This window comes from Halorussus ruber, from assembly GCF_004765785.1.
Classification (GTDB): Archaea; Halobacteriota; Halobacteria; order Halobacteriales; family Haladaptataceae; genus Halorussus; species Halorussus ruber.
In genome coordinates this window covers 1-111323 of record NZ_SBIT01000008.1, presented here as the reverse complement: position 1 = coordinate 111323, position 111323 = coordinate 1, and the positions used below count along the sequence as shown (strand labels likewise).

The window sequence follows — 111323 nt, the reverse complement described above, 5'->3', positions numbered from 1 at the left end:
CCGGGGCCGATTTCGAGGACGTGCGAGAGGTCGAAGTCGGCCTCCAGAGCGTACTCGGGCAGTCGGTCGAGGACGCGGTCGTCTACCAGAAAGTGCTGGTCGCGGTCGGGGTTACCCCGGACGCCCGCCCGCCTGAGCAGAGCGTCGGGGTTCCGCGGCGCGGCGTCGGATGAGTCGGTCATTGTCTCGGGGTAGCTACCGCAAGCGGGTAAAGCCACCGAGTCAGCTAGAAGTATCGAGGAATCGACTCCGGGCCGCATAGTCGCTGGTTAGCGGGCTACGCGGTCGGCGGGCCACACGGCCAGCGCGCGATTCTCGGCGGAAGTGGGAATCTCGAAAACCGGATGGAGAAATGAATGGGTGGTCTAAACAATCGTAATCAGCACTCTACCAATTATACTAGTTGCTCTCACCGCGACCCGACGCTCGCGGGCATCCACGCCCCGAGGAGACTCCCGACGCCGGTCGCCAGCGCGAACAGCCACACCGCCGTCAGCGCGAGCGAGGCCGCGACGACCGCCGACTGGACCCACAGCGGCGGCTCCGAAAAGAGCGCGTTCGTGACGACGACCGTCCCGCCGTAGACCAGCGCGAACGGCAGGGCGACGACCAGCCCGAACGGCGCGAGGAGCAGGTCGAGCCACGCCGGAATCGCCGTCACCAGCGTTGCGAGGAGGTACGTTGCGATGGCCGCGAGGAAGACCGCCAGCACCGCGAGCGTGCGGTCGGTCGGCCGGAGCGCGAGGCGAGCGGAGGAACTCGATTCGGCGAGTGCGCTGGCGTCGAACAGCGCCAGCGCGCCGCTGGCGACGAGGTAGGCCCCGGCGAGCGCGGCGAGGGCGTCGCCGAGATAGGTCGCGTCGAGGCACGGCCGACCCGCCGCGCACTCCATCGCGGCCGCCCGGTAGACGAAGTACAGCGCCGGGACCGCGACCACGAGCAGGGGCAAAACGAGACCTCTGCGCGGCCGGAGGGCGGCGGACCAGTTCATGACGAATCGTAGGACGGGAAGTGAAATAAAGGTGGATTCCGGTCAGTACTTGACGAGCTTCGTCGCGTAGCTGTCGTGGTCGAGCTGGTAGCCGTTGTCCATGTAGTAGTAATCGTCGTAGCCGTACCAGCCCGAGGCGTCGTCGAAGGTGTTCTCGATGGCCTGCTCGGCGTCCTCGAACGAGGTGGCCTCGTGGGGTGCCGAACTGTCGATGTGGGCCGACCCGGAGACGTAGCCCTCGAACTCCCACATCTTGAGGTGCTTGCGACCGAGGAAGCCGAAGGTCCCCGTCGCGGCGGACTTGTGCTGTTGCTCGAACTGGTTGGTCGCGCTGTTGTAGGCGTGGCGATTGTACTGGACCACGTAGTCGGTCCACCCGTCGTTCAGCAGGACGTTCGTAATCTCGCCGGTGGACTGCTCGGAGATGACGTTCATCGGGGCCGCGGTCTCGTACCCGCCGTCTACGGCCTCGTACTCCCAGATTCCGTAGGGGTGGTCCTCCTCGGCGGGGTCGAGGTACTCGGCGCTCAGGTCGCCGCCGGACTCGAAGTAGGCCTTCCACTCGTCTTCCTTCGCGTAGTAGGTGTCCCACTCGCGCTCGACTGTCCGGGTGTCCCGAAGCGGCAGGTCGTCCTCGCGGGGTGCAGGGCGCTCGACTGACTCGGTCTTGGTCAGAACCGGCGGGGAGATGCCGTAGCGCCGCCGGAGGTCGTCGCTGATCTTGCGCTTCGTGACGGTCACGCTGTCGGGCCGAATCTCGGTCTTGACGATTTCGCGCCCTCTCACGCGGAACTTCTCGGGAGCCGCGCCGGACCCGGAGTCGCCGGACTTCGAATCGCCGGACTCGGCCGCACCGCCGCGTGACAGCAGGGGGAGGCCGAGCGCACCGACGCCGAACGTACCGATACCTTTCAGGAACTGACGACGCCCGCCGCGAGCGCGGCGGTCGGGGGTTTCGTCTGTCATGGGTTCGATACGTTCGATTCATCGCCAGCAGATAAAATTTGTTATTAGTATTATGATGGAATATTTATTCGAGCTGAATCGAGCGCAGTCACGTCGGCGAAGCGCCGAAACGAGACAGCGTGCCCAAAAGTGCGCGAAAAACGGGACGAAACGCGGACGCTACTCGGCGAGGGTCGGCCGGACCTTCTCGACCGCGGCCTCGAAGTGCTTGTTCTGGATTTCTATCTCGTCGGCGTTCTGGTCGGCCTGCTCGACGCCCCACGCCTCGGCGGCCTCCCGAATCGCCCGCATCGAGGCGTCTCGGACCACGGCTTCGAGGTCCGCGCCGGTGTAGCCCTCCAACTCGGCGGCGAGTTCGTCCAAGTCCACGTCGTCGGCCAGCGGCCGGTCGTCGGCGTGGACCGAGAGGATGGCCCGGCGACCCTCCTCGTCGGGCGCGGGGACCTCGATGTGTTCTTCGAGTCGGCCGGGCCGCAGGAGGGCTTGGTCGAGCGCGTCCCGGCGGTTGGTCGCGGCCAGCACCACGAGGTTGGGGTTCTCGGCCAGTCCGTCCATCTCGGTCAGGAGCTGGGAGACCACGCGCTCGGAGACTTCAGCGCCGCCGCCCATGCCGCTTCCGCGCTCGCCAGCGATGGCGTCGATTTCGTCCAAAAAGATAATCGCTGGCGCGGCCTGTCGGGCGCGGTCGAAGATTTCCCGGACCGCCTTCTCGGACTCGCCGACGTAGCGGTCGAGCAGTTCCGGCCCGTCCACGTGGATGAAGTTCACGTCGCTCTGGCCCGCCAAGGCCCGCGCGAGGAGCGTCTTCCCTGTGCCGGGCGGCCCGTGGAGCAGGATGCCCGCGGGCGGGTCGGTGTTGGTCTGCTCGAAGAGGTTGCGGTACGCCAGCGGCCACTCGACGGCTTCGGTCAGCGTCTGCTTGGCCTCGTCCAGATTCCCCACGTCCTCGAAGGTCGTGTCCGGGGACTCGGCGACGAACTCGCGCATCGCCGAGGGGTCCACCGAAGCCATCGCGGTCTCGAAGTCCTCGCGGGTGACTTCGACTTCCATGAGTTCCTCCTCGTCGGCCCCGGCGTCTCGCGCGCGGCGGAGCGCGGCCATCGCGGACTCCGTCGAGAGCGCGTGGAGGTCAGCGCCGACGAAGCCGTGGGTCGTCGCCGCGAGTCGGTCGAGGTCCACGCTGTCGGCCAGCGGCATCCCGCGGGTGTGAACGTCCAGAATCTCGCGCCGCCCGGCCTCGCCGGGGACGCCGATTTCGATTTCGCGGTCGAATCGCCCGCCGCGCCGCAGGGCGGGGTCGATGGCGTCCACCCGGTTGGTCGCGCCGATGACGACGACTTCGCCGCGGGATTCCAGCCCGTCCATCAGCGAGAGGAGTTGCGCGACCACGCGGTTCTCCACGTCGGACTCCTCGTCTCGCTCGCCCGCGATGGCGTCGATTTCGTCGAAGAAGACGATCGTCGGGGCGTTCTCGCGGGCGTTCTCGAACACCTCGCGCAGACGCTCCTCGCTCTCGCCCTTGTATTTGCTCATGATTTCCGGCCCCGAGACCGTGATGAAGTGGGCGTCGACCTCGTTGGCGACCGCCTTGGCTATCATCGTCTTTCCCGTGCCGGGCGGGCCGTAGAGCAGGACGCCCTTCGGCGGGTCGATGCCGAGCCGCCGAAACAGCGCGGGGTTCGAGAGGGGTAACTCGACCATCTCGCGGACGCGCTCCAGTTCGTCTTCGAGGCCGCCGATGTCCTCGTAGGTCGCGCCGGTCGGCTTCGGCGGAGTTTCGCCGTCACCGTCGCCGCCCTCGCCGCGAGAGATGGGGATGGCGATGCCGCCGGAGTCGGACCCGGCCCCCGCTCCCGCGCTGGACCCCGACCCGCCGTCGAGCGCGACCCGAACGTCGGTGTCCTCGGTCACGCGGACCACGCCGTCGGGGTCGGTCGCCCCGACGTGGAAGGTGCCCGCGTCGCCCAGTCGCTCGATTCGGACGCGCTCGCCCTCCTTGACCGGGCGGTCCCGGAGCGTGCGCTTCAGGGCGGCTTCGAGGGTGTCGAGGTCGTCGGCGTCGAAGGTGGCCGTCGGCGCGAGCGTGACCTCCTCGGCGTCGGCGACCGAAATCTTGCGGACCGTCACGGTGTCGCCGATGCTGACCCCGGCGTTGGCCCGCGTCTCGCCGTCTACCTGCACCACGCCGGACTGTACGTCAGTTCCTGCGGGCCACACCTTGACCACGGTGTCGCGCTCGCCTTCGACGACCACGGTGTCACCGCTCAGGACGCCCAGCGCCGACCGAGCGGACTCGGGGACTCGGGCGATGCCCCGGCCCGCGTCGCGCTTCTCCGCGCCTTGGACGGTGAGTTCGACCGCGGCGGAACCCTTCGCGTTCATGTCAGTCTCTCGTTGCTCGTCCGTCTTGAGGATTCCCCCTTTGCGTTCTACAGAAACTGTCAGTGAAGTAGCTACGGCCTCGAAAGCTCTCGCGCGGTTCGCGGTCACGCGAACGAAGTGAGTGTGATCTCGGAAGACGCGGGTTGTCTTCCGGCGGTCGCTCACCGGGCTATTTCGGGCGCGCAGAACTGCGCGCCCGAAATAGAGCCGCGCTGAGACGACTAAACTGCACGCGAACCCCGCTCGCCCTTTCAGTCCACCGAGGTTGTGGTCTGTCCCGCCGAGCGAGACAGGCCGTTGTCACGCCTATCCGGAACTCCCTTCGCGGACTACTCCGATTGCTCGTCGCTCCACCGCCGGTCGGTCGAGTCCGCGTCTCGACCCTCTCGCCCGCCGTCCGGGCGTCCGTCGCTCTCGCGTTCGGCCTCGGTCGCGGCGGGACCGGTGACGGTGAGGCGCTCGTTCTGCTCGCGCTCGACGCCCTCCTCGCCGAGGGTCCACGCCGACCCCGAGTCGGTGTAGGTCTCGGCCCGGACCTTCTCCTCCAACAGGTTGACCGCGACGGCGTTCGCGCCCTCGGGGATGATGAGGTCTGCGTGCTTCTTCGTCGGCGCGACGAACTGCTCGTGCATCGGTTTGACCGTCGAGAGGTACTGGTCGATGACGCCCTCCAAGTCCCGGCCGCGGTCCACCACGTCGCGCTCGATGCGCCGGAGGATGCGCACGTCGGCGTCGGTCTCGACGTAGACCTGAATGTCGAGCATCTCGTTGACCTCCTCGTCGTAGAGCGCGAAGATACCCTCCAGCACGACCACGTCGGTCGGTTCGACCGTCCGGGTCTCGTCCTTGCGATTGTGTTCCGAGAAGTCGTACTGGGGCATCTCGATGGTCTGACCCGAGAGGAGAGCGTCCATGTGTTCCCGAAGGAGTTCCCACTCGAACGCCGAGGGGTGGTCGTAGTTGACCTCGGTGCGCTCCTCGAAATCGAGGTGGCTCAGGTCCTCGTAGTAGTTGTCCATCGGAATGCGCGTCACGGAGTCTTCGACCTCCTCGGTGATTTCGCGGGCGACCGTCGTCTTTCCGGCCCCGGTTCCCCCCGCGATACCGATGACGAACGACGGGATAGTCATTGATGGGGTGGAAGGTAGACTGTGGTTTGAATCTCTCGGAATCGGATTTCCGGTGACGGGGATAGAAAAGTTCAGAACGTGGTTGACCCTTCGCTCCTTTCTATTGCCTCATCGAGAGATTCGAATTCGTCTAGTTCTCCGATGTTTATTTGAATAGCACCCGCTTCTGGACCCGGAGGTAATTCCTGTTCACCTCCGTCAGTAGCGACTACGTTTTCGGTTTCACTTCTTCCAAAGGAGTCCGAGTTCTCATAGATGTGTTGTAAAAACCTGATTAGTTCAGCATTTTCGGTTACCTCTTCTCCGATCTTCCTTTTCAGGAACCGTTTGATTATACTCTTTGAAGAGTTGTATCCATTCATGGACTTGTGTTCAAGGTTCAAAGTAGGCTTCTTTGCCCCTGTGTTTATATCATCCACAAAATTTTCGGTTGAATAATAAAATGGCTTTAAGAAATTACTGGCGAAGCTATAATTAGTGAACATCCGGGTCTCTGAGTCTAACTGAAAAATCTCTCCCGTTCCCGGACTGGTGACCTTAAACTTGGGTAGTTCGTGGAGAATCATAAATTGGTTCATTTGAATTTTCCATTTCTTATTTTTGTTTTCACGAGCGTTTTTAGGAGTGAACTTTGACTGGGAAATCATCGCCCTCTTTTCAACTAAAGTATTATCTTCGTAGAAGTTGGCCATAAATAGAAGGTCGGCAAACTCCGCACGCGGGCTATCATTGATATACGGCCAACAAAAAGTAACTTCCGGTGTGCTATGCATCTTCTTTACTTTTGTACTAATCTCCTGAGAGCCATCGTGTTCTGAAATATTGTCAAAAGCGTCAATTGTGTCGCGGATGAATTGAACCTCACCATCATCAGTTGTATACTCGAAATTCGACTGCTCTTCTAAGGCTTCTTCAACTTGATCTACCAATTCATCGTTAATGTCCATGCTCGAATAAATAATCTGTCGAGATAATAAATGCTTCCTACCAACACATCATATTCAACAACAGATACACCAGTCGCTCTTCGAACGTAGTTCCACAGAAAAAGCGCGTTCACCCGCCTCGCGGCGGCTTGAAGACGCGTTTACAGTCGCGTAAGATTCGTCGCGCGCGGACCCTTGTCCGCCTGCTCGATCTCGAACTCTACCTCAGTTCCCTCTTCGAGGTCCGGGCCGCCGATGTCTTCCATGTGGAAGAACACGTCTTCGTCCGCGTCCTCAGTATCGATGAAACCGTAGCCGCCAGTGTCGTTGAAGAAGTCAACAGTTCCTTCTGCCATTGCAATTAGACGGATGCACGTTTCACGGATAAGTATTCCGATGTTCGTATAGAAAATATGGTCTTATTTGGACAAATATATTCAGAACTCCGGAGAATATCGGATGAGTGTGACCGTACAGTCAGTTCGTCTCCAAATCACGCCTGATTCCGCGGTTTCGTGGCAAGTTCTGTCCGTATCGGCAATTTGGGCGGGATACTAAGAGGAGGGATTTAGATCACGTCGTCTAAGATCGGACGAACTTTTCGGTGTATTAACCGTGAACGCTCAACAACATCCCGGTCTGTCGGAAGGTAGAATCTTACCCATCCATTGTTAGACACGGCTTTTGTATTTGTATCTTCATCTGATCCCTTGATGAACTTCACGTTCCCATGGTCAATGAAGCTCCCGACAAGATCAGATTCTCTTAGGTTTGTCTCAAAATCACCAGTATTGAAGGTAGTACTTTCTAACATTCGACCCGTTCGGAGAATTGAGCGAACAGGTTCTGTATATTCTTCAGGATCATCATCAGATTCTATCCCATTAACAACCACCTTGCTTACCTCATCCTTATCAAAGTAATAGTTTCGGAGTACAGAGTGAGGGATAGTTATATCGCTCTCTATTTCGGGGATTTCACCTAAGAGAAGTCTCAATGCATTCCCCGGTCCAACATTTTTAGCAGATTCGTAGATAAATCGCCCATCAGGAAGCAAAATAAAGTGCATTGTATCTCGACTCTGAACATGATGTTCTAAGTCGTTCCCGTCCTCATCTAATCTCGTATTTTTCTCTAGCGTCTCTATCACACAGTCGAAGTAAAAGAACTCCTGTGTATCATCATCTCCGTCCTCATAGTAAGGGTCTCTGAAGCCTTTACGGAGAGACTCTCCATCCCTTTCCTCTTGAATTGGAAAAGAAGAGTCTGCAATTTCATCGCGCTCGTCAAATTCTTGTAGAGAGGGTATCTCCTCCGGGTTTTTCACCACTCCAATTTTAAATCGTGTCATCAACAGCCAGTTGTCAAGGGAAGGCAATAAAGGTAAGTAGACCAGAGCGGAAGTAAAATCGCTTAGAGAAACCCTACCAATTATGGAAACACTACCAGAATTAGGATAGCTTATAAGCTAGCGCCACAAAACAACGGCCAACTGTGACGAACGCGCAGGTCACCCTGATTCAGATCGACAACTACGGACCGTGGACCGTGACGCCCGAACCCCGCCGGGAAGTGGACCTTCAGACCCTCCAGTCGAGGCTGTACGCCGACCTCTCGCAACTTATCGGCAACCGCGAGGGCTACGTCTTCTTCACGCGGTTCGACAACATGATTGCGGTCACGAACGGGATGGACGAGGCCGACCACGCCATGATACAGGAGTCGGTGAGCAACCGCTACCCCGTGACCGTCAGCTTCGGCGTCGGCGTGGACCCGAGTCCCGTCGAGGCGCTCTCGGCCGCGACCGACCACATCCAAGACGCCGGGAGCGCCCAAGAGGCCGACCGGACCGAAATCCTGCGGGGCACGACGCTCGACCCCGACGAGCGCACCGACGACGACGTGCAAATCGCGCACTTCGACGTGAACGACGCCACCGGGAAGTACACCGACCAGCTCAACGCCTTCGACTCGTTCATCCACATCGAGCAGGGCTACGCCGAACTGATGCGGTACTTCCGCCGCGCGCACGACGGCCTGTCCTTTTTCGTCGGAGGAGACAACGTCATCGCGGTCTGCCCCGACTTGGACGAGGAGGCGTATCAGGACGCCATCCGGCACGTGCAGGACACCGTCGAGGTCGAACTGAAGGTCGGCGTCGGACAGGCCGCGAACCCCCAGACCGCGGGAATGGCGGCCAAGCACGCCCTCGAAGAGTGCCGCGAGGACGGCGACCGCGTCGTCATCGACTAGCCGTCTGAGAATAATCTTCAGTCACTTTTAGAACTGTTTTCTATTTCCCTGAGATATAGATAAGTTTCTCAAACATCAGTTTTTGTTTCTTCAGATGGTCGTCGGGGCGCAGTTAGAACCGGACCGTGGTTTCGAGAGCCTCGCGCTTGGAACCGCAGAAGCAGATGGAACTGCGCTCGCCCTTCCAGTCCACTAAGGGGTGTTTGACCCGCCGAGCGAAGCAGAGGAAAGTCGATTCCTCGCCTCTCCCGAGAAGCGTAACATCCCAAAGGTTTAATGAAACGGAACTACGTTACATCTAGTATGGGAGAAGACACGGAAGCCCGCGAGCCTGACGAACAGGCGCACGACGACCAGTCCGAGGAGAGTCCGCCGACAGACGAGGAGCTACGGACCAGCGGTCACATCGAGCGCACAATCCTGCACCACATGGCGGGCGAGGGCGACCGCTACGCGCCGACGACCGTCAGCGGCGTCTTGGACGACATCGCGGCGGTCATCGAGCGCGGCGGCTACGCCAACGTCGGCCCGAAGGGTGCGGCCAGCGCGACGGTCCGGAAGTCCACGATTCGGCGGACGTTCACGCAACTCGACGAGAAGGGCCTCGTCCGGCGCGTCGAGGAGCTATCCGAGTCCCAGCTCGGCGAACCCCGATTCGCGCTCGGCGAGCGCGAGGCCGACGGCGACCCGGCGGGCCCGACGGCCTACGAGCGAGTCACCGACGATGCGCGAGTCACCGACTGGATTCTGACCGACGAGGGTCGCCGCGAGGTCGAGCGACTCGACGCCCGCTACGCCGAGGAGTTGGACGAACTCGCCGCCCGGTACGGTCGCAAGCGGGGCGAGACGACCGCCCGAGTCGATGGCTGACGACGCCGACGACTGCCGGTTTTTCTCACGCTAACGACAGTTCGGCGCGAGACCGCCGACGCTTCCCGCCAGAATCCAGTCAACTGTTAACGTATGCCCGTCACGGGCTTAAGCTTGCCGGGGATACTTTTTAGAGAACCTATGGCAATCTTTCGCACATGGAAGGCGAAGTGAGCGTTCGGGACGTGATGTCCCGAGAGTACGTCGGCGTTAGCGAATCTGATACGGTTCTCGGGGCGGTCAAACTCATGGACGAGGACGGCGTCGGGTGCGTCGTCGTCCTCCGGGGGAGCGAACCGGTCGGCATCATGACCGAGTCGGACGTCCTCTCGCTCCTCGCCGAGGAGCGCGACCCGGCCGAGACCGAGGTCTCGGCGGTGATGTCCGACCCCGTGGTCTCGGTGGACGCCGACCAGAAGCTCTCGGACGCCGCCGGAACCATGTCCCGCGAGGACATCCGGCGACTCCTCGTGACCAACGGCGACGAACTCGCGGGGGTCCTCTCGGAGCGCGACGTGATTTCGGCCTCGGCGTCGCTGTCGAGCGTCCCCTCGCTCGGGACTGAAGCGCCCGACGAGGTCGGCGGCGGCGGTATCGTCGCCGACGAGCGCATGGCGGGCGAACCCTCCTCGGGCGACCCCGGCGAGACCTTCGCGGACAACGGCGAGCAGTCCCAGTACTCCGACCGGAGCATCTGCGAGGCCTGCGGCACCCTGAGCCGCGAACTCGCTAACGTCAACGGACAACTCATCTGCGCCGACTGCCGAGAGGTGTAGCGCGAGGCCGACGAGAATCGGGCAGGAATTCCGACCGCCGAGACAGAGCGTCCGGCAGACCTGACGGCCGTTTGGCTGGTATCTTCTCGTTCTGAGGTACGAAAAAGCACAAGACACAAATAGGTCGGGCTTGCGAGATACGACATATGGTAGGTTGTGACAATCAGACATGCGAGGTGATAACTCGTGCCACCTAGCACCGGGCTGGCAAACGCCATCGTGACTGGCCTCGTCACGGGGAGCATCGTCGCGCTCGGCGCTATCGGGCTGGCGCTGGTGTACAACATCGCCGAAGTCCCGAACTTCGCCCACGGCGAACTCCTCATGCTCGGGGCGTACATGGCGCTGCTCGTCAACAAACCGGCGACCGTGCCGGTGTTCGAGTTGCTGACTCAGGCGCAGGCCGCCCGCGAACTCACGGCGGTCGGCTTCGCAGTCCTGTTCCTCCTCGCGGCCGGGTCGGCGCTCGCCGCGGTGTACTTACTCGGCGGAATGCCCGCCTTGAAGGGGTCGTGGTGGCCCGGCGACCCCAGTTCGGCGCTCGCGCTCGGGGTCCACCTCGCGGTGGCCGCGGTGCTGGGCGTCCTCGTGGTCGTCGGCTTCCCGTCGATTTGGACCGGACTGTTGCTCTCGGCGCTGATGCTGGCGTGGATTGCCCCCTTCCTCGAAAAGGTCATCTTCCAGAAGTTCCGCGCGAAGGACGCGTCGCTGGCGACGATGCTCATCGTCACGCTGGGCCTGTCGTTCGTCCTCCGGTTCGGGACCCAAGCGTTCTACGGCGGGCAGGTCCGGACCTACGTCGTCCCGCAGGTCGGCAGCGTCTTCGGCTACGACGTTGGCCTGTCGGCCGCGAAGTTCTTCGACCTCTACGTCACCGGAAGCGGCATCACGATGCACGTCATCGACACCGGGCCGAACCCCGACCAGGCGATGTTCACCGCGACGTACTCGTGGCTGGCGGCGCTCGCCCTGCTCGCGGCAACCGTCGGGGTCGCGTTCGCGGCCTACCGCTGGCGGAGCGGCGGCGCGGAAGGGTACGGCACCGGCCACACCGTCGGCCCGAAACTCACCGCGGCCCTCGCCGGAATCGTGACGTTCGTCGCGCTGCTGTTCGCGCTCTCGGGCGGCGGGACGGTGCCCGACTCGTCGGCGTTCTCGACTCGCATCCGCCTCTCGCTGATGCGGGCCTCGGTCGTCGTCATCGCGGTCGTGATGATGGGCCTGCTCCACTTCCTGCTTCAGGAGACCAAACTCGGGAAGGCGATGCGGGCCTCCAGCGACAACATCGACCTCGCCAAGATTACCGGCATCAACACCGACCGCGTGATGATGGCGACGTGGATTATCGCCGGGGCGTTCGCCGCTGTCGGCGGCGTGATGCTCGGCGTGCTGTTCGCGCAACTGACGGTCAACATGGGATTCTTCCTCCTGCTCCCGATGTTCGCCGGGGTCATCCTCGGCGGCCTCCAGTCGGTCTACGGCGCGATTCTCGGGAGCTACATCGTCGGCCTCTCGATGGACGTCGGCATCTACGCGATTCCGGACATCGGGTCGGTCTACCGCATTCCCATCGCGTTCGCCATCCTGTTCGTCGTGTTGCTAGTCAAGCCGGAGGGAATCACCGGAGGATAACACAATGGCACTATCATCAAGCCTCGTCTCGCTCGGCATCATCGTGGGTATCTACGCGATACTCGCGCTCGGACTGAACATCAAGTTCGGCTACACCGGCTTACTCGACATCGGGCACGTGGCGTTCTACCTGACGGGGGCGTACGTGACTGCGCTGCTGGTCCTTCCACCCGCCAGCGAGCAGGCGTTCACCACGTACATCCTCGGGTGGAACTGGCCGTGGCTCCCGGCCATCGCTGTCGGGACGCTGGTCGCCGGACTCCTCGGCATGCTGGTCGCGCTCCCGGCGATACGCCTCAGGGAGGACTACCTGGCAATCGCGGTCCTCGGGATTTCGGTCATCCTCAAGCGCATCGTCCAGTCGGAAGGCTGGCTGGCGAACGGCCCCGGGTCGCTCCGCGGGTTCAGCCAACCCTTCCGCGACTTCTTCCCGCTCCCCGGCGACACGGTCCAGACCGCCGCGCTGCTGGGATTCGTCGTCCTCGTCCTCTGGACGGTGGCGACCTACGTCCTCGCGCAGGTCGGGACCGAGCGCGGGTCGGAACTCGCGGCAGACGGCGGTGAGCGAACCGACGGTTCGGGAGCCTCAACGGAGCCTCGCTCCGACGGTGGCGTCACCCGCGACCGAACCATCTCGGGCACGCCCGGTATCGGCGGCTGGGTCGTCGACGCCCTGCTCGCGCTGACGACCCTCGGCGTCGGCTACGTCGCGGCCCGCCGGTCGCGGATGGAGACCGGCGAGACCGAACAGCGCGTCCTGCTGGGCGCTGGCGCGGTGTTCGGCCTCGCGGCCGGTGCTGTCGCGTGGCAGTCCTTCGAGTGGTGGTCGCCCTTCGGCGTGAGCCTCGACTGGCTGTTCGGCCTCGTCGTCTTCGCCGCGGTCACCGCGGGATTCTACGGCGCGAACCGACGCTACGCGCCGCTCGCCGGTGCGATTACGGCGACCGCCGCCTTCGGGGCCGCGCTGGTCATGGGCGACTCGCCGATGGTCGCGTTCGTCTTCCTGTCGGCGCTGTCGCTGTTCACGTGGGTGTTCGGCGCTGTCGCGGTCGCCCGCCGGTACAGCGACCTCTCGGGCCGGGACTTCGCCACCGCGCTCGGCCTCGCAGTCGTGTTCGTGGCGTGTTTCGCGCCGCTCATCGTCCTCGGCGGCGGGTCGGGCGACGTGATGAGCAGCGTCGGCCTGTTCGTGACGATGGGACTGCTCGTAGCCTTCCTCTACGGCGTCTACTACGTCGGGTCGAACTGGAGCCGGTTCGGCTCGGGCGTGGAGTTCGTCCGCATCGTCGGCGTCGGCGCGATTTGGCTGTTCGTCATCCGGTACTTCGTGATGGCGAACATCGTGCCCTTCCAGCGCAACGGCTTCGGCGCGGTCGTGGACAACACCATCCAGAACCTGCTGTGGCTGATGAAGTTCCAGGCCGGGACCGCGCTGTTCGACTACTCGCGGTTCCTGCTGGTGCTGACGCTGGCGTCGCTGGCGATGCTGTACTACCTCTCGGAGATTACGGTCGAATCGCCGTTCGGCCGGGTGCTGAAGGCCATCCGCGAGGACGAGGACGTGGCGACCTCGCTCGGCAAGAACACCTTCGCGTACAAGGTCCAGAGCATGATGCTCGGGTCGGCGCTTGCCGGATTCGCTGGCGGCCTGACCGCCATCTACTTCCAGAGCCTGGTCCACACGATGTTCGCGCCGCGAATCACGTTCATCGCCTTCCTCGCGCTCATCATCGGCGGAACCGCCAACAACAAGGGGATGATTCTGGGTTCGACCATCTACTGGTCCTTCCAGAAGGCGACCGCCGACATCAAGGCGTTCTTCCCGACCGCAGCCGGGAGTTCGATTTCGGCGCTCAGGTTGGCGTTCATCGGGGCGCTCCTCATCGTCATCCTCTACTACCGCCCCGAAGGGCTGTGGGGCGAGAAGCGAACCCTCGCGGAGGTGTCAGAGGAATGAGTGAAACAGTCGAAGCAGACGAACAGACGCACGGGACCGGCGAAGCCATCCTCGAAGTCGAGGGCCTGCGCAAGACCTTCGGCGGGATTACGGCTGTCGACGGCGCGACCTTCGAGGTCGAGGAGGGGACCGTCACGGGTCTCATCGGGCCGAACGGGGCCGGGAAGACCACGACGTTCAACCTCATCAGCGGGTTCTACGAGCCTGACGGCGGGGAGGTTCGCTATCGGAATCAGGACCTACAGGACATCATGCGCCCGAGCGACACCGAGCAGGGCATCTGGATGAGCGCGTCCGGGATGACCTTCGGCGGAATCGGTCTGGCGGCCGCGGCCTCAGCGGGGGTCTCGACGCTCGGCCTCGGCGGCGCGGCGCTGGTCGGGGCGGGCCTCGGCGCGGGCGTCTATCAGGCCGAGGAGAAGGTCAAAAACGACGTTCTGGAAGTCAGGAACAAGCGTCCCTTCCGCGTCTCGCAGGAGGGGTTGTCTCGGACTTTCCAGTTGACCCGCGAGTTGCAGGGACTGACCGTGCTGGAGAACCTGATGCTCGCGCCGCAGGACCAGCGCGGCGAGAGCCTGACGAACGCGTGGTTCCGCCGCGGCGCGGTCGAAGACGAGGAGAACGAGGTCCGCCAGCGCGCGGTCGAGATGCTGGAGTTCCTCGAACTCGACCACCTCACCAACGAGTACGCGGGCAACCTCTCTGGCGGCCAGCGGAAGTTGCTCGAACTGGGTCGCGTGCTGATGACCGACCCGGACCTCATCCTGCTGGACGAGCCGGTCGCCGGGGTCAACCCCGCGCTGACCGACAAGCTGCTCCAGCGCATCGAGAACCTGCGCGAGCAGGGCTACACGTTCTGCATCGTCGAACACGACATGGAGGTCATCATGAACCTCTCGGACACGATTATCGTCATGGACCAAGGCAAGAAGCTGATGCAAGGCACGCCCGAAGAGGTACAGAACGACCAGCGAGTTGTGGACGCCTACCTGGGGGGATAATTCGTGGCGCTACTCGAAGCCCGCGACGTCGTCTCGGGGTACGGCGACGCCCAAATCCTCCACGGCGTCTCGATGGACGTGAACGACGACGAAATCGTCTGCATCATCGGGCCCAACGGGGCCGGGAAATCGACGTTCATGAAGGCCGTCTTCGGCCTCATCGACTGCTGGGAGGGGACCGTCACCTTCGACGGCGGGGACATCACCGGCCTCCGGCCGGACGAAATCACCCGCGAGGGGATGTGCTACGTCCCGCAGGTGGACAACGTCTTCCCGAACCTGACGGTGCGCGAGAACCTGGAGATGGGCGCGTACATCCTCGACTCGATGCCCGAGGACGCCCTGCAGGAGGTGTTCGACCGCTTCCCGATTCTGGAGGAGCGCCAGAACCAGAAGGCCGGGACCATGTCCGGCGGGCAACAGCAGATGCTCGCCATGGGCAGGGGACTGATGGTCGACCCGGACCTGATGCTGGTGGACGAACCCAGCGCGGGCCTCGCGCCTGACCTCGTGGACGAGGTGTTCGAGAAAATCATCGAAATCAACGAGTCGGGCACGGCCATCCTGATGGTCGAGCAGAACGCCCGGAAGGCGCTGAAGAACTCCGACCGAGGCTACGTGCTGGAGATGGGCGAGAACCGCTTCGAGGACACGGGTGACGCCCTGCTCGACAACGAGGAGGTCACGGAACTCTACCTCGGCGGCGGTGGCGGCGACACCGGCGAGACGGGCGAGGCGGCGACGGACGACTAGAACGACTTTTCCCGCGTTTTTCTCGTTTTCACGCTCTGTCTCGAAGTAATCGGATTTCTGCTTCGGCGCGCGCTGGTGCGACCTCGTGTCGCACCATCGGCGTGCGAGGGACGAGGACCGTAAGGACGAGCGAAGCGAGGACCGAGGACCGCAGGAGGTTGGGAGGCGTGAGACCTGCGCTCGGTGGGACTGTCAACCGGCAGACGCCTGACCGAAAAACCGCCGGGTGGATGAAGGGGCCGCCCGGTCGCGGGCCGACAGGCTCGTGGTCGCCTCAGCGTGGCCCTATTTCGCGCCGGGCTGTGCGGAGAGGCGCGAAATATCCCGCTGAGCGACCGCCGGAGGACAAGCCGCATCCTCCGAGGTCACCCTCGCTCCGCCCGCGTGACCGCGACCGGGCGAGGGCTTCAACGGGACATCACTACGGGAGTCCTCCTGTTCGCACTCCCAGTTACGTCAAGACAAAGTCTGCTGTTCGTACTTCCAGTTACGTCAACCCAAAACGACAGAACAAGACTTCAGAAGACGACACTAGACACTACACCGAAAGAACAGCACTCCCCAAAACCCGCGCTACTGGATGTACGAGGGGTCCTCGTGGTCGCAGTTGGCCTCGTGTTGCTTGGCGTCCTCGGCGTCGTCGAACATCATCCCGCACCCCTCGCACTTGTACCACGTCATCTCGTCGCGCTCGGTTTTGACGACCATGTTCGTTGGTACACCAGACGAAAGTAAATCGTTTGCGCCGACAGAAATCGCATCTCGACGCCAGTCGTACCTCCTGCCCTCGCGCGTGGTTCTGCGCGCGAGGGTTTCGGAAGCCGTCCGAGAAAAATCCGCAGCGAGAACCGGCTCAGGCGCTCTTCTTCTCGGGGTTCTCGCCCTGCGGGTGGTAGTCCCAGAAGCCGCCCTTCCGCATTCCCGCGCCGACCGCCTTGTGGAAGTCCACGATGGTCTCGAACTCGTCGCCCTCGACGTACTCGAAGATGTCGCCGACGCTGACGACGCGCTGGTGGTTGATGCGAATCGGCTCGTCGGCGTGCTCCTCGACGAACTCCTGCTTCTTCAGCGGGAAGTCTTCCTCGTCGTCGAGTTTCTTGGCGAGAATCGCCATGCCGTACTTGCGTCCGCCTTCGCTCCCTTCTTCGCCGTCGGGGTCGTGCGGCCAGTCCATGTGTGGAGGGTTGTGTGGGTGGAGGAAAAGGATTTCTCTCTTGGTTTGTCTAAAGTTGAAAACGCTACCGCGAGATAACGGACAGACTACTTGGTTAGGCCCAATTAAATGTAGATACTCACAGGTACTTGTAAAGGACCAGCTATTAGACCAATGTGGGACCTATTTCTCTAGGTACTCCTCATTAGTGATATTCCCTCTAATTACGATTTTGTCATCCTCTCCGTCTTCGCCGTCGATTTTTTCCACGCTTGAGGATACAGACGAGGGATACTTTATGGTGATTTCCCGACCATTCCTTTGAACCGTGAGTTTAGTTTTCTTTGGTAAATCGTCTGCATCAATTTCCAACTGTTGCAATCGGCTATCTTCTTTAAACTTTTCAACTACCTCTTGTTGATCAATGTTTCCATCAGAGTTCTTTTCCAAAGCAGTTCCAATACTTTGAGGAGTGAGTTCTCCTCCAGTCTCCGCTTCAGAAATGATTTCGGTGAAGTCGCTCTGATCAAATTCTCTATCCACAGATTCCTTAACCAGACCTTCAGCCTTCGTAAGAGCAGTTCGTGCCTGCTCAAGACTAGACTGTTGTAGAGTTGAGCACTGAAGGAACTCTACGAAGTAGTCCGAGTCACTTGACTGGTAGATTTTGATATCACCCTCTTTCGAATGTGGCGGTATTTCTTCTCCGGGGTAGATAGCGGCCTTTTGAATTTGACTTGGGGAGGGATATGCCCTGTTCTGGGGAATAACATCCATCCCGTCTTCAGATTGGAACAAACGAACAGCATCTTCTGTATCTAGTTTCAGTAGGATGAGTGTCTCTAATGGCGCATTCGGGATGTTTCCCCCACTCAGGGTTGCTTGTGCTGCTAGAAGACTTCCCTCACTAGCACTCCCAGTTATTTTTCCGTTTAAGTCTTCTGCCCATCCTACAAGAGTAGTACGGAATTCTTCGTCATCAGTAGTATTACGTGCTTTTTCTAATTTGTTTTTGAATTCTGATTCCGACCCGTATGAACCATGAGTCACCTTTGTGATGTCCCCTTTCATCACAATGTCCTCAATATAATACCTGAAATGGTTAAGGACTTCTTCTGAATCTTCGATAGAGGTTTCTTCTTTTATTGTACCTGCTGTTTCACCACCGACTGGACCATACGCTAGCCGATGAACATCAATATCAACCGTTCTGGCTCGCTCAGAACTCATATATGAACCTAATAAATGCAATCTATTAATAATATCGATATTGAATAGAACCATTGCTAGTACTCTATTTTCTCGTTCAAACCGCTCATTTATGTAAGAATTCTCTACCACAAGTTCGCCGGAAAAGACGGTGAGAGGTCGCTGAAACGACCAAGCCCTCCGGGCACGACCGGGCGGCCCCTTTCGTCCACCCAAACCGCGGTTTGGGCAGTCAAGCGTCTGCTGGTGGTTGGTCAATTGAGCGCCTACTGATGGAAGTTCCACAGACTCTTCCCGACAGATGAATCACCGGAAAATCCTCGATAGAAAGCACCACCGAGCGAATCCCGGTGGATTGCTCAGTCGTCGGTGTCGGCGGTTTCGCGCTCCGCGCGACTCGCGCCGTCGCCCAGCAGGTCCTCGCGGTGTTCGTCCAGTAGCGGGGCGCGCTCGCCCGGTTCGGGCGGCGTCTCGCTGAGTTTGATGGGCGACCCGGCGATGGTGACCTCCTCGTCCGCGCCGGGTTGCTCGACGTCCACCAGCATGTCCCGAGCGTGGACGTGGGGGTCCTCGAACACGTCGCTCACGTCTTGGACCGGCGCGCAGGGCACCGAGCCTTCCAGCAGGTCGCAAATCTCCTCGGCGGCGTGTTCGGCGGTCCAGTCGCCGATTTCGTCGCGCAGGAGTTCCCGGTGGTCGAGTCGGTCGGCGGTCGCGGGGTACTCCGCGGCGAGGTCCGGCCGGTCCATCGCCTCGCAGAGGGCCTGCCAGTGGTTGTCGCCGAACGCGGCGATGACGACGTGCCCGTCGGCGGCCTCGAAGGCGTTGTAGGGGAACAGCGTCGGGTGGGAGTTGCCTCGCCGAGTCGGGACCTCGCCCGTGTAGGAGTGCTGGTAGACCGACCGCTCGGTCATCGAAATCATGGCGTCGTACATCGCGGTATCGACGTACTGGCCCTCGCCGGTCCGGTCGCGGTGGTGGAGCGCCGCCAGAATGCCCACCGCGTTCAGCGTCGCGGTGAAGAGGTCGCCGATGCCCGGCCCGACCTTGGTCGGCGGGCCGTCTTCTTGCCCGGTAATCTCCATCACGCCGCCGAGGGCCTGCGCGATGAGGTCGAAGGAGGGCTGGCCCTGTCGGTCGGTCTCGCCGGTGCGCGGGTCGCCGAAGCCCCGAATCGAGGCGTAGATTAACTCGGGGTTGCGCTCGCGGAGCGTCTCGTACTCCAGTCCGAACTTCTCCATCGTGCCCGCGCGGAAGTTCTCCACGACGACGTCGGCCTCCTCGACCAGTTCGAGGAAGTCCTCGCGGTCCGCCTCGCCGGTCAGGTCCATCTCCAGACTTCGTTTCCCCCGGTTGACGCTCTGGAAGTAGCCGCCGTAGGCTTCCTCCTCGACGCTGTCCCCGTCGCTCCCATCGCCAGCGTCGCTCTCGCTGCCACCGTCTTTCCCGTCACCTTCGCCGCCCGCGTCGCCGACGAACGGCGGATTGGGACGGATGAGGTCGCCGCCGGGGCGTTCGATTTTCACTACGTCGGCACCCAAATCCGAGAGGAGCATGGTGCAGTACGGTCCTGCGAGAACCTGCGTCAGGTCGAGAACGCGGACGTCGTCCAGCGCTTGCATCGTTACGCTCGTCGGCCACCCGGACCAAAAACCTTCGCAATAAATAATTACCTTTGTCAACAAGGGACACGTACACCCTCAAATGACCTTAAAGGGATTTAATCATGAACAATGATTATCTTTAAGTATTGTTCATGGAAGTATTGAGTGCGATGTCTGCTACAGTCATCCTCGGCGTTATCGGGTCCGACGCGCACGCCGTCGGCATCACGATACTCGAACAGGCGCTTTCGACCGCTGGCTTCGAGGTCGTCAATCTCGGCGTCCAGTCCAGCCAGCAGGAGTTCATCAGCGCGGCGCAAGCACACGAGGGTGACGCCGTACTCGTCTCCTCGCTGTACGGCCACGCAGAGCAGGACTGCCGGGGCTTCCACGAGGCCATCGAGGAGGCCGACATCGACCCAATCACCTACATCGGCGGCAACCTCGCGGTCGGTCAGGACGACTTCGAGGAGACCCGCGACTGCTTCCGCGAGATGGGCTTCGACCGCGTCTTCGACTCCGAGACGAAGCCGACGGAAGCTATCGCCGCCCTCAAGGCGGACATGAACATCGCCGAATCCGAAGCCGAACGAGCGAGGCTCACGACCTGAGGTAGCTGTTTTCCAGTATGTTACGCGATAGAAGACTATCCGGAGAGGACCTCTCACGCATCGACGAACGAATACGAAGCGACTGGTCGGTCGAGGACATCGACTTCGAGGAGGCCATCGCCTACCACGAGTCGCTTCCCGCGAGCAAGGAGTTCGCCAGCGTCCTCGAAGACGCCGACCGCCCGCTCCTCCAACCCCGCGCAGGCGTCCCTCGACTGGACGACCAAATCGCGCTCTTGGGCCACCTCGAAGACGCGGGCCGGGCCGACCTGCTCCCGACGACCATCGACTCGTACACCCGCGACAACGAGTACGAGAAGGCCCAGCAGGGCCTCGAAGAGGCACGCGAGAGCGGCGAAGACACCCTGAACGGCTTCCCCGCAGTCAACCACGGCGTCGAGGGATGCCGGGAACTCATCGAGGCGTTGGACACGCCCATCGAGGTGCGCCACGGCACGCCCGACGCCAGACTGCTGGCGGCGGTCACCTTCGCGGGCGGCTTCCAGAGCTTCGAGGGCGGCCCCGTCTCGTACAACATTCCCTACACGAAGGGCCACGACCTCGCGGAAACCATCGAACACTGGCAGTACGTGGACCGCCTCGCCGGGGCCTACACCGAGCGCGGCGTCACCATCAACCGCGAACCGTTCGGCCCCCTCACGGGGACGCTGGTCCCGCCCGCCATCGCCATCGCGGTCGGACTGGTCGAGGGGATGCTCGCCGCCACGCAGGGCGTCCGGAGTATCACGCTCGGCTACGGGCAGGTCGGCAACCTCGTGCAGGACATCGCGGCACTCCGCGCGCTCAAGTCGCTCGGCGAGGAGTACCTCCCGAACGAGGCCACCGTCACGACCGTCTTCCACGAGTGGATGGGCGGGTTCCCGCCGGACGAGGCCCGCGCCAACGGCGTCATCGCGCTCGGCGCAGCCACCGCGGCCATCGCGGAGCCGGACAAAGTCATCACGAAATCCCCGCAGGAGTTCGGCGGCGTCCCGACCAAGGAGGCCAACGCCGCGGGCCTGCGGACCACCAAGCAACTCATCGACATGATGCGCGAGCAGGATATCAACTTGGACGGCGTCGAACGCGAACGCGAGTTCATCGAGGAATCGACGCGCTCGCTGATGGACACTATCCTCCAACTCGGCGACGAGGACGTGGCCCGAGGCGTGGTCGAGGCCTTCGACACGGGGAAAATCGACGTGCCCTTCGCGCCGAGCGACAGCGCCGAGAGCGCGGTCCTCCCGGCCCGCGACGACGACGGGCGGGTCCGCATCCTCCAGTTCGGAAACCTCGCGCTCGACCCGGACCTCAAAGACGTTCACACCGACCGACTCGACAGGAGAGCGAGGGCGGAGAACCGCGACCGGTCCTTCCAGATGGTCGCCGACGACGTGGACGCCATCAGCGAGGGGCGACTCATCGGCCGACCGGGAGGTGAGGGCGCGTGACGACGATAAAGCGCGTCCGGGCGGTCCCCGGCGTCTCCGGGTTCTTCTTCGACGACCAGCGCGCCATCAAGCAGGGCGCGGAACACGACGGATTCGGCTACGAGGGCGACCCGGTAACGCCCGGTTTCGACCGCGTCCGGCAGGCGGGCGAGGCCATCAGCGTCCTGCTGGAACTCGAAGACGGCACGGTGGCGACCGGCGACTGCGCCGCGGTCCAGTACTCCGGCGCTGGCGGCCGGGACCCCCTCTTCCGGGCCGAGGAGTTCGTCCCGGTCGTGGAGGGCACCGTCGCCGACGAGTTGGAGGGGCGGTCCGCCGAGGAGTTCGGAGAGAACGCCGCGCTCGCCGAGGAAATCGAACCGGCGTCCGGCGGGAGACTCCACACCGCGGTCAGGTACGGGGTCTCGCAGGCGCTCCTCGACGCGGCGGCGACCGCCCGCCGGGAGACCAAGACCGAGGTCTTGGCCGACGCGCTCGGGACCGACCCGGCGGACGAACCGATTCCGGTGTTCGGCCAGTCGGGCGACGCCCGCCGGGAGAACGCCGAGAAGATGCTGCTGAAGCGCGTGCCCGTCCTGCCCCACGGCCTGTTCAACAGCGTCGAGAAGGTCGGCGAGGAGGGCGAGCGACTGGTCGAGTACCTCGACTGGCTCTCGGCGCGCGCAGACGACTTCGACTACTCGCCGCGGTTTCACGTGGACGTCTACGGCATCCTCGGCGAGGTCTTCGGCCCGCCCTACGACCGGGCGGAACTCGCCGACTACTTCGCCGACCTCCGGGCGGCCGCCGACCCCTACCCGCTTCAAGTCGAGGGGCCGATGGACGAGGGCGGTCGGGGCGACCAGATTCACGCTATGACCGAACTCCGCGACGGACTCGCGGATGCTGGCGTCGGCGTGGACATCGTGGCCGACGAGTGGTGCAACACGCTGGACGACGTTCGCGCCTTCACCGACGCCGGAGCGGCCGACGTGGTGCAGGTCAAGACGCCCGACCTCGGCGGCGTCCAGCGAAGCGGCGAGGCGGTCCGGTACTGCGAGGGCACCGACACTCGCGCCTATCTCGGCGGGACCTGCAACGAGACCGCCGAGTCGGCCCGGAACTGCGCCCACGTCGCGCTGGCGACCGACGCCGGACAGGTGCTGGCCAAGCCCGGCATGGGCTTCGACGAGGGGTACATGATAGTGACAAACGAGATGCGCCGGGCGCTCGCTCGTCGGGGGTCGTGGCCCCCGGCGTCGGTCGGCGAACCGGCGGACGAGGAGGCGATTGCAGATGACTGACTGGACAGATTCCGAGACGTTCTCGGCGGCGCTGGACCGGGCAGCAACCAAGGAGAAGGGCAACTGCTTCGAGGACTTCGCCGAGGGCGAGACCATCGAGCACTCGCCCGGACTCGAACTCTCCCGACACGGGTCGGAACTCTGGGCCGGGCAGACGCTCAACTACGACCCGGTCTACTGGCGGCCCTCGGTCGCCGAGGAGCGCGGGTTCGAGGCGGTCCCGGTCCATCCCGACTACCTGCTGGCCTGCGTGATGGGCGCGACCGTTGAGGACCTGAGCGAGAAGGGCGGCTACTTCCTCGGCCGCGACGGCCTGCGATACCATCGGGCAGGGGTCGAGCCGGGGACCGAACTCCGCGTGGAGTCGGTGGTCGAGAGCAAGGCCGAGTCGAGTTCCCGCCCGGCGTTCGGCATCGTGACGTGGGAGACCACGGGCTACGACGCCGAGACGGGCGAGCGACTCCTCTCGTACACCCGGACGAACATGATTCCGCGCCGGGAACCGCTCGCCACCGACGGGAAGGGCAAAACCGCCGAGAACGCGGACAAAACCGCCGAGGAGTCCGGCGAGTCGTCCGACGCCGCGGCGTCGGACGACGACCTCCCCGAGGAACTCCTCGCGCCGGAAGGAGGCTACTTCGAGGACTTCCGCGAGGCTCTCGACCGCGCCGAAGAGCGCGGCGGAGACGCCGCGGTGGCCTACCAACACGAGCGCGGCCGGACCATCGACGACACGATGGTCGCGCAACTGCCACTTGCGACGCTCAACACCGCGAAACAGCACCATAACGCCGACGCGATGGCCGACTCGCCCTCGGGCGAAATCGTTGCTTACGGCGACGTAACGCGCTCCATCGCGCTGGGTCACGCTCGTTCCGACGAGCGGACCGTCCGCGAGGTGTCCTGCGACGACGAGCGATTCCACGACTTCGTGACCGTCGGCGACACGATTTACGGCTTCACGCGGGTCGAGGAGGTCCGAGAGGAAGACCGCGACGACGCTGGCGAGGTCACCTTCGAACACGTGGCGTTCAACCAGCGCGACGAACCGGTCTACTCCGGCACCCGAACCGCACTCGTCCAGAAGCGCAACTGACCATCCGCAAGCGAAACTGAACAAGACATTCAGACTCACCCATGACGAACCCACGACTCTGCCGAACGTTCCAGACCGCGCCCGCTGGCGTCCCCCGCGACGACAGCGCGAAGTACCTCCGCTCGGGCCTCACGGCCGAGGGCTGGCAGGCACCCGACTGGCTGGTGCCGGACCTCGAAGACGGCACCGCGCCCGACCAGAAGGAGGAGGCCCTCCAGAACGTCCGAGACCTCCTGCCCGAATACGCGCCGGAGTTCGCGGGCGAAATCTGGCCGCGCGTCGAGTGGGCCTACGACGACGAGGCGACCCGCGAGCGTGGCCGCGACCAGATAGCGACCCTCGCCGAATCGGTCGGCGAGCATCTCGACGGCGTGGTCGTGCCGAAGGTCGGCCGCCGCGAGGACGTGGAGAACGCCGAGGCCGCGGTCGAGGCCGCCTGCCGCGAGGCGGGCCACGAAATCGAGCTGGCCGTCATCGTGGAGACCGCCCGCGCTCGCTCTGATTTGAAGGAAATCGCCCGCTTCGGCGGTGAGAGCCGACTCGCCGCGCTCGTGTTCGGCCCGGTGGACTACGCCGCCGAACTGGGCGCGCGCGACGTCGGCGGCAGTCCGAACTGGCCGGGCCTCTACGAGGCGATGTCGAACGAGGCCAGCGCGAACGGCCTGCTGTCCATCGGCGGTCCCTTCGACAAGCTGTTCAAGGAGCGCGCTGGCGTCACGTTCTACAACGGCGACGAGTACGCCGAGTACGCCGAGCGCGAGGCCCGCGTCGGCCTCGACGGCAGTTGGGCGCTCCACCCCAACCAGACCGAACAAGCCAACCGCATCCACCTGCCGAGCGAGGAGGAACTTCGGGAGGCCGTCCGGAAAATCGAGGCGTTCACCGAAGCCAAAGACGAGGGCACCGGCGCGGTGTCCATCGACGGCCAGATGGTGGACGAAGCGACGTTCAAGAACTTCGAGAACACGGTCGAGACGGTCCGGGCGGTCCACGACGCCCGCGAGACCCAGACCCGAGAGTTCTACGACGACGACCTGCTGGAGCGCGCGCTGGCGGCTGAATAGGGCGGGCGTAGGAATTGTAATTCTATCTTCTCGACAACCCTGCATTTGTTAAAGACATATTTTTATTTCTCTAGGAATTGTTTAGGTTGCTTTAGATAGAACCGTCCGGCGCGCGCTGGCGCGGCTTCATGCCGCGCCATCGTCGCGCGAGGTCTTCGGCTTCGCCGAAGGCTCGGAGGACGCGGTTTGTCCTCCGGTGGATGAGTAGCGCAGGCCGCAGGCCGAGCAACGCAGTCGGTTGGGGAGGGTGTGGCCCGCGGTTGCGGTGCTGTGCGGTAACTCCTCGGCTTCGGGAGTAGCTAGCTTCCTCTCGGCTTCGGGAGTAGCTAGCTTCCTCTCGGCTTCGGGAGTAGCTAGCTTCCTCTCGGCTTCGGGAGTAGCTAGCTTCCTCTCGGCTTTCGGGAAGTCGATAGCGCCGACAACACCACCCAAAACCATCGATTAACCCGAACAAACCACCGACTCACCGTTTCACGAGCGTCAGAATTACGGTGGGATTGGGATTTGAACCCAGAGCCAGACGGTCCGGGCGTGTGGCCCTCCGGGCCATTCCGGGCATGCGACTGGCAGGGGTTAAAATCCCAATCCGAACCCGCTTTCCTCCTCACGGGTTGCGAGTAGACAAGCTACTCGCAGGTTGTTCGTCGGAAAAGACGGTGGGATTGGGATTTGAACCCAAGAGGCTTGACGCCACCTGCTTTCAAGGCAGGCGCAATAGGCCGCTCTGCCATCCCACCGCGCACCCGACAGTACCGACTCCGGCGTCTAAGAACTGTCGGTCTACTCCCGAATTAGCTCCGGCCCCTCTACGCCCTCCTCGACGCGAAGGCCCCACTCGCGGAACAGCGTCGTGGTGTGTTCGGGGACGACGCGCCCGGCCTTGGCGCGGGCGTTGAGGACCGAGACCAGCGAACAGAGGTCCTCCTCGGTCTCGATGCAGGTCTTTGCGGGGAGGAACCCGACCTCGTGGCCCGCGTCGATGGCCCGGTCGGTCAGCGTCTCGATTGCGGGTGTGGTGTAGGCGTCCTCGAAGTCGATTGGCTCGGTGAACCCGGCGTAGTGGACCCGACCGCGCTCGCTCGGGCCGAGGACGACCTCCCTGCGCCGGAGTTTCATCGCGGCGCTGTCGATTTCTTGGCGGGTGAGGAGGGGCGCGGTGCCGGGCACCACCGCCACCGAGTTCACTTCCTCCTCGCCCAGCAGGTGCGAGACGGTGTTGCCCGCGCGGGCCGAGAACGTCGAGCCGACTTGCACCTCGAATCGGGCCTCGTCGGTCGAATCGAGCGCGTCGGCCGCCAACGCGCGGACCTCGGCCTCGGCGGACTGCTCGCCGACGAACTCCTCGGCGAGGAGGTCGTCCGGCCGATAGTTGACCAGCAGGTCACCGCCGCTCCGGTGGGCGGCGACGAGCGTGTCCTTGAGCGTCGCGGCGTAGAGGTCGGCCGCCTCCGATTCGGAGAGGGGCGACGATGCGACGAGTTCGGGAAACGCCAGCCCCGGCCGCGGCGGGTCGGCGAAGACCGCGATGTGTGTCATACCACCTCCTCGGCGGGCGCGAACCTTGAAGGTTTTAATCTAGCCTTCCGCGTGGTGGGTTCGAGTAAGCTATCAGAACTGACCCAGAGAATCCGAGGAATCACGGGAGAGTCGTAGTCTCGAAAGCCCTCGCGCGGTTCGCGGTCGCTCAGCGACATATCGGCGCGCGCAGAACTGCGCGCGCCGATAGCGGTCGGCTGAGACGACCACGGGCCTCCGGCCCGCGAACCCCGCTCGCCCTTTCAGTCCGCCAGGGTTGCTATCTGTCCCACCAAGCGACGCGGGTGGTTGGTCACACTTATCTGGGCACCTTCCCAATGCGCTGGCATGAACTGGTCGAAACCCCTCACCGCGCTGTCGGTCGCGCTCGTGGCGTTCGTCGCGGCCGGTGGCCTCGTCGGTCTCGTACAGGTCGCGCTCGGAAACGTCGCCGCGCTCGCGGTCGTCGGCCTGATGATTGTGGTCGTCCTCGCGCTGAGCAAGTCCGGAACCGGGCCGAATCGCTGGCTCTCGACGCCCTACTGGGGCTGAGCTTTCCGAGAAGAGTTAGCGACTCCGACCGGCCTCTTTTTCACCGACTCCGCCGCCCTTTCGTCTGCCGATAATCCCCGGCCATCAGCGACTGGAAGTGATCCACGAACGCCTCGCGGTCGGCCTCCGACTGCGCTTGGGGGTCGCGCATCGGCACGATTTCGAAGCCCCGACCCCGAATCGTCGTGGCGTGGTCCTCGCTCGCGTCGAACTCCTCGGCCGAGGCCGTGGTGTACTCGGTGGCGATTTCGGTCAGCGCGCGCTGGCCGACCGGCACCAGAATCTCGGGGTTTATCATCCGAATCTCGGCGTTCAGGTAGGGCTCGCAGGTCCGAATCTCCTCGTCGGTCGGCGGGCGCTCCGGGTCTCGACACCGGGTGAGATACGTCAGAAACGCGTTCTCCAACTCGGGGTCGTCGGCGCTCGGCAGGGAGTTGTTCAGGCCGAGATAGCCCAGAATATTCTGGAGGGCCTCCCCGCGTTCCCCGGTAAAGGGCACGCCCGTCCGGTCGGCCTCCTCGTCGGGCATCTCGCCGACGAAGAGGAAGTCCGCCCCCACGTCGCCGTACCCGTGGACGACCTGCTGGCGAGTCTCACAGAGTTCCGGGCAGTTCTCGCACTCGGCGTCCATCCCGAACGGGTTGGCGCGAGTCTGCTGGTTCGCGTCCATCGTCGGGACTGTGGGGTCCGCGAGGTAAAAACCGGTCGGAGCGACTCGCTCAGGCGTACTCTTCGCCCTCGATTTCCATCGCGTGTCGGAGATACGGTTCGGTTCGCCCGAAGTGATAGCCCGGCGAGACGGTCTCGGCGTCCCGGTCGTAGGAGATAAGCGCCAAATCGGCCAGTTTCGGCAGGTGGACGTTCAGCAGCGAGACGTACGCCTCCTCGCGGTCTGCCGAACTTCGGTCGGCGATGCCGTCGGCGAGCGCGTCCACCGAGAACGTTCCGCCCTCCAGCACCGCCCCGAGGACGTACCGGCGTCGGGCGTCGGCCAGCGCGTCGAAGCAGTCGCTGACCGAGGGTTCGGCGACGGCGTCGGCCGCGCTTCCGGTACACTCGACCACCGTGTCGAACAGCGAGGCGACTTCCCGGACGACCGCGGGATTGTGGTCCTCGGGCGTCAGACAGACGTAACCGACCGCGTCCCGGGCGTCGAGTTCCCGGACGAGTTCGCCGAGGAGGTCGGCGGTCTCCTCGGTACCGAGTTCGTCGAGGAGCGACGACACCGCGTCGAAGTAGACGACGGTCCGGCCCTCGGTGGGCCACGCGTCGAGATACCCGAGGACGGCGTCGCAGATGGCGTCGGTGTCGGTCGGGTCGGCGACGCCCTGCACGATGTCGTTGTGCGCCACGGGCGGCGCGGCCTGACCGGACCGACCGGGAGAATCGGACGACCCGGCGGAACCTGACCGACCGGCGGACTCGCCGGGGCCGGACGGACTGGCGGGACTCGACCCGCCCGCGGACCTGCCGGACCCCGACCGAGACGACGCGGCCGACCGCATTCGCTCGCCGACGCTAATCATGCCGATGTTCCGGGGGCGACGCCCGGTCTGACTCGTCCACGCTTCCAGAAAGCCCTCCGTGCCGTCGTCGGTGACCGCGAGCGCGTCGGTGGGTCGCTCGGGGGCGACCGCGTCGAACAGGAGGTCGAGCGTCGATACGTCCGTCGGTCGTCGGCGTAGGACGAGCGTGTGAGGGTCGCCGTCTACGCACGTTCGAATCAGTTTCGTGTTTTGCACACCACTCACCTCGTCAGTCTGTGTCGGAAACGGACTCGTCGACGATGCGAACCCGGCCGTCGCTTCGCACGAGGACTTCGAGGCCGCAGACGCGGAAGGTGGTCTGGGCTTTGCCCTCGCGGTCGGCGAACAGCGCGTTGAGCGCGTCCGGGTCGATTCTGTCGGCGAGCGGGATGACCGTGTTGGTCGGGTCCACGTCCGCGACCTCCGCAATCGCTCTGATGACGGTGTCGCTGACGGTTCCCGGCCCGTCGGGGTCGTACTTCGCTCGATAGACCCCCGGCCGGTCCGGCGACTCGGTTAGTCCGGACTCGTCGCCGGTGTCGTTTCCCATGTTAGTTTTAGACACGTTCTGACCCTGTGTATGGTTGCATACAATAGCGTAATAAAATTACCGGCAAAACGGCACAGTTCAGCCGCTCGCGGGAACTCCTCTTCCGGCGAGCGCGCGTCGAGGCCCGAAATCGTTCACGCGGTTTCGTAACCTCCCATTACACGAGTCTACAGAACTGAAAGCTCACAACGATTACCCCGATTTAATCCCCTCGCCGAGTACTCTCTGATGGGGGTTTCATGACAGAGAACACATCTCGTCGTCGCTTCCTGAAAGCGACGGCAGCGACCGGTGCATTGGCTGGATTGAACGCGACGGTCCTCGCTCAGGGCGGCTCGAACGAGGAGGTCATCGTCCTCGGCGGGAAGACGAGTGGCTGGCAGGGCTGGCGAGTCCCGGGCGCGGGGTCCGAGAACGTCCCGAAGAACCCGACGCTGAACCTGCAGACGGGGACGACCTACACCCTGATCTGGCAGAACGTTGACGGTCAGCCCCACAACTTCGCAATTCAGGACTCGCAGGGCAACAACCTGCAGGTCCTCGAACCGCTCTCGGTACCCGAGGACGTCTTCACGCAGGTCAACGAGACGGCCTCGAACGAGAGCGTCTCGCTCAACGTCTCCGACGGAAACGTGACCGGCGTCAGTGCCGGGAACGCGACCGGCGGCAACGTGACGGGCAACCAAACCGGCGGCCAGCAGTCGACCGAGTCGCTGGTCGACAAGACAGAAATCATCTCCGAGCAGGGCGCGGTGCAGGGCGCTCGGTTCACCGCGACTCAGGAGATGGCGACTTACATCTGTCTGGTCCACCCGAACACGATGGTCGGCGACGTGTCGACGCAGGGCGGCGGCGGAGGCGGTGGCAACAACAGTTCGATGTAACGTCTGGTCGTCGGGCCGACAGGGGCGGCCGGGCGACTGTTCGACCGCACTCCTTCTACTCGTTTCGCGGACTGCTCGGGTGGTAATCGGTATCGTACTCGCCCGGCCGGTCGTCCATCCGGTCGGGGTTGATGCGGCCACCCAGGAGCATGAAGTCGACCAGCGTCAGCGCAAGCATCGCCTCGACGACCGGGACGCCGCGGGGCGGAAGCACGGGGTCGTGGCGACCGATGACCTGTTCGTCCTTCTCCTCGCCGGTCTCCCAGTCCACCGTGGTCTGGGTCTTGGGAATCGAGGTCGGCGCGTGGAGCGTGACCTCGCCGTAGATGGGTTCGCCCGTGGTGATGCCGCCCTGTAGCCCGCCGTGGTCGTTCTCGGTCGGTACGGGGTCGCTCTCGTCGGGATTCTCGGGGTCTTCGAACTCCCATTCGTCGTTTCGCTCCATCCCGGTGTACTCGCGGGCCTCGCGGCCCAGACCGAACTCGAAGGCGGTCGAGGCGGGCACGCTCATCATGGCCTGTCCGAGTCGAGCCTCGACCGAGTCGAACCTGGGCGCGCCGAGGCCGCGGGGGACGCCCCGGGCCTCGAAGTAGATGGACCCGCCGATAGAGTCGCCCTCCTGCTGGTACTCGTCGATTCGCTCGCGCATCTCCTCGGCGGTCTCGGGGTGGGCGCACCGGACTTCGTTCTCCTCGCTGTGGTCGAGCATCTCCTCGAAGGAGACCTCGGGGGCCTCGATGTCGCCGATTTGGTTGACGTGAGCCTTGAGTTCGACGCCCTCCTGCGAGAGGATTTTCTTGGCGATGGCTCCGGCCGCGACCCAGTTGACCGTCTCGCGGGCCGACGACCGGCCGCCGCCGCCCCAGTTGCGCGTGCCGAACTTCGCCGAGTAGGTGAAGTCGCCGTGGGAGGGTCGGGGCGCGGTGATAAACGGCTCGTACTTCTCGGACTTGGCGTCCTTGTTGTCGATGACCATCCCGATTGGCGTTCCGGTGGTGTAGCCGTCCTGTAGCCCGGACTTAATCGAGACGTGGTCCGGTTCGCCCCGACTGGTGGTTATCATCGACTGGCCGGGCTTGCGCCGGTCGAGGTCTGCTTGCACGTCCTCCTCCGAGAGTTCGAGACCCGCCGGGCACCCCGAGACGGTGACCCCCATCGCCTCGCCGTGACTCTCGCCGAACGTGGTCACTTGAAAGAGGCGTCCGAAGCTGTTTCCGTTCATTGGGGGAACGTTGGTCGGGGCCGGTATTTATGGTTTGGAGTAGGTGCAAGTTGGTCCTGCAATGGTAGGGGAAGCGACCGTTGTCCGACTCGCCGTCGTCGCCGCCACGGTCCTCGGCCTCTGGCTCGGAGCGCGACTGTTGGTCGATTCCGCGGTCCGACTCGCCCGTCGCGCCGGTCTCTCGGAACTCGCCATCGGCCTCACCGTCGTCGCCATGGGGACCTCGACGCCGGAGCTCGTCGTGACGACCGACGCGGCGCTGGCCGGCGCGGGCGACATCGCGGTGGGGAACGTCGTCGGGTCGAACATCTACAACCTCGCGTTCATCCTCGGGGTCGTGTCCCTCCTCGAAGTCGTGCCGGTCGAGCGGTCGCTGGTCCACCGCGACGGCCTCGCGCTCGTCGCCTCGACGCTCGCCGGATTCGCCGCGATGGCAGACCTGACGGTCGGGCGCGGCGAGGGACTGCTGTTGGTCGGTTCGTTGGTCGCCTACATCGGCTACCTGCTCGCCGCCGAGTCTCGGCGCGGCGTCGAACCCGGCGAGGACAGTTCCCCGCCGGATTCGACGCCAGCATTCGATGTGGGACGGAACGCCTCTCCGGCCCGGAACGCTGCTCTCCTCGCGGCCGGTCTGGCAATCGTGCTGGTGAGCGGCCACTTCATGGTCGAGGCGGCGACCGCGCTGGCCCGCGGGGCGGGCGTCTCGGAGTGGGTCATCGGCGGGACGATAGTGGCGGCGGGCACCTCGACGCCGGAGTTCGCGGTCTCGCTGGTGGCGATTCGCCGCGGTCGCGTCGGCGTCTCGGTCGGCAACGTGGTCGGGAGCAACGTCTTCAACGTCCTCGGCATCCTCGGGTTGGGTGCCGCGGTCCGGCCGCTCGCGGTCTCCGGGGCGGCGCTGGAGAGCATGGCGTGGCTGACGGTCCTCGTCGTCGTGATGGTGGTCGCGCTCTGGTCGGGACGCAGACTCTCGCGCGCCGAGGGCGGCCTGTTCGCGCTCTCGGAGTTGGTCCGGTGGGCGCTGGGCCTCCTCGGAATCGTCGGATAGCGCTAACTCATTACCCAACTGTTATTTCGTCCGCGGACAGACGCCCCGAGTATGGTTCCCTCTCCGACAAGACGCCGCCTACTGGCCGCCTCGGGCGCAGTCGCCGGGGCGCTCGGGAGCAGTCGGCTTCTCACGTCTGCTCGCTCGACTGCCACCGGTCGTTCGTCGTCCTCCACTCGCTCGCCGCCCGCCACTCGCTCGTTCCTCTCAGATTCAGCCCCCGGCGGAGCGTGGCCGATGGCACAGCACGACCCCGCGGGCCGGAACCACGCGCCGTCTGCCACCCCGCCGAAAGACGGCGCGGCAGTCCGCTGGAAGCGCGAAATCGACATCGACCGCGGATTCGGCTACGCGCCGACTCCAATCGTGGCCGAGGGTCGGGTGTACGCCGCCGGGCGAGAACTGCTGGTCCTCGACGCCGAGACGGGCGCGGTCGAGTTCCGCGTCGCCCGTCGTTCTCGGACGCCCCCGGCGGTCGCCTCGGCCCGGGCCTACCGGTCGCCGACGCTCGCAGTCACCTCCTCGCGGGGCGTCACCGGTCTCCACGCCAACGGCGGCCTGAGGATTTTAGGGTCCCACCTCGGCGTGACGCGGTGGAAAGGCGGAGACAGCGACCGACAGACGGCTTTCTTCGGGGCGGAACCCCAGACCTCGCCGCCGGTCGTGGCGGGCGGGACGATTCTGGTCGCCGCGACGGACGAACTCCGCGCAATCGACGCGAGTAGCGGGAAAACTCGCTGGCGGAAAGACGTGGACACGCGCCGTCCGGCGGTCCACCGCGGGACGGTCTACGCCGCCGAGTACCCCGGCGGCGTTCGCGGCTACGACCTCGAAACCGGCGAGGACCGATTCGACGCCGAAGTCGATGTCGCCCCGCCGCTCTCGGTGACGGCCGGGCCGGACCAGTTGGTCGTCGCCACGGACGACGGTCTCGCGGGCCTGTCCTACGACGGCGAGACGCGCTGGGAGTTCGCACCCGAGGAGTTCTCGCGGGACTACGGCGCGGTCGCGCTGGCCGAGGGCGTCGCCTACGCCGGGTTCCGAGGAGAGGACGACAGCTATCTCGTCGCCGTGGACGCGGCCGACGGGAGCGAACGCTGGCGGAGCGAGACCGCGCCGGAGGAGACGCCCCAGTTCGCGCCGCCCTCGGTCGCCGACGGCGTGGTGTACGTCCCGACGGAGGACGGCGGGATGGCCGCCGTGGACGCCGGAGACGGCCACCTCCGGTGGCAGTTCGGTAAGGATGCAGACACCCACGGTCCGTGGTCCCCGGCCGCGCTGGTCGGCGAGACGCTGTACGCGATTGGCGACGGGCACGTCTACGCGCTGGAGGAGCCATGACCGAGGAGGACTCCTCGCTCTCGACGACCGGCCTCCTCGCCGACGCCCGCGACCGACTCGCGGCGAATCCGGCGGCGTCGGTGGCGCTCCTGCTTGCGGGCGCACTCGTCGCCGGGGCCGACTGGTATCTCCTTCGGAGTCCGGTTCCGACCGCCGGTTACGAGGGGATTCAGGACGGTCGGGTGACCGTCGCGTTCGAGTTCGTGGTGTCGGTCGTCTCGCGGGCGACGGTGCCGCCCTCGGCCCTGCTCCACCTCAAGTCGCGGTGGCTGGCGACCGCGGTCGGCCTCGAACTCGTCGCCTTCCTCGCCGTCGTCGCGGCGAGCGCGTTCGCCCTGAGTCGGTTGCTGGAGACGCGACTCACGCTCCCGGCGCTGGCGCGGTACGGCCTCGTCGCGGCGCTCCTCGGGGTCGGTGTCGGTCGGGTGGACTTCGAGGGCGGAGCCGTGCTTATCGGGATTCCGCTCATCGTGGCCTTCCTCGTCGTGACGGTCCGTCTGGTCCCCTTCCCCGGTCGCCTCGTCCTCGGCGAGTCGGTCGGGACCGCGCTCCGGCGGAGTTGGACCGAGACGCGGGGCCACGGCTGGTCGCTGTTCGGCGTCGTCCTCGTCGTCGGGCTGGCGAATCACCTGCTCGCGAGCGCGCCGCTGGCGGGACCGGTCGGGAGCGGGGCGATGGCCGCAGTCCACGCGGGCGTCGTCGCGGCGGTGATTCGGCGGACGGGCGGAGAAACGCAACTTTGAACCACTTTAAGCAACCAAAACTTATCTTTAATAAATAAATATAATTTTATCCCAGTCACTCGACCAGTTCGTCGGCTCGAATCGCCGCGAACGGCACCAGCATCTCCTCGGGGTGGAGACCGCCGTGCATCCCGACGTATCCCAGATTATCGGGTTCCTCGTCGCCCCACCAGACGCCGAGATTGCGGTGAGAGACCACCACGTCGCCGAGCCGCCGCCGGAAGGTCTCGGAGGGCCCCACGTCGCCGAATAGCTCGCGGTCGAAGATTTCGGCAGGCTCGAACACTCGGGAGTCCAAATCGGCGCGCAGGGCCTCGGCGACCTCCTCGACGCGGTCCGCCCGCAAGTGGAGGTGGACGTTGCGCGGACTCCCCGAGAACTTGACGGGCGTGCCGTCGGCGTGCTGGCGGAGCGCGGCCACCAACGCCTCGCGGCGGTCCAGATTCACGTTGCGCTCGGGGTCGGTGTTGACGTGCCCGTGGTCGGCGGTGACGACCACCAGCGTCTCCTCGGCGGTGTCGCCGTCGAGGCCCGCGAGCGCCGATTCGACCGCTGAGAGGACCTCGCCGACCGTCTCGCGGTAGTCCGCCGAGTCGGTGCCCGTCCGGTGGGCCTCGGCGTCCACGTGGGGCAGGTAGGCGAAGCAGTACGACGGCGCGTCGGCCGCCTCGACGGTTTCGGGGACAACCTCGGCGAACTCTTCCAGCGTCTCGTAGCCGTGGCGCCGTGCGCCCTCGTGGGTCGTCTCGTAGGGCACGACGTGATGAGCCGAGATGCCGTCCGCGGCCAACTCGGGGTAGAGCGACTCGGCGGCCGAAAGCTCCTCGCGCGAGATGGCCGGTCTCTCGCCGTCCTTGTTCAGGAACGGCAGGGCCTCGAACTCCTCGTCGGCGGTCGGTTCGTAGACGTTCCACCCGACGACGCCGTGTTCGGCCGGGAGCGACCCGGTGTGGAACGTCTCCATCGCCGCGGCGGTCTCGCTCGGATAGATGGACGTGAGGGGGGTGATTCGCGCCGCGGAACTCAGTCGGTCGAGGAGTCCGTGGTGGTCGCGCTCGCGCCGCCACTGCCGGAAGCCGAGGCCATCGACCAGCACGACGAGGACGTTCTCGACCTCGTCGTCCCCTACGTCGGCCAGCGCGTCCTCGGGCAAGGTGCGACCGGTGTCGGCACCGAGGAGGGACGCCACGGTGTGGGGCACGTTAGCGAAGCAGTAGCCCTCGTAGTCCGGAAAGAGGAGACCCTCCTCGCCGAACTCCCGCCGGAGGTCCTCGGCCACGTCGGTTCGGAGCATTTGGCGGGGGTTCGACTACTCGGGGAAAATAAGTGTCGATGGTGTGGGAGGGGGTGAAAAACAGTAAGCACAAAAAGAGCAGTCGGAAAGACTGCCGAGAATACTTGGAAGCAGGTTTATTGAAGCCCCCGCCCGGTCGCGGTCGCTGAGCAGGATATTCGGTGCGCTCTCAGCACCGCCCGCGCACCGAATAGTTGCCTGCTCAGGCGACTAAACTGAACGCCGGGAGACAAACCGCGTCTCCCGAGGTCACCCTCGCTTCGCTCGCGTGACCGCGACCGGGCGGCCCCTTCATCCCACCCACGGTGGACTGGTCGAATAAGCTCTTTCTCGGCGGTTGGTCAGTCGAGCGCATCCTCGACGGTTGGTCGGCCTGCTGTCCATCGCCCGGAAACCGCGTTTCCGGGCGATTCACGTCTCCGGGCAATTCTCGGTTGCGAGCGATTACCGATTCACGGTCGCGCCGAGTTCGTAGAGGACCTCGAAGAAGTCGGGGAAGGACACGTCCACGTGTTCTCCTCCCGAGATGGTCGTCGGGCCGTCGGCCGCCAGACCGGCGAGCGCGAGCGCCATCACGATGCGGTGGTCGCCCCGACCGTCCACGACGCCGCCGGTCAGGTCGCTCTCGTCGCCGTGAACGACGAGGACGTCCTCGCGCTCCTCGGTCTCCGCGCCGATTTTCTCCAACTCCTCGGCCATCGCGGTCACGCGGTCGGTCTCCTTGTACCGGACGTGTTCGCAGTTGACGATGCGAGTCTCGCCGTCAGCGACCGCGCCGAGCGCCGCGAGAGTCGGCAGGAGGTCCGGGGTGTCGCCCACGTCCACCTCGACGCCCGAGAGGTCGGACTGCTCGACCGTGAGGACGCCGTCGTCGCGGTTCCAGTCCACGTCGGCCCCCATCCGACCGAGGACGCCGACGATTTTCGAATCGCCCTGCGCGCTGGGGTAGGCCCCTCGGACCCGAACCTCCTCGCCCTCTCTCGCGGCGACTGCGCCCGCCCCGAGGAGGTACGAAATCGAGGAGAAGTCGCCCGGCACGTGGTACTCGCCGTCCTCGGGTTCGTAGAACTGGTCGCCCTCGACGCGGTAGGAATCTGCACGCTTCCCGGCCTCGACGCCGAACTCGTCCAGCAGTTCGATGGTGATGTCCACGTAGGGCGCGGACTTGAGTTCGGTTTCGAGTTCGATGTCGATGCCCTCGTCGGTGACGGCCCCGGCCATCAGCAGGGCCGAGACGAACTGCGAGGAGACGTCGCCGGGCATCGACACCTCGCCGCCGGAGATGGGGCCGCCCACGACGAGGGGTGCCTGCCCGTTCCGGCGGGTGCTTTCGGCCCGACCGCCTAGCTCCTCGATGGCGTCCAGAAGCGGGCCGTGAGGCCGCGAGCGCAGCGAGCTGTCGCCGGTCAGGACCGTCATCCCGTCGGCGAGCGCGGCGGCCGCAGTCACGAGTCGCATGGTCGTCCCGCTGTTCGCGCAGTCCAGCACGTCGCCGGGGACCTCGGGTTTGCCGTCGAACCCGTCTACTTCGAGGTGGTCCGATTTCCGTTCCACGTCCCCGCCGAAGGCGTCCACCGCCCGCATCGTCGCCTTCGTGTCGGCACTGACGAGCGGGTCGTAGACCAGCGCGCCGCCGGAGTACCCCGCGGCCAGAATCGCCCGGTGAGTGTAGCTTTTCGAGGAGGGCGCGCGGGCCGTCCCCGAGAGCGTCGATGGCTCGATTTCTACGTCCATGTCCGGCCCGACGACCCGAGGGCGTATCAGAATACCGGAGGGCGCAATTCGTCTCGCCTATCGAACGACCGTCACGGGGACCGTCGCGCGCCCGACGATTCCCTTGGCGGTGGAACCGACCAGCCCCTCGTACTCCTCGGAGAGGCCGCGGTGGCCGACGAAGATGGCGTCGAAATCGTTGTCGTCGGCGTACTCGGTCAGGACCTCGACCGGTTCGCCGTAGAGCATGCCGGTCTCGACCTCGACGCCGGTTTTCTCGCCGACTTCGAGCGCCTCGTCGAGGGCCTGCTGGGCGTCCTCCTCGGCGTCTTCGACGTCCTCGGCCACGAGTTCGTCGGCGGCCTCGGCGTAGCTCATCGGCGGGTCGTCTCCGCCGGTGAAGAACTGCTCGGGGACGACGACGCTGACCGCGACGATTTCCGCGCCGGTCGCGGCGGCCTGTTCGACCGCGTACCGGAGCGCCGCCATGCTGGACTCGGAGCCGTCGACCGCGACGAGGTATCTCATGCGGGATACTTCGACGCGCGCGGTGATTTGGATTGCGGCCGGGACGACCGGAAATCGGGACGAAAGAAACTCAGACCTCTCGCTCGCGCTCTGGTTCGCGGTCGGAGATTGCTTCGCTTCGCCCGGGCGACTCCATCGCGTCGGCGATGCGCTCAATTGCCCGGACGAACCGCGCCGCGAGGTGGAAGAACCGCCAGAGGAGGTAGAGTCCGAACAGCCAGACTACGAACGTCACGCCGAGGAGCGGCCGGGTTGCGACGACGATGCTGTACAGGACGACGACGAGCGCAATCGCTCCGAGCGCGATTTTGAGGTTGGGCGAGGGTTCGTATCCTCGCCGTGGCGGTTCGTCCGGGGACATGACACTCGCCACGAACGCCGAGGTGGAATACTTTTCGTCGTCCTGTCGGGAAACGTATTTACCGCGCCGCCGAGTCGCCCCGGACGTGCCACCGTCGAGACGCCGTCTGTCCCGGTCGAGACGCCGCCTCCTCCGGGCCGGAACGCTCGCGCTCGCCGGGTCGCTCGCGGGGTGCGTCTCCGGCGCGCTCGACGCCGAGGAGTCGGCCGACGAGACCGAGGACTCGACCACCGAAAGCGAGGCGACCCGCACCCCCGGGGAGGACTCCTCGGTTCCGGAAGGGTCGAAGAACAAGGCGTCCGCCGAGTTCCCCGAGGGGCCGAAATCCCGGCCCGAGCGCCCGGCGGACCTGACCGCCGAGAGCGTCCGCGAGTACGTCTGGGCCTTCGAGCGTCGGTGGGTGTACAACCTCCTCTACCGCGACGGTTCGACCGACGTGCATCGGGAGTGCGGCGTCGATTCGGTCGAAGCGTACGGCGAGGGCTTTCAGGTCGTGGTCTGGTGTTCGGCGTGGGCCAACTCCGGCGAAGGCGAGACGACCGTCCACGCCGACTACTTCACGCAGTACGCGACGTATTTCGTCGGCCCGGACTCGACGGTTCGACGGGACGGAGAATTGAAGACACGCCGATAGGAATTGTTTTTGTTTTCTAAAGCAATGTTTGGATTGCTTTCGCGGCGGATTCAGCGATTCTCCGGTCGGTCGTCGTCCACGCCGAGGAGCGCGAAGACGGCGACGAGAATCAGCGTCTCCTCGCGGAACGCGTCCACCACGGCCATGACGACCGCGACGAACAGCACGAGGAAAATCGCCCGCTGCCACCCCGGCCGGGACGCCGCGAAACCCATGCCGAGGTGTTGGACGGCTGATTTGATAAAGCTGGGTTCTGGGTCGGTACGGTCGTTACTGTGGTGGAGTCCGTAATTGGACTGTAAGAAACAGAGCTGTGATGTCGTCCGCTGAAGCCCCCGGTCGCTCGCGGTCGCTCTGCGGGATATTCGGACCGCTCCGCAACGCCCGGTCCGAATAGTGGCCCACAGAGACGACGAAACTGAACGCGAGCGACCGGCCCCTTCATCCCACCCTATTTGGTGTTCCATCGGGCGTTTGCCAGTGGTCTGTTCCACCGAGCGCACGCTGGCCGCAGACCCGGCGACGTTCAGCAGAGTGGGACCACCGACTGGTTTCTGCCGGTGGACAAACCGACCCCTTCGGCGGACTGAAAGGGCGAGCGGGGTTCGCGGTCACGCGAGCGGAGCGAGGGTGACCTCGGAAGACGCGGTTTGTCTTCCGGCGTTTACCGTGGTCGTCTCCGGCGACCCTATTCGCGGGCCGGGTTGTGCGGAGAGGCCCGCGAATATCCGGCGGAACGACCGCGAACCGCGCGAGGGCTTTCGAGGACACCGCGGCCCTATCGATTCCTGCGGTTCCGAGCGCAGGGGTAGTCAAAACTGCCGTTTCAGCTTTACCTCCATCTCCGAGGCGTTCCGGAACCCGTATCGTTTTCCGCCCTCGGTCGCTTTCGGCAGGTATGGACCCAGACCTATCCCCGCTCTCGGACGCGCTCGGTGACGCTGGCGTAGACGGCTACCTCCTCGACGCCGACTCCGGCGAGTCCGACCAGTTGTACCTCTCGGGCTTCGACGCGCCGGACGCCTTCGTCACGCTCTACACGCCCGACGGGACCTACCTGCTGGTCTCCGGGCTGGAGTACGGCCGGGCGGTCGAGGAGAGCCGCGCCGACGAGGTCGCTCGCCTCACCGACTACGGTTTCCACGAGAAGGTCGGCGAGTACGGTCGCGCCGAGGCCGAACACCGGGCCTGCGCCGAGTTCCTCGCGGACCGCGGCGTCGAGTCGGTCGCCGCGCCGGAGCGGTTCCCCCTCGGGACCGCCGACGACCTGCGCGAGCAGGGCGTCTCGGTCGAAGTCCTCCCCGACGACGTGGTGACCCGGATTCGCGCGACCAAGTCCGACGAGGAGGTCGAACACGTCCACGAGGCCCAGCGCGCCAACGAGGCCGCGATGGCCGCCGCCGAGGAGATGCTGGCCGAGGCCACCGTCGAGGACGGCCTGCTCTACCACGAGGAGGACGGCGAGCGCGAGGTCCTGACCAGCGAGCGCGTCAAGGAGGAGATAGAGGTCACGCTCCTGCGCCACGGGTGCGGACTCGACGAGACCATCGTCGCCTGCGGCGCGGACGCCGCCGGGCCGCACAACCGCGGGAGCGGCCCCCTCGAAGCCGGAGAGACCATCGTCATCGACATCTTCCCGCGGAACAAGTCCACCAAGTACCACGGTGACATGACCCGGACCTTCGTGAAGGGCGAACCCACCGAGGAGGTCCGAAAGCGGTACGACGACACCCACGAGGCCTTCGAGGCCGCCCTCGACGCGGTCGAACCCGGCGTCACGGGGCGCGAGGTCCACGACGCGGTCTGCGACGTTTACGAGGAGAAGGGCTACGACACCCTCCGGAACAACCCCGACGCCGAAACCGGCTTCATCCACAGCACGGGCCACGGTATCGGCCTCGACGTGCACGAACTCCCGCGAGTCAGCCCCGACGGCGGCGAACTGAAACCGGGCCACGTCATCACCATCGAGCCGGGCCTCTACGACCCCGAAGTCGGCGGCATCCGCATCGAGGACCTCGTGGTCGTGACCGAAGACGGCTACGAGAACCTGACCGATTATCCGATTCAGTTGCAGGTCGAGTAGGCCGAGCGTCGAACTCGGTCGGCGTTTCGACTCCGGTCTCGTTCTTTTGCATCGCACCCGCCACAACGGGGAAGTACGCGACTCTCGAACTCAGAAGCCATGCTTGGACGCGAGACCGAGAGAGCCGACCGAGAGGAGCGACAGCGGGACCAAACCGGGGCCGGGAGCAGTCTGCTACAGAAGGGGCTTCCCTTCGCGGTCGCCTTCGCGGCCGGGTTCATTTTCGGCAGGCGGCGCAGGGGCGAGCCGAGCGCCGAGGGCGAGGAGGGCCACCTGAGCGAGGCCGCCAGCGAGGTCCGCGAGAAAGCGACGCAGGCGGCCGAAGGGGCCACCGACCAGCCCGGTTCGATGGGAAGCGTCTCGGGCGAGGAGGCCCGAGAGGAGGCCCGAGAGGAGGACCGCGAGGGCGAAGCGAGCGAGAGCGAGGCGGGCGAGGAAGACGTGGAAGGCGCGCAACCCGCCGGAACCGAGGCCGCGGGAATCTCCGAGGAGGTCGCGGACCGCTCGCCGCCGACCGCCCACGGGATGCCGATGCTCGGTCTCGGCACCTACCAGATGGAAGAGTACGACGAGTGCGTCGAGGCGGTCCGGCAGGCCATCCAGATGGGTTACCGCCACATCGACACCGCCGAGGGCTACGACAACGAGACCGCGGTCGGCGACGCCGTCGTGGAGGCCGAAATCGGGCGCGAGGACCTCTTTCTGGCGACCAAGGTCAGCCCCGACAACCTCGATTACGACCACGTGCTGACCAGCGCCGAGGAGAGCCTCGAACGCCTCGGCGTCGATTCGGTGGACCTGCTGTACGTCCACTGGCCGATGGGCGAGTACGAACCCACCGACACGATGGAGGCCTTCGCGGAACTCCGCGACGAAGGTCTCATCGAGGAAATCGGCGTGAGCAACTTCACGGTCGAACTGCTGGAGGAGGCCATCGAGGCCTCCGAGGAACCCATCTTCGCTAATCAGGTCGAGATGCATCCCCTCCTCCCGCAGACCGAACTCCGGCAGTTCTGCGCGCAGGACGACGTGGACGTGGAGCTGGTGGCCTACTCCCCTATCGCTCGCGGCGACGTTTCGGACGTGGACGAACTGCAGGAGGTCGCCGACAAGCACGACGCGACGCCTCAGCAAATCAGCCTCGCGTGGCTCCGCGAGAAGGAGGTCACCGCCATCCCGAAGGCGACCAGCGAGGAGCATCTCCGCGAGAACTGGCTGAGCCTCGGCGTCGAGTTGGACGACGAGGACGTCGAGAAAATCGACTCCATCGAGGAGCGCGAGCGCATCGTGGACCCCGACGAGGCCCCGTGGAACCAGTAGCCCGCCCGAGACGTGCCCACTAAGGGCATATTAGGAACTTTATCATGAATGACCATTATCTTTAACTGCCGGAGTTCCTTCGGTCGAACCGTGATGGGTAGATGAGTGCGGACGCCGCCGACGCCGACGCCGACCGCCCCGAGTTCCCGCGACCGCCCCACGCCGTCACCGACGCCGAGGGGCGCACCCTCCAGTTCCGCTCGGCAGACGCCTCTCCAGACGACTCTCCGACCGACACGCGCGAGGCGCTGGCCGAGATGTACGACGATTTCGGCCCGGCGGACCGCGCACAGGGCATCCCGCCAGCGAGTCCCCGGCGGCGCGAGGAGTGGCTCGACAGGCTCTCGGAGGGCATCGAAGTCGTCGGGTGGCACGACGGACGGGCGGTCGCCCACGCCATTTTGCTCGACGGCGGGCCGGGCCACGAACTCGCGCTGTTCGTCCACCCGGACTACCGCCGGGCGGGCGTCGGGTCGGCCGTCATCCGGGCGCTCCTCGGGCAGGGCCGGTCGCTGGGCGTCGAGCGCGTCTGGCTCTCGGTCCAGCGGACGAACCGCCCGGCGGTCAAACTCTACCGCGGCGTCGGCTTCGAGTCCTGCGACTCGGGGAGCGCGGAGTTGGAGATGGCGCGCTCGCTGTAGAGCGGCGAGAGCTTGGTCGGGCAGTCCACCGGAATGCGAATTCTCGACAATCCACCGGAATGCGCTCGCTTGACAACCCACAATGGGTGGGATGAAGGGGCCGCCCGGTCGCGTTCACGTGGTCGTCTGGCCGGGCCACTATTCGCGGCGGGCTGTGCGGAGAGCCGCGAATATCCCGGCCAGCGACCGCGACCGGGCGGGGGCTTCAAGAAACGTTCACAGTTCCGTCTCTGGTAGTTCCTCGTCCTGCTCAAAGGTTCGTAGCGAACTCCTTTTGAAAGCCGACCGGCTATCTCCTCTCGATGAAGCTACTCGTCGTCGGCGCGGGCGAGATGGGTCGGTGGTTCGGCGAAGTCGTCGCGGCGCACGTCGAGGAGGCGGACGTGGCGTTCGCCGACACCGACCCCGAGACTGCCGAGGCGGCCGCCAGCGCGGTCGGCGGCCGGGCGGTCTCGCTCTCGACCGACGAGCGATTCGACGCGGTTTGCGTGGCGGTGCCGGTCTCGGCGGCGAAGTCGGCCATCGAGGCCCACGCACCGAAGGCCGAGGAGGCGCTGGTGGACGTGACCGGCCAGATGACCGGGCCGGTGGACGCGATGCGCTCCGCTGGCCCCGAGCGAGAACGCGTGAGCCTCCACCCCCTGTTCGCCTCGGCCAACGCGCCCGGCAACGTGGCGGTCGTGGCCGACCAGCGAGGACCGACGGTCGATTCGATGCTGAACGCGCTGGAGACGGCCGGGAACCTCCTCGTGGAGACGACGCCCGAGGAACACGACGAGGCGATGGAGACGGTGCAGGCCGGGACCCATGCCGCAGTACTCTCGTTCGCCCTCGCGGCCGAGGAGGTCCCCGAGGGGCTGACGACCCCGATTTTCGAGGAGCTGTCGGCGGTCGCCGAGCAGGTCACGGGCAACACGCCCGCCGTCTACGCCGAGATTCAGGAGACCTTCGGCGGGGCCGACAGGGTTGCCGAGGCCGCGAGGCGTCTGGCCGACGCCGACGAGTCCGAGTTTGCGGAACTGTACCGGGAAGCGAGCGAGAGCGCGATTGCAGAGCGAGAGACCGCCGAGACGGAAGCGAAACGAGAGACAGAAGACGGACAAAAGGACGACTCATGAACGACGAACTACGCCAGAAGGTCCGCGATAACGCCAAATACCTCCGGAACGTCCGGCCGATCGACGCCGACGAAATCGCCGAGTACGTAGAGAGCCAGCCCCATCCCGGCGTCGTCCGCCAGATTCTGCGCGAGGAGGCGGCCTCGCTCGGTCTCGTGGAGCGCGAGGACCGAACCTTCGCGCCGGTCGAGGAGGGGCCGATTACCCCGACTTTCCGGGGCGTCGAGGCCTTCCCGCCGGAGTACGGCCACCGACTCGAAGACCTGCTGGTGGGCAAGTTCGGGGTGGACTGGCAGGACGGCGAGTCGGGCGACGAGTTGCGCGCGGCGATTCGCAAGCTGAAGGAGGACTACTACTGGAACAACCCAGTCGAGTACGGCGAGACCGCCGCGCTCGGCTACGCCGTCTACCACCTGCCGGACAACTACGCGGTGGTCCAGTACGTCCTCGACGAACTCGGCGAGGAGGGCCTGCTTGACCGGGACCTCCGCGTCCTCGACGTGGGCGCTGGCGTCGGCGGTCCGGCGCTCGGGGTGGCGGACTACCTCCCCGAGGACGCGCTGGTGCGCTACGACGCGGTCGAACCGAGCGACCCAGCGGCCGAGGTCTTCGACCACATGCTCGAGGACGCGGGCCGGAACTTCCACGCCGAACGCCACCGCGAACTGGCCGAGGAGTTCGAGGTTCCGGAGGACAGAGAGTACGACTTGCTGTTGTTCGCCAACGTCCTCAACGAACTCGACGACCCCGAGGCGGTCGTCCGCCGGTATCTCGACGCGCTGGCCGAGGACGGGGCGCTCCTCGCCATCGAACCCGCCGACCGCGAGACGGCTATCGGTCTGCGGGAGGTCGAGCGCGCCATCGCCGACGAGGGCGACGAGGTTTCGGTCTTCTCGCCGACGCTTCGGCTCTGGCCCGGCGAGCGCCCGACCGACCGCGGGTGGTCCTTCGACGTGAAACCCGACTTGGAAGTTCCGGGCTTCCAGCGCAGGCTGGACGAGGGCGAGCGCGGGCCGGACGCCGGGAGCCGGGGCGGTGCCGGAGGCGCGAGCGACGCCGAGGACCACCCGGCCCCCGGAAGCGGCGAGTTTGTCAACGCGGACGTGCAGTTCGCCTACTCGATTCTGCGCCCCGACGGTCGGCGAAAGCTGGATTTCACCGCCGACGCCGACCGGGTCGCCAAGATGGCCGAGATGGACCGCCACGTCACCCAGCGCATCGACCTCGCGGCGGTCAAACTCAGCCACTCGCTGGCCGAGGGCGACGCCAACCCGCTGTTCAAGATCGGCGACGGGAGCGAGTCCGAGGACCACTTCGCGGTGCTGACCCGCGAGACCTCGCTGAACCGGGACCTGAAGCGGGCGGACTACGGCGACTTGCTCTCGTTCGAGGGCGTGCTGGCGCTGTGGAACGACGACGAGGAGGCGTATAATCTGGTTGTAGACGAGGAGACGATTGTTGATGCGGTCCCGGTATAGGATTTGTTTGTTTAATAATTGTTTTCATCCCCTATTAATACAATTATATTTATGTAAACTCTATTTCATTGGTTGCGGCAGGATTGATTATTTGCCCGTTTATTACGGTGTACGCTTTCAATAGTGAGTTTCGATGCGCGTGACGAATGTTTTTAACCTTTGGATTAGAATGAAAGTACAGCGTCTATGAGATGGACTCTCTGTGCTCTAATCGAAGAGAGGGTTGACTACTGATGTTTTGCTGGCGCGAGTCTCCTAACTATGGAGGCGCATGTGGGTTTGGTAGCCTGCGTGTTTCTCAGAAAGGTAAATGGAAGCCAACATCAATCCGGACCCCCTTGGTATGGGGGTTCTCGTCGGAGGAGAGTTGATAAGAACGGGTCTTCTGGGCGGCAACCCTTGGGTTGCCGCCGCAGGCGTGATAATCTGCGGGTCGAGCATGGTACTCGGCTTCGTAGTAGCGCACACCCGGTCGAAAGAAGCCGACCGCCCGAAGGACGTGAAAACGAAGTAAGGTAGGTCCGCACCGCTCTTTGAAGCGGTACAACTCCATAGATTCGTATATTTTTGACTGATGCTCTTTTTCGGCCGTTTAAGGTCCTATCTGATTTATAAGAATAAACCTACAATAGTAGTTATTGTGTGACAACAGAAAGGTTTGGAAGCCAACCGTCATTACGGCCGGTGGTAAAGCGGCCGCTCACTCGTCGGACAGCCGGTGGTAAAGCGGCTGTTATCGGGTGGTGACGGTTAGTTTTAAACCATTTTCAGGTTGTTGGATGCGTGGACAACGCGGATGGTGGTGAGGTGGTTGTCCATCTCTTGTTACCACCTTCTCCATCCTAAAGGTTACGATAGCCGGGGAATCGGCCGTTTTCAGCAAATAGTAGCCCTACAACCCCTATATTTTATACTAATTTTTATTTAATATATGTTATTTCTATTTCATAATTATGTTTTTGAAGTTGTCCCAGACCCCGGAGGGTGTTGCCGACTCGGACGGTTTTTAGCGGGCGAACCGCGAAGAGTCGGGCATGGCAACCTTTCGCTCGTTCGACGGACTCCGCGAGGACCTCGCGGAGGCCGACTTCGACCGTCCGCCCGCAATCGTCTGCAACGCCCACGTCACCGGTCTGAGCGTGGCGCGGGCGCTGAAAGCCCGCGACGTGCCCGTCATCGCGCTCGACCGCAACGAGAAGGGAGTCGCGCCCTACTCTGAGGCAATCGATTTCGCCGGGCGGGTCACCTACCCCCTCGACGACGAGGAGGGCTTCCGCGAGGACGTCGAGGCGCTCACGGCCGAGTTAGACCACGAGGCGGTCGCCTTCGGGTGCATGGACGAGTGGGTCCACGCCTTCTCGCGCACCGACCCCGAGGGCGTCGTCCTCCCGTTCGCCGACCGCGAAATCGTGGACCGGGTGCTGGACAAGGAATCGCTCTACGCCGTCGCCGAGGAGTTGGGCGTGCCCTACCCCGAGACCTACCGCATCGCCGAGACCGACCCCGAAGCGACCGGCGGCGAACCGGGTCCGGCCGGGCGCGACTCGGCCACCGGACGCGAGAGCGTCCCCGCCGCGGAGGCCGCCGAGCGCCTCGACTTCCCGCTGGTGGTCAAACCCGCCCTCAAGCGCAAGTTCTCGGAGGCGGTCGGCACCAACGTCATCGAAGTCGCAGACGAGGCCGAGTTCGAGGACGTGGTCGCCAACGCCGCCGCGGAGGGCATCCGCGTCATGGCCCAAGAGAAAGTCCCCGTCGAGCGCGGTGCGGACTGCTCGCTGGCCTCGTACGTCCCCGAGTCGGGCGACCCGGTCTCGTTCGTCGGGAACGCCCGCGTCCGGTACCCGCTGGGATACGGCACCTCCTGCGTGGTCCAGCGAGCGACCGGCGACGCCGCCCGCGAGGTCGAGGAGAACGCGCTCGCGGTCCTCGAAGAGACGGGCTACTACGGCATCAGCGAGGCCGAGTTCGTCTACGACTACGAGCGCGAGGAGTACGTCCTCCTCGACGTGAACACCCGGCCGTGGAAGTGGATTTCCCTGCCCGTGCAGGCCGGTGCGAACCTCCCGCTGGCGGCCTACAGCGATGCTGTCGGCGAGGCGTACGAGTCGGGAGGGCTTCGAGATGCCAAGTGGGTCTCCCTCGCGGACTACCTCAAACTGCTCTCCTCGGACGACACCTTCGCGGACGTGCTGGCCCGGAGCGACTGGCGGGCGCTCCTCTCGGGCGACTTCGAGGCCGGTGGCGACCTCACGACCGGGGTGTATCGGCCGAGCGACCCCGACCCGGCGTATCAGCTTCTCAGCACCGAGTTCGGGACCTCGGAGTACTACTGTAGCTGTTGAGGCGAGAGGCGTTTGTGGGCGTCAGAGTTCGACCCCACGTCTCGCCGGTATCCCCGTCTTTTCCCCCGCGAACGCCCACTGAAACGACGATGACCAGCGACTACATCCACCTCAACCTGTTCACAATGAACTCGGTCGAACACGTCACGACCGGCAACTGGCGGACGCCGGGCGACCAGTCCCACCGCTACACCGACGTGGAGTACTGGCTCGACGTGGCCCGGACCGCCGAGCGCGGGGGCTTCGACGCCGTGTTCTTCGCCGACGTGCGGGGCATCTACGACGTCTACGGCGGCGACAGCGAGACCGCGGTCGAGAAGGCAGTTCAGACGCCCGCCAACGACCCCCAAGCCCTCGTCCCGGCGATGGCCACCGTCACCGACCACCTCGGATTCGCAGTGACGCGCTCGACCACCTACGTCCACCCCTACCAGTTGGCCCGCGAACTCTCGACACTCGACCACCTGACCGACGGTCGAGTCGCGTTCAACATCGTGACCTCCTACCTCGAAAGCGCGGCCCGGAACCTCGGGTTGGACGAGCGGATGGACCGCCAGACCAGATACGACCGCGCCGACGAGTTCATGGCGGTCTGCCACCGCCTCTGGGAGGAGAGCTGGGACGAGGACGCGGTGGTCCGCGACAGGGAGGCGGGCGTCTACACCGACCCCGAGAGGGTCTCGGGCATCGACTTCGAGGGCGAGTACTTCTCGGTCCCCGACGCCCACAGTTGCGAACCCTCGCCCCAGCGCACGCCGGTCCTGTATCAGGCTGGCTCCTCGGACCGCGGGCGGGACTTCGCCGCGAACAACGCCGAGGCCGTCTTCGTGAGCCAACCGACCGAGGAGGGCGTGCGGAGCTATATTGGGGACCTTCGCTCGCGCGCGAAAGAACGAGGCCGAAATCCCGACGACCTCCGGTTTTTCCCCGGCATCGTGCCCATCGTGGGCGAAACCGAGGCCGTCGCGCTCGAAAAGTACGAGACCTACGCCGAGAACGTCGACTACGAGGCGACGCTGGCATTACTTGCCGGTTTCATCGACGTGGACTTCTCCGAACTGGACCCCGACCAGAGCGTCGAACACATCGAGACCGACGCGATTCAGGGCGCGGTCAACGCCTTCACGAAGAACGACCCCGAGCGCGACTGGACCGTGGGCGAGGTCGCGGAGTTCGCCGGTCTGGGGTCCACCTCGCCGGTCGTCGTCGGCGACCCCGAGCAGGTCGCCGACGAACTCCAGTACTGGTACGAGGACGTGGGCGTAGACGGGTTCAACCTCAAGGAGGTCGTCCGGCCGGGCACCCTCCGGGACTTCGTGGACATGGTGGTGCCGGAGTTGCGCGAGCGAGGACTCGTCCGCGAGGAGTACGAGGGCGACACCCTGCGCGAGAACCTGTTCGAGGAGGAGGGTCGGACGCGCTTGGCGGACGACCACCCGGCGTGGGACTGAGCGAAGTCGTCCGAATCGGGACTCGTTCGGTCCCCCGGTACAGCACAAGAATATGAAATACCAGAAATTTTAACTTGATTCCGTGTGCCGGACTTGTTAGCACATGGCTACCAAATCACGAGGCTTCGTCGGCGGCATGGCCAACCGGGCCAACCCCGCGTTCGCGGCGGGCGTCGTCGCGGTTCCACTGGTCGCGCTCGCCTACGCCGTCACGGCCGGGTCGCTCCGGCACCTGATGTACGTTCACGTTATGGCCGGAGTACTGTGGACCGGCATCGACCTGTTCATGGGACTGGTCCTGGGGCCGGTCGTCGGCGGCCTCGACGAGTCCGAGAAGGCGTCGGTGTTCCGGCGACTCACGCCCAAGACCACCTTCCTGATGCCCGCGCTGGCGACCGTCACCATCTTCGGCGGGATGACGCTGGCCCGGCGACTCGGCAAGTTCCCCCACGCCGACCCGTGGATTGCCCTGACGAGTACCGCGATTATCCTACCGGTCGTCGCGCTCGTCGCGTCCCAGTTCGGCGCGCTGACCGACCGCCGCGCGCTCGCCGCCCTCGGCGTCGCGGGCGTCGGCCACGCCGCGTGGTTGGCCCAGACCCTGCCGTCGTTCGCCATGACCGACCACGCGATTGCGGCCGCGCTCGGCATCGTCGTCCTGCTGTCGGTGCTGGGCTTCGGCGTCCTGCTGCCCGGCGAGATTCGGATGTACCTGGAGATGACCTCGGCGGACCCCGACGAGGAGCTACTCGGTGCCATCGGGATGCGAAACGCCAAGTTGGCGGGCGTGCAGGGTCTCCTCCAGTTGGCGATTATTTTCGTGATGGTCTACGTCCGGCTCTGAGAGCGCCGCCGGAGTCGGCCATCAGTAGCGGGGCGTACGCCACGAGACCGGCGACGGCCCCGGCGGCGTAGGTTCCTAAATACAGCAGGAGGTTGAATCGGACTCCGAACCCGCCGCCGCCGCCGTACCGGACCAGCGTGAGCGAGAACAGTCCGAGCGCGACCAGACCGACCGCCGCCCGGACGAGTCGCCCGCCGAGCGCGAACGGGAGGACGAGCGCGCCGACGAACGCGGCCAGGAACCACGGGTCGAGCAGGACGACCTCCCAGACCTGCGCGTCGAGCATACCCAGTTCCGGTCGCGCGGCAGACAGCGCCCGAACGCGGAGGACCACGGCGAGCAGGAGCCACGCCGCGACGACGCCGAGAGCCGTCCGAAGCGAGGTCACTCGCCGGTCCGCGACGGAATCTGCTAGCGTGAGGAGGCCGACGACGGCGAAGAGCAGACCCAGGGGGAACACCCCCGAGGCGTCGCCGCGGACCGTCAGGGCGATTCCGACGGCGGTGACGACGGCCCCGCCGATGCGTTGGCGTGTCATCTGAGTTGTGTGTCGGTGGACGCCGGACCGGTAAATGCTTTCTCGTCAAGGCGTGGGCGCAAGGTGTGACCGCGACCCACTCAGAGTGTGACGGCGAGGCACGTCGCCGAACCGAGAACTTTTGCCCGGTGGGCGCAACGTCCCGCACATGACCGCGACCCGCGAAATCGTCCTGACGAACGACGACGGGATAGACAGTCCCGGCATTCGCGCCCTCTACGACGCCCTCTCGGAGGTCGGCAACGTCACGACCGTCGCGCCCGCAAACGACCAGAGCGCGGTCGGGCGGGCGATGACCTACGAGTTCGCCGTCCACGAACACGAACTGGGCTACGCCGTCGAGGGGACGCCGACCGACTGCGTGGTGGCCGGACTCGCCGAACTCGGTCCGTACCCCGACATCGTGGTCTCGGGGTGCAACGAGGGCGCGAACATCGGCGCGCACATCCTCGGCCGCTCGGGGACCGTCAGCGCCGCCGTCGAGGCCGCCTTCTTCGGCGTGCCAGCCATCGCGGCCTCGCTCCACATCCCCCAGAGCGAGTGGCCGCGGGACACGACCGTCGAGGAGTACGACGAGGTCGCCGAGGCCGTCCGCTACCTCGTGGAACACGCCCCCGACGCGGGCGTCTTCGAGGAGGCCGAGTACCTGAACGTCAACGCGCCGCTCCCGAGTGAGAGCGCGGTCGAAGACCGCGAAGGCGGAGCGGCGGACGCCGCGGAGCGAGCGCCGATGGTCGTCACGCGCCCCTCGCACGTCTACGACATGGACGCCACCGAGGAGGACGGCCGGGTCACGCTCCACGACAACACGTGGGAGCAGATGGAGGGCGAGAACCTGCCCGACCCCGAGGGGACCGACCGCCGGGCGGTCTACGAGGGCAAAATCAGCGTCTCGCCGCTGACCGCACCCCACACGACCGAGCATCACGACGCGCTGGACGACCTCGCCGAGCGGTACTGAGCGAGCGCCGAGAAAGAAATAAAATCATTCCCTTTGGAAACGATTTTGTTTTCTTAGAAATTGTATAGTTATGTATGGCTTCGAGAACCACCGACCGTAGACCTGCGAAATCTCTGCGCGGCGACTGCCGACCGCGCGCTCGGTCGGGGCGCTTCCGACGGAATCGCCCCTGACTCCGGGAGGTCGCTCTACGAGTCCTCGGAGTCGGCTGCGGTCCTCGAACTCGATCTACGAGTCTTCGAACCCGCTGTCGAACCGCTCGCCGGTCTTGTCGAGGTCCTTCACGCCCGGACAGTCGTGTTTCTCGGGGAGTTGATGCGCGGAGCAGTACGTACCCTCGCAGTACGAACATCCCCTGTCACCGACGATTTTCTCACCGCATCGCTCGCAGGTGGTCATACGAAACCTACACAATCAGTAGTTAAATTTGTAGGGGCGCGAGTCGGCCCGCGACCGGGCGAATCCCGGTCCCCGTCGGCGATTCGGTATCCGCTGAAACGCTCAGAAACGGGTACCTAGGTGCTCGTAGGCAAGATTTATCTAACGGGATTGAGAATAGCATAGCATGGTCAAGAGTACAGTCCGATTTCCCGAACCCGTCGTCGAGGAAATCGAAGCACTCGTCGATGAGGGCGTCGTCGAGAGCAAGTCCGAGTTCCACCGCTTCTGCTCGGAGTACGTCCTCGCGCAACTGGATTCGGACTACGAACCCGAGACCCTCGACTTCGAGGCCCTCAAAGACGAACTCATCGCTCAGTCCTCCGGCCCCACGGACGCCGACAGCGTCTCCTTCCTCGAATCCGTCCTCGTCGTCCGGAAGTACGCCCTCCGGGGCAACATCCAAGACGCCGAGGACTTCATCGACCACCACTACGACCCCCACGAGCGCGACGCGGTGCTTCTGGAGGAGTTGCTGTCGTTCTACCACGAGTCGGCCCCCGACTCGGCCTCGACTCCTCGGCGGTCGGTGCAACCGGAGCGGCGGTAATCGGAGCCTACCGCTCTTTCAGGCTTCGCCTCAATCTTCTACATAGAGCGTAACACGGTTTTCTCGCGGCTTATGACTAACTCCGTTACCATTGCGAACTGGTACGTCGGACTCCCCGACGGAACACAATGGAACGACGCAAGTTCTTGCAATCAATCGGCGGTATCGGAGCGGCAACAGCAATCGGCGCCACGAGTCTCCTCGCCATGTCGGGCGGGGCCGCGGCCTCGCAGGTCTCGATTAGCGCGGGCAATCCGGGCACGGTGACCAACGACCGAGGAGACATCGCCCGAGTCACCACCGACCCCCAGTTCAGCGTGCGGTGGAAGAACCTCGACGACGCGGTGGCGAAGGTGTTCTACCTCGTCGAGGCCAGCGTCGGCGGGAGCGAATTTCTCCCGCTCTTCCGGGCGACGCCGTGGCTCCCCGGCTCGAACGCGACTAACGACAGCTACCTGAAGGCCGAGTCCGGAACGACCGGCGAGTACACGCTCAAGCACCCCCTCTCGAAGGTCCTCAATCAGGACCCCCGGTTCTGGGACGGGGACGGCCCGGACGAGTCAGCGAGTCCCCTCGTCGTCGCAGACGAGAACGGCGCGCCGGACTACTCGTCTGCGGACTGGTCGAGCTACGGCCCGGCGGACGAGACCACGTACATGAACGGCGTCTCGATGGGGTCGGCGTCGGCGGCCGAGGACTTCCTCGTCGGCGACGAAGGGTTCGTCCTCCAGAACAACTACCCGGACATCAACTCGGGATACTACGGCGCGGCCTCCGACACGACGCCGCTGGACAACGACGCGGACGGAACCGAGAGCGAGACCGAGGTCGTCCTCCGGTACACGTTCGAGCTTCAGCGGCCGAATCGCTCGTGGGCGGAGAGTCGGAGCGGTCTCGGTTCGAGCGCCACGAAGGAGGAACTCGCCGCGGAAATCGACGGCGTCGAACCGTCGGACATCGACGACGGGAACTCGGCCATCGTGATGAACGGCGAGGACGGGAACGCTAACTTCGCGGACCCGACCGGGATTCCCTACGCCAGTCTCCGAGCGAACGCGGACGGTCACGTCGGAGTCCTCTCGACCACGGCGACCTTCCGAGTCACCGCGAAGAACGAGGCGGCAGACAGCGGCGTCACCGGCCACTCGAACACGGGCGCACAGTAGCGCCTCGGCTCCCTCCTCGGCGAGGAGTCGTGGGTCGCCTACCGGGAGAGGGCGACGACGTGACAAAACCGAGGAATCTATTTGAAACACCGTTCTCCACACGACTATGCACCAGACGTTCATCGACCTCCTCGAGGGCAACGCCGACCACGCCGACGAGTTCCAGTCCCGATTCGACGACGTGCAGGACGGCCAGCAACCCGACGTCGTCACGGTCTGTTGCTCGGACTCGCGGGTGCTACAGGACGCCATGTGGGGCAACGAGACGACCGGCCACATCTTCACCTGCGGCAACATCGGCAATCGGGTCGTCCAGCGGACCGACTCCGGCGAAGCCGTCTCTGGCGACGTCCTCTACCCCATCGCACACACCGGCACCGACACCGCCGTCGTCGTGGGTCACACCGGCTGTGGGGCCGTCACGGCGACCTACGACGACTTGACAGACGGCCTCTCGGAACCCGCGGGCATCGAACACTGCATCGGCCTGCTGAAGCCCCGCCTCGAATCCGGCGTCGAGGCGCTCCCCGAGGGCGTGGACCGGACCGGGGCCATCAACCGACTGGTCGAGTACAACGTCGACCGGCAAGTCGAGTTCCTGCGCGAGAGCGACGACGTGCCGGAGGAGGTGACCGTCGTCGGCGTCGTCTACGACTTCCAAGACGTCTACTCCGAGCGCCGCGGCGAGGTGCAGGTCATCAACGTCGATGGCGAGACCGACGTAGAGAGCCTGCGCGAGGCCCATCCGGAAATCGAGGACCGAATCCGGCGGCTCTGGGAGTACTGAGGCGCGAATTCGAAAACAGAGTTTTCGGCGAAATCGCTCGCAACCGCGAGTGGCAACTATCTGTTCGGAGCGCGACGGCCGTCGAAACGCTAATATGAGTAGTTGTTCAATTACTCAAGCGTGGCTCAGGACACGACCAGACTCCGCCGCTTCATCGAGGACGAGACCGGCAGTTGCTGTGACGCCGAGGTGGAGGCCCGGCTCGACGCCCTCGTCTCGCTCGGAGAAGCGATTCCGGACGACTGCGAGAGCGACGTGACCGCCTTCAAGACGCTCGGAAACGAGACGCGCTACCGAATCGTTCGGTTGCTCGCCGCCGCGGAGGACGAACGCTGCGTCTGCGAGATTACGCCGCTGTTCGACGTGAGCGAGAGCGCCGTCAGCCACGCGCTCTCTGACCTCACCGACGCGGGACTCCTCGCCCGCCGAAAGGAGGGCACGTGGCGGTACTACCGGACGACCGAACTGGCCGACCAGTTAGTCGAAGCACTCGACGCGACACGAGGTGACAACGAATGAGCGAACGCGCAGACGACAGCGACGAACAGGGCGGTCTCGACGCCGAAAAACAGGGCGGTCTCGACGCCGCGGAACAGCGAAACGCGGTCCGCAACCGATACGCGGACATCGCCACAGGCCCCGACGAAGGAGGCTGTTGCTCCGGTAGTAGTAGCGGTTCCAGCACCAGCAGCAACTGCTGCGACGACGAGTCGGCGGCGACGGACTCCCAGAAACTCGGCTACGACGACGCCGAACTCGACTCGGTGGCGGACGGCGCGGACCTGGGCCTCGGGTGCGGCAATCCCAACGCCATCGCGTCGCTCGAATCCGGCGAGACGGTGCTGGACCTCGGGTCCGGCGCGGGGTTCGACTGCTTTCTCGCCGCACAGGAGGTCGGCGAGTCCGGGCGGGTAATCGGCGTCGACATGACGCCCGAGATGGTCGAGAAGGCCCGCGAGAACGTCGGGAAGAACGACGCCTCGAACGTCGAGTTCCGCCTCGGCGAAATCGAACACCTCCCGGTCTCCGACGAGGAAATCGACGTCGTCATCTCGAACTGCGTCGTCAACCTCTCGCCCGACAAGCCCCAAGTCTTCCGCGAGGCGTTCCGCGCGCTCCGACCCGGCGGCCGTCTGGCGATTTCGGACGTGGTGATGACCGCCCCGATTCCGGACGAGGTCCGGCGAGACCCCGAGTCGGTCGCCGCCTGCGTCGGCGGCGCGTCGAGCGTGGACGAACTGCGGGAGATGCTGACCGAGGCCGGGTTCGTGGACGTGGACATCTCGCCGAAGGAGGACAGCGAGGAGTTCATCCGCGAGTGGGACGACTCCCTCGACTTGGACGAGTACATCGTCTCCGCGGCGATTACGGGCCGGAAGCCGGAGTCGAGCGAGGCAAAGTGACGCGGGGAAGAACTCACCGCGTCTCGCGTTGCTCTACTTTGTTCAGCTCTATCAGTAGCCGGAAAATCGCCTTCACCAGATTCGCGTCCACGTCGAAGCGCTCGGCGTTCTCTCCGGCGCGCTCCATCACCTGCTCTTCCTGCTTCTCGTCGGTCGTCGGCATCTCCCGCTCGGCCTTGACCTGCGCGACCGTCTCGGCGACGTAGGTCCGGCGGGCGATGAGTTCCACTATCTCTCTGTCGATGCTCTCTATCTCCTCGCGGAGTTCCGCGAGGCTCATATCGTCCGGGCGCCGTCGTTGCGAGTCGTCGTCAGCCATGTCGTACCTTTCCGTTGATTCCAGTTGTCGCGGACCGCTCGCAGTTGTTCACGCGACCCGACCGCGACGAAACTCGGGCCGGTACCCGACAGCGAGACGCCGCGGGCGTCGGGGAGCGCTTCCAGCATCGGGTCGGCCGGGAAGGAAAGCGCCGCGCAGAAGGCGAAACCGTTGACCGTCATCGCGTCGGCGTACCGACCGTCGAGCGCGAGGTCGGCCACGAGTTCCGCGACCGGCGCAATCCTTTCGCACCGAGACACGTCGGCGTCGGCGCTGAAAGCGCGCTCGGGCGGCGTCCAGACCAGCACGTCCCAGTCGATTGGCTCGCGGGCCAGCAGTTCGTCGCTCCGGTTGTCGGTGACGGTGACGCCGCCGAGCATGCTCGCGCTGGCGTCGTCGAACGCGCCGGTCACGGTGACTCCCACGTCGCAGGCGGCCCGCACGCCGAGGAGGCAGGCCTCCTCGCGGGAGACCTCCTCGGCGACGCCGAGTGCGTCGAGCGTCGCCAGCACCGTCGCGTTCGCGGCGGCGCTGGAACTCTTGAGACCGGCCGCCATCGGGACCTCGCTCTCGGTCCGGACCCGACCGCCCGAGACCTCCTCGGGGCCGTACTCCGCGACCGCGAGTTCGACGCACCGCTCCACGAGTCGCGTGTCGGCGTCGGGTTCGCCCGCGACCTCGCCCGACAGGGACTCCGAGGAGTCGAGTTCGACCGTCGCGGTCGTCTCGGCGTCGATGGCGAACGCCGACCCCTTGCCGGAGGCCAGCGCGTTCAGGACGGTCCCCGCGGCGGGCGCGGATGCTCGGCCCTCCATGGAGGGGACTCTCTCGCGTGGCGTAATGACGCTGGTGGTTGATGCAAGTTGGGGCGAATCCGCTTTCAGCCGATTCGCATCGCAGAGAGTGGAAGCGCACCCCTTTTCCCGACCCCGAGCGAAATTCTCGGCATGAGCGCACGCAACGACGTTCCCCCCGACACGCTCGGCGTCGAGTTGGCCGAGGACGGCATCGTCGTGGAGTACACCGACGGTCGGGAGGCCTACTACCGGGGCGTCCCCGAGAAGGTCGCGGACACGCTCCGGACCCAACCGGGCAAACTCGTCCAGGTCCTCGTGACCGACCCGAGCGAGACCGAAGGCGTGATGATGTACGTCAACGACCGGGACACCCACGACGAAATCCTCGAATCGACCGGCATCGGTCGCGTGCTGATGGACCCCGGCGAGGAGGAAGAACTGTTCCCCGGCGTCACGGTCCGACTGGACGGGTACGCCGTCGAGGTCGAGGCCGACCCCGAGGTGGCCCGCGGTCGGGTGTTCGTCTTCGCGGAGGACTCCCGCGGCGAGTCCTCCTACGAACTGGTCAACGAGGAGTAACGCGGAGTCGAGGCAAATCACGATGCCACTTCGAAAACGCTGGCAGGCGCTGAATCGGACGACGGTCGGGTCCGCGCCCGAGCAGTACGGCGTCTACGAACTCGGTGACGACGGCGAGGTCCTCGAAGTCGGGTGGGGCGTCCTGCGCGACGAACTCAAGGACGCACTGGCCTACGGGTCGGGCGACCAAGTTCGGTGGGAAACCTGCCAGACCAAGGCCGAAGCCAAGGCGTCGGCTGGCGAACACCGCGAACGCGCCGGACTATAGGTCGGACTCGCAATCGAAGGCCGTTTATTCGACTCGCGTCTACCCCCGGACATGCGACCCCCAGGAGCCGACACGGTCCTCGTCCGCCACGCCGACGTCGGCGTCAAGAGCGGAAAAGTCCAAGCCGAGATGGAGCGACGGCTCCGGGACAACATCGAAGCAATCGTCCGCGACCGGGCCGTTGACGCCGAGGTCGAGCGCCGCTGGTCGCGCATTCTCCTCCACGCCGACGAAGAGTCGGTGGACGCCGCGACCGACGCCGCCGCCGACACCTTCGGCGTGCAGTCGGCGAGTCCGGCGCTCGTCGTCTCGGCCGAGAAGGAGGCCATCGTGGACGCGCTGGCTCGGACTGCGCGTGAACATCGAAATTCGGTCGGTGACACCTTCGCCGTCCGCGCTCGGCGCGCTGGCACCGCCGACGCCCATCCCTTCACCAGCGAGGACTTGGAGCGCGAGGGCGGCGCGGCCGTCTTCGAGGAGCTACCCGACCCCGATGTGGACCTAACCGACCCGGATACCACCTTCTCGGTCGAGTGCCGGGAGAAGGAGGCGTTCGTCTACACCGAACAGCGCGACGGCCCCGGCGGGCTTCCACTCGGCTCGCAGGCGAAGGTCGTCGCGCTCGTCTCGGGGGGCATCGACTCGCCCGTCGCGGCGTGGGAGGTCATGAAACGCGGCGCGCCCATCGTGCCGGTCTACCTCGAACTGGGCGACTACGGCGGCCCGGACCACGAGGCCCGCGCGATGGAGACCGTCCGGCGACTCGCCGAGTTCGCGCCGAACTACGACATGCGCGTCCGGAAGATTCCGGCAGGCGATACGATGGAGACCCTCGCCGAGGAGGTCGGCCCGGCCAGAATGTTGGTCTACCGCCGGTTCATGTACCGCGCCGCGGAGCACATCGCCCGCGAGGCGGACGCCACCGGCATCGTGACCGGCGAGGCCATCGGCCAGAAGTCCTCCCAGACCGCCCGGAATCTGGGCGTGACCAGCACGGCGACCGAGATGCCGATTCTGCGACCCCTCCTCACGATGGACAAGTCCGCCATCACCGAGCGCGCCCGGCGCATCGGGACCTTTCGGGACTCGACGATTCCGGCGGGGTGCAACCGCATCGCGCCCGACTACCCCGAGACGAACGCGACCGCCGAAATCGTGGACAGCGCGGAACCGGCGGGCCTCTACGAGCGTGCAGAGGAAGCGGCCGAGAACGCGACGATTGTGGATATCTGAGCCAGCAACCGAGCAGTCGATTTTCTCTTTCTCCGGCCGTCGGCGCGCGCTGGCGTGACCTTGTGTCACGCCATCGGCGTGCGAGGGATGAGTAGCGCAGGAAGGAGCGACCGAAGGGAGCGACGACTGAGCAACGCAGTCGGTTGGGGAGGACGTGGCCTGCGGTCGCGGTGCGGTGCTGTGCGGTGACGCCTAGGCTTCGGCGATAGTAGCGGTGCTGGCGGTAGTGGCTCGCTGGCGGTGCAGTGACGCCTAGGCTTCGGCGATAGTGGCGGTACTGTGCGGGCAGTGCTAGCGATACTTGTAGTGCTGGCGACGAAGACATCTATATAATTGTGAAAGAAATATCCTTATTTTCTAAATAAATACCTACCTATCTACAGAGTTGGCGAAACCGTTTTCACCGCGTCCGTCGCCTCTCTGGCGAGGACGGCAAGAATGACCGCACGCACCAGACGGGACGTTCTCGCGTCGCTCGGGACCGCCGCGGCGGGCGGAGTGCTACACCCACAGACCAACCGACAGACCACGAATTCTGGAACTCGCACCTTCGGCGCGTGGCTGACCGGCGCGAACGAGGTCCCGCCGGTCGAGGCCGACGCGCTCGGATTCGCAGTCTTCCGAGTCGCCCCCGCCGAGGAGACCATCGACTACTGGCTGGTCGTCGCCGAACTCGACGGTATCGAGGAGGCCCACATCCACAAGGGACCGCCGGACCTGAACGGCAACGTCGTGGCGTACCTGTTCGGCCCGGCGCAGGAACCCGTGTCGAAAACCGGCCTGCTCTCCGCGGGCGCGCTGACCGACGAGGACGTGATTTGGCCGCTGACGAGCGCGGCCGAGATGGCCGACCAGATGCGCGACGAGAACGTCTACGTCAACGTCCACACTACCGCCCACCCGTCGGGCGAGATTCGGGGGCAGATTCGCGCACTCGACGCCTGAGAGTCGCCGCGGAACGAAATCGCTTTAGGACGGCGGGAACCACCTACGAGACGTGACTCGGGTCTGTCTCGTCGGTTCCGAGGGCGTGGACTTGCGCGGCGAACTCGTCTCGCGGGAGACGGCCCGCGAGGCGCTCTCGACCTACAGCCTCGCCGAGGAGTACCGCAACTCGCTGTCGGTCGAGACCATCAGCCTCGGCTCCGCTGTCGCGCTCCTGAACGACCTGAACTGGTATCTGGTCCGGTTCACCGACGACGCGCTGGTGCTGGAACCGAGCGTGAGCGAGACCGAGTGGCTCTCCCGGGACCTCGCGGAGGCGGTCCGCGACGGCGCAATCGACCCCGACGAGACCGGCGAGTACCTGAAAGTCTACGGCCTGACCGAGGACCGAGAACTGGTCGAACCGATGTACCTCTCGCGCCGCGACGGCGAAATTCCGGCCTACGACCTCCGAGACGTGGCGGACACCGTGGTCGTTCGCGTGACCGAATCTGAGTTCAGCGGCTGAGTTTCTCCTTCGCGCCGGACGACGGGCGAGACAGTCGGATTGGAGAACGACCGACGCTCAGCCCTCGGTCTCGCGGACGTGTTCCGCGAGGTCGTTGACCGCCTCGCGGAGCGACGAGCGTTCGGTACTCTCCTCGTCGGCCCACCCGAAGCAGACCCACTCGCGGTACTCGCCCTCCTCGTGGCGCTCGGGCCGGTTCTTCCGCCGGGGGTCGTCCACCGGGGCGGCGTCGAGCGCGCGGTCCGAGAGGCCGGTCTCGACCTCCACGAGGCCGCGGTACTGGGTCGCGTCGTCCACGTCGGTCCGCTGAATCTCGCACTGTCGGCCCCTGTACCTCCATCGCTTCGCGGTCTGCCAGAGTATCATCGAAGTGGCTCTGGCTACGTCGAATCGGGGGCCAGCATATGCTTTTCGGTGGCGGTCTCTCAGACGAAATTATCGCCGCGTCCGGCGGGCGAGAAAAGAGACTCCCGACTCGATTAGTCGAACATCCCGGTCGAGAGGTAGCGCTCGCCGCTGTCGGGGAAGACGGTCACGACCAGCGGGCAGTCGTCGCGGCCGTCGCGCGGGCCGCCGTCGGAGGCCGCGGATTCGCCGAGGTCCGTCGAGGCCTCGGAGCAGTTCAGTTCCGGCTTGGCGAGGCGCTCGGCGACGCGGCGGGCCGCGACCGACGCCGCGCCCGAGGACTGCCCGACCAGAATGCCCTCCTCGCGGGCGAGTCGGCGGGCCTCCGCCTCGGCGTCCTCCAGCGCGACGGTCTCGACGGAGGAGATGAGGTCGGTGTCGAGGAGGTCGCTGACGAATCCCGGCCCCATCCCCTGATACTCGTCCTCGCCGGTCGAGAGGACGCCGTCGGACTCGTCCGACGAGCCCTCACTCAGTTCCCTCGTGAGGACCGCGTTTCGCTCGGGTTCGACCGCGACGACTTCCATGTCGGGGAACTCCTCGCGGAGTCGGGAGGCCGTGCCGGTGATGGTGCCGCCGGTGCCGACGCCCGCGACGAAGGCGTCGATTTCGCGGCCCTCGACTTGCTGGAGGATTTCCTCCGCTGTGGTCCGGTAGTGTGCCTCGGCGTTCGCGGGGTTCTCGAACTGGCCCATCTGGACCGCGCCTTCCTCCTCGGCGATGCGGTCGGCGCGCTGGCGGGCGTCCTCCATCTCGCCGTCCACGAGTTCGAGGTCAGCGCCGTAGGCTTTCAGGAGTTTCCGGCGCTCGGGGGACTTCGACTCGGGCATCACGATGGTCAGGTCGTAGCCGCGGGCCGCCGAGGCGACGGCGAGGCCGATGCCGGTGTTGCCGCTGGTCGGTTCCACGAGGCGGTCGCCCGGCGAGATGGTCCCCTCGCGCTCGGCGGCCGCTATCATCTCGCGGGCCGGTCGGTCCTTGGCCGACCCGCCGGGGTTGAACCCCTCGATTTTGGCCGCAATCGTCGCCCCCTCCGGCGAGGAGATTTGGACGAGCGGCGACCCCACCGCGTCGAGGATAGAGTCTTGCATTGTCTGCGGATACGCACGGACCGTTTAAACGAATGACGACTGCGGGCAGGATATGCCGGATGTTTCGGCGCGAGGCCGCGATGGCCTTCGAAACTCGGGTTTCTCGACTCGACCCCGCGACTCGCTTCGCATCCGGACACTACCTCCCGGGACCCGTGTGCCTAAACCCTTCAAGCGACAACCCACGTGCATGGAAGCCGCCCAACCGAATCCGACGTGGGACGCCGAGGCGCACAGCCAAGTCGTAGACGCACTCGAAGCCAGCGTCGGCGGGGTCAGTTACGAGATTTGGGGTGCAGACTGGTGCAAGGACTGCCGGTCGGCCCTGCCGGACTTCTTCGCCGCGCTGGAGGCCGCGGGCGTGCCGGACGACGACGTGGGAATCCACGAGGTAGACCGGAACAAGGACGGCGAGGGCGTCGAGGAGTACGACGTGACGCTCATCCCGACCATCGTCGTCGAGCAGGACGGCGAGGAGATCGCGCGCTTCGAGGAGAGCGAGGACACCCCCGCCGCCCAGTACCTCGCCGACCGCCTCCTCGACGCCGACGTGATGGTCTGAGGGGCGTGACGGACTGGGGAGCGAGTTGCCGGGGCGAAAATTCGCTCCTTGAGCATTGTTCTCGTTTCTTTAGGAAATGCGCAGTAAGTTCCACCGCGCGACGCTCCCGGGTCGGCGATTGCCGCCGACCCGGGAGCGTTCCGGACGGAACCGCGGGCACACTCGACCGTCCCCGGAACGGCCAGACTGACCCGTTATCGCCAGTAATTCCCTCCGGAGCAGCGCCACATCCCGCAAATCGAGTTTCTTCGTCACAACTGCCCAATTCATCCACACCTCTCATCTAGTTTTAAATTTAATTTTTCTTTTGAAAATTATTAGAAAATTAGAATTTCAGAGCTTTGGAAGGCTAATCTGCGATGCGACGTGACACTATCGACCGAACCGAAATCCGGAATTGGGTCGCAGAGAATCCGAAACTGCTCGGTGCCCTCTGGGCACTCACGCTAGTGTTCGCGGAAGTCGCACCGGTCGTGGCGTCCGGCGGCGGCGGGTCGCAGGGGCCGTAACCGCCTATTCCTCGGCGGCGTCGTCGCCGCCGAACCACTTATCGCTCCACCGGAGTTCGTCTCGAACGACTATCGGCGCGGAGTAATCGCCCAACACCTCTTCGAGTTCCTCGCCCGTGTTCGTGAACCGCTGAGAACCGGGGACGATGCCGAAATCGGGGTCCTCCTCGCTCATGAGGAAGGAGTTCGCCACCGACCCGATGGAGTAGGCCGGAGACGGGTGGTTCGTGACGACCGTGTCGAGTTCGTCGTCGGGACCCGGCGGCGTCTCCGAGTCCCACTTCAGGTCGAACAGCCTCGGCCCCCTGTCCTCGCACTGGGCCAGCGACACGCTCGGGTCGCCGACCACCACGTAGTGGCGACCGATGCTCGTGTACTCCTCGACGATTTCGAGCGCGATGCCGACGCTGAAGCCGTAGTTGAGCAGGCGCGCGAACGTCTCGCCGACCTCGACCGCTCCGAGGTTGTCCACGTCGCCCCAGCTCACGATGGCCGCCCGCGCTCCGGCCTCGACCAGCGCAATCCCTTGGTCGTGGGACCGACAGGCGTTGAGCAGGATGGTCTTCGCGCCGGTCTCCGAGAGCGTCTCGGCGTCCACAATTCCGTCGGGACAGGCGAACCCCCGACCGTCGATGTGGCCGATGAAGTGAAACAGGTCGTGGTCCTCGGCCAGCAAGTCCCGGAGTTCGTCGGTCGAGACGCCGAACCGGCAGTCCACGTCGAACGCGACCACGTCTCGCGTGCCGTAGACCTCCGAGACGGCGTCCCACTCCTCGCGCATCTGCTCGTCGTTGCAGACCACGATGACGTCGATGACGCTGTCGGTCGGTTCGACTCGATTGCGGTCGAACGCCGACGCGAGGAGTTTCGCGCCGTGGACCGGCGTCCCGTCGCCGACCCACGCCCGCTCCATCGCGTCGGCCTCGGGCAGCGGGACGTACTCGCTCTCCTCGGGGACGCCGGTCGCTCGCTCGTCGGACTCCGAGGGCAGGCCGAGGTCGGCGAACTGCGAACTGCGCTTGAACGAACGCAGCGCGTCGCGCTTCTCGGCGCGCCGGGCGTCGGTGGTCGGCGACGGTTCGGACGCGCCGGATTTGACCCGGACCAGCGAGAGTTCCTCGACGACGAACGGGAGGAGTTCGAGGCTCCCGGGGTTCGGTCGGACGTGAGTCACCCGGTTCCAGACCGGCATCGCGTCGGTCAGCACCGACGCGGGGACCGAGAGGTACGTCGCCAATCGCTCGGCGAGCGAGGCGTCGTAGAGCGCCGAAAAGTCGAGACTTGCGACCGCCTCGACCGCCCGGCGCTCGTCTAAGTCCATCGGGTGGAAGCCCTCGGTCCGAGTCGCGCAGTCGAGGACGAACACCTGCTTCAGCACTCGCGCCACCTCGTCCTCGAAGCCACGGTCGGTGTCGAGGCGATGCTCGAACCCCTCGTCGGTCTTCAGCGTCGGCTCCTCGCCCGGCACGACGTCTGCACCGAGGTAGTACGCCAGCGGCGCGACCGGGTAGACGTACTCGTAGTCGGCCGGGACGCGAATCGTGATTCCGGTGTCGGGAACGTCCAACTCGCTGGGAATCGCCAACTCGTCGCCGCGCTCGATGCGGGGCGGGTGCCCCCGGAGCGTGGGCCACGACCGCTCGGGCGAGGTGGTCTTGAGCGCCGAGGAGAACGCCGAAATCGCCGCCAGCGCCGACTCGGCGTCGTCGGGCACGGTAATCGTGGCGGCGGGGGAGTTGTGCGACGACCGCGTGCCGACTTCGACCGGGGTCGGGTCGCCGAACTCGATGCGGATGCGGTCGGTCGTGGCGTCGATTGCGAGCGACGACGACACCCGGAGGTAGAGTTTCATCGGCGCGCTCACTTCCAGCAGGTAGTCGTCGGCGTCGAGTTCGTGGGTCCGCTCGTGGCCCACGTCGCGGAGGTGCGACCCGTCGTCTTCGCGGACGACGGCCGTGACGTTGTTCGGAAACGTGATTCCCGAGACGGTGATTTCGCGGGCCACCGACACCGGGTAGGTGAACGCCTCGGTGTCGGTCGGGGTCGGCGACACCGATTCCGGCGTGTAGAAGACGTAGCGGTTGCTCTCGATGGGGTCGAGTATCTCGACGCCGGTTCGCTCGCCGAGCGAGTTAATTCGGGGACCCATGCTGAGAGATGCTCTTTCCGAATCGCGTTCGCTGGGGGACGACCGCGGTCATAGCGGGAACCACTCGGTGGTCAGGTCTCGACTCGACACGTGCCAGCGCTCCTCGGCGTCGTGGTTGCGCTTGGCGGAGTCCACCGCGCGAATCTCGACCACGGCGTCGAACGTGTCGGCGAGGTGCTGGACGCGCTCGCTCCCGAAGGGTTCGGCCAGCACGTAGTGACCCATCGCCCGGTAGTCGCTGACGTAGCCGGTGACGACCTGGAGGCACCGACGCACCACGTCCTCGTCGTAGTGTTCGAAGAGCGCGCCGAGCGAATCGACGCAGACGCGCAACTGGGCCGGGCGGAGGCCGCCAGCGTGGCGGTTGAACGCCGCCATCGACTCGGCGAGTTCGGCCTGCAAGCCCGCGAGTTGCGGGTCCACGACCCGGCGTTCGGAGACGTCGCCGAGCGGGGACAGTTCGGACGGGTAGTCTGCGGCGTCGTCGGCGCTCACGACCGAGCGCGGCGGCGAGGCGTGGTTGACGATTTCGGTCGTCTCGGCGAACTCGCCCGGCATCTCCTCGGGGTCGGGCAGTCGCTCGACCACGCTCTGTGGACTGGCGTCCGTGACCGCCAGCAGACGGTACCGGCGTTCGTCGGCCCCGCCGAGCAGGCCCGCGCTGGCTGCGGTGAACAACTGTCGAGGCGCGTCGCCCACGACGAGGAGGTTACACCCCTCGGATTTCAGCTCTCGAAGCACGTCGAGAAATCGCTCGCCGCCGTCCGACGCGGTGTCGGCCTCCGACGAAGCGGCGTCGCTCCCCGTGTTACCACCCCGGCTGTCGGAACTCCCTGCACTCATTCGCCGAATCGTTAAAGATGTAGAGTTAATAAACTTTCGCACGACGGACCGCGGAAATCTGGACGCAGTCGAAAGTGTGGCTTCCTATTCTCCCCCCGACCAGTCGAGCGCCTCGCCGAGGTCCGATTTCGGCGGCGAACAGGTGAAGTTGCGGCAGACGTAGGCGGTCGGTTCGCCCTCGCGTCGGGTCCGGTCGGCCCAAATCGGTGGTGCTTCGGCGAGGTCGAGTCGGTCGAGCCACTCCTCCAATTGGTCGTCACCCGGCGGTCGGCGCGACAGCAGTCGCGTCGGGAGGTAGCGCGCGGCGATCTCCTCGCGCCACGAGTCGGGGAGTTCGTCGGCGACCGCGGTCACCTCCAGCGACCCCTGCGCGTAGCGGTCGGCGGCCAGCGCGAGCGAGGCGTGCTGGAGGGGGTTGGACTGAATCTGCTGGCCGCGGCGTTCGAGAACCTTCTCGGCGATGGCCTCGAACTCGTCGTCAGTTCGGAAGTGGTCGAGCGCCAGCAGGGTCTCGGTGGCGACCCCGAGACTGGAGGGCGTCGATTGGTCGTGTGGTTCCTGCGGGCGAGCGACCAACTCCTCGCCGCTCTCGGGCGTGAAGTAGATGGTTCCGGCGTCTTCGTCCCAGAACTCGGCCGCGATTGCGTCGGCGAGGTCGAGCGCGAACCCGAGGTGGTCGGGGTTCCCAGTCGCCTCGTAGCAGTTCAGCGCGCCGCGGGCGAGGAAGGCGTAGTCTTCGAGGTAGCCCGGAATGGCGACGTCTCCTGCTTTGAACCGTCGGTAGAGCGTTCCGGCATCGTTTTCCCCTTCAGCCGGTTTCCAGAGCGTCTCGCGGACGAAATCGAGCGCGTCGGTTGCGAGGCCGACGTAGCGGTCGCTCTCCTCGGGGAGGACGAGCGCGCCCTCGGCGAGCGCCGAAATCATGAGGCCGTTCCAACCGGCCAGCACCTTCTCGTCGCGCCGAGGTCGGACGCGCCCGGTTCGGGCCTCGAACACCCGCTCGCGGGCCTCCTCGACGGTCTGCTCGGCTTCCGACTCGTCCATCCCGTACTCGTCGGCGAGGTCCGCGATGGACTCGCTTTCGGTCAGGACCGTCTTGCCCTCGAAGTTGCCCGACTCGGTGACGCCGAATCGGTCGCAGAAAAGGTCTGCGGCGGTCGGGTCGTCCACCGCGTCGTGGACCTCCTCGGGCGTCCAGACGTAGAACTTGCCCTCCTCGCCCTCGCTCTGGGCGTCGAGGGTGCTGTAGAATCCTCCCTCGGGGTGGGTCATCTCGCGCTCCACGAACTCGAAGGTCCGGCGGGCCGCGGTGGCGTAGGCTTCGTCACCCGAGACCTGATAGCCCGCCAGCATCGCGCGGGAGATTTCGGCGTTGTCGTAGAGCATCTTCTCGAAGTGGGGGACGACCCACTCGCGGTCCACGGTGTAGCGGTGGAACCCGCCGCCGACGTGGTCGAAGATGCCGCCCTCGGCCATCGCGGTCAGGGCCTCGTCTGCGACCTCGCGGTACTCGTCGGCCTCGTCGTCGGAGTCAGCGCGCTCGGCGGCCCGCAGAAGCAGGTGGACGCGCCCGGCCTGCGGGAACTTCTGGCCGGTGCCGAACCCGCCGTGTTCCCGGTCGGCGCTCCGGACTGCGGCGTCGGCGGCCGAACCGAGGAGGCCCTCGCCGGGAGTTTCGCCGGGGTCGGGCACGGATTCGAGTTCGCCTTCGATGGCGTCGGTCCACTGGTCGGCCCGGCGCTGCATCTCCCGGCGGTCCTCGTCGTCGCTCCACGAGTCGGCGATGCTCGCCAGCAGGTCGCGGAAGCCGGGTTGCCCGCGCTTGGGTTCCTTCGGGAAGTAGGTGCCGACGTAGAAGGGCCTGCCGTCGGGGGTGAGCCAGACCGACAGGGGCCACCCGCCCCGGCCCGAGACGGCCTGACAGATGGTCTGGTAGATGCTGTCCACGTCGGGGCGCTCCTCGCGGTCCACCTTGACGGGGACGAAGTTCTCGTTGAGGAGTCGGGCGATTTCCTCGTCCTCGAAGCTTTCCTCCTCCATGACGTGACACCAGTGGCAGGCCGAGTAGCCGACCGAGAGGAAGATGGGCACGTCGCGCTCCTCGGCGGCGGCGAGCGCGGCGTCGTCCCACGGTTGCCAGTTGACCGGGTTGTCGGCGTGCTGGCGGAGGTACGGACTCTCCTCCTCGTCGAGTCGGTTTCTCGCGGTTGGGTCCTCGGAGTCGCTCATGACTCGACGGAGGGGCTTGAGCGACGTAAAGGCGGGGCTTCGGAAGGGGATAGTGTGGAGAGGTAATAGAGTACCGACTTCAAGGAGAGGGAGCGAGGTTTCGAAAGCCCTCGCGGACCTCGCGGTCGTGGTTCGAGCGCTACGCGCTCGTCATCTCGAAAATCTCCGATTTTCGGCGACTCAGCGACATATCCGGGCGCGCAGAACTGCGCGCCCGGAGAGGGGTCGGCTGAGACGACTAAGATAAACGCGAGGTCCGCTCGCCCTTTCAGTCCGCCAGGAGATGGGTGTGTCAACCAGCTTCGACCGGCGGACCCAACACCTGCGGCCCTGGTGGACTGAAAGGGCGACCGCGAACCGCGCGAGGGCTTTCGAGGATACTGCTGTCCAGTTCGCTCCTGCGACTCCAAGCCCGAGGAGTCCCAATACCACCCGAAATCCGGTGACTTCCGACGAGTCTAAACACAGCAGACGATAAAACAATGCAAAAAACCCCCGAAACCGATAGGTATTTGTGTCGTGTTCACATGGCTCGAATCGTATCGCCATGCAACCGTGCCAAAACTGTCAGGCGGTCATCGACGAGTATCTCTTGGACAAACAACTCGAACCCCTGCGGGAGCTGACGGTAGACGACTTCAACGTCTGCGCCGACTGCGCGACTATCGTCGCGGACGCCTGCGTGGAGTGCGGCGGCGGGGTCTACGTCCCCCGAAGCGTGGCGGGCACCCCCGACTACTGCCCGGCGTGTCGGTCGGACCTCCTCGACCGCACGGGCACCGACCCCGGTTGGCATCTCGATACGGCCTCCTCGGCCTGAGTGGGTGGATTCACTTCGTCTTTTTTCGTCAGTCGTCGGCAGTATAGGCACCGCTTCGATGCTCGATTCGATGGACTTCGAGGACCTCCTCGCCGTGGTCGAGGACGCAAGCGAGTCTGTACTGCCCGACGCGGAATTTGGAAAACGGTCCGCCAGTCAGCGGTTCGAGGAAGTCCGCTGGTTCGCGCCACTCCGAATCTACGACCTCATCGAGCTTCGAGACGATGCGGTCTTGGACGTGTGGGTCGAGTCCGTCGAACTGGTCGGCAGCGCGCTTCGTGAACTTCCAAGTCCAACCTTCCTCACTCGTCATCCTCGTCCCGGTCCATCATCTCGACGACTTCCTCTCGTGAAACCAACTCCGCGTTGCCGGACCGCAACTCGTGTTCGCTCGCCGCGATTTGCTTCCACCCCTCGCGGGAGAACTCCGGATGCTTCACCGCGTCACGGGCCGCGTAGCGAAGGAACTCGCTACGGGAATTGAAACCTTGCTCTTTCCACGTCGCGTCGATGTCTTCGAGGAAGGACCGACTCAACCGAAGGTTGATTTGGACCATCTCCGGTCCGTCGTCGGCCCCGGTATCGGCATCGGACATATGTGTCTGCTTTACGCACGTCTATAAATAAACCTTCGTACAGGACCGGCATCTACGCTGGCTTTCTCGAAAATTCGCGTAACTTCGTTTCCAGCGGTAAGAAATATTCTGATTGCTAAAGAAAACAATTACAATCGTCAAGCAACGCTCTGCAATTCCTCGACGGACTCGGAGAAGTCCCGACTCGCCGCGGGTCCAGAAGGCCGGTTCGACTACTCGACCTGAATCGCCCGTTGCTCCTCGTGGGACCGGTAGATGGCGTCGATGACGCGCTGGACCTCCAGCGCCTGGTCCACGGTGTTCACGTTCGGGGCCACGCCGTCGCGGACCGCCTCGAAGAAGACGCGCTGTTCGGCCTTGTGGGGGTCCTCGTGGCGGGTCTGAATCTCGGAGTCCTGAAAGTGGTCGGTGCCCTGCCGACCCGTCTCGTAGATGGTCAGCGAATCGTCGGCCTTGTCGAAGTTCGCACCCGCTTCGGTGCCGCGGATGACGAACTCCTCGTTGGGCGAGCGGTTGGCGGCCCACGCGACTTCCAGCGTGAACGTCTTGCCGTTCTCACACCGGACGAACGCACTGACCGAGTCGTCCACCGAGAACTCGCCCGACTGGGCGTCCTCGCCCCACATTTCGAGGTAGGCGTAGTCGTCGCGGGACCCGAACTGCGACCGAATGGTGCCCGAGACCTCCTGCACCTTGGGGAAGTCGTGGAAGTGAAGCGCCAAGTCGATGGCGTGGACGCCGATGTCGATGAGCGCGCCGCCGCCCGCGATTTCGTGGTTGGTGAACCACGACCCGCGGCCCGGAATCCCGCGCCGCCGGATGAAGTTGGCCTCGACGTGGCGGGTGTGACCGAACCGGCCCTCCTCCTGGTAGGACTTGACGACTTCCACCGGGTTCCGGAAGCGGTTGTGGAACCCGACCATGCAGAAGCCCTCGGCGTTGCGCGCCGCCTCGGCGATTCGCTCGGCGCTCTCCAAGGAGTGGGCCAGGGGCTTTTCGAGGAGGACGTCCAACCCGCTCCGGAGCGCGGCGACGGCGTACTCCTCGTGGAACTTGTTGGGCGTCGTGACGACGACCGCGTCCACCGCCGCGTCGTAGAGGTCTTCGTAGCTCTCGAACGACTCCACCCCGTACTTCTCGGCGAATCGGGCGCGGGCGTCGGGATTGATGTCCACGCCGCCGACGATATCCACCCCGTCTAGTTCGACGAGCCGGTCGGCGTGGTAGTGACCGATGTTCCCCAACCCGACGAACCCGACTCGAACCGGCTCATTCTGTCTGGACATGAGTATTGTTACTAGTGGTAGGCAACCTTGAGGCGGTGTTAGGTTTTTCCCTTCGAGCGTCTATCAGAGCGCCAGAACGTAAACTTTCCCGAGGATTTAGTTCCGGACACTTCGAGCACAATCCGGACATTCCTCAGTAGAGTTGTTGCTCTTTCTCCTCGCGTTCGCTCTCGCGGTCGGCGTCCCGCTTGCGCTCGCGGCGGGCCGCCAGCCACGTCCGAATCGCCGGGAGGAACTTGTTCTTGCAGTCGAGCGCGAACGAGACGATGCCGTAGGCCCAGAAGAAAAACAGCACCGTCCCGCCGAGCAGGTAGAACCACCCGAGCGCCGACACCATCAGTCGTCGCCCTCCGCTTCGGTCTCGGTTTCGGCCGCTCCGGCCTCGGTCGCCGGGAACTCTAGCGTGTGGCTGATGGCGTCGCCCGTCTCGGTGTCGAACAGGTGGACTCGCTCGCGGTCGAGGACGACTTCCACGTCTTGTTCGGCCTCGATGTCCGAGTCGGGGCTCACGCTCATCAGCAGTTGGTTCTTGGACGTCTCGGGGTCGGCCTCCATGCTGGGTTCGGCCGCGTCGCCGGTCAGCAGGTAGACGAATATCTCGTCGCCCATCGGTTCCAGCACGTCGGTCCGCGCCGGAATCGATTGGGTGGGGTTGGCGACGCCCTCGCTACCCTGCCTGAGATACACGTCCTCGGGCCGGACGCCGAGCGTGAGGTGGTCGCCCTCTGCGACTCCCGAGAGTTGGCCGGGGTCGAACTCCACGTCGAAGTTGGGCGTCGAGAGGCCGGTCGAGGTGACCTCACCCTCGACGAAGTTCATCGACGGCGACCCGATGAATCCCGCGACGAACAGGTTGGCGGGTTCGTTGTAACAGACCAGCGGCGGTGCGATCTGCTGGAGTTCGCCACCGTCGATGACCGCGATGCGGTCGGACATCGTCATCGCCTCCGCCTGGTCGTGGGTGACGTAGATGATGGTGGTGTCCAGTTCCTTGTGGAGTCGCTGGAGTTCGGTCCGCATGTGGACCCGGAGCTTCGCGTCCAGGTTCGCCAGCGGTTCGTCCATCAGGAACACTTCGGGTTCGCGGACGATTGCTCTGGCAATCGCAACGCGCTGGCGCTGACCGCCGGACATCTCGTCGGGCATCCGGTCTAACATCCCCTCCAACTGGACGATGTCCGAGGCCCGGTCCACCCGGCGGTCGATCTCCTCCTTCGGGTAGTCTCGAAGCCGCAACCCGAAGCTGATGTTGTCGTAGACGTCCATGTGCGGGAACAGCGCGATGTTCTGGAACACCATCGCAATGCCGCGGTCCTTCGGCGGGAGGTTCGTGACCTCCCGGTCGGCAATCGTAATCTTCCCGTCGGTGGGGATGGTCAGCCCCGCGATGGTCTCCAAGGTCGTCGATTTACCGCACCCCGAGGGGCCGACGAGCGTGACGAACTCGCCGTCCTCGATTTCGAGGTTCATTTTGTCGACTGCCGTTACGTCCGCGTAGCGTTTCGTGACGTCCTCCAAGATGACTTTACCCATTGTGAATCACTCCTTGAGCGCTCCTGCGGTGAGTCCGCTGACGATTTTCTCCTGCGCGACGACGACGAGGATGGCGACGGGCAGGACCCCGACGATACTCGCCGCGGCCATGAGGTTGTACAGTTGGGTGTACTGACCCTGATAGCTCAGGATACCCCAGACGATGGGTGCCCAGTTGTTCGCCTCGCCCGAGGTCATCAGGAACGAGAAGAAGAACTCGTTGTACACCGAGATGAACGTCAGCACCCCCGCCGTCGCCACGCCCGGTGCCGACAGCGGCATGATGACTCGGAACAGCGCGCCCAGTCGAGTCGTCCCCTCGATTCGCGCGGCGTCCTCCAGTCCGTCCGGAATCTGGCCGTAGAACGTCGAGAGGATAAAGATTGACAGCGGCATGAACAGCGCGCTGAACGGGAGCACCATGGAGAACGGTGTGTTGAACAGGTTCGGACTCGACACGCCCAACAGCGAGATGTTCCCGGTGAACAGCCGGAACAGCGGGATGATGAACGCCGCTGGCGGGAAGTACGACACCGCCAGTATCAGCAACATCAGCGGTCCCTTCCCGGGGAAGTCGAGCCTGCCGAACACGTACCCCGCGAGACTCGCCAGTACCAGCACGACCGCGGTCGTGGCGATGCCGAGGACGAAGCTGTTGAACATGTAGACGTGGAACGGCACCGTCGTGAACACGTTCACGAACGCCTCGGGGTTGAACCCGTTGGGCACCGGCGGGAATCCGAAGCTGGTGATGGCCTCGTTCGGCGTGAGCGCCAGCACCAGTAGCCAGTAGAACGGGAACAACGTGGTGAACAGGAAGAACAGCATGACGACGTAGAACATCGCCCTGTACACCTTCTCCGGGCTCTCTATCGCCGAGTCTACCCACCGCGAGAACGCACCTTGACTTGAATCGCTTTCTGTAGCCATGTTATGCCCCCGTCTCCGTGTCTGCGTACTTGACGATGTAGACCGAAACCACGAGACCGATGAGCCCCGCCGTGATGAACGCCACCGCCGCCGACGTGCCGTACATCCGCGACCCGCGGAAGGTCGTGACGACGAGACACGACAGCGAGGGCACCGTGTTGCAGCCCACGACCGTCTCGATGAGGCCGTAGATTCGCATCGCGCCGATGGTGCGGAACAGCATCGCAACCAGCACCGACGGCAGGACCAGCGGCAGGGTTATCATCTTGAACTGCTGGTACTTCGAGGCTCCGGCGACTCTGCCCACGTCGTAGAGGCTCCGGTCGACGCTCTGGAGTCCCGCGAGGATGATGAGCGCCATGAACGCCGAGGTCTTCCACACGTCGGCCACGATGAGGATTATCATCGAGTCGACCGGGTTCGACAGCGGCGTGGCGCTGAAGATGCCCCAGTTCTGGAGCGGGTCCACGAGGAACCCGATGTTCGGCTGGAACAGCAGGAAGAAGATCATCCCCTGAATCACGATGGGGACGGCCCACGGGATGATGATGGCGACCCGGACCCACCGCCGACCCCGGAAGTCCTGGTCCAGCACCAGCGCCTGCGCGAACCCGACCACCGTCTCGAAGAAGACGCTGAACAGCGTGAAGATGAGCGTCACGGTCAGCGCGCTCCGGAACGGCGTCGACGGGTCGAGGAAGGGCCTGACCAGCAGAGCGTCTCGCTCGCCGGTCAGCAGCGCGACGTAGTTCTCCAATCCGACGAACTCGCCGAGGGCGGCACTCCCGACGAGGTTGTCGGCGAACAGTGACATTCTGAAGGTACTCAACAGCGGCCAGAACGCGATGAGTCCCAGCAACAGCAGTACCGGCGTCAGCAGCAGGTACGCGAACTGGGGGTCGCTGAGATTCTCCATCCAGCGCACTGCTGAGACGTAGGCTCCCGACCGCTCGGAGTCACGAATCCCCTCGTCAGTTGTTGCCATAAAAACGTGTAAGGTATGTCTATGCGCTGCTCTCGATTGCTTCGAGTTGTGCTTTGAGCTGGGTCATCGCCTGCTTGGGGTTGCCGCCCTTGGCCATCGCGCCGTTGACCTGCTGGGCGATTTTGGACGACTGGGAAGGCCAGACCGCGGTAACCGGTCGCGGAATCGCGTTCTCCCCGGCGATGCGAAGCTGTTCGAGGTACCGGCCCATGATGGGCACTTCTTTCGCGCGTTGGGAGGTCAGCAGTTCGGGTTCCGGCGGCAGGAAGCCCAGCACCTCGAAGAGCTTGTACTTGAAGTCGTCGCTCATCATCGCCTTCAGCACCTCGACCGCCGCCTCCGTGTTGTTGGAGTTGGGGTTGACGGCATTGTGCCAGCCACCGAGCGCCGCGACGGGACCGCCCGTCATCGGGTACTTGGCCTCTTGCTCGGTCTTGGCGTACGGAATCGGCATCACGCCGAGGTCCTTGCCGAGTGCGTCCTCTGCACCGCTGATGTTGATGGCGTAGGGCCAGTTGCGGTGCATGATAGCGCCCCCGTTGGTGAACGGTTTGCGGGACGGTTCCTCAGTCCACTGCATCACCGCGGGCGGGGCAATCTGGCCTTGATAGTTGTTCAGGGTGTTGTTGGCGTTCGAGCCGTGGATGAACGTCCGAATCATCTTGATGGAGTCGACGACCTGCTGTTCGTCCACGGTGATGGGTCGGTCGCCGACCGGCCCGAACAGGTACTTCTCGGGGTTGCCGAAGTAGGCCCCGCCCCAACTCGACATGAACTCGTTGAAGTCACAGCACGACAGCCCCTCGTAGGCGCTCCCTTGGAAGGTGTAGCCGTACTGGACGTCGTTGTTGTTCATCGCCTCCTTCGTGACCTGCGAGAACTTCTGCCAGGTCATCGAGTCCGTGGCCCACTTGTCGAAGTCCGACTGCCCGTATCCCGCCTGCTTCAGGTACTGCTTGTTGTACTGCATCGTCGGGAAGTCCGGGAACAGGGGAACGGCGTACAGGTCGCCGTTCGGCCCCTTGGCAGTCGAGACGCTGGCCTCGAAGTACTGGTTATCGAGCTGGCTCATGAACTCCTGCCCGAAGTTCCCCGCCTGACTCAGGTTCATCAACTGGTTCCGGACGATGAACGGAATCGTCCACCCACTGTCGACGTAGAGAATATCGGGTTTCGAGCGCCCGGCCGACAACCACTGCTGGTACTGCGCTCGACGGTTGTCTGTCACCGACGGTCCCGCCAGAATCTCGACTTCGATGTCCTTCGAGAGGCCGTTCTCGTACAGAATCGGTTGGAGTTCCTGATTCCACGTCTTTCCTTTGAAATCAGGGTCGGTCGCCCACTGAAGCGTCGTCTTGTTGCCTTGGTTGTCTACGTTTCCGACCGTGCTTCCGGCGTCGTTAGCTTGGTCTCCCCCGCCCTGATTTTTCGGCTGGTCACTCCCCGTGCAGCCTGCGATACCCGCCGCTGCGCCTGACGCCCCCACAGCCTGGACGAACTTCCGGCGCGAGACTCCCCCGTCCCGCGCGGCGTCGTCATCAGACTCGTGTGAACTACTGTCAACCATTCCACTCAGTATCACGGCGTTTCCCCATATATACCCTAGTGATAGTAACTACATTCGTTGTTACAAATAGGTCGAGGGTAAGGTCGGGTTTCCGAACGGGTGTGGGCGATTGTGTGATGCCTAATTCGGAAGTCGGTTTCTCGGCGCGAGTATCGCCCCGAAAACGAACACTATCATCTGTGCAGAAAGTAACCATTTCGACTGTTTCACGTCGCCTCTCGGAGGCGTTATACTCGATAGCGACCCTCTAAACGCGGCCTACAAGTCAGCTATCGAGCGTGACCAGACCGGGTCTTTCGGCGCTTCGAGACGTTCCATCTCATCGTCGGAGAGTGACACGTCGAACGCGCCGACGTTCTCCTCCAGATGGTCGATGCTCCGCGGGCCGACGATTGGCGCGTCTACGACGTCCTTGTGGAGGAGCCACGCGAGGCTGACCTGCGCCGGAGTGGCGTCCTTCTGGTCGGCGACCTCCCGAACTGCGTCGAGGACGGCCCAGTTCTCGTCGGTGAATCGCTCGTGGGTGTGTTCGTCGGTCGCGGCCCGACCCTCGTCGGGTTCCGAATCGCGGTCGTACTTGCCGGTCAGGAACCCGCCGCCGAGGGGACTCCACGGGATGACGCCGACGCCCTCCGCGGCGCAGACCGGCAGGACGTTCTGTTCCTCTTGGCGGTCCACGAGGTTGTACTGGGGTTGCATGCAGGTGAACCGGGCGTAGTCGTTCAGGTCGCTCTGGTAGAGCGCCTTGGTGAACTGCCACGCCGCCATCGTGGAGGCCCCGATGTAGCGCACCTTGCCGGTCTCGACGAGGTGGTCGAGCGCGTGGAGTGTCTCCTCGACCGGCGTGTTCTCGTCCCAGCGGTGAATCTGGTAGAGGTCGATGTAGTCGGTGCCGAGGCGGTCCAAGCTCCCCTCGACTTGGTCGAGGATGTGCTTGCGCGAGAGGCCCTGCTTGTTCGGCCCTTCGCCCATCGCGCCGTAGACCTTCGTGGCGATGACCAACTCCTCGCGGTCGTGGTCCTCGATGGCGTCGCCGACGATGTCCTCGCTCTCGCCGTGGGAGTAGACGTTGGCGGTGTCGAGGAAGTTGACGCCCAACTCGATTGCGCGGTCGATGATTTCGTGGCTCTTCTCCTCGTCGGCTATCATCCACTCTTGGTCGCTCCCGAAGTTCATGCACCCGAGGCAGAACCGCGAGACTTCGAGGCCGGTGTCGCCGAGATTCGTGTACTCCATGTCGGTTTCTGTCACGCCCCGGCCTACGACGAAGGCGGTTAAAACGGTACGGGGCGGAAATCGCCGCTGGCGATTTCCGCGACTCACGTGGTATTCAGCTAAGTCCCGCTAACCACCAGCAGACGCTCGGTGAATCTAGTGCGGTCCTGGCGGATTGAAAGGGCGAGCGCGGTTCGCGGGCCGACAGGCCCGTGGTCGTCTCAGCGTGGCCCTATTTCGTGCCGGGCGGTGCGGAGAGGCGCGAAATATCCCGCTGAGCGACCGCGAACCGCGCGAGGGCTTTCGAGACCGAAATCACGAGTTCGTTTATTGGCCTGAATAGTATCATCTCAAACCGATACCCGCCAAAGCCTGAAGCCCCGTCGCGTCGATACACGTACCATGACCTCCCTCCTCGACCGACTCCGGAGTCCGAATCACACCGGCGAGCGCCGATGCTGGCCCTGCACCGTGACGAACGCGGTCCTGTTAGGCCTCGCGTGTGCTGGCCTCTCCCGGCGGCGCTCCCGAAAATTCGCCGCCGCGCTCGGAGTCGGCGGCGGACTTGCGATTGCGCTCCGCGGGTATCTGGTGCCATTCACGCCCCGGTTCGCGCCGCGACTCGCCGACCGACTACCCGGAAATCTGTTCCACGCCGACGGTGAGACGCCCGGCCCCGCCGTCGGCGACGCTGGCGAGGAGCGCAAATCGCGCCAAGCGCCCGACTCCTCGGGGTCGCTCGGCGGCGACACCGCCGAGGAGACCGGCGAGGAGGTCCTGACGATGCTCCTCGAACGCGGTGTAGTCGTCCCCGAGGGCGAAACCCTCTACCTCGCCGAGGAGTTCCGCGAGGCGTGGCGCGAGGAGATGCGGGACCTCCGCGAACGCGACGCTCGGGGTCTCGCCGACGCGCTCCGCGAATCAGCGCCCGAGGGGACCGTCACGGACGTGGTCGAGCAGGACGGCGGGCCATTCAGCGAGACCAAACGCTGGTTCGTCGTCTCCGACGGGAGCGGCGACCCCGCCCGCGAGGAGTGGCTGACCCGGCCGATTGCCGTGGCCGAAATCGGCGCGGTGCGGGCGCTGGCCGATTGGGGGGATTTAGACGCGACCCGGCGGGCGCAGGCCGCCGGACCGCTCCGGACCCTCCTCGAATCCTGCCCGGTCTGCGACGGCCCGGTCGAGGAGACGACCGAAGTCGAGTGCTGTGGCGGACCGGGCGGCACGCAGGCCGACGCCCCCGACGACGTGCTGGCCTGCGGGGAGTGTGATTCGCGGCTCTATACGTTCCGGTAGTTGGATTCGGGATTAGAGGAGTAAGACTTAGAACAGAACGTAGTAATTAGTCTACCACCATGTATCCGTCTCCCTCACCGATGCTATGAGCCTCCTCTAGTATGAGTTGGGCAAGCGTGTTCAGGTCCTGATCCGTTTTCTCCTCAAGCGACGCGAGGTAGGTCGCCATGAGATGGATGTGTGCGTTAGGGCCATGATCTCCAAGTTGGACGGTACCATGGATGTCTCCTTTTTCATCGCCAGCAAAGACGGCCACCGGGTCCTCCGTCCCGTTGACATTATCTAAAATTTCGCGTGCATCTTCGACCGGGTCTGAATTCGCCATATGCAACAGTTAGAATAGATACGTAAAAAGATTCAGTAATGGCGGCCATTTCAGTATACGGGCTACCGAACCCAGAACCGGTCAAATTAGTGGTGGACTTCCCAGCCCTTGGATTCTAATTCCTTGACGATTTCTGTAGGAGGGCCTTCATCTCCGTATTTGTCTTTCCGGTTCCCCCCGAATCCGTAGAAGCGGAGGACAGAATTGCCTTCTTTCTTGAACTTGTATTCCCCAGCACCGTCCTCCACGTACACGAACTCGCTATCGTTCTCCTCCTGCTCCTTAATCTCCATAGGAAACCCGTACACCACCACTTATTAAGTATCTAAGGGAAAGGTAGATGTTTCCCAATTGGTTCCAGCAACTCACACCTCGGGCGGACTGTTCTTTCCGACTCGAATCTCGTGAGCTTCGATGTCCTCCAAGGCGGCGACTTGCCCGCCGACCGTGACCTCGCCCTCGTCGGTCTGAATCTTCATCCCGGCGACGCGCTCGCCCGCCTCGAAGGAGAAGCCGACGACCTCGCCCTGCACGACGCGCGAGGAGCCGGTTTCGATGTCTCGGCCCTCGATGGTGGCGTAGAAGTCGCCGTCGAGGGCTTGGAGTTCCTTGACACAGCGCCGGATGGACGAGTACCGCCGGGGGAAGGGTCGGTCCTCGCCGTTCGCGGCGAGGGTGCGCTCGGCCGTGGTCCACAGCACCGTGCCGAAGAACCCGGAGACGAGGAAGCCGAGCGCCGAGCGGTTGAAGATGACGCCGTAGCGGTCCTCGTCGTCGCGCAGGGCGTCTTGGGTGGCGTAGATGGAGTACTCGCCGTCGGCGACGGCGATGACCGGCGTGGTGATGCCCCGGCGAGCGCGGGCCGTGGTCGCCACGCTCAGGTAGTCGAAGTCCTCCGGTTCGGGCGCTTCCGAGGCGGGCGTGACCAGCAGTTCGACGCTGACGCCGTCTTCGACCGCGGCCCGGAGGTCCTCCTCGAATCGGTCCAACAGGTCGGGCGTCAGCGAGAGCGCCAACTCGAACTCGGCCGCCGAAATCACGTCTTCGAAGTAGCGCAGGATGGTCGAGCGCGACTTGACCAGCGAGACGGCCTCGGTGTCGCGCGCCGGTGCGGTGTAGCGGGCCTCCAACTCGGAAACCATGTCCATCAGCGACGACTGGATGCCCGAGAAGGCCTCGTCGGGGTCCACCGCGATGACTTTCATCGGGCGCGACTCGCGCAACTCCACGAGACCGCGGTCGCTGAGACTCCGGACGGTGTCGTACACCCGCGGTTGCGGGATGTCGGTCCGGTCGGCGATTTGGCTGGCGGTCAGGTCACCGTGTTCGAGAACGGTGAGATAGGCGTCGATTTCGTACTCCCCGAGGTCGAACCGGTCACCGACCTGTTCCATCGTCGCGTGCAAATCCTCTGAGGTCATATATCTGGACATACTCGCAAGGGGTAAATGATTTATCCGGTTTCGAGTAGCACCGTTTTCCGTAAACTCGTTTCATCCTTCGAGTAGTTCTCGGCGGCGAGCGACGAAGGGGACTACAGTCGATAGAAATAGATATAATTGTTAACGACATCTATAGATGTTCAATTAACTTGTAAATGATTCTCTGCGGCTCGGCGCACGACGACTGTGGACGAGCGCCGCCCGGAGTCCTCCAACGGCCGTGTCGGACGCCGGGGAATCTCGGTAGTTATCCCCTTCGGTAGCAAATCCGATATTTCCGCTCGAACTCCCCGTCGCCGACCGAAACGACATCACACGCGGAGACTTGTCTCCAATCGAAATTTTCTTTTTCTCTCATATATCGTTTTTAATTATGGTAGGTGTAGAACTATTCAGAGACACGGAATCGTTCTTCGACCGACGGACGTCGAGCGGGTTCGCGGTCCCCGGAGCCATCGTGCTGCTCACGGCTTTGATTTCGGTGGTCAACGACATCTACGTCATCAACTGGCAGTTCTCGAACACGGAGATGAACATGACCATCCTCTACGTACTCACCGGCTTGGTCTCCGGCGGTCTCCCCATTCTCGTGTGGGTCCTCGTGACGGCGTGCTTCCACGGCATCGCCACCGTAGTCTACGAGAGTGACGCCTCGTTCAAGCGACTCTTGCAGTTGACTGCGTACGGGATGGTTCCGTACGCGCTCGGGTCGCTCGTCAGTTTCGCCGTGACGATGGTCGTGGTGAACGACCTGTCGGCACCGACTTCGGCAGCCGAGGCCACCCAGACGGCGCTGTCGAACGATTGGAGGATTGTCGCGGTCGGGTACCTATTTCTCGCGTTTCTCGTCTGGAGTGCCGACATTTGGGCAGTCGCGGTCCAGTCGGTACACGACGTGTCACAGAAGCGGGCGTTTGCTATCGTCGCTGGCCCCGTCGTCGTTCTCCTCGCGGTGATGTGGTATCTCTTGGTCGGTGCCTGAGCAAAAGACACGTCGCCCTCCTTCGCGTCGCCAGCCAATCGAATCCGTCCGTCGGCGAGACGCGCCGTCTGCTTTCGCGTGTTCGATGTCGTCCGGTCGCTCGACACTGGCCGACGGCGAGTGTGGTGGTCGGCGTCTCACGACCGGGAGGCCAGCCCCGAAGCGACCGAACCGTCACCGTCTTGGTCCCTAAGTTTTTTATTCGAGACGACATAAGTGAGAAAAGAGGAGAGAAATCGATGACCCAATTCGACCTCTACACCACGGCGTATCTCGGTCTTCTCGTCGTAGGAATCATCTACGTCGCGGGTGCCGCGTACTACGCTGGTACGACCGGAGAGTGGCGCCCGCTGATGATCGGGAGTATAGTGCTGGGTGCCCTCGTTGTCCTGATGTAGCGACGCGAGTTCGAGGTGGCTTTCTTCTCCGGAGGTAGTGAGTACCCGTCGGAATCGCCGACTGTGGCCAACTAGTAGGCTCCTCGCTGGACGTCTCCGTCCGACGATACCTGAAAAAGTGGTTAGCGAACGATACCCTCTGGTACGGCCTTACGCTTCGTAGGCAGCGATGGCGGCACCGACGATGGTCGCACCGGCACCAATACCCTTGATGAGCGCAGCCGCGCACGGAAGACAGGCGTTCGTGTTCATGTTTAGCGTTGGGTTGAATGGTTAGTTGGCGAACGATACCTTCTGGTGCGCCCTTACGCTTCGTAGGCAGCGATGGCGGCACCGACGATGGTCGCACCGGCTGCAGCACCCTTGATGAGCGCAGCCGCGCACGGAAGACAAGCGTTCGTGTTCATGCTTCGTGTCGAGTTGAAAGGTTGGTTAGCTAGTGATGCGCCTTAGTAATTGGCAGCCGCGATGGCGCCACCGACGATACCCGCACCGACGGCAGCACCCTTGATGAGCGCAGCCGCGCACGGAAGACAAGCGTTCGTGTTCATGATTGACTGTTGAAAGGTCGTCGGTTAGCTAGCGTTACGTCGCCAGGTAGATGGCAGCGACGCCGCCGCCGCCGATGATGGCGCCTGCGACGAAGCATGCGGGACAGTTCGTGTTCATGGTTTCTCTTTCCTAGATGGTCCCGCTGCTCTTCGGGACCATCTATCCTACCATATTTCATACAGTATTATAAAATTATCTATTTTAATTTATATTTATTAAAATAGGAAAAGTAAGCGCAGAAGTGCCTTCTCCCGTTCTCGACGTCGGACGTGCCAAATATAGCAGACAGTCGACGCATACGTGCCGATTCTAGTCGAGTCGATATTCGCTGACACGGGCAACCGCGGACCGGTACGAGACAATCGCACTGAGTCCGACCACGGCGAGTCCCGCGAGTGCCGACACGGCGTACAGCGCCTCGGAGAGACCAGTAACGCTGGCGAGAGCGTACCGTAGCTTAGCATCGACGAGTACGAACAACACAAAGAGAGTGACCGAACACCACACCGAGTAGGAGACTGTAGCGACCTTGTCCGGTCGAATCACCCCGCTACTTCGATGGACCGAAGGAGAGCGGTATCGGGGCAGGCGCGTTCCGATTCCGGTCGCCACCATCGCTCCCAGACAAACAGCAAGCGGCGAAAGCGCCCCGGCGAGAACAATCTCGAAGACAGTCCATCGGGCAGCGATTCCGGAGGCGACGACCAGGACGGTCGCAATCGGCGCTAACGCCGCCGTCCCGGCGACGACGTGGCCGTTTACGAACTGCCGACCGGTCACCCGCGCAGTAAGGACGAGCGGAAGCGTCTTCCCCTGAACGCCGAGGATGTTGAGGGAGTGGAAGGAGCCAGCGAGACTCACGCCGTAAAACAGTACGATCCACGGCGTGTACCGGGGGGCCTTCCCGGTCGTGATGATCTGTTCGGCCACCGGAACTCCGGCCACGAGGAGTAGTCCGAGGACGAGTACCAAGACGTGTCCGGACCGGTACGTCCGGCGTATCGACGCCGTTGCGACGCCACGTGTCCCCTCCGAGAGCGGACCGACCCGAAGCACCTGTCCGAGAAGCGGTTCCGTCGAGGACTGGTCGTCGGTTGGCGTCTCGTCGCCGTCCTGGGAAGAACCGTCGGCGTACCACGTGTACACACTGATACGAACCGCACCGAACGTGGCGATAGCCGAAAACACGACCGAACCGAGGAGTAACGCTGCAGCACGACTCGCTCTCGCTCCGGACCCAGGAGTCGTCACCAGAGCGAGGTCCTCTATCCACCCCAGCGGCGAGTTCACGACGACGGGCTGGAGTCGCTCGATTGCGACGGCGATGCCGCCAGTGTACAGGAACGCGGCGTAACCGACGGCCAACGGAATGCCGACGATTACGACAACCTTTCGGGAGATGCCGTGCCGTTTGTAGATTCCTTTCAACCACAGTCCGAGAGGATGTCCGATGACTGTCCCGACGGCGTTGACGAGGAGCGCTACGGCAACGCCGCCCAACAGTGGCAGCGGCGAACCAATAGTGAGAGAGAGACCGAGAAAGAACGCCACCGTCGGGGCGAGTGCGCCGAGCAACGTCTCGCAGAACCGGAACAGTAGTTGCCCGCCCATGACGTCTTTCGGTGGTCGAACCGTGAGCAACCAGGACTTGTTCGTCGGAGCGAGGCCCACCCCGTTCAGTCCCTGGTACACTATGATTCCAAGGAGTCCGAGAACGAACACCGGAGCGACGTAGGATTGCCACTCGCCGTTCCCGGGTGCGAGTTCGCGTCCCAAATCGAAGACCACGAAACTGAAGCCAGCGAGTATGAGCGCGAGGAAGAACATCCAGGCGTTGTTGCTCCGCGACCGAATGCGCTGACGCAACTCGACGTGTGCAATCGACGCGCTGGTCCGAGGGTCCGGAAACCGTCCGTGCCGCGTCGACCCACGCTTACGATTAGCTCGGTTTTTCATGGTAATCGAGCGTGTCGGCGTCGCTGTCGATTTCGTCCTCGTCCGTGGTAATGTCGAGAAACGCCGTCTCGAGGTCGGGAGCGGAGTTCGCGCTGGAACGAATCTCGGTCGGCGTCCCTTCGGCGACCAGTTCTCCGTCGTGGATGACCCCGACGACGTCGGCGATCTCCTCCACGACGGGGAGGACGTGCGAACAGAGGACGACCGTCGTATCCCGTTCAGTTAACTGTTTGATCATCTCGCGCACCGTCCTGGCGGCTCGGGGGTCGAGTCCACTCGTCGGTTCGTCCAGAAAGACGACGTCTGGCTCGTGGAGAATCGTCCCGATGATACCGACTTTCTTTCGCATCCCCGTCGAGTAATCCGAGATTCGCCTGTCGGCGTCCGCTTCGAGGTCGAACTGTTCGAGCAGCGAGTCGATTCGCTCCGTGGCCACGTCCGTCGGCAGTTCCTGTAGTCGGCCAGCGTACCGGAGCTGTTCGCGCCCCGTGAGCGCCTCGAAGACCGGCGGTTCGGCCGGGAGATAGCCGATGCGCTCGGTGACCCCTACGCAATTAGTGATAGGCACGCCCGCGACGGTGGCCTCGCCGCTCGTCGGTTCGGTGAGCGTCGTCAGCATCCGTAACGTGGTCGTCTTTCCGGCACCATTCGGTCCCAGCAGGCCGTACACTGCGCCGCTGGGGACGGTCAGAGAGAGACTATCGACAGCCGTCTCGTCTCCGTACCGCTTGGTGAGGTTCTCGGTCTGAATAGCGAATTCTACCATTGGAACGTTGGGTCTGTCTCGTCTGTCTGTGACGAACTGCTCGGGGACGGTCGGGCGGTCGAGCCTACAGGACCAGGTAGCCGATGAGCATGGCACTCCCGCCGATCACTACCCCGATCCACATCGCCAGGTCCTCTTTGTTCATCATTACCAGTTTACTACGTTTAATATTTAATTTTTTTGAATTACTGGCTAGAAAGGAGATTGATTCGCCCACCGAACTGAGGAGATATCAGGCCATGATGGAGATGACGACGAGCGTCACCACGTTGTTCACCCCGTGCGCAATCGCTATAATATCGAGCCGCCGCCACTTCTCGAACGCGGTTCCGTAGAGTACCGAAGCGAGGAACACACCAGTAAGGGACACCAAGATTGCGACGGTAGATTCACCACCGAAATTTGCGATATGCAGGGGCGCGAAAAGCAGGCTGACGGCGATGATGGAACCGGCCGCCGAGAACCGCTCAGTGAGGCGCTTCTGGACGACGTTTCTGAAGAAGAACTCCTCGGACGGCCCGACCACGAGGAAGTGAAGTACAGCCGCAGTGACGAAGAGGCGGGGGTCGCCGATGACCTGCATCGCAACCTGGTCGAACCCCATCGGGACACCCGCCAGTCGTGCGCCGAAATCGAGTGCCGCCTGAACGGAAAATATGACGACGCCGAGCCCGAGTCCGAGCGAGACCGAACGAGGAGTCGGAACCGCTAAATCGGCGTACTCGATTCCTCGGTCCGTCCTCCAGAGGTAGACTCCGCCGACCAGCGTCATCCCGACCCCGCCCGAAATCATCCCGATGATGGTCGTCGGACGGAGGTAACCGGCCGCATTGGTAATCGCCAACGCGATTACCACCGTGACGGCGTTTGCGAGTAGAATCAGCCCAGCAGCCAAGCCGAGTTGTTTCCCGTTGCCTAACAAACCCGCTGCTCGACTGTACTTCGTTTCTACCATAATTGCGATTATTATACCCGATAATATTAATTTTTTGAGTTAGGTTTCTCCGGTGCGAACCCACGTGACGACGGCTGTACTCGACCGATAGGAGGAACAGCCACGGGCGCGCGTTTGTCAATTTTAATTTACAAATAAGAAATCGAAGCTATTTTATTGCATTCCGGTCATATTTTATATGACACAATAGAATTTATGACTAGAACCAGCACCGCTCTCTTATGGGCCCTCCTGTTGATAACCAGCGGTGGTGTCACTGGCGTCGTTGCTGACGGGACGTTCGTCACGATGACTGCCGAGGTCGAGCCCGACCAACCCACCGTCGACGAGAAGTTCAGCGTCGAAGTCACGCTCGAAAGTGCAGACGGGGGAAAGGATAGCTACGCAATCGAGTACGTTCGCCTCTACGACGGTCCCGGCGACGACGCCGAGGAGCTCGACGAGGCCAACCCTACCGGGCCGTTCATGCCCGGAACCAAGCGCACCGTCACGCTCGACGAGGTCGAAATCAACGACACCGGCTTCCACGAACTCCGGGCCGAGGCTGTGCTGGTCAACGACGACGACCGCCGGGTCGTCTCCATTCCGGTGACCGTCCAAGTCTACCGGCCGCACCCGCTCATCAGCGTCGATACCGAACCCGCCGTCGGGAACGCGTGGCGAACGGTGGACCTGACCGTCGCCAACGGCCTCAACGAGTCCGTCGACGGCGTGTCGGTGTCGGTCGACGGCGACGGCCTGCAGTTCCGAGAGCGCGAGCGCGTCGCCTCCACGATTGGGCCCCACGAGGAGCGCGCGTTCGACTTCGAGGCCCGCCCCGAGTCGCCCGGCGTCTACGACCTTGAGGTCGTACTCACCTACGAGGACCGCAACGGCGACCTCCGGCGCGTCGAGCAGACAGTCTCGGCGGACTTCACCGAACCCGACCGCCCCGGCGAGATGCGACTGACCGACGTCAACCTCACGACGACTGCCGACGGCGTCAAGATTGCTGGCACCGCGTCGAACGTCGGTGACAGCAAAGTCGAGAGCGTCGTCGTCGCCGTCGGCGACGCACCGAGTGTCGAGGCCTCGGGCGAGGGTGCCGAGACGTTCGTCGGGTCGATTTCCGCGAACAACGCCACTCAGTTCGACCTCCTCGCAGACGTCGACACCGAGGGCGCGACGATTCCGCTGACGGTGACCTACCGCGTCGACGGCGTCGAGCGCACTACCACGGCCGAAGTCAAGTACGCTGGCGCACCCGGTGCCGACGCCATCGAACTGACGGGCGTCAGCGCCAGCGCGTCGTCGGATGTCGTCGAAATCACGGGGAGCGCCGCCAACATCGGCACCGTCGACGCCCAGAGCGTCGTCGTCGCCGTCGGCGACGCGGAGAACGTCGTGCCGACGGGTCCCCAGCCGGAGTTCTTCGTCGGCGAAGTCGCCGAGAGTGACTTCGCTTCCTTCACCGTCACCGCCGAAGTCGAGGGCAACGAGACGACGATTCCGCTGACGGTGACCTACCGCGTCGACGGCGTCGAGCACACCGCCACGACCGAGGTGCGCTACGACGCGGGCGGGAACGAAGCTGACGAAGGCGCGGCGAGCGACCAGAACGGTGGAGTCCCGCTATCGGTAACAGTCGGCGGGGCGCTCGTCCTCGGGCTAGCCGCCTTCGGAATCAGCTACCGGCGACTCCGATAACCATGGTGGTCGTCGAGGCTACCGACGTCGTCAAGGAGTACGAGAGCGGCGAGACGGTCCGGGCGCTCAAGGGCGTGAACTTCGAAATCGAGGCCGGTGAGTTCGTCGCAATCGTCGGCCCCTCGGGCAGCGGCAAGTCCACCCTGCTGAACCTGGTGGGGCTACTCGATACGCCGACGTCGGGGACCGTCCGGGTCGCTGGCGAGGACATCGAGGACCACAGCGACCGCGAACGAACGAGCGTTCGCAAGAGCGTCGTGGGCTTCGTCTTCCAGAGCTACTACCTGATTCCCACGCTCACCGCCCTCGAGAACGTCGTCGTCCCGTGTCTCCTCGACCGGAATCCCGCCGAGGCCGAACAGCGGGCGGTCGACCTGCTCGAACGGGTCGGCTTGGGCGACCGACTCGACCACTACCCCGACGAGCTTTCGGGCGGCCAGAAACAGCGGGTGGCCATCGCCCGTTCGCTCATCAACGAGCCCGACGTCCTGCTGACCGACGAGCCGACGGGCAACCTCGACCGGGAGACAGGCGAACGGGTACTCGACGAGTTCGACCGCGTCACGGACGAGGGCGTCGCGGTCGTCACCGTCACCCACGACGAGTACGTCGCCAGCTTCGCCGACCGCGTGCTTCACTTAGTCGACGGGGAACTGGGAACCGACGCCCCGTCGGTCGAGGCCGTCGGTGGAGGTGTGTTCGAATGAGCCTGTTGCGGCGACTGTTCCCCCGGACGTACATGGCCCGGCGGAACCTCCTGCGGGCGAAGGCCCGCTCCGGCCTCGCCGTGTTGACTATTATCATCGGCGTGGTCGCAATTGCGAGCCTCGGGAGCTTCGGCGTGGCCTTTCAGGAGGCTCAGACCGACGCAATCGGCGGCTTCGGCAACGAATTGTTGATCAGTCCCGGCGAGGACAACGGCCAGTTACTCGACGAGCGCGACCGGCGAGACGTCGAGCGACTCGCCAGCGGGAAGGAGGTTATCCCGCTACTGGTGGCCCAGTGGCAGCTGGAATCGACCGGTGAAACCGTAACGGTTCGGGGCGTGGGCAATCCCAAGGCCCTGTACCAAATCCGCGAGGGTTCGATTCCCGACAGTTGGCGGTCGGGCGCAATCGTAGGGTCGGAGTTCGCCGAGAAACACGAGATTGAACCCGGCCAGTCGATTCGTCTCGACGGACGTACCTATCGCGTCCAAGCCGTCCTCGAAGAGGAGGGTCAGACCAGCGTCGCCAACCCGAACGAGGCCGTGGTCGTTCCGCCCGGGGAAATCGACGTGGACGGGTACAACAACTTGGTCGTCAAGACCGAGAGTCCGCGCGAAGCGAGCGCGCTCGCCGACGAGATTCGCGCGAACCTCAACGAGCGCAAGGAGCGCGTGGACGTGCTGGACTTCTCGAAGTTCGCCGAGCAGTTCGACCAGGCGTTCCGGCAAATTCGGATGTTCCTGCTGGGCGTCGGGGGAATCTCGCTGCTCGTGGCGGGCATCTCGATTGCCAACGTGATGCTCATGTCCGCAATCGAGCGCCGCGAGGAAATCGGCGTCCTCCGCGCGGTGGGCTACCAGCGCATCGACGTACTCGGAATCATGCTCGCGGAGGCCATGCTGCTCGGCATAATCGGTGCCATCGTCGGCGTCGCCCTGAGCCTGCTGGCGACGATGGGAATCAACAGCCTGATGCTGGACGGCCCCTTCGACTTCCGGTCGGCGACGGTCATGTACATGGTCCTCGCGTTCGCCTTCGGCATCGGCGCTAGCATCGTCGCCGGACTCTACCCCGCCTGGAAGGCCTCCAGTAAGCGCCCTGTCGAGGCGCTGCGGGGGTAGCGCCCTGTCGAGGCGCTGCGGGGTCGCGTCCGCGACAGTTGGTTTTTCGTTTCGAGGGCGTGCGGGAGGAGAGTTCTGGAGCAATCTACCCAATCCTTTTGAAACTATTCAAAACTGCTATAGACAGCAAAATATTTGTGTTGACAATATCTGCCATTCCTCGGCTACGATACCGTCCAGCGGCTATAAACGACGAATTAACCGTCAAACTATAAAAATTCATTTTTATACCGAAGTTCTTATTAAAGTAAAATTAAAAAGTAGTATCATGTCCTTGGAATCGAGTATGGAACGCGACGGAACGTCGGACCGTTCGCGCTCCAGCAGTAACGAAACCGAACAGACGACGGACCCGGTGGTGTCGGTGCAAGGGCTCCGAAAGGAGTACGGCAAAGGAGACGACGCCGTCGAGGCCGTCACGGGAGTCGATTTGAGCATTCAGCCCGGTTCGGTCGTGGGACTGCTCGGCCCGAACGGCGCGGGAAAGACGACGACGATTAAATCCATACTGGGACTCATCTACCCGTCCGAGGGAGATATCGAGGTCAGCGACGTGAACGTCCACAAGAACACCACCACCGCCCACGAACACATGGGTGCGACCCTGGAGGGGGCGCGAAACACCTACTGGCGACTGACCGTCCGCGAAAATCTGGAGATATTCTCGGTTATCGGTGGCAACGACTATCGAAAGCGAACCGAAGAAATCGAATCGCTCATCGAGCAGTTCGGACTCGCAGAGAAGGCCGACACCGTCGTTCGGGAACTCTCTCGGGGCCAGAAACAGAAGGTCTCGCTGGCCTGTGCGCTGGCACGTGACACGGACGTCGTCTTCCTCGACGAACCGACGCTCGGCCTCGACGTCGAGAGCACTCGCAGGCTACAGCGGGAAATCCGACGCCTCGCCGAGGACGACGGTCGGACGATTATCCTCTCGAGTCACGACATGGACGTCATCCGGACGGTTTGCGACCGGGCGATTATCATGAACGACGGGGAAATCGTCGCCGACGACACGGTCGAGAGCCTCATCGACCTGTTCGACGCGAAGACCTACGACGTGGTCGTGGACGGAGACCTCGACGAGGCCGCCGAGCAGCGACTCGCGTCGGAGTTCTTCCTGAAGAACGTCGACCGCCGGTCCGGGAAGACCGCCCTCGAAGTCGAAACCGACGGCGACGAGTTCTATCGGTTGGTCGATACCCTCGAGGAGTCCGGCCTCAGCGTCGAGTCGTTCTCGGAGGTCGAGATGGACTTCGACGACGTGTTCCTCCACCTCACCGACCAAGCGGAGGAAGACGAACGCCGCGCACAGGAGGTGACGGCCCATGAGTAACGCCTCGGTCACGGACGCCGAGCAGGACGACGGCTCCGGGCTACTGCTCCTGATCTGGACGATTTTCCGGATGAACTTCCTGCTGATGGCCCGATACAAGGTGAACTTCGCGGCCCAAATCGTCGGGATGTACCTGTTCTTCGCGGTCATCTTCTTCGGCGGGCGGGCCGCCGTCCAGAACGTCGGTGGCGGAATGGGTGCGCTCGGTGGAACGCTCGACGCCCTCATCGTCGGTTGGTTCCTGTGGACGATGGCTCAGAGCGCCTACTCCAGCCTGTCGACCGAAATCACCCAGGAGTCCCGCTGGGGGACCCTCGAACAGCTGTTCATGTCCCCGCACGGGTTCGGGACGGTTCTCGGCGTGAAAGTCTTCGTCAACATGCTGCTCAGCATGGTGATTGGCTCGCTGATGCTCGCGCTGATGTTGCTCACGACGGGACGAACCCTCGCGCTCGATTTCGTCTCGGTCTTCCCTATCGTCGTGCTGACGTTGCTGTCGGTCGTGGGCCTCGGATACGTGTTCGCCGGGTTGGCGCTCGTCTACAAGCAGATATCTAACGTGTCCCAACTCATGCAGTTCGTCCTGATCGGGCTTATCGCCGCGCCGGTCGCGGAACTCCCGATTCTCAGCGTCCTTCCGCTCGTGCAGGGGTCCGAGATGCTACAGGCGACGATGCGTGAGGGCGTCCGCCTCTGGGAGTTCTCGCCCCTCCAACTCGGCACGCTCGTCGGAACTGCCGTCGTCTACTCGGTCGTGGGGTACCTCATCTTCATGCTCTGCTTGCACGTCGCCCGCGACCGAGGCGTGATGGGTCACTACTGAGTCCCGTCACGGTCTCGCTCTACATGAACATCCGGTCTTCCGGTCGTTCCTCGGTGCGCTCGCTGAGGCGTTCGGCCAACTCCTCGTAGTAGCCCTGTACTTCGGTAGCGAACTCTTCGAGCGGCCCGGTGTCGAGTTCGAGGTCGTAGGTGCCCTGAACCGCTTCGAGGAGGCGAATCGCGGCCTCGACGTCAGGCGCTTGGGCGTGGACCGGCGTGACGAACAGGCCGGTCCGGAGGTCCGACTCCATTCCGCGGGCCATGATTTCGGCGTTCATCCCGTCCAAGAAGCCTTTGCCCATCGCCGGAATGTCGGTGTCGGCGAGTCGGTGGTCCAGGTAGTCGTCGGTGGCGACGTAGAACACCTGATGCTCCTCGGGCGCGTGGGGAATCGAGACCCCGTGGAGGATGGCGATTTCGTCGACGTCCTCGGATTCGGTCCACTCCAGCACGGCCTCGCTGAACGGTTGGGCCGCGAACGGCGGGACGAACAGTTCGCCGACGACGACCGACAGGCCCGCGCCTTCGTGGGAGAAGACCCGCGTGTGGTGGCGGGGTTGGCCGTTCTCGAAGGGCGTGATGGCGGGCAGTTGGTCGGCGGAGATGTGCCCGACCTGCTGGAAGTCGAGGCGGTCCACGAGGTAATCGACCGCGGTCAGTCCGGCGAGGCCGAACTGCGAGAACCCGGCGATGACGGTGTCCTGTGGGTTCTCGGCGGTAATCTCGAACGAAGCGCCTGCTGAACGCGATTCCCGATTCATGCACTCCAATACGCCGAAATCGGCCTTGAGTCTTTGTACGCCGACAGCGGTTCGACCGGACGAAACGAAGTGTCGAGTCGCCTCGCTGGCGAGCGAATCGGGGGAGAGCGACGAGTCGTGGGGAAAGGATTTTGCCAACTGGGAGAAAGGTTGGTTCCATGGTCGGTGTCGCGGACGTATTCGACGAGGCAGTCCGAACCTTCTGGAGCCTTCCGGGGGCACCACTCATCGCGGCCACGCTCGTACTCGTCGCCGGATGGTACGGGAGCCAACTGCTCATCCGGTTTCTGGGTCGGCCCGTGGCCCGGCGGTTCCAGCGCCCGAGTCTGACCAAGACCGTCCTCGGCGGGGTTCGGGCCATCGTGATGGTGTTCGCGGCGTCGGTCGCCGCCAGTTATTTCGGGTTCAAGCCCGGTGACATCCTCCTCTCTGTCACGGTGTTTTCGGCCGTGCTGGGTCTGGTCCTCGCGCCCATCATCGGGAGCGTCATCAACGGCCTGTTCCTGCTGGCCGACCAGCCCTACGAAATCGGCGACATGATAGAACTCGTGGACCGGGGCAGGCGGGGCTACATCGAGGACATCACGCTCCGGTACACGAAGATTTTCACGCTCGAAAACACCTTCCTCGTGATTCCCAACTCCAACATGCGCGACCGGGACGTCATCAACTACTCCGCCGAGGACACCCGCTCGCGCCTCTCGCTCGAACTCCTCGTCACCTACGAGGGCGACTTGGACGAGGCCCGCGCCATCATGGAGCGGGCGGCCCGCGAAACACAGGAGGTCGTGGAAGGCGGCCCGGACATCCGCATCGGGAGCGCGCGCTACCCCTCCGCGCCAGTCAGCTACATCAAGGAGTTCGCGGACCACGGCGTCCTGCTGGACCTGCGCTACTGGGTCAAAGACCCCTACTACCTCCCGCGCGTCGAGTCGAAGATTCAGGAGCGCATCTGGAGCGAAATCGAGGAGGCCGACGTGGAAATCGCCTACCCCCACCAGCACCTCGTCTTCGACGAGACCAGCGGGACCGCCCGCGTCGAAGTCGAACGGCGCGAGCGCCGGTCTCGACCCGAGGAGTTCGACCCGCCAGACTGAGAACGGTCAGTCCTTGCCGACCGTGACGACGTCCGCGTCCAACTTCCCGCGGAGGTAGCCGTCGATGTCGGGGTTCGAGGTCAGCTTCTGGAGCATCTGCCGCCAGCGCCCGACCTGCTTGTGGCCGATGACCACCACGTCGGCCTCCTCGGCCGCGACCTCTTCGAGGATGGTCTCCTCGACCAGAAAGCCCTCGCGGACGACGTACCGGGCGTGCTCGACCCGGCCGAACTCGGCCTCGACGGCGCGCTTGAGGTCGGCGCGCGACACCTCCCGGCCCCGGTGGTAGAGATTGACGTGCAGGACAGTCAGCGCCGCGTCGCGCTCGTCGGCGATGCGGATGGCCTCGGCCAGCGTTCGCTCGGAGTGTTCGGTCAGCGGATACCGGACTGGGACGACGACGCGAGTCACGTTTCGAGCCACGCCGCCCGGGTCCTTCTACCTCTCGGTCGTTTCGATCGGGGACTGTCCGGCGACGATTCGCCCCTCGATTTCGGGCGCAATCTCGTTCTCGCGGACGTACTCGACCAGCACGTCGTACTGAATATCGACCGCCTCGACCCGGTGGGTCTCCTCGAGCGTCGGGAACTCGTCGTCGGTGTGAAGCACGTAATCCGAGAGCGCGACCGAGTAGGTCCGGTCCGAGTCGAGCGGTTCGCCGCCCACCCGGACCGACTCGACGCCCGCTTTCTCGGGGTTCCAGACGACTCGCGCGCCGCTGACGTGGGCGTGCCACCAACCGGGTTCGGCGAAGCCGAGGTCCGGACTCGCGGCCCACTCGAAGGCCGCCCGGAGGGCGCTGCCCGGCACCTCCGCGAGGACGATTCGCTCCTCGAAGGGCGTGACGCTCACGAGGTCGGCCGCGGTGATTTCCCCGGAGATGGCGTCGCCGGTCCGGACCCCGCCGCTGTTCTGGAGGCCCACGTCGGCCCCGGTCTTCCACCGGTAGGCGTCGGCGACCAGATTGCCGAGTCGGGCCTCCCCGCCGAACAGCGTGGATTCGGCGCGGTCGAGCGGTTCCGAGACGGTGCCGACGACCTCGTTCAGACCCGTCTCGGCGAGTCGCTCGCGCATGGCGTCGGCGACCTCCTCGCACAGCGGCGCGTCGGCGACTCGGTGGCGAGTGACCGCGCCGTCTTCGAGGTCGATTTCGAGGACGACAGAGCCGCCGTCTCCGGGCCGGGTCAGCAGGGTGCCATCGACCGAGTCTCGGCGCTCGGTCGGGACGTGACCGCCGAGGATGGCGTCGGCCTCGACCTCGCGGGCCAACTCCTCGTCGCCCTGTCCGAGGTGCGAGAGGACGACGGTGTAGTCGGCGTCGAGGTCGTCGAGCGCGTCACGGGCTGCCGCGATGGGGTCGGTGAAATCGATACCCGTGGCTCCGGGGTTGATGGAGGCGGTGCGCTCGGTGGTGACGCCGACGAATCCGACGCGCTCGCCGTCGGCCCCCACGACTGTCGAGGGGACGACGCCGGAGTCCGCGGCGAATCGGTCCGAATCCGTTCTCGTCGTGGCGTCTGCGTCCCAAACGTTGGCGCTCACCCACGTCTGGGGCGAGTCGGAGATGAGACGCCGGAGAGCAGAGACGCCGTGGTCGAACTCGTGGTTGCCGAAGGTCTCGACGTCGGGTTCGACTGCATCGAAGAAATCGAGCGCCTGCGCGCCCTCCTCGACCAGCGAGAGGACGCCCGGCGAGGTATTGTCGCCCGACCCCGCCAGAACTGCGTCGTCTCCTCGGAGGTCCCGGAGGAGACCGGCGAGTCGGCCCGCGCGCTCTGGGGTGTCGTAGACGTTCTCCACGTCGGAGTAGTGGACGAGACGGGGAGCCATGTACCCGAGGTTGCCATGCGGGCGGTATGATTCCTTCGGCACGGAGCGAGAGTCAGCACGCCTAAACCCCCGCAGGGCCTACGGAGGCGTGATGGACGCGACTACGACGAGGGACGGCCAGACGGTGTACGTCTCCCGCGAGGAGGGCGACCGGGGGTCGAAGGGACCCTTCTTCGTCGTCTACAGCGACGAGGGTCGGAACAGTCGGTACGGCTACCTCTGCGGGAACTGCGAGCGCATCGACAACGCGATGGACCCGATGGGTCGCATCGAGTGCAACGTCTGTGGCAACGTCCGGAAGCCGACCGAGTGGGACGCCGCCCACGAGTGACTCGCCGCCCGCGAGCGAATCGCCGGACTCCTCGCGTCGATTCGGCCACTCGACTTTTGCGGACCCTTCCCTAACCACCGCTGATGGTGGACCTGAAAGACGAGGTACTCACGCAACTCGAAAAGCACGAGGAGACCATGCGCCTCGACGAGTTCGTCCGCCGAGTGGAGATTTACCACCGGGACGACGGGCCGGGCGTCGAGCGCGAACTGCTGGACGCCTACGCCGAGGCGGTCTACTTCGAGGTGGACACCGCCGCGATAGACGACCGACTCACCGACAGCGACAGCTGGGAGTCGGGCGAACACCTCTACGAACTCGCCGACGGCAGAATCAGCGACTACCCGCCCGACTGGCACGAGCGACTCGGCGACGGTGCCGACGTTCGGGACGTGGTGGAAGTGCTTCAGAACGAGGTCGAGGAGGCGGAGGGCGACCAGCGCGAGGCGGTCACGGACGAGCGCGGCGTCCCGCGGCCGAAAGTGGCGTGGGTCGGCGAGGCGGTCGCGGGCATCGACCCCGAGACCACCCGCGACCGCCTCGCCGAACTGGAGGAAAACGACGAAATAGAGACGTTCGCGTCCCAGAACCGGGACCCGACGGTCAGACTGACGTAACTCGCAAAAACGTTTATTACCTTCTCCGTGTAACCTCCACGCGGATGGCCACTGTTAGCACACCGCCCATCGACCAGGCGAGGTCCATCTTCACCGACTTGGGCTACTCCGTCTCCGGCGACGGCGACGAGTTCCGAGCCGAGCGAAAATGGCGAGTCGTGCGCGTCACGGCTCTGACCGATTCGGACGAGACTCCGGACGACGGCGAACTGCGCTGTTTCGTAACGTGGAAGGAGTACGCATCCGAATTACGAACTCAGCTTCGGCGGACAGACCCCGAGTACGAGTGGGCCATAATCGGGGTCAGGGAGGACGACGACTACGAAGTGCTTCGCGCTCCACCGAGCGTGGCCACCGCGATTTGAACTGATTTCGGCCGGGCGTTCCCGGCCCGCAATCTTTCTTCGGCCCGCGATTTTCCTCAGCCTGCGACTTCCCCGGCGAGTCAGCGCTCGCCGAGTTTCTCCGCCGTCGCGGCGAGTCCGGCGTCCACGTCCACGTCAGCGCCCTGCTTCTCCAAGGCGTCGCCGAGCGCGGTCATCAGGTACGAAATCGTCTCGGCGCGCGAGGAGTAGCCCATGCAGCCGATGCGGAAGATGTCGCCCTCCAAGTCGCCGAGGCCGGTGGCGATTTCGAGGTCGTACTGGTCGATGAGGTAGCTGGTCACGTCGGTGTCGGTCGCGCCGTCTGGCACCCGGACGGCGTTGAGGCTCGGGAGCCAGTACTCGTCGGGCGCGTTCATCTCCAAGCCCATCGCCTCGACGCCAGCCTTCAGGGCCGCGGCGTTCTCGCGGTGGCGCTCCCACCGGTCCTCGATGCCCTCCTCGGCGACGAGGCGCAGGGCCTCCCGGAGCGCGTAGACGTTCGTGATCGGCGCGGTGTGGTGATACGACCGGTCGTCGCCCCAGTAGCCCTCAAGCAGGGAGAGGTCGAGGTACCACGAGCGGGCGTCCTCCTCGCGCGAGAGGACCTTGTCCATCGCGCGGTCGTTGAGCGTGAGGGGGGCCGCGCCCGGCGGGCACGAGAGGCACTTCTGCGGGCCGGAGTAGGCCACGTCGATGCCCCAGTCGTCTACCTTCAGTTCGACGCCGCCGAGCGAGGTGACGGTGTCGGCGATGGTCAGCGCGTCGTGTTCGTGGGCGATGCTCGTCAGTTCGGACACCTCGGGCTGGAGGACGCCCGTGCTGGTCTCGGCGTGGACGAAGCCGAACACGTCCGGCTGGTGTTCGTCGAACGCCGCGGCCACGTCGGCGGGGTCCAAGGGTTCGCCCCACGGCGCGTCCACGTGGACGACTTCGCCGCCCGCGCGGGTCGCCATCTCCTCCATCCGCCCGCCGAAGTAGCCGTTCGCCGGGACCAGCATCGTGTCGCCGGGTTCCACGACGTTGCCGATGGCGGCCTCCATCGCCGCGGACCCGGTGCCCGAGACGGGAATCGTCCACTGGTTGTCGGTCCGGAAGGTGTAGCGAAGCAGGTCTTGGACCTCGTTCATGATTTCGATGAACGAGGGGTCGAGGTGGCCGACCAGCGGGGTGCTCATCGCGCGAAGCACCCGCGGATGGACCTCGCTCGGTCCGGGACCCATCAGCGTCCTGTCCGGCGGTGTCAACTCGCCAACGTCGGGTTTCTCCACCATGTGGCGTGGTATCCACCCGTGGCGACTTAAAAAATTGCACCGGCGAACCCGCGTTATTCGACCGTTGTCGCCGAGCGGCCGGGACGTAACGCGGCGTTTCCAGAGTCCAGAACCACGAGACTCGGGGAAACACGTCGTTGCGATGACTGAACAGCAGAAACGGTCGTAGCGGTTTATTTCGGTCTCTGCTGTACGAGTGAACGCCCCGAAGGACGCGACGGGGGCGCGTTCGACGGGCGAGAACTTCGAAACGGCACGACCGGACCCGCGGGGGCCGCCACCGCGGGAGCGACCGAGGACGGCCATCGACTTTCGAGCGCGCACGCGGGCCGAATCAAACGGGGGAGGTTGGTTCGGCCCCGTGCGGGCACCCAGCATCGCCCACTACGGGCGGCCGTTCGACGGTCGCAACCCGCTTGCGCGGCGACCCGAGCCGTCTCTTTCGACACCACGGCGGGCGTGTTTGCCCGCCAACCGTGCTGTTTTCGGCAATATTTTTGTATTGTAAGGAAATAATATTATTTTTCTAATCAATGTAGAGGTTTCTCTGGCTGGGTGGCGAGAACTGCGCACTAGCTAACGGATTTACCGGGAAGCAACCGACAAGCTTTGGCCGGTGGACTGACCACTCTCCTGGCGGACTGAAAGGGCGACCGCGAACCGCGCGAGGGCTTTCGAGGACATTGCCGTCCAGTCGGTTTCTACGGTCTCAAGGGCTAGCTTTCGAAATCACAGCCACACTTCCGACGACTTTCCGGAATCCGGAAATCGACCCGACAACACCCTAGAACCACGATACCAAACCTCACGAGCAGGGAGAAGCTTATATCTCACAAGCGCCAATCCTCGGTTCCATGATGGTCGGCCACGCAATGGCGGCGTTCGCCATCGCCACCGCCGTGGCGTCCCGGCGCTGGCCCCGAGAGCGCGCGCTGGCGTTCGGCATCGCGGCGGGCGCGTTCGCGGCCGCACCGGACGTAGACATGTTCTACGCGGTGGTCGGCCTCGCGCAGGCCGGGGTCGGCGGCGTCTGGGAGATGACCGCCGCGTTCTGGGGGAGTTCCCACCTCGTCCACCGCGCGGTGACCCACTCGCTGGTCGTCGGCGTCGTCGCCGCGCCAGCGTTCGTGGGCCTCACGGCTGACCGCGGCGCGGACCGCGGGCAAGCGAATCGCGGGCGACCACTCGCTGGCCTCCTGCTGGCCGGACTCGCGGCCGTCGCGTTCGTCGAGAGCGGCCTTCTCGGCGGCGCGGTCATGCTCGTCTTCTTGCTGGCGGGCATCGCTATCGCCCTCGCCCTCCGACGGGCGACCGACCTCGGGCCGCGGGCGCTGGTCGTCGCCGCGCTGGTCGGCCTGCTGAGCCACCCCTTCGGCGACCTGTTCACGGGAGCGCCGCCGCGGTTCCTCTACCCGCTCGACGTTCGACTTCTGACCGAGCGCGTGGTCCTGCTGGCCGACCCGACGCTCAACCTGCTGGCGGTGTTCGGCGTCGAGCTGGCGACGATTTGGCTCGCGGGCTACGTCTACCTCCGGGCGACCGACCGGCGACTGTTCGCGCACATCGACACCCGCGCCGCGGTCGGGGTCGCCTACGCCATCGCCGCGATTGCGATGCCCGCGCCGACGATGGAGGTGTCGTACCACTTCGTGTTCTCGATTCTAGCGGTCGGGATGGTCGGGGTCGCGCCCAACCTCCTGCCCTCGCGGTCGGTCCTTTCCGCGGAGTGGGACGAGGGCGTGACGTGGGTGATGACGGGGCTGACAGCGGTCAGCGTCGCCGGACTGACCTACACGCTGGTCTACGTGATGTATCCCTTCCCGTGATTCCGCTCCGGACTCGACACGCTCGACCGTCCCCGTCACCCGTGCTTTCTTATCGGACGGTTGTCTACGAGCGCACATGGCACGTCGCGCTGGCACGCTCGACCGAGTCGTGGAGGACGAGCGTGTCAACGCCGGACTCGGGTGGGCGCTAGTCGCGTTTCTCGCGCTCGTCGCGGTCGAGGAGGTCCTCGACGGCCACCTCCTCTGGGCGGGGTTCACGGTGTTCGTCGCCGGAATCGCGCTGGTCCCCTCCATTTCGCACCGCGACTGGACCGTGATGCTCCCGTGGGAGGTCTTGGCGCTGTCGGCGCTCCCCATCCTCGGCCGGGCGCTGGCCAACGAGGTGTTCGCCTCGCAGGCCGCGACCTACCTCTCGGTGGCCGCGCTGGCGCTCATCGTCGCGGTCGAACTCCACGTCTTCACGCCGGTCGAGATGACCTACTGGTTCGCGGTCCTGTTCGTGGTCGTCGCCACCATCGCCACCGCGGGCGTCTGGGCGGTGGTCCAGTGGCTCTCGGACGTCTACCTCGGCACGGCGTTCATCCGGAGCGAGGAGCGCCTGATGTGGGACTTCGTGGCCGCCACGATAATCGGCGGGATGGCGGGGGTCGTCTTCGAGTGGTACTTCCGGCGGTTCGCGCGAGTCGAGACGCGACTCCCCGGCGACCACGGCAAATCGCTCGAACGCGACGAGACCGGTCAGAACGAGGCGGGACGAAGCGAGAGGGGGCAGAACGAGACGGGACGCGGTGAGCAGCCGTGAAACTCCGCGACCGACTCCACATCTCCGCACAACGGCAGCGACAACTGACGCGCGCGATGGAGTTGAGCCTCGTCGGCATCCTCTTCATCGGCCTCGACCGGGGGAACGTCGGCATCGTGGTCAACGCCGCCATCGCCTTGGCGGTCACCTTCCTCCCGGCGATGCTCGAACGCGACTACGACATCCCGATGGACGCCGGTCTCACCCTCTGGATTACGACCGCGGTGTTCCTCCACGCGGTCGGCACCCTCGGACCCTACAGCAACGACACGTTCTGGTGGTGGGACCACCTGACCCACGCGCTCTCGTCGTCGCTGGTCGCGGCCATCGGCTACGCCACGACGCGGTCGCTCGACGCCCACACCGAGGACATCTACTTCCCGCCGCGGTTCACCTTCGTCTTCATCCTCATGTTCGTCGTGGCGTTCGGCGTCATCTGGGAGGTCATCGAGTTCGGCGTCGGCGGACTGGCGGCCCTCCTCGGGAGTAGCAAGATACTGACCCAGTACGGCCTCGAAGACACGATGCTGGACCTCATGTTCGACATCGTCGGCGGCGTGCTGGTCGCGGTCTGGGGCACCGCCTACCTCTCGGACGTGGTCGGCGCGCTCACCGACCGCCTCGACGGGCGCAAGCGCCGCGCGGACTGAGGGCGGCGAACCCCCGCCCGGGACTCCTCTCGCCGGTTGGCTTTAAGATGCTCTGCGTGGTATCGCTGATGCGCCATGGTTTTCAAGAAAATCACGCTCATCGGGACGAGCGAGGAGAGCTTCGACGCCGCCGCGGACGACGCCATCGAGCGGGCCGAACAGACGCTGAACAACGTCAAGTGGGTGGAAGTGGACGAACTCGGGGTCGAAGTCGCCAACGCGCCGAACCGCGAGTACCAAGCCGAGGTCACGGTGGCCTTCGAGTTGGAAGAGCCGCGGGAGTGATTCACGGTTCGGAATCGTGGAGCGGTTCGGAGTCGAGGAGTCGGTATCCGGGGGTCGCTACCCAGCGCCAAGGTTAACACCCCGGAACCGAAACTAGGGAGGTATGAGTACCGATACCGCCCCCGAGGGCGACCCCACGCCGAAAATCGAGGTGACGGAGGACGCCGCCGCCGAAGCCCTCTCGCTGCTGGAGGGCGAGGACCTCGACACCGACATCGCCGGACTCCGGTTGTTCGTCCAGCAGGGCGGCTGTGCGGGTCTCTCCTACGGGATGCGATTCGACGAGGAGCCAGAGGAAGACGACACCGTCTACGAGCATCACGAACTCCGCGTGTTCGTGGACCCCGCGAGCATGAACTACATCGAGGGAAGCGTCGTGGACTACGAGGACGGCCTGCAGGGCGCGGGCTTCCACGTGGACAACCCGAACGTGGTTAGTGAGTGCGGATGCGGCGAGAGTTTCCGAACGTAAGGTCACGCGAACGCTTTTGAGTCCGTTTTGCGCGAGCAGAGAGGGTCATTCTTATCACATCGAGAGCGCTAGGTGAAAGCATGAGACAACACGCGCCCGTCGAGTCAGTCCGCGCCGCGACTGCGCACAGAGGGAGTGAATGGTAGACCTCGCGTTCTCTATCGGGCGAGTCCTGCTCGCGCTCTTGCTAGTCGTACTGAACGGCTTCTTCGTCGCCACGGAGTTCGCCTTCGTGCGAATCAGGTCCACTACCGTCGATACGCTGGCAGAGGAGGGCAAGGCGGGGTCGGCCACCTTACAGGAAGCGATTCAGAATCTGGACGACTACCTCGCGGTGACCCAACTCGGCATCACCATCTCCTCGCTGGGTCTCGGATGGATCGGCGAACCGGCCGTGGCGGCGCTCATCGAACCCTTCTTGGGGTCGGTTCTTCCGGGGAACCTCGTCCACCTCGTCGCCTTCGCGGTCGGATTCGGCTTCATCACCTTCCTGCACGTCGTCTTCGGCGAACTCGCGCCCAAGACGATAGCCATCGCGCAGGCCGAGCGCGTCTCCCTGCTGGCCGCGACGCCGATGAAGTTCTTCTACTACCTGTTCATCCCCGGTATCGTCGTGTTCAACGGCACGGCGAACGCCTTCACGCGACTCATCGGCGTCCCGCCGGTGACCGAGAGCGAGGAGAGCCTCGAAGAGGAGGAACTCCTGATGGTGCTGACGCGGTCGGGCAAGCAGGGCCACATCGACAAGGACGAGGTCGAGATGATAGAGCGCGTGTTCGACCTCGACGACATCACCGTCCGAGAGGTCATGGTTCCGCGCCCGGACGTGGTGAGCGCCCCGGCGGACCTCCCGCTGGCCGACCTCCGAACGCTGATAATCGAGGAGGGACACACCCGCTACCCGGTCGTGGAGGCCGACGACAGCGACCAAGTGGTCGGGTTCGTGGACGTGAAAGACGTGCTGGCGGCGGACGACTCCGCCGACCGGACGGACGAGGCCGTCACCGCCGGGGACCTCGCGCGCGACTTGGCCGTCATCCCCGAGACCGGTCGGGTCAACGACCTCCTCGCCAAGTTTCAGGACGAGCAGAGTCAGATGGCCGCGGTCATCGACGAGTGGGGGTCGTTCGAGGGCATCGTGACGGTCGAGGACCTCGTCGAGGTGGTCGTCGGCGACCTCCGCGACGATTTCGACGTGGACAAATACGAACCGTCCATCGACCGGCGAGGCGACGGAACCTACACCGTGGACGGCGGACTCGCCATCTCGGAGGTCAACGAGACGCTCGACGCCGACTTCGAGGTCGCGGACTTCGACACCATCGGCGGACTGGTACTCGACCGACTCGGGCGCGCGCCGGAGGTCGGCGACCGAATCGAAGCCGACGGCTACGACCTCGAAGTCACCGAGATAGACGGCGCTCGGGTCTCGACGGTCGTGCTTCGGGAAGTCGAGGCCCGGAGAGCGCACGAGGAGACGGACGGAGAACAGCCACCCGCACGGCCGGAAGACGAACAGGTGAGCTAAGACAAGACGGTGGTGTTCGGAGTCTCAGTCCTCGAACCGCTTCCTGACGCTCTCGGCGTGCGCCTCCAGCCCTTCAGCCTCGGCTAGCGTCGTAATCGTCTCCTCTAAGTCCCCCAGCGCGCCCTCGTCGAGTCGCTGGACCGTGGTCTCCCGCAGGAAGGTATCGACCGAGAGGCCGCCCGTAATCTTCGCCAGCCCGTTGGTCGGCAGGACGTGGTTGGTCCCGCTGGCGTAGTCGCCCGCCGCGACCGGGGTGTAGGGGCCGAGGAAGACGCTCCCGGCGCTGTCGATGCGGTCGAGAATCTCCTCGTCGTCGTCGGCCTGAATCGAGAGGTGTTCGGCGGCGTACTCCTCGGCGAAGAGGATGGCCTCGCTGGGCGAGCGAGCGAGGAGAACCCCGCTCGCGTCGCCGTCGAGAGCCTCGCGGGCCACGTCGGCGCGCTCGCGGTCGGGGAGTTGGGCCTCGACTTCGCTGGCGATTGCCTCGGCGGTCTCCTCGTCGGCGGTGACGGCGACGACCGAGGCCTCGGGGTCGTGTTCGGCCTGCGCGAGGAGGTCCGCGGCGACGAACTCGGGGTCCGCCGTCTCGTCGGCGACGACGAGGACCTCGCTCGGTCCCGCGAGGAAGTCGATTGCCACGTCGCCTTGGACCTCGGCCTTGGCGGCGGTGACCCACTTGTTGCCCGGGCCGACGACTTTCTGGACGCGGTCGATTTGCTCGGTGCCGTAGGCCAGCGCGGCGACCCCCTGCGCGCCGCCGACGTTGAAGACGCGGTCCGCGCCCGCGGCATGGATGGCCGCCAGCGTGACGGGGTTCATCTCTTCGGCGGGCGGGGTGGCGACCGCAACCTGCTCGACGCCCGCGACGTTCGCCGGAATCACGCCCATCAGCGCGCTGGAGGGGTAGGCCGCGGCCCCGCCGGGAACGTAGACGCCGACGCGTTCGAGCGGCCGGAACCGGCGGCCGAGTTCTCGGCCCGCGGAGAACTCCTCGGTCCAGTCCTCGGGGAGTTGTGCCTCGTGGAACTCGCGGATGTTCTGTGCGGCGGCCTCGATGGTCTCGCGCATCTCGTCGTCCAGCTCGTCGTAAGCGCGCTCGGCCTCGTCGGTGATGTCGAGGTTGCCGACCGAGACGCCGTCGAACTCCTCGGAGAACTCACGGACGGCCACGTCGCCCTCCTCGCGGACTCGGGCGACGATGTCGCGCACGTCTTCGCGGACCTCCTCGATGCCCGCGTCGCGGTCGAAGAAGGCGCGGCGCTCGTCGGGGCCGAGGTCCGCCAGATTGCGTACTTCCATGGGCGAGGCTTTGCGACGCGGGCGAAAAACGGTTTCTACTCGGGGAGAACACTTCTGAAGTCTCCGCCTGCTCGTCGCGCATCGAAACGACCGACGACAGCGACGCGAGGGTCTGCGTTGTGAACACCTCCTGAAGCCCCCGCCCGCTCGCGGTCGCTCAGCGACATATCCTTGGTTCGCTTCGCTCACCTGCGGATAGTGGTCGCTGAGACGACCACGGCCTCCGGCCGCGAGCGCGCGGCCCCTTCATCCACCCGAGGAGGATTGGTTCGCCGAGCGCGTGCTGGCGTCTTGCCGAGCGGAGACGTTCGTACAGAGCAATAATATCCTTCGTTTAGGGTTTCTAGATAGTTTGAAGAGAAATATAGAGTCATGCCACACCGCTACCTTATCGTCCGGTCAGCAACTATCCACGATTTCGTAGTACCCTTCCGAGGTCTCTTTCAGCGTCGTGGTCTCGTAGGTGTTGTACAGGCCCATGTTCTCGTCCGAGCCTTCCGCGTAGGCGTAGCTTCCGTCGGTCCACGCGCGGTTCTCCTGAACGTGGGTGTAGTTGTCGGTGGTGCCGCAGTAGCCCTCGAAGCTCCCGCCGCCGACCGAAATCGTCACCGAGTCGGTGTCGGTCGCACCGTCGTCGTCGGTGACCGTCAGCGTGGCGGTGTAGTCGCCCGAGGAGCTGTAACTGTGGCTCGCGGTCTGGCCCGTGGCCGTGGTCCCGTCGCCGAAGTCCCACTCGTAGGACGAGATAGAACCGTCGGAGTCCGAGGAGTTCGACCCGTCGAACGAGACCGTCTCGTCCACCGCGGGGTCGGTCGGGGAGGCGCTCGCGGAGGCGGTCGGAGCCGAGTTGCCGTCGCCGCCCGAGCCGTCGTCCACGCCGCTCAGGTCGAAGCGGTCGAAGAAGTCCCACATGATTTGGCTGGCGTCGGGGCCACCCGGCGCGGTGTACGACCCGCCCGAGGCACCGCCGGACCAGGCGTGGCCCATGCTATCGACCTCGTAGTGTTCGACCCACGCGGTTCCGGCGTCGTCGGCGTACTCGTACTTGGTGTAGCTCAAGCTCGACCCGGAGCCAGTCGTCGTGTCGGCGTCGGCGTAGTCCGGACTCCCGTCGTCGGCTCCGTCGAGCGCGAGGTCGGTCGTCACGACTGCCTGCTCGGCTACCTCGTCGCCGTTGCACGGGTAGACCGTGTAGTCGCTAGTACCGTGGAACGCGACGGTCGGGACGGGAGTGGTGATGCCGAAGCTCTCCATCCGGTCGTAGGCGTGCTGGCCGAGCTCCTCGGGCGACGGGCCGTGACTGCAATCCGTCATGGCGGTCGAGCCGTCCGACTCGGTCTCGGCGATGTCGTAGGCCAGTCCGGAGTGGACCCCGCCCGCGGCGAACACGTCGGCGTACTCCGCGACGAGGTTCGGGACGAACGCCGCGCCCGCCGAGAACCCGGCGGCGTAGACCTTCTGGTCGTCGACGGCGTGGTTCGACTTCACTTGGTCGACCATGCCCTTGATGAGCGCCAACTCGCCGTTGCCCCGCGTCGTGTTGGCGTCGTTGAACCACTGCCAGCACTCGTTGTAGTGGGCGGTGGTGGTCTGGTCGGGGTAGATGGCGATGAACGTCTCCTGTTCGGCAATCGCGTTCATCTGCGTCTCGTCCTTGAACTGGTCGGGACTCTGGGTACAGCCGTGGAGCATGACGACGAGGGGGACGTCGGTCGAACCGTCCGCCCCGGTCGGGACGTACTTCGTGTAGGTCCGACCGTCGTAGCTCTCGGAGGTGTAGCTTCCCGCCGCCGCGGTTCCGACTCCGGCGAAGGAGGCCGCCGCGACCGAGCTGCCGAGCGACTTCAACAGGGTGCGTCGTTGCATATCCATGCTCACTCACCTCGCGTTTTGCCCTCGAAGAAGTTCCAGAGGAGCTGACTCGCGTCGGGACCGCCCGGCGCGGTGTACTCGCCGCCCGACACGCCGCCGGACCAGGCGTGGCCCATGCCGTCTACCATCAGCTTCTTGACTATCGTCTCGCCGTTCTCGTCGTGGTAGTCGTAGGTCGTGTACGCGTAGGAGGCCGACGAGCCGTCGGTCACCGCGTCGGCGGTGTAGTCCGTGCCGTCGTCGTCGGCGTCGTCGGTGGCGAGGTCGTTGGTCTGAGTCGCCTGCTCGGCGGCCTGATGGCCGTTGATGGGGTAGACGGTGGTGTCGTCGGTGCCGTGAATCACCATCGTCGGGAGGTTGCTCGTGATGCCGTAGTACTCCATCGCGTTGTAGGCCTGCGTGCCCTGGTCCTGGGGGTCGGGACCGCCGTAAGTCATCGCGGTCGTGCCGCCGGTCGCGGTCTCGGCGGCGTCGTACTCCAGTCCGGAGTGGATGCCGCCCGCGGCGTAGATGTCGGCGTACTCCGCGAGCATGTTCGGGACCATCGCCGCGCCAGCGGACAGCCCCGCGATGTAGACTCGCTCGGGGTCGAGGCCCTCGGCGTCGAGGGTCTCTTGGGTCATCCCGGCGATGACCGCGGCCTCGCCCTCGCCGCGCGTGGTATTCGAGTCGTAGTACCAGTTCCAGCACTGGGCGCTGTTTCTGGCGTTGTACTGGTCGGGGTAGATGACCGCGAAGCCTTCCTGGTCGGCTACCGCGTTCATCTGGGTCTCCTCGCGGAACTGGTCCGCGTTCTGGGAACACCCGTGGAGCATCACCACCAGCGGGTCGCCCGCCCCGACTCCGTCCGGGACGTACTTCCAGTAGTCGAAGCCGCTGTAGTAGTGGTTCGTGTACGACCCGGAGGCCGCCGCAGTTCCGGCCGCGCCGAGGAGGGTCGCCGCACCGATCGCGCTTCCTGCCGACTTGATGAACGTCCGTCTGTCGGAATTCATGACGTGACACTACATACCACAATTTATTCCTAAATCTAATCACGGGTTAATATGTAAAATTTGCCGGTCGGCACAGGATTATAATGGGGTCAAGACTGTTGGCGACGAGCTCGGTGCGGAAAAAACGGCAACGGTCCCCCGACATCAGCGGATTTATTCGAGCGTTCGAGCAAGTTGGCCCGTGGCCACCGAATCGAACGACCCGGACCTCGCCGAGAGTCCGGCATCGGAAACGCACTCCGACGACGCCGACGACCCCAACGGCCCCGACGACCCCGCCGAGGAGCGACTCGAAGACGCCTTGGAGCGAGTCGCCCACGGCGCGACGATTTCGGTCCCGTCGATTCTCCTCCAGCGCGGGCTGACCCTCGCGTTCACCGCGATTCTCACCAACGGGTTCGCGGCGAGTTCCTACGGGGCGTTCGCGCTCGCCCGGCGACTCCAGCGGTTCCTCCTCCGACTCACGCTCGGATTCCGGAGCGGCCTGAGCCGATTTTTGCCCAACGCCGACTCGCGGGCCGAGCGGGACGCGCTGGCGACGTTCGCCAGCCTCCTGCTGGTCGGGGTCGCCACCGTCTTCGGAGTCGGCCTCTTTCTCGCCGCCCCGTTCGTGACGCGCGTGGCCAACGAGGGCGCGCAGTTCGAGTTGCTCCTGCGCGTCTTCGCGCTCGGCCTGCCCGCCGGGGTCTGGCTGTTCACCGTCACCGAGGTCCTGCGAGGCATCGAGGCGGTCGGCCCGCTGAACCTCACGCTCCGGGTCGGGTTCCCGACCGCGCAACTCCTCGCGGGCGCGCTCGCCGCCTTCGTCTTTCGGGACTTGGCGGCGGCCGCGGTGGGCGTCCTGCTGTCGATGGGGCTGGTCGGCGTCGTCGCGGCGGCGTGGCTCGTTCGGAAGCGCGACTTCAAGCCCCGGCTGCGAGGTCCCGACGCGGCGCGACTCCGGCGGAAGTACTTCGCGTTCACGCTCCCGCTGTTCGTCGGCGGGTTCGCCACGACGACCCAGCGACTCGGGTTCTACCCCCTCATCGCGGTCTACCTGTCGAGCGTCGCGGGCGGGGTGTTCGCTATCGGGGTGCTGTTGGGCACGCTGGTCCGACTTCCCTTGATGGGCATCAACCAGTTCATCCCGCCGGTCGCGGCCGCGCTCAACGAGGAGGACCACCGGGAGGCGCTCGCGCGACTCTACCACGTCACGAGCAGGCTGGTGCTGGTCGGCGTGACGGGACTGGCGATTCCGGTCATCGTCTACCGGGAGTCGGTGATGGCGCTGTTCGGACCGACGTACGTGCAGTACGCGCCGCTACTGCCGGGGTTCATCGTCGCCCAGTACGCGGCGTGCGCCGCGGGGTCGGTCGGAATTTTGCTCACGATGACGGACAACCAGCGGGCGCTGTTGGTGGTCAACGTGGCGATTACCGCGTTTCTGGCCGTGACGGCGATTCCGCTGACGACGCGGTTCGGCCTGCCGGGACTGGTGGTGAGCTACGTGCTGATGCTGACGGTGAACAACGGTCTGGAAGTCGCGGTGCTGTACTACCTCGAAGGACTTCAGCCGTTCACGCGCCTGCACGCCAAGCCGCTGGTCGCGGCGATTCCGCTGGCGGCGGTCGCGCTGGGAGCGAAGTTGGCGATTCCGGGTCCCGCCGGGCCGCTACTCGGGACCGCGGCGGGGCTGGTCGCGTACGCGAAGTCGCTCGGGACGCTCGGATTCACGCCGGTCGAGCATCGGCTCGCGGAGTCGCTGGCCAGTCGCTATCGGGCGGCGTTCGCGGGCCGATGGCCGATTTCGGGCCGGTAATCGACCGTTTACTCGTCCAGAATCGTCTCGGCCAGCGCCGGGAGGAAAGTTCCGATGTCCGTGACCATGCCGATTGCCTGCGCGCTCCCGCGGTCTAAGAGCTGCGTGACTGTCGCGGGGTTGATGTCCACGCAGACGACGCGCGTCGTCGACGGCAGGCAGTTTCCGACCGCGACCGAGTGGAGGAGGGTGGCGAGCATCAACACTAAATCGGCCTCGTGAGCCTGCTCGCGGATGGCGTTCTGGGCCTCGACCGCGTCGGTGATGGTGTCGGGAAGCGGGCCGTCGTCGCGTATCGACCCCGCGAGAACGTAGGGCACGTCGTTCTGGATACACTCGTACATCACGCCCTCGTCCACGAGGCCCTCCTCGACCGCCTCGCGGATACCGCCCGCGCGAACGACCTCGCTGATGGTGTAGATGTGATGCTTGTGACCCTTCCGCGGGTTTTCGCGCGTCTCGACGTCCATCCCCAGCGAGGTCCCGTACCGACCGCTCTCCAAGTCGTGGACCGCGAAGCCGTTGCCCGCCGAGAGCATATCGACGTAGCCCTCGCCGACGAGTCGAGCCAGCGCGTCACCCGCACCGGAGTGGACGACCGCGGGTCCGGCGACCGCGAGGACCGACCCGCCCTCGGCCTTGGTCTCGGCGACGGCCTCGGCGATTTCGCGGATGAGCGATTCGGACGGGCGCTCGGCCGAGACGCCCCCCTGCATGAACCCGAATGGGCCGCCGGAGCCACGCGGCCGCTCCGGCGGGTCCACGCGCACGCCCGCCTCGTCCGAGACGACGAGGTCACCCTCCTCTATCGCGTTCAGGACTTTGGTGTACGCGCGCGGCCCGTCGGGTTCCACGACGACCGCACAGTCCATCTCCATGTTCTCGACGGGCAACCACTCGCCGTCGTACCTGACCTGCGTCGGATGGTTCGTCGTCGAGTAGAAGCCGTCCGGCACCACGCGGTCCGCGGGCGCTGGCTTCAACGTCGCGTTTGGCGGGTCCGAGAGGTGCGCCCCGTTCTGGTGAAGTTCGTGCAGGATTTCGCGGAGGCGCTCCTCGTCGTCTGCTTGAACTGTCATCCGACAGTACGACTCCGCGTCCTTGTGCTTGCCGACCTCGAACACTTCCACGTCGAAGTTTCCGCCGAGGTCCATCACCACGCCGAAACACCGCTGCATCATCCCCGAGTCGATGATGTGACCCTCGAGTTCCACCGTCTGCGCGACCGTCATATTTTGACTACGGACGGCACCACGATGAACGTTGTCCCGACCCAGCGGTCGCTCGACGCCACCGGCGTCGAGTGACCGCGGACGACTGTGCGGGTTCGCGTCGCTCCTCGGTCGGTCGTCGCCGAGACTGTCTCGTGGTGGTCGGGGTGGGACTGGTTCGAAATGAAGAAACCCCCATCGCCGGGTGTGGCGATGGGGGTTGTATGAGTGGAGGCGGCGAATCGGATTTCCCAGAGGCTCGCGCACTCCAGTACTCGCCGAAACGCAGGCAGGCTTAACTTCCGTGTTCGGGATGGGTACGGGTGTCACCCTGCCGCTCTGGCCGCCTTAACGCCGACTCGCGGACTCGAACCGCGATCTCATCCAATGTCGGTGGTTCGATTTCGACCGTAGTGTACGTGCAATCCAGTTTGCGCCTGGATCCGAATGTGTGTGTTCGGATCAGTGCAGAGAGTTGCAACACTCGATACCGTATG

The 111323-nt window shown here is 64.7% G+C and carries 114 protein-coding genes, 1 tRNA gene and 1 rRNA gene (1 of these 116 running past the window's edge); 60 read left to right on the top strand and 56 right to left on the bottom strand.

All coding sequences use genetic code 11. The features are described 5' to 3' along the window. From EPL01_RS13560 to EPL01_RS13525, 8 genes are all read right to left on the bottom strand, one after another. On the bottom strand, window positions 1-182 hold the start of the coding sequence (locus EPL01_RS13560; protein ID WP_135825812.1) for a 16S ribosomal RNA methyltransferase A. The gene continues 754 nt to the left of window position 1, outside the view; the window shows 182 of its 936 coding nt (coding positions 1-182); its start codon is at window positions 180-182; its stop codon lies beyond the left edge, outside the window. 227 nt (window positions 183-409) lie between these two features. Continuing rightward, the gene (locus EPL01_RS13555) at window positions 410-991 is read right to left on the bottom strand and encodes a hypothetical protein (protein WP_135825811.1); all 582 of its coding nucleotides are present in this window, start codon (window positions 989-991) and stop codon (window positions 410-412) included. Window positions 992-1033: 42 nt separating this feature from the next. Further along, window positions 1034-1957, bottom strand: a complete 924-nt coding sequence (locus tag EPL01_RS13550; RefSeq protein ID WP_135825810.1) for a hypothetical protein — start codon at window positions 1955-1957, stop codon at window positions 1034-1036. Window positions 1958-2116: 159 nt separating this feature from the next. After that, the gene (locus EPL01_RS13545; protein ID WP_135825809.1) at window positions 2117-4339 is read right to left on the bottom strand and encodes an AAA family ATPase; all 2223 of its coding nucleotides are present in this window, start codon (window positions 4337-4339) and stop codon (window positions 2117-2119) included. A gap of 329 nt (window positions 4340-4668) precedes the next feature. Continuing rightward, window positions 4669-5469 (bottom strand): uridine kinase, encoded by an 801-nt coding sequence (gene udk, locus EPL01_RS13540; RefSeq protein ID WP_135825808.1) that lies wholly within the window; start codon window positions 5467-5469, stop codon window positions 4669-4671. Between the two features lie 71 nt (window positions 5470-5540). Beyond that, window positions 5541-6416 (bottom strand): hypothetical protein, encoded by an 876-nt coding sequence (locus tag EPL01_RS13535; protein ID WP_135825807.1) that lies wholly within the window; start codon window positions 6414-6416, stop codon window positions 5541-5543. 140 nt (window positions 6417-6556) lie between these two features. Beyond that, window positions 6557-6751 carry a cold-shock protein gene (locus tag EPL01_RS13530; protein ID WP_135825806.1) on the bottom strand — a complete coding sequence of 65 codons (195 nt, stop codon included), beginning with the start codon at window positions 6749-6751 and terminating at the stop codon, window positions 6557-6559. A 212-nt stretch (window positions 6752-6963) separates the two neighbouring features. Next, the gene (locus EPL01_RS13525) at window positions 6964-7746 is read right to left on the bottom strand and encodes a hypothetical protein (RefSeq protein ID WP_135825805.1); all 783 of its coding nucleotides are present in this window, start codon (window positions 7744-7746) and stop codon (window positions 6964-6966) included. Between the two features lie 143 nt (window positions 7747-7889). Between EPL01_RS13525 and EPL01_RS13520 the strand changes: the two genes are divergently transcribed. From EPL01_RS13520 to EPL01_RS13490, 7 genes are all read left to right on the top strand, one after another. Beyond that, entirely contained in the window at window positions 7890-8648 is a 759-nt protein-coding gene (locus EPL01_RS13520; protein ID WP_135825804.1) for a GTP cyclohydrolase IIa, read from the top strand. A gap of 303 nt (window positions 8649-8951) precedes the next feature. Continuing rightward, the gene (locus tag EPL01_RS13515) at window positions 8952-9518 is read left to right on the top strand and encodes a hypothetical protein (protein WP_135825803.1); all 567 of its coding nucleotides are present in this window, start codon (window positions 8952-8954) and stop codon (window positions 9516-9518) included. Between the two features lie 158 nt (window positions 9519-9676). Continuing rightward, a complete protein-coding gene (locus EPL01_RS13510) occupies window positions 9677-10294 on the top strand; it encodes a CBS domain-containing protein (RefSeq protein WP_135825802.1) in 618 nt (205 codons plus the stop codon). Window positions 10295-10480: 186 nt separating this feature from the next. Continuing rightward, on the top strand, window positions 10481-11926 hold the full coding sequence (locus EPL01_RS13505; protein ID WP_135825801.1) for a branched-chain amino acid ABC transporter permease: 1446 nt from the start codon (window positions 10481-10483) through the stop codon (window positions 11924-11926). 4 nt (window positions 11927-11930) lie between these two features. After that, window positions 11931-13883, top strand: a complete 1953-nt coding sequence (locus EPL01_RS13500) for a branched-chain amino acid ABC transporter permease (protein WP_135825800.1) — start codon at window positions 11931-11933, stop codon at window positions 13881-13883. Next, window positions 13880-14884 (top strand): ABC transporter ATP-binding protein, encoded by a 1005-nt coding sequence (locus tag EPL01_RS13495; RefSeq protein ID WP_135825799.1) that lies wholly within the window; start codon window positions 13880-13882, stop codon window positions 14882-14884. Before EPL01_RS13500 ends, EPL01_RS13495 begins: the two co-directional genes overlap by 4 nt. A gap of 3 nt (window positions 14885-14887) precedes the next feature. Further along, window positions 14888-15637, top strand: a complete 750-nt coding sequence (locus EPL01_RS13490; protein ID WP_246045700.1) for an ABC transporter ATP-binding protein — start codon at window positions 14888-14890, stop codon at window positions 15635-15637. A gap of 573 nt (window positions 15638-16210) precedes the next feature. On the opposite strand, the gene EPL01_RS22500 is transcribed toward EPL01_RS13490, so the two are convergent. The 4 genes from EPL01_RS22500 to EPL01_RS13475 form a co-directional block, all read right to left on the bottom strand. After that, the gene (locus EPL01_RS22500; RefSeq protein WP_256567997.1) at window positions 16211-16345 is read right to left on the bottom strand and encodes a DUF7128 family protein; all 135 of its coding nucleotides are present in this window, start codon (window positions 16343-16345) and stop codon (window positions 16211-16213) included. Between the two features lie 145 nt (window positions 16346-16490). Continuing rightward, window positions 16491-16811, bottom strand: a complete 321-nt coding sequence (locus EPL01_RS13485) for a DUF5785 family protein (RefSeq protein ID WP_135825798.1) — start codon at window positions 16809-16811, stop codon at window positions 16491-16493. 162 nt (window positions 16812-16973) lie between these two features. Next, on the bottom strand, window positions 16974-18284 hold the full coding sequence (locus EPL01_RS13480) for a hypothetical protein (protein ID WP_168215913.1): 1311 nt from the start codon (window positions 18282-18284) through the stop codon (window positions 16974-16976). 74 nt (window positions 18285-18358) lie between these two features. Further along, entirely contained in the window at window positions 18359-19621 is a 1263-nt protein-coding gene (locus tag EPL01_RS13475; protein WP_135825796.1) for a CoA transferase, read from the bottom strand. 152 nt (window positions 19622-19773) lie between these two features. Here EPL01_RS13475 and glmS point away from each other — a divergent pair, with 152 nt between their 5' ends. The 5 genes from glmS to citE are packed head-to-tail and all read left to right on the top strand — an operon-like array spanning window position 19774 to window position 25108. After that, window positions 19774-20214 (top strand): methylaspartate mutase subunit S, encoded by a 441-nt coding sequence (gene glmS, locus EPL01_RS13470; RefSeq protein WP_135826033.1) that lies wholly within the window; start codon window positions 19774-19776, stop codon window positions 20212-20214. Window positions 20215-20231: 17 nt separating this feature from the next. Continuing rightward, entirely contained in the window at window positions 20232-21665 is a 1434-nt protein-coding gene (locus tag EPL01_RS13465) for a methylaspartate mutase subunit E (protein WP_135825795.1), read from the top strand. Beyond that, window positions 21662-22948, top strand: coding sequence for a methylaspartate ammonia-lyase (locus tag EPL01_RS13460; protein WP_135825794.1), 1287 nt, complete (start codon window positions 21662-21664; stop codon window positions 22946-22948). Before EPL01_RS13465 ends, EPL01_RS13460 begins: the two co-directional genes overlap by 4 nt. Continuing rightward, complete coding sequence (gene mch, locus EPL01_RS13455) at window positions 22941-24044, top strand: 2-methylfumaryl-CoA hydratase (RefSeq protein WP_135825793.1); 1104 nt, start codon at window positions 22941-22943, stop codon at window positions 24042-24044. Before EPL01_RS13460 ends, mch begins: the two co-directional genes overlap by 8 nt. A gap of 41 nt (window positions 24045-24085) precedes the next feature. Next, window positions 24086-25108, top strand: a complete 1023-nt coding sequence (citE, locus tag EPL01_RS13450) for an L-malyl-CoA/beta-methylmalyl-CoA lyase (RefSeq protein WP_135825792.1) — start codon at window positions 24086-24088, stop codon at window positions 25106-25108. A 654-nt stretch (window positions 25109-25762) separates the two neighbouring features. Here citE and EPL01_RS13445 read toward each other — a convergent pair. Together EPL01_RS13445 and EPL01_RS13440 are read right to left on the bottom strand one after the other, a co-directional pair. Further along, a tRNA-Ser gene (locus tag EPL01_RS13445) sits at window positions 25763-25845 on the bottom strand. Window positions 25846-25888: 43 nt separating this feature from the next. After that, window positions 25889-26644, bottom strand: coding sequence for a TIGR04282 family arsenosugar biosynthesis glycosyltransferase (locus EPL01_RS13440; RefSeq protein WP_135825791.1), 756 nt, complete (start codon window positions 26642-26644; stop codon window positions 25889-25891). Between the two features lie 327 nt (window positions 26645-26971). Between EPL01_RS13440 and EPL01_RS13435 the strand changes: the two genes are divergently transcribed. After that, window positions 26972-27175 carry a hypothetical protein gene (locus EPL01_RS13435; RefSeq protein WP_135825790.1) on the top strand — a complete coding sequence of 68 codons (204 nt, stop codon included), beginning with the start codon at window positions 26972-26974 and terminating at the stop codon, window positions 27173-27175. Window positions 27176-27215: 40 nt separating this feature from the next. On the opposite strand, the gene EPL01_RS13430 is transcribed toward EPL01_RS13435, so the two are convergent. From EPL01_RS13430 to EPL01_RS13420, 3 genes are read right to left on the bottom strand one after another with little or no spacing between them, the layout of a single operon-like run. Further along, window positions 27216-27845: a uracil-DNA glycosylase gene (locus EPL01_RS13430; protein WP_135825789.1), complete on the bottom strand. Its 630-nt coding sequence runs from the start codon at window positions 27843-27845 to the stop codon at window positions 27216-27218. A gap of 49 nt (window positions 27846-27894) precedes the next feature. Beyond that, window positions 27895-28917, bottom strand: a complete 1023-nt coding sequence (locus tag EPL01_RS13425; protein WP_135825788.1) for a DUF7504 family protein — start codon at window positions 28915-28917, stop codon at window positions 27895-27897. Window positions 28918-28930: 13 nt separating this feature from the next. Next, entirely contained in the window at window positions 28931-29251 is a 321-nt protein-coding gene (locus tag EPL01_RS13420) for a HalOD1 output domain-containing protein (RefSeq protein ID WP_135825787.1), read from the bottom strand. Between the two features lie 239 nt (window positions 29252-29490). Between EPL01_RS13420 and EPL01_RS13415 the strand changes: the two genes are divergently transcribed. Continuing rightward, window positions 29491-30135, top strand: a complete 645-nt coding sequence (locus EPL01_RS13415; RefSeq protein ID WP_135825786.1) for a twin-arginine translocation signal domain-containing protein — start codon at window positions 29491-29493, stop codon at window positions 30133-30135. 55 nt (window positions 30136-30190) lie between these two features. On the opposite strand, the gene aroC is transcribed toward EPL01_RS13415, so the two are convergent. Further along, entirely contained in the window at window positions 30191-31357 is a 1167-nt protein-coding gene (gene aroC / locus EPL01_RS13410; protein WP_135825785.1) for a chorismate synthase, read from the bottom strand. Between the two features lie 61 nt (window positions 31358-31418). On the opposite strand from aroC, the gene EPL01_RS13405 reads away from it, so the two are divergent. The 3 genes from EPL01_RS13405 to EPL01_RS13395 are packed head-to-tail and all read left to right on the top strand — an operon-like array spanning window position 31419 to window position 34489. Next, window positions 31419-32405, top strand: coding sequence for a sodium:calcium antiporter (locus EPL01_RS13405; RefSeq protein ID WP_135825784.1), 987 nt, complete (start codon window positions 31419-31421; stop codon window positions 32403-32405). 51 nt (window positions 32406-32456) lie between these two features. Further along, the gene (locus EPL01_RS13400; RefSeq protein ID WP_135825783.1) at window positions 32457-33746 is read left to right on the top strand and encodes a PQQ-binding-like beta-propeller repeat protein; all 1290 of its coding nucleotides are present in this window, start codon (window positions 32457-32459) and stop codon (window positions 33744-33746) included. Further along, window positions 33743-34489 carry a hypothetical protein gene (locus tag EPL01_RS13395; protein WP_135825782.1) on the top strand — a complete coding sequence of 249 codons (747 nt, stop codon included), beginning with the start codon at window positions 33743-33745 and terminating at the stop codon, window positions 34487-34489. Before EPL01_RS13400 ends, EPL01_RS13395 begins: the two co-directional genes overlap by 4 nt. A gap of 55 nt (window positions 34490-34544) precedes the next feature. Here the strand turns inward: EPL01_RS13395 and EPL01_RS13390 are convergent, their stop codons facing one another. From EPL01_RS13390 to EPL01_RS13375, 4 genes are all read right to left on the bottom strand, one after another. Then, entirely contained in the window at window positions 34545-35783 is a 1239-nt protein-coding gene (locus EPL01_RS13390; RefSeq protein WP_135825781.1) for an alkaline phosphatase family protein, read from the bottom strand. 444 nt (window positions 35784-36227) lie between these two features. Then, window positions 36228-37517, bottom strand: coding sequence for a 3-phosphoshikimate 1-carboxyvinyltransferase (gene aroA / locus EPL01_RS13385; protein WP_135825780.1), 1290 nt, complete (start codon window positions 37515-37517; stop codon window positions 36228-36230). Between the two features lie 57 nt (window positions 37518-37574). Further along, window positions 37575-38024 carry a universal stress protein gene (locus EPL01_RS13380; RefSeq protein ID WP_135825779.1) on the bottom strand — a complete coding sequence of 150 codons (450 nt, stop codon included), beginning with the start codon at window positions 38022-38024 and terminating at the stop codon, window positions 37575-37577. A 70-nt stretch (window positions 38025-38094) separates the two neighbouring features. Further along, window positions 38095-38385 carry a DUF8066 domain-containing protein gene (locus EPL01_RS13375; protein WP_246045699.1) on the bottom strand — a complete coding sequence of 97 codons (291 nt, stop codon included), beginning with the start codon at window positions 38383-38385 and terminating at the stop codon, window positions 38095-38097. Window positions 38386-38470: 85 nt separating this feature from the next. Here EPL01_RS13375 and EPL01_RS13370 point away from each other — a divergent pair, with 85 nt between their 5' ends. After that, the gene (locus EPL01_RS13370; protein ID WP_135825778.1) at window positions 38471-39019 is read left to right on the top strand and encodes a hypothetical protein; all 549 of its coding nucleotides are present in this window, start codon (window positions 38471-38473) and stop codon (window positions 39017-39019) included. Window positions 39020-39069: 50 nt separating this feature from the next. On the opposite strand, the gene EPL01_RS21720 is transcribed toward EPL01_RS13370, so the two are convergent. Next, window positions 39070-39234, bottom strand: a complete 165-nt coding sequence (locus EPL01_RS21720) for a hypothetical protein (RefSeq protein ID WP_168215912.1) — start codon at window positions 39232-39234, stop codon at window positions 39070-39072. A gap of 683 nt (window positions 39235-39917) precedes the next feature. Between EPL01_RS21720 and EPL01_RS13365 the strand changes: the two genes are divergently transcribed. The 9 genes from EPL01_RS13365 (at window position 39918) to EPL01_RS13325 (ending at window position 50299) form a co-directional block, all read left to right on the top strand. Then, a complete protein-coding gene (locus EPL01_RS13365; protein WP_135825777.1) occupies window positions 39918-41105 on the top strand; it encodes a M24 family metallopeptidase in 1188 nt (395 codons plus the stop codon). A gap of 525 nt (window positions 41106-41630) precedes the next feature. Then, on the top strand, window positions 41631-42425 hold the full coding sequence (locus EPL01_RS13360) for an aldo/keto reductase (RefSeq protein WP_210424153.1): 795 nt from the start codon (window positions 41631-41633) through the stop codon (window positions 42423-42425). A gap of 101 nt (window positions 42426-42526) precedes the next feature. Further along, entirely contained in the window at window positions 42527-43066 is a 540-nt protein-coding gene (locus tag EPL01_RS13355) for a GNAT family N-acetyltransferase (RefSeq protein WP_135825776.1), read from the top strand. A 302-nt stretch (window positions 43067-43368) separates the two neighbouring features. Next, window positions 43369-44184, top strand: coding sequence for a prephenate dehydrogenase (locus EPL01_RS13350; RefSeq protein ID WP_135825775.1), 816 nt, complete (start codon window positions 43369-43371; stop codon window positions 44182-44184). Beyond that, complete coding sequence (locus tag EPL01_RS13345; RefSeq protein WP_135825774.1) at window positions 44181-45662, top strand: small ribosomal subunit Rsm22 family protein; 1482 nt, start codon at window positions 44181-44183, stop codon at window positions 45660-45662. The genes EPL01_RS13350 and EPL01_RS13345 overlap by 4 nt, the downstream gene beginning before the upstream one ends. Window positions 45663-45972: 310 nt before the next feature. Continuing rightward, on the top strand, window positions 45973-46176 hold the full coding sequence (locus EPL01_RS13340; RefSeq protein ID WP_135825773.1) for a hypothetical protein: 204 nt from the start codon (window positions 45973-45975) through the stop codon (window positions 46174-46176). Window positions 46177-46696: 520 nt separating this feature from the next. After that, window positions 46697-48004: a carboxylate--amine ligase gene (locus EPL01_RS13335; RefSeq protein ID WP_135825772.1), complete on the top strand. Its 1308-nt coding sequence runs from the start codon at window positions 46697-46699 to the stop codon at window positions 48002-48004. 89 nt (window positions 48005-48093) lie between these two features. Continuing rightward, the gene (locus EPL01_RS13330) at window positions 48094-49455 is read left to right on the top strand and encodes an LLM class flavin-dependent oxidoreductase (RefSeq protein ID WP_135825771.1); all 1362 of its coding nucleotides are present in this window, start codon (window positions 48094-48096) and stop codon (window positions 49453-49455) included. 136 nt (window positions 49456-49591) lie between these two features. Further along, window positions 49592-50299, top strand: coding sequence for a hypothetical protein (locus EPL01_RS13325; RefSeq protein WP_168215922.1), 708 nt, complete (start codon window positions 49592-49594; stop codon window positions 50297-50299). Here EPL01_RS13325 and EPL01_RS13320 read toward each other — a convergent pair. Further along, a complete protein-coding gene (locus tag EPL01_RS13320; RefSeq protein ID WP_135825769.1) occupies window positions 50268-50837 on the bottom strand; it encodes a hypothetical protein in 570 nt (189 codons plus the stop codon). The two genes, EPL01_RS13325 and EPL01_RS13320, sit on opposite strands and share 32 nt — an antisense overlap. 148 nt (window positions 50838-50985) lie before the next feature. On the opposite strand from EPL01_RS13320, the gene surE reads away from it, so the two are divergent. Next, a complete protein-coding gene (surE, locus tag EPL01_RS13315; RefSeq protein WP_135825768.1) occupies window positions 50986-51798 on the top strand; it encodes a 5'/3'-nucleotidase SurE in 813 nt (270 codons plus the stop codon). A 228-nt stretch (window positions 51799-52026) separates the two neighbouring features. Here surE and EPL01_RS13310 read toward each other — a convergent pair whose 3' ends face one another. Then, a complete protein-coding gene (locus tag EPL01_RS13310) occupies window positions 52027-52197 on the bottom strand; it encodes an AN1-type zinc finger domain-containing protein (RefSeq protein WP_135825767.1) in 171 nt (56 codons plus the stop codon). Between the two features lie 166 nt (window positions 52198-52363). Between EPL01_RS13310 and EPL01_RS13305 the strand changes: the two genes are divergently transcribed. From EPL01_RS13305 to arsM, 5 genes are all read left to right on the top strand, one after another. Then, window positions 52364-52786, top strand: a complete 423-nt coding sequence (locus EPL01_RS13305; RefSeq protein ID WP_135825766.1) for a ribbon-helix-helix domain-containing protein — start codon at window positions 52364-52366, stop codon at window positions 52784-52786. A 128-nt stretch (window positions 52787-52914) separates the two neighbouring features. Further along, the gene (locus EPL01_RS13300) at window positions 52915-53952 is read left to right on the top strand and encodes a hypothetical protein (protein ID WP_135825765.1); all 1038 of its coding nucleotides are present in this window, start codon (window positions 52915-52917) and stop codon (window positions 53950-53952) included. A 106-nt stretch (window positions 53953-54058) separates the two neighbouring features. Then, window positions 54059-54739, top strand: coding sequence for a carbonic anhydrase (locus EPL01_RS13295; protein WP_135825764.1), 681 nt, complete (start codon window positions 54059-54061; stop codon window positions 54737-54739). Between the two features lie 120 nt (window positions 54740-54859). Beyond that, on the top strand, window positions 54860-55258 hold the full coding sequence (locus EPL01_RS13290) for an ArsR/SmtB family transcription factor (protein ID WP_135825763.1): 399 nt from the start codon (window positions 54860-54862) through the stop codon (window positions 55256-55258). Beyond that, window positions 55255-56142: an arsenite methyltransferase gene (gene arsM / locus EPL01_RS13285; protein WP_135825762.1), complete on the top strand. Its 888-nt coding sequence runs from the start codon at window positions 55255-55257 to the stop codon at window positions 56140-56142. The genes EPL01_RS13290 and arsM overlap by 4 nt, the downstream gene beginning before the upstream one ends. A gap of 13 nt (window positions 56143-56155) precedes the next feature. Here the strand turns inward: arsM and EPL01_RS13280 are convergent, their stop codons facing one another. Both EPL01_RS13280 and EPL01_RS13275 read right to left on the bottom strand, forming a co-directional pair. Beyond that, window positions 56156-56461, bottom strand: a complete 306-nt coding sequence (locus EPL01_RS13280; RefSeq protein WP_135825761.1) for a chorismate mutase — start codon at window positions 56459-56461, stop codon at window positions 56156-56158. Beyond that, a complete protein-coding gene (locus EPL01_RS13275; RefSeq protein WP_135825760.1) occupies window positions 56419-57276 on the bottom strand; it encodes a shikimate kinase in 858 nt (285 codons plus the stop codon). Before EPL01_RS13275 ends, EPL01_RS13280 begins: the two co-directional genes overlap by 43 nt. A 132-nt stretch (window positions 57277-57408) precedes the next feature. Between EPL01_RS13275 and EPL01_RS13270 the strand changes: the two genes are divergently transcribed. From EPL01_RS13270 to EPL01_RS13250, 5 genes are all read left to right on the top strand, one after another. After that, window positions 57409-57837, top strand: a complete 429-nt coding sequence (locus EPL01_RS13270; RefSeq protein ID WP_135825759.1) for a DUF5796 family protein — start codon at window positions 57409-57411, stop codon at window positions 57835-57837. 22 nt (window positions 57838-57859) lie between these two features. Continuing rightward, window positions 57860-58105, top strand: coding sequence for a DUF7508 domain-containing protein (locus EPL01_RS13265; RefSeq protein ID WP_135825758.1), 246 nt, complete (start codon window positions 57860-57862; stop codon window positions 58103-58105). Window positions 58106-58156: 51 nt separating this feature from the next. Beyond that, complete coding sequence (thiI, locus tag EPL01_RS13260) at window positions 58157-59338, top strand: tRNA uracil 4-sulfurtransferase ThiI (RefSeq protein WP_135825757.1); 1182 nt, start codon at window positions 58157-58159, stop codon at window positions 59336-59338. Between the two features lie 438 nt (window positions 59339-59776). After that, window positions 59777-60283, top strand: coding sequence for a CHRD domain-containing protein (locus EPL01_RS13255; protein WP_135825756.1), 507 nt, complete (start codon window positions 59777-59779; stop codon window positions 60281-60283). A gap of 52 nt (window positions 60284-60335) precedes the next feature. Next, complete coding sequence (locus EPL01_RS13250; protein ID WP_135825755.1) at window positions 60336-60791, top strand: DUF5804 family protein; 456 nt, start codon at window positions 60336-60338, stop codon at window positions 60789-60791. A 57-nt stretch (window positions 60792-60848) separates the two neighbouring features. Here the strand turns inward: EPL01_RS13250 and EPL01_RS13245 are convergent, their stop codons facing one another. Beyond that, a complete protein-coding gene (locus tag EPL01_RS13245; protein ID WP_135825754.1) occupies window positions 60849-61157 on the bottom strand; it encodes a hypothetical protein in 309 nt (102 codons plus the stop codon). Between the two features lie 113 nt (window positions 61158-61270). Beyond that, a complete protein-coding gene (locus tag EPL01_RS13240; protein ID WP_135825753.1) occupies window positions 61271-62287 on the bottom strand; it encodes a PLP-dependent cysteine synthase family protein in 1017 nt (338 codons plus the stop codon). Between the two features lie 190 nt (window positions 62288-62477). Here EPL01_RS13240 and EPL01_RS13235 point away from each other — a divergent pair, with 190 nt between their 5' ends. Then, a complete protein-coding gene (locus tag EPL01_RS13235) occupies window positions 62478-62849 on the top strand; it encodes a thioredoxin family protein (RefSeq protein WP_135825752.1) in 372 nt (123 codons plus the stop codon). 359 nt (window positions 62850-63208) lie between these two features. Further along, the gene (locus EPL01_RS21715; RefSeq protein WP_168215911.1) at window positions 63209-63358 is read left to right on the top strand and encodes a DUF7503 family protein; all 150 of its coding nucleotides are present in this window, start codon (window positions 63209-63211) and stop codon (window positions 63356-63358) included. A 4-nt stretch (window positions 63359-63362) separates the two neighbouring features. On the opposite strand, the gene EPL01_RS13230 is transcribed toward EPL01_RS21715, so the two are convergent. From EPL01_RS13230 to EPL01_RS13220, 3 genes are all read right to left on the bottom strand, one after another. Then, window positions 63363-65507 (bottom strand): CHAT domain-containing protein, encoded by a 2145-nt coding sequence (locus EPL01_RS13230; RefSeq protein ID WP_135825751.1) that lies wholly within the window; start codon window positions 65505-65507, stop codon window positions 63363-63365. Between the two features lie 48 nt (window positions 65508-65555). Next, window positions 65556-66350: a DUF7504 family protein gene (locus EPL01_RS13225; protein ID WP_135825750.1), complete on the bottom strand. Its 795-nt coding sequence runs from the start codon at window positions 66348-66350 to the stop codon at window positions 65556-65558. A gap of 84 nt (window positions 66351-66434) precedes the next feature. Beyond that, complete coding sequence (locus tag EPL01_RS13220; protein ID WP_135825749.1) at window positions 66435-68579, bottom strand: thioredoxin domain-containing protein; 2145 nt, start codon at window positions 68577-68579, stop codon at window positions 66435-66437. A gap of 547 nt (window positions 68580-69126) precedes the next feature. Here EPL01_RS13220 and EPL01_RS13215 point away from each other — a divergent pair. Next, window positions 69127-69399: a DUF7571 family protein gene (locus EPL01_RS13215; RefSeq protein WP_135825748.1), complete on the top strand. Its 273-nt coding sequence runs from the start codon at window positions 69127-69129 to the stop codon at window positions 69397-69399. A gap of 28 nt (window positions 69400-69427) precedes the next feature. On the opposite strand, the gene EPL01_RS13210 is transcribed toward EPL01_RS13215, so the two are convergent. The 9 genes from EPL01_RS13210 to EPL01_RS13170 all read right to left on the bottom strand — a co-directional run bounded on the left by EPL01_RS13210 (window position 69428) and on the right by EPL01_RS13170 (window position 77532). Beyond that, window positions 69428-69712, bottom strand: a complete 285-nt coding sequence (locus EPL01_RS13210; RefSeq protein ID WP_135825747.1) for a type II toxin-antitoxin system RelE family toxin — start codon at window positions 69710-69712, stop codon at window positions 69428-69430. Next, window positions 69702-69995 (bottom strand): ribbon-helix-helix domain-containing protein, encoded by a 294-nt coding sequence (locus tag EPL01_RS13205; protein ID WP_135825746.1) that lies wholly within the window; start codon window positions 69993-69995, stop codon window positions 69702-69704. The genes EPL01_RS13210 and EPL01_RS13205 overlap by 11 nt, the downstream gene beginning before the upstream one ends. 212 nt (window positions 69996-70207) lie before the next feature. Beyond that, on the bottom strand, window positions 70208-71281 hold the full coding sequence (locus EPL01_RS13200; protein WP_135825745.1) for a Gfo/Idh/MocA family protein: 1074 nt from the start codon (window positions 71279-71281) through the stop codon (window positions 70208-70210). A gap of 133 nt (window positions 71282-71414) precedes the next feature. Then, window positions 71415-71618, bottom strand: coding sequence for a DUF8005 family protein (locus EPL01_RS13195; RefSeq protein ID WP_135825744.1), 204 nt, complete (start codon window positions 71616-71618; stop codon window positions 71415-71417). Continuing rightward, a complete protein-coding gene (locus EPL01_RS13190; protein ID WP_135825743.1) occupies window positions 71618-72814 on the bottom strand; it encodes an ABC transporter ATP-binding protein in 1197 nt (398 codons plus the stop codon). The genes EPL01_RS13195 and EPL01_RS13190 overlap by 1 nt, the downstream gene beginning before the upstream one ends. A gap of 6 nt (window positions 72815-72820) precedes the next feature. After that, window positions 72821-73744 (bottom strand): carbohydrate ABC transporter permease, encoded by a 924-nt coding sequence (locus EPL01_RS13185; protein WP_135825742.1) that lies wholly within the window; start codon window positions 73742-73744, stop codon window positions 72821-72823. A gap of 1 nt (window position 73745) precedes the next feature. Next, window positions 73746-74729, bottom strand: a complete 984-nt coding sequence (locus tag EPL01_RS13180) for a carbohydrate ABC transporter permease (protein ID WP_135825741.1) — start codon at window positions 74727-74729, stop codon at window positions 73746-73748. A gap of 19 nt (window positions 74730-74748) precedes the next feature. Continuing rightward, a complete protein-coding gene (locus EPL01_RS13175; RefSeq protein ID WP_135825740.1) occupies window positions 74749-76296 on the bottom strand; it encodes a twin-arginine translocation signal domain-containing protein in 1548 nt (515 codons plus the stop codon). Between the two features lie 258 nt (window positions 76297-76554). Beyond that, window positions 76555-77532: an aldo/keto reductase gene (locus EPL01_RS13170; protein ID WP_135826030.1), complete on the bottom strand. Its 978-nt coding sequence runs from the start codon at window positions 77530-77532 to the stop codon at window positions 76555-76557. Window positions 77533-77913: 381 nt separating this feature from the next. On the opposite strand from EPL01_RS13170, the gene EPL01_RS13165 reads away from it, so the two are divergent. Continuing rightward, window positions 77914-78807 carry a DUF8054 domain-containing protein gene (locus tag EPL01_RS13165; protein WP_135825739.1) on the top strand — a complete coding sequence of 298 codons (894 nt, stop codon included), beginning with the start codon at window positions 77914-77916 and terminating at the stop codon, window positions 78805-78807. A 46-nt stretch (window positions 78808-78853) separates the two neighbouring features. On the opposite strand, the gene EPL01_RS13160 is transcribed toward EPL01_RS13165, so the two are convergent. From EPL01_RS13160 to trmB, 3 genes are all read right to left on the bottom strand, one after another. Further along, entirely contained in the window at window positions 78854-79132 is a 279-nt protein-coding gene (locus EPL01_RS13160) for a hypothetical protein (RefSeq protein WP_135825738.1), read from the bottom strand. An 86-nt stretch (window positions 79133-79218) separates the two neighbouring features. Next, a complete protein-coding gene (locus EPL01_RS13155; RefSeq protein WP_135825737.1) occupies window positions 79219-79425 on the bottom strand; it encodes a hypothetical protein in 207 nt (68 codons plus the stop codon). A 72-nt stretch (window positions 79426-79497) separates the two neighbouring features. Continuing rightward, window positions 79498-80553, bottom strand: a complete 1056-nt coding sequence (trmB, locus tag EPL01_RS13150; RefSeq protein ID WP_135825736.1) for an HTH-type sugar sensing transcriptional regulator TrmB — start codon at window positions 80551-80553, stop codon at window positions 79498-79500. A 394-nt stretch (window positions 80554-80947) separates the two neighbouring features. Here trmB and EPL01_RS13145 point away from each other — a divergent pair, with 394 nt between their 5' ends. Both EPL01_RS13145 and EPL01_RS13140 read left to right on the top strand, forming a co-directional pair. Beyond that, window positions 80948-81556 carry a Yip1 family protein gene (locus EPL01_RS13145; RefSeq protein WP_135825735.1) on the top strand — a complete coding sequence of 203 codons (609 nt, stop codon included), beginning with the start codon at window positions 80948-80950 and terminating at the stop codon, window positions 81554-81556. Between the two features lie 122 nt (window positions 81557-81678). After that, the gene (locus EPL01_RS13140; protein WP_135825734.1) at window positions 81679-81954 is read left to right on the top strand and encodes a hypothetical protein; all 276 of its coding nucleotides are present in this window, start codon (window positions 81679-81681) and stop codon (window positions 81952-81954) included. Between the two features lie 861 nt (window positions 81955-82815). Here the strand turns inward: EPL01_RS13140 and EPL01_RS13135 are convergent. From EPL01_RS13135 to EPL01_RS13125, 3 genes are all read right to left on the bottom strand, one after another. Further along, window positions 82816-84333 carry a hypothetical protein gene (locus tag EPL01_RS13135; protein WP_135825733.1) on the bottom strand — a complete coding sequence of 506 codons (1518 nt, stop codon included), beginning with the start codon at window positions 84331-84333 and terminating at the stop codon, window positions 82816-82818. Window positions 84334-84445: 112 nt separating this feature from the next. After that, a complete protein-coding gene (locus EPL01_RS13130) occupies window positions 84446-85228 on the bottom strand; it encodes an ABC transporter ATP-binding protein (RefSeq protein ID WP_135825732.1) in 783 nt (260 codons plus the stop codon). Window positions 85229-85460: 232 nt separating this feature from the next. Continuing rightward, on the bottom strand, window positions 85461-86183 hold the full coding sequence (locus tag EPL01_RS13125) for a CPBP family intramembrane glutamic endopeptidase (RefSeq protein ID WP_135825731.1): 723 nt from the start codon (window positions 86181-86183) through the stop codon (window positions 85461-85463). Between the two features lie 288 nt (window positions 86184-86471). Here EPL01_RS13125 and EPL01_RS13120 point away from each other — a divergent pair, with 288 nt between their 5' ends. The 5 genes from EPL01_RS13120 to EPL01_RS13100 all read left to right on the top strand — a co-directional run bounded on the left by EPL01_RS13120 (window position 86472) and on the right by EPL01_RS13100 (window position 91856). After that, entirely contained in the window at window positions 86472-87869 is a 1398-nt protein-coding gene (locus tag EPL01_RS13120; RefSeq protein WP_135825730.1) for a COG1361 family protein, read from the top strand. A gap of 2 nt (window positions 87870-87871) precedes the next feature. Next, window positions 87872-88576 carry an ABC transporter ATP-binding protein gene (locus tag EPL01_RS13115; RefSeq protein ID WP_135825729.1) on the top strand — a complete coding sequence of 235 codons (705 nt, stop codon included), beginning with the start codon at window positions 87872-87874 and terminating at the stop codon, window positions 88574-88576. Further along, window positions 88573-89697: an ABC transporter permease gene (locus tag EPL01_RS13110; protein ID WP_135825728.1), complete on the top strand. Its 1125-nt coding sequence runs from the start codon at window positions 88573-88575 to the stop codon at window positions 89695-89697. The genes EPL01_RS13115 and EPL01_RS13110 overlap by 4 nt, the downstream gene beginning before the upstream one ends. 286 nt (window positions 89698-89983) lie before the next feature. Continuing rightward, complete coding sequence (locus tag EPL01_RS13105; RefSeq protein WP_246045697.1) at window positions 89984-91033, top strand: ABC transporter ATP-binding protein; 1050 nt, start codon at window positions 89984-89986, stop codon at window positions 91031-91033. Continuing rightward, window positions 91026-91856, top strand: coding sequence for an ABC transporter permease (locus tag EPL01_RS13100; protein WP_210424149.1), 831 nt, complete (start codon window positions 91026-91028; stop codon window positions 91854-91856). Before EPL01_RS13105 ends, EPL01_RS13100 begins: the two co-directional genes overlap by 8 nt. A 19-nt stretch (window positions 91857-91875) precedes the next feature. On the opposite strand, the gene EPL01_RS13095 is transcribed toward EPL01_RS13100, so the two are convergent. Then, window positions 91876-92616, bottom strand: coding sequence for a proteasome assembly chaperone family protein (locus tag EPL01_RS13095; protein ID WP_135825726.1), 741 nt, complete (start codon window positions 92614-92616; stop codon window positions 91876-91878). Window positions 92617-92774: 158 nt separating this feature from the next. Here EPL01_RS13095 and EPL01_RS13090 point away from each other — a divergent pair, with 158 nt between their 5' ends. Further along, a complete protein-coding gene (locus EPL01_RS13090; protein WP_135825725.1) occupies window positions 92775-93713 on the top strand; it encodes a mechanosensitive ion channel family protein in 939 nt (312 codons plus the stop codon). Window positions 93714-93719: 6 nt separating this feature from the next. Here EPL01_RS13090 and EPL01_RS13085 read toward each other — a convergent pair whose 3' ends face one another. Both EPL01_RS13085 and EPL01_RS13080 read right to left on the bottom strand, forming a co-directional pair. Further along, on the bottom strand, window positions 93720-94124 hold the full coding sequence (locus EPL01_RS13085) for a universal stress protein (RefSeq protein WP_135825724.1): 405 nt from the start codon (window positions 94122-94124) through the stop codon (window positions 93720-93722). A gap of 27 nt (window positions 94125-94151) precedes the next feature. Further along, complete coding sequence (locus tag EPL01_RS13080) at window positions 94152-95543, bottom strand: bifunctional metallophosphatase/5'-nucleotidase (RefSeq protein ID WP_135825723.1); 1392 nt, start codon at window positions 95541-95543, stop codon at window positions 94152-94154. 91 nt (window positions 95544-95634) lie between these two features. Between EPL01_RS13080 and EPL01_RS13075 the strand changes: the two genes are divergently transcribed. The 3 genes from EPL01_RS13075 to EPL01_RS13065 all read left to right on the top strand — a co-directional run bounded on the left by EPL01_RS13075 (window position 95635) and on the right by EPL01_RS13065 (window position 96856). Further along, window positions 95635-95874, top strand: a complete 240-nt coding sequence (locus tag EPL01_RS13075; RefSeq protein WP_135825722.1) for a DUF5816 domain-containing protein — start codon at window positions 95635-95637, stop codon at window positions 95872-95874. A gap of 83 nt (window positions 95875-95957) precedes the next feature. Then, window positions 95958-96491, top strand: a complete 534-nt coding sequence (locus tag EPL01_RS13070) for a hypothetical protein (protein WP_135825721.1) — start codon at window positions 95958-95960, stop codon at window positions 96489-96491. 44 nt (window positions 96492-96535) lie between these two features. Further along, the gene (locus EPL01_RS13065) at window positions 96536-96856 is read left to right on the top strand and encodes a DUF7116 family protein (protein WP_135825720.1); all 321 of its coding nucleotides are present in this window, start codon (window positions 96536-96538) and stop codon (window positions 96854-96856) included. 80 nt (window positions 96857-96936) lie between these two features. Here EPL01_RS13065 and EPL01_RS13060 read toward each other — a convergent pair whose 3' ends face one another. Continuing rightward, window positions 96937-98127: a pyridoxal-phosphate-dependent aminotransferase family protein gene (locus EPL01_RS13060; protein WP_135825719.1), complete on the bottom strand. Its 1191-nt coding sequence runs from the start codon at window positions 98125-98127 to the stop codon at window positions 96937-96939. Window positions 98128-98981: 854 nt separating this feature from the next. Here EPL01_RS13060 and EPL01_RS13055 point away from each other — a divergent pair. The 6 genes from EPL01_RS13055 to EPL01_RS13030 all read left to right on the top strand — a co-directional run bounded on the left by EPL01_RS13055 (window position 98982) and on the right by EPL01_RS13030 (window position 103651). After that, window positions 98982-99953, top strand: coding sequence for a metal-dependent hydrolase (locus tag EPL01_RS13055; RefSeq protein ID WP_210424148.1), 972 nt, complete (start codon window positions 98982-98984; stop codon window positions 99951-99953). A 76-nt stretch (window positions 99954-100029) separates the two neighbouring features. Further along, window positions 100030-100716 carry a hypothetical protein gene (locus tag EPL01_RS13050; protein WP_246045696.1) on the top strand — a complete coding sequence of 229 codons (687 nt, stop codon included), beginning with the start codon at window positions 100030-100032 and terminating at the stop codon, window positions 100714-100716. After that, window positions 100713-101366, top strand: a complete 654-nt coding sequence (locus tag EPL01_RS13045; RefSeq protein WP_135825718.1) for a DUF2238 domain-containing protein — start codon at window positions 100713-100715, stop codon at window positions 101364-101366. The genes EPL01_RS13050 and EPL01_RS13045 overlap by 4 nt, the downstream gene beginning before the upstream one ends. 75 nt (window positions 101367-101441) lie before the next feature. Next, on the top strand, window positions 101442-101651 hold the full coding sequence (locus EPL01_RS13040; RefSeq protein ID WP_135825717.1) for a dodecin: 210 nt from the start codon (window positions 101442-101444) through the stop codon (window positions 101649-101651). A gap of 103 nt (window positions 101652-101754) precedes the next feature. Beyond that, on the top strand, window positions 101755-102123 hold the full coding sequence (locus tag EPL01_RS13035; RefSeq protein ID WP_135825716.1) for a HesB/IscA family protein: 369 nt from the start codon (window positions 101755-101757) through the stop codon (window positions 102121-102123). Window positions 102124-102262: 139 nt separating this feature from the next. Beyond that, a complete protein-coding gene (locus tag EPL01_RS13030) occupies window positions 102263-103651 on the top strand; it encodes a hemolysin family protein (RefSeq protein ID WP_135825715.1) in 1389 nt (462 codons plus the stop codon). A 24-nt stretch (window positions 103652-103675) separates the two neighbouring features. On the opposite strand, the gene hisD is transcribed toward EPL01_RS13030, so the two are convergent. The 3 genes from hisD to EPL01_RS13015 form a co-directional block, all read right to left on the bottom strand. Further along, the gene (gene hisD, locus EPL01_RS13025; RefSeq protein WP_135825714.1) at window positions 103676-104950 is read right to left on the bottom strand and encodes a histidinol dehydrogenase; all 1275 of its coding nucleotides are present in this window, start codon (window positions 104948-104950) and stop codon (window positions 103676-103678) included. A 399-nt stretch (window positions 104951-105349) separates the two neighbouring features. Then, a complete protein-coding gene (locus EPL01_RS13020; RefSeq protein WP_246045695.1) occupies window positions 105350-106816 on the bottom strand; it encodes an extracellular catalytic domain type 1 short-chain-length polyhydroxyalkanoate depolymerase in 1467 nt (488 codons plus the stop codon). An 8-nt stretch (window positions 106817-106824) separates the two neighbouring features. Next, complete coding sequence (locus tag EPL01_RS13015) at window positions 106825-107817, bottom strand: extracellular catalytic domain type 1 short-chain-length polyhydroxyalkanoate depolymerase (RefSeq protein WP_135825712.1); 993 nt, start codon at window positions 107815-107817, stop codon at window positions 106825-106827. Between the two features lie 181 nt (window positions 107818-107998). Between EPL01_RS13015 and EPL01_RS13005 the strand changes: the two genes are divergently transcribed. Then, a complete protein-coding gene (locus EPL01_RS13005; RefSeq protein WP_168215910.1) occupies window positions 107999-109615 on the top strand; it encodes a lipopolysaccharide biosynthesis protein in 1617 nt (538 codons plus the stop codon). Between the two features lie 8 nt (window positions 109616-109623). On the opposite strand, the gene EPL01_RS13000 is transcribed toward EPL01_RS13005, so the two are convergent. Together EPL01_RS13000 and rrf are read right to left on the bottom strand one after the other, a co-directional pair. Continuing rightward, window positions 109624-110847: an ornithine cyclodeaminase, nickel-pincer nucleotide-dependent gene (locus EPL01_RS13000; RefSeq protein WP_135825709.1), complete on the bottom strand. Its 1224-nt coding sequence runs from the start codon at window positions 110845-110847 to the stop codon at window positions 109624-109626. Window positions 110848-111055: 208 nt separating this feature from the next. Then, window positions 111056-111177: ribosomal RNA gene (rrf, locus tag EPL01_RS12995) — 5S ribosomal RNA — on the bottom strand. Window positions 111178-111323 lie beyond the last annotated feature (146 nt).

Bases quoted from the DNA above. Each gene is read 5' to 3' on its own strand.
- EPL01_RS13420 (WP_135825787.1), bottom strand. From the start codon at position 29,251: ATGGGAAACGACACCGGCGACGAGTCCGGACTAACCGAGTCGCCGGAC.
- EPL01_RS13550 (WP_135825810.1), bottom strand. From the start codon at position 1,957: ATGACAGACGAAACCCCCGACCGCCGCGCTCGCGGCGGGCGTCGTCAG.
- arsM (WP_135825762.1), top strand. From the start codon at position 55,255: ATGAGCGAACGCGCAGACGACAGCGACGAACAGGGCGGTCTCGACGCC.
- EPL01_RS13340 (WP_135825773.1), top strand. From the start codon at position 45,973: ATGGAAGCCAACATCAATCCGGACCCCCTTGGTATGGGGGTTCTCGTC.
- EPL01_RS13095 (WP_135825726.1), bottom strand. From the start codon at position 92,616: ATGAATCGGGAATCGCGTTCAGCAGGCGCTTCGTTCGAGATTACCGCC.
- EPL01_RS13325 (WP_168215922.1), top strand. From the start codon at position 49,592: ATGGCCAACCGGGCCAACCCCGCGTTCGCGGCGGGCGTCGTCGCGGTT.
- EPL01_RS13210 (WP_135825747.1), bottom strand. From the start codon at position 69,712: ATGACGAGTGAGGAAGGTTGGACTTGGAAGTTCACGAAGCGCGCTGCC.
- thiI (WP_135825757.1), top strand. From the start codon at position 58,157: ATGCGACCCCCAGGAGCCGACACGGTCCTCGTCCGCCACGCCGACGTC.
- EPL01_RS13380 (WP_135825779.1), bottom strand. From the start codon at position 38,024: ATGAGATACCTCGTCGCGGTCGACGGCTCCGAGTCCAGCATGGCGGCG.
- EPL01_RS13365 (WP_135825777.1), top strand. From the start codon at position 39,918: ATGGACCCAGACCTATCCCCGCTCTCGGACGCGCTCGGTGACGCTGGC.
- EPL01_RS22500 (WP_256567997.1), bottom strand. From the start codon at position 16,345: ATGGTCGTCAAAACCGAGCGCGACGAGATGACGTGGTACAAGTGCGAG.
- EPL01_RS13035 (WP_135825716.1), top strand. From the start codon at position 101,755: ATGAGTACCGATACCGCCCCCGAGGGCGACCCCACGCCGAAAATCGAG.
- EPL01_RS13320 (WP_135825769.1), bottom strand. From the start codon at position 50,837: ATGACACGCCAACGCATCGGCGGGGCCGTCGTCACCGCCGTCGGAATC.
- EPL01_RS13515 (WP_135825803.1), top strand. From the start codon at position 8,952: ATGGGAGAAGACACGGAAGCCCGCGAGCCTGACGAACAGGCGCACGAC.
- EPL01_RS13270 (WP_135825759.1), top strand. From the start codon at position 57,409: ATGAGCGCACGCAACGACGTTCCCCCCGACACGCTCGGCGTCGAGTTG.
- EPL01_RS13280 (WP_135825761.1), bottom strand. From the start codon at position 56,461: ATGGCTGACGACGACTCGCAACGACGGCGCCCGGACGATATGAGCCTC.
- EPL01_RS13145 (WP_135825735.1), top strand. From the start codon at position 80,948: ATGGTAGGTGTAGAACTATTCAGAGACACGGAATCGTTCTTCGACCGA.
- EPL01_RS13125 (WP_135825731.1), bottom strand. From the start codon at position 86,183: ATGGTAGAAACGAAGTACAGTCGAGCAGCGGGTTTGTTAGGCAACGGG.
- EPL01_RS13015 (WP_135825712.1), bottom strand. From the start codon at position 107,817: ATGAATTCCGACAGACGGACGTTCATCAAGTCGGCAGGAAGCGCGATC.
- EPL01_RS13310 (WP_135825767.1), bottom strand. From the start codon at position 52,197: ATGACCACCTGCGAGCGATGCGGTGAGAAAATCGTCGGTGACAGGGGA.
- surE (WP_135825768.1), top strand. From the start codon at position 50,986: ATGACCGCGACCCGCGAAATCGTCCTGACGAACGACGACGGGATAGAC.
- EPL01_RS13355 (WP_135825776.1), top strand. From the start codon at position 42,527: ATGAGTGCGGACGCCGCCGACGCCGACGCCGACCGCCCCGAGTTCCCG.
- EPL01_RS13050 (WP_246045696.1), top strand. From the start codon at position 100,030: ATGGCACGTCGCGCTGGCACGCTCGACCGAGTCGTGGAGGACGAGCGT.
- EPL01_RS13200 (WP_135825745.1), bottom strand. From the start codon at position 71,281: ATGTCCAGACAGAATGAGCCGGTTCGAGTCGGGTTCGTCGGGTTGGGG.
- glmS (WP_135826033.1), top strand. From the start codon at position 19,774: ATGTCTGCTACAGTCATCCTCGGCGTTATCGGGTCCGACGCGCACGCC.
- EPL01_RS13300 (WP_135825765.1), top strand. From the start codon at position 52,915: ATGGAACGACGCAAGTTCTTGCAATCAATCGGCGGTATCGGAGCGGCA.
- EPL01_RS13075 (WP_135825722.1), top strand. From the start codon at position 95,635: ATGGACGCGACTACGACGAGGGACGGCCAGACGGTGTACGTCTCCCGC.
- hisD (WP_135825714.1), bottom strand. From the start codon at position 104,950: ATGGAAGTACGCAATCTGGCGGACCTCGGCCCCGACGAGCGCCGCGCC.
- mch (WP_135825793.1), top strand. From the start codon at position 22,941: ATGACTGACTGGACAGATTCCGAGACGTTCTCGGCGGCGCTGGACCGG.
- EPL01_RS13265 (WP_135825758.1), top strand. From the start codon at position 57,860: ATGCCACTTCGAAAACGCTGGCAGGCGCTGAATCGGACGACGGTCGGG.
- EPL01_RS13375 (WP_246045699.1), bottom strand. From the start codon at position 38,385: ATGTCCCCGGACGAACCGCCACGGCGAGGATACGAACCCTCGCCCAAC.
- EPL01_RS13160 (WP_135825738.1), bottom strand. From the start codon at position 79,132: ATGGCGAATTCAGACCCGGTCGAAGATGCACGCGAAATTTTAGATAAT.
- EPL01_RS13040 (WP_135825717.1), top strand. From the start codon at position 101,442: ATGGTTTTCAAGAAAATCACGCTCATCGGGACGAGCGAGGAGAGCTTC.
- EPL01_RS13390 (WP_135825781.1), bottom strand. From the start codon at position 35,783: ATGCTCCGAACCGACGTGGCCGAGGACCTCCGGCGGGAGTTCGGCGAG.
- EPL01_RS13295 (WP_135825764.1), top strand. From the start codon at position 54,059: ATGCACCAGACGTTCATCGACCTCCTCGAGGGCAACGCCGACCACGCC.
- EPL01_RS13475 (WP_135825796.1), bottom strand. From the start codon at position 19,621: ATGCAAGCGCTGGACGACGTCCGCGTTCTCGACCTGACGCAGGTTCTC.
- EPL01_RS13190 (WP_135825743.1), bottom strand. From the start codon at position 72,814: ATGGGTAAAGTCATCTTGGAGGACGTCACGAAACGCTACGCGGACGTA.
- EPL01_RS13255 (WP_135825756.1), top strand. From the start codon at position 59,777: ATGACCGCACGCACCAGACGGGACGTTCTCGCGTCGCTCGGGACCGCC.
- EPL01_RS13055 (WP_210424148.1), top strand. From the start codon at position 98,982: ATGATGGTCGGCCACGCAATGGCGGCGTTCGCCATCGCCACCGCCGTG.
- EPL01_RS13435 (WP_135825790.1), top strand. From the start codon at position 26,972: ATGAACTGGTCGAAACCCCTCACCGCGCTGTCGGTCGCGCTCGTGGCG.
- EPL01_RS13115 (WP_135825729.1), top strand. From the start codon at position 87,872: ATGGTGGTCGTCGAGGCTACCGACGTCGTCAAGGAGTACGAGAGCGGC.
- EPL01_RS13030 (WP_135825715.1), top strand. From the start codon at position 102,263: ATGGTAGACCTCGCGTTCTCTATCGGGCGAGTCCTGCTCGCGCTCTTG.
- EPL01_RS13360 (WP_210424153.1), top strand. From the start codon at position 41,631: ATGCCGATGCTCGGTCTCGGCACCTACCAGATGGAAGAGTACGACGAG.
- EPL01_RS13205 (WP_135825746.1), bottom strand. From the start codon at position 69,995: ATGTCCGATGCCGATACCGGGGCCGACGACGGACCGGAGATGGTCCAA.
- citE (WP_135825792.1), top strand. From the start codon at position 24,086: ATGACGAACCCACGACTCTGCCGAACGTTCCAGACCGCGCCCGCTGGC.
- EPL01_RS13350 (WP_135825775.1), top strand. From the start codon at position 43,369: ATGAAGCTACTCGTCGTCGGCGCGGGCGAGATGGGTCGGTGGTTCGGC.
- EPL01_RS13395 (WP_135825782.1), top strand. From the start codon at position 33,743: ATGACCGAGGAGGACTCCTCGCTCTCGACGACCGGCCTCCTCGCCGAC.
- EPL01_RS13225 (WP_135825750.1), bottom strand. From the start codon at position 66,350: ATGAGTGCAGGGAGTTCCGACAGCCGGGGTGGTAACACGGGGAGCGAC.
- EPL01_RS13230 (WP_135825751.1), bottom strand. From the start codon at position 65,507: ATGGGTCCCCGAATTAACTCGCTCGGCGAGCGAACCGGCGTCGAGATA.
- EPL01_RS21720 (WP_168215912.1), bottom strand. From the start codon at position 39,234: ATGGGTTTCGCGGCGTCCCGGCCGGGGTGGCAGCGGGCGATTTTCCTC.
- EPL01_RS13330 (WP_135825771.1), top strand. From the start codon at position 48,094: ATGACCAGCGACTACATCCACCTCAACCTGTTCACAATGAACTCGGTC.
- EPL01_RS13185 (WP_135825742.1), bottom strand. From the start codon at position 73,744: ATGGCTACAGAAAGCGATTCAAGTCAAGGTGCGTTCTCGCGGTGGGTA.
- EPL01_RS13500 (WP_135825800.1), top strand. From the start codon at position 11,931: ATGGCACTATCATCAAGCCTCGTCTCGCTCGGCATCATCGTGGGTATC.
- EPL01_RS13130 (WP_135825732.1), bottom strand. From the start codon at position 85,228: ATGGTAGAATTCGCTATTCAGACCGAGAACCTCACCAAGCGGTACGGA.
- EPL01_RS13305 (WP_135825766.1), top strand. From the start codon at position 52,364: ATGGTCAAGAGTACAGTCCGATTTCCCGAACCCGTCGTCGAGGAAATC.
- aroA (WP_135825780.1), bottom strand. From the start codon at position 37,517: ATGGACGTAGAAATCGAGCCATCGACGCTCTCGGGGACGGCCCGCGCG.
- EPL01_RS21715 (WP_168215911.1), top strand. From the start codon at position 63,209: ATGCGACGTGACACTATCGACCGAACCGAAATCCGGAATTGGGTCGCA.
- EPL01_RS13440 (WP_135825791.1), bottom strand. From the start codon at position 26,644: ATGACACACATCGCGGTCTTCGCCGACCCGCCGCGGCCGGGGCTGGCG.
- EPL01_RS13345 (WP_135825774.1), top strand. From the start codon at position 44,181: ATGAACGACGAACTACGCCAGAAGGTCCGCGATAACGCCAAATACCTC.
- EPL01_RS13070 (WP_135825721.1), top strand. From the start codon at position 95,958: ATGGTGGACCTGAAAGACGAGGTACTCACGCAACTCGAAAAGCACGAG.
- EPL01_RS13335 (WP_135825772.1), top strand. From the start codon at position 46,697: ATGGCAACCTTTCGCTCGTTCGACGGACTCCGCGAGGACCTCGCGGAG.
- EPL01_RS13105 (WP_246045697.1), top strand. From the start codon at position 89,984: ATGGAACGCGACGGAACGTCGGACCGTTCGCGCTCCAGCAGTAACGAA.
- EPL01_RS13000 (WP_135825709.1), bottom strand. From the start codon at position 110,847: ATGACGGTCGCGCAGACGGTGGAACTCGAGGGTCACATCATCGACTCG.
- EPL01_RS13165 (WP_135825739.1), top strand. From the start codon at position 77,914: ATGACCTCCCTCCTCGACCGACTCCGGAGTCCGAATCACACCGGCGAG.
- EPL01_RS13175 (WP_135825740.1), bottom strand. From the start codon at position 76,296: ATGGTTGACAGTAGTTCACACGAGTCTGATGACGACGCCGCGCGGGAC.
- EPL01_RS13065 (WP_135825720.1), top strand. From the start codon at position 96,536: ATGGCCACTGTTAGCACACCGCCCATCGACCAGGCGAGGTCCATCTTC.
- EPL01_RS13535 (WP_135825807.1), bottom strand. From the start codon at position 6,416: ATGGACATTAACGATGAATTGGTAGATCAAGTTGAAGAAGCCTTAGAA.
- EPL01_RS13400 (WP_135825783.1), top strand. From the start codon at position 32,457: ATGGTTCCCTCTCCGACAAGACGCCGCCTACTGGCCGCCTCGGGCGCA.
- EPL01_RS13510 (WP_135825802.1), top strand. From the start codon at position 9,677: ATGGAAGGCGAAGTGAGCGTTCGGGACGTGATGTCCCGAGAGTACGTC.
- EPL01_RS13155 (WP_135825737.1), bottom strand. From the start codon at position 79,425: ATGGAGATTAAGGAGCAGGAGGAGAACGATAGCGAGTTCGTGTACGTG.
- EPL01_RS13170 (WP_135826030.1), bottom strand. From the start codon at position 77,532: ATGGAGTACACGAATCTCGGCGACACCGGCCTCGAAGTCTCGCGGTTC.
- EPL01_RS13530 (WP_135825806.1), bottom strand. From the start codon at position 6,751: ATGGCAGAAGGAACTGTTGACTTCTTCAACGACACTGGCGGCTACGGT.
- EPL01_RS13235 (WP_135825752.1), top strand. From the start codon at position 62,478: ATGGAAGCCGCCCAACCGAATCCGACGTGGGACGCCGAGGCGCACAGC.
- udk (WP_135825808.1), bottom strand. From the start codon at position 5,469: ATGACTATCCCGTCGTTCGTCATCGGTATCGCGGGGGGAACCGGGGCC.
- EPL01_RS13275 (WP_135825760.1), bottom strand. From the start codon at position 57,276: ATGGAGGGCCGAGCATCCGCGCCCGCCGCGGGGACCGTCCTGAACGCG.
- EPL01_RS13405 (WP_135825784.1), top strand. From the start codon at position 31,419: ATGGTAGGGGAAGCGACCGTTGTCCGACTCGCCGTCGTCGCCGCCACG.
- EPL01_RS13220 (WP_135825749.1), bottom strand. From the start codon at position 68,579: ATGAGCGACTCCGAGGACCCAACCGCGAGAAACCGACTCGACGAGGAG.
- EPL01_RS13465 (WP_135825795.1), top strand. From the start codon at position 20,232: ATGTTACGCGATAGAAGACTATCCGGAGAGGACCTCTCACGCATCGAC.
- EPL01_RS13080 (WP_135825723.1), bottom strand. From the start codon at position 95,543: ATGGCTCCCCGTCTCGTCCACTACTCCGACGTGGAGAACGTCTACGAC.
- EPL01_RS13245 (WP_135825754.1), bottom strand. From the start codon at position 61,157: ATGATACTCTGGCAGACCGCGAAGCGATGGAGGTACAGGGGCCGACAG.
- EPL01_RS13090 (WP_135825725.1), top strand. From the start codon at position 92,775: ATGGTCGGTGTCGCGGACGTATTCGACGAGGCAGTCCGAACCTTCTGG.
- EPL01_RS13020 (WP_246045695.1), bottom strand. From the start codon at position 106,816: ATGCAACGACGCACCCTGTTGAAGTCGCTCGGCAGCTCGGTCGCGGCG.
- EPL01_RS13100 (WP_210424149.1), top strand. From the start codon at position 91,026: ATGAGTAACGCCTCGGTCACGGACGCCGAGCAGGACGACGGCTCCGGG.
- aroC (WP_135825785.1), bottom strand. From the start codon at position 31,357: ATGAACGGAAACAGCTTCGGACGCCTCTTTCAAGTGACCACGTTCGGC.
- EPL01_RS13215 (WP_135825748.1), top strand. From the start codon at position 69,127: ATGCAACCGTGCCAAAACTGTCAGGCGGTCATCGACGAGTATCTCTTG.
- EPL01_RS13195 (WP_135825744.1), bottom strand. From the start codon at position 71,618: ATGGTGTCGGCGCTCGGGTGGTTCTACCTGCTCGGCGGGACGGTGCTG.
- EPL01_RS13135 (WP_135825733.1), bottom strand. From the start codon at position 84,333: ATGTTCTTCCTCGCGCTCATACTCGCTGGCTTCAGTTTCGTGGTCTTC.
- EPL01_RS13525 (WP_135825805.1), bottom strand. From the start codon at position 7,746: ATGACACGATTTAAAATTGGAGTGGTGAAAAACCCGGAGGAGATACCC.
- EPL01_RS13555 (WP_135825811.1), bottom strand. From the start codon at position 991: ATGAACTGGTCCGCCGCCCTCCGGCCGCGCAGAGGTCTCGTTTTGCCC.
- EPL01_RS13110 (WP_135825728.1), top strand. From the start codon at position 88,573: ATGAGCCTGTTGCGGCGACTGTTCCCCCGGACGTACATGGCCCGGCGG.
- EPL01_RS13430 (WP_135825789.1), bottom strand. From the start codon at position 27,845: ATGGACGCGAACCAGCAGACTCGCGCCAACCCGTTCGGGATGGACGCC.
- EPL01_RS13120 (WP_135825730.1), top strand. From the start codon at position 86,472: ATGACTGCCGAGGTCGAGCCCGACCAACCCACCGTCGACGAGAAGTTC.
- EPL01_RS13240 (WP_135825753.1), bottom strand. From the start codon at position 62,287: ATGCAAGACTCTATCCTCGACGCGGTGGGGTCGCCGCTCGTCCAAATC.
- EPL01_RS13180 (WP_135825741.1), bottom strand. From the start codon at position 74,729: ATGGCAACAACTGACGAGGGGATTCGTGACTCCGAGCGGTCGGGAGCC.
- trmB (WP_135825736.1), bottom strand. From the start codon at position 80,553: ATGACCTCAGAGGATTTGCACGCGACGATGGAACAGGTCGGTGACCGG.
- EPL01_RS13545 (WP_135825809.1), bottom strand. From the start codon at position 4,339: ATGAACGCGAAGGGTTCCGCCGCGGTCGAACTCACCGTCCAAGGCGCG.
- EPL01_RS13060 (WP_135825719.1), bottom strand. From the start codon at position 98,127: ATGGTGGAGAAACCCGACGTTGGCGAGTTGACACCGCCGGACAGGACG.
- EPL01_RS13495 (WP_135825799.1), top strand. From the start codon at position 13,880: ATGAGTGAAACAGTCGAAGCAGACGAACAGACGCACGGGACCGGCGAA.
- EPL01_RS13485 (WP_135825798.1), bottom strand. From the start codon at position 16,811: ATGGACTGGCCGCACGACCCCGACGGCGAAGAAGGGAGCGAAGGCGGA.
- EPL01_RS13415 (WP_135825786.1), top strand. From the start codon at position 29,491: ATGACAGAGAACACATCTCGTCGTCGCTTCCTGAAAGCGACGGCAGCG.